Source organism: Pantoea sp. QMID4, from assembly GCF_030270445.1.
GTDB lineage: Bacteria > Pseudomonadota > Gammaproteobacteria > Enterobacterales > Enterobacteriaceae > Pantoea > Pantoea vagans.
Genome location: NZ_BSXL01000010.1, coordinates 57,672 through 157,705 on the forward strand (window position 1 = coordinate 57,672; position 100,034 = coordinate 157,705).

Below are 100,034 nucleotides of genomic sequence, written 5' to 3' on the forward strand. Positions count from 1 at the left end.
CGTTTTGCGCTGGGATTACCGCCTTTGAACATCGCCTGTCACAGCGAGCATCCGCGGCCACAACTCAAAGATATGATGCGCAACATTGAAAAAAATCTGATCCTGGATTGCCTTGTTCGTCATGATCACTGCATTGATGATGCGGCCAGAGAGCTCGGAATGCCCCTGCGCACGCTCTATCACCGAATCAAATTACTGAATGTTCGCACTAATCGCGTTATCACTCAGTAATCTGTCATTCAATCGGCCCGAATCATTCGGGTCGGAAAAATAGGCTGATAAGAATACGAGGGCACCTTTTTATCTGATGTAAAGAGCCGGTTCTTTCATCTGTCACTTAAGCAAATAATAAAAAATAGCGCTTGCCGGGAACCGATATAAAAACGCCACCACTTACCTGATGAACATTATGTGATGTTCCAGGGTACAAACTTAAATAACTGGAGAGATTAATATGAGCGGTCTTCTTAGCAGTCTTACTACTCTCGGCGGCAGTTCACTGACCAGCGCCAGCAACTCTGCATCAAAAACGCTTGAGGGGGCAATGAGTGATTCACTGACCCAGTCTGCCAATGCTCAGGCATCTAAAATGAAACTGGATACGCAAAACTCCATCCTGGATGGAAAAATGGACTCGGCAACCAAAGAAATTAACTCTGGTCACAACGCCGCGAAAGCTATCCAGTTCTGATCAATAGTCGGGCGTCAGTGACAGTACTTTCGCCCGCTATTTTTGCTGCCAATTAGGACGAGCCATGAAAATCAATAGCGGAGATACCCCCTCTTTAGTCATCAGTGCCGGGGATAATGACCTGAGTTCCGTTAACGGTAATAAAGCAGATGCTTCCTGGTTCAGCGCTGCACTGCAGGCACCTGAAGAAAAGAGCGCTCCCCAGGACAATCAGTTCTGGATTAACAAACTCGCCGATCTGACAGACAGGGCCAGCGACCAGTCCAGTCAGGCTGACAAGGCGCTGGCAAAAGCGTCACGCAGTCTGGATTCGAGAAGTGTCATGGACGCTAACCGCACCCTGTCCTCCTACTATCTGGAAAGCCTGCTCAACGCAAAACTGGTTGGCAAAGGTGTTCAGAGTCTGGAAAAACTAACCAATTTGCAGTAACCCCGCTATGGCTAAATACTCTTTGAAGTTACTGCTGTTACTGCCGGTATTCCTGTTGTTCGGCTGTAATGATCAGGTCGAGCTGAATCACGGCCTGACAGAAAACGATGCCAACGAAGTTGCGGCGGAGCTGGGGCGTTATCACATCCAGGCAGAAAAACGCGCCAGCAAAGAGGGTATCACCGTACTTGTAGATGCCCCTGAACTCAACCGTGCCGTTCACATCCTGGATGCTGCGGGTTTACCACGTCCGGCGCGCACCAATCTGGGCGAAGTATTCCAGAAAAACGGTGTTATCTCCACGCCGCTGGAAGAACGGGCACGCTACATTTATGCCCTGTCGCAGGAAGTGGAAGCGACCCTCAGTCAGATTGACGGGGTGATTGTTGCCAGGGTGCATGTGGTTTTGCCAGAGCGGGTCGCGCCGGGTGAACCGGTACAACCCGCCAGTGCGGCAGTGTTTATTAAATACCGTCCGGACCTCGATCCTGATGTGATCGAGCCTCGTATCCGGCAGATGGTCGCCAGCAGCCTGCCCGGACTGGCAGGGCGGGCGGATAAAGATCTGGCGATTGTTTTTGTTCCGGCTGAAACCTATCAGGACAAGCCGCCGGAAGTCTCTTTCGGTCCGTTTATGGTCACGCCGGAGCGCGCTGCCCAACTGAGCTGGCTGAGCGGCATGATTGGCGCGCTGATCCTGCTGGTGGTGGCCGGGGTGTTCGGCTGGCCGCATCTGAAACGCTATCGTCAGGGCAAAAAGTCCCGCCCGGAAGCGCAGGATGAGTTAAATGCCGCCGGCCGATGAAGCTGCCCTGCGCTGGCTGCGCTGGTGGTGCATCGACAGCTGGCTGAGCGCCGATGCCAGCTGGCGTCAGGCAGGATTTTATCAACTGGATGATACCCGACTCGCGGCGCTGGCCCGGACTCACCATCCGCTGATCGTTCAGGAACTGCAACTGAGTCAACCGGTCAGTCCACCCGACCTCGAACTGTTGGCATGGCTTGATCTTAGCGATGCACAGCGCCTGCTGGCTCTGCGCCTGGCGGCAGAAGTTTGCTGGCGTGATTCTACGCAGACAATGCTACTACCGGAGCAGCAGCGCTGGTGTCGCCGTATTGCTCAGGCGATGCGCCCCGGACTGTGGCTGACGGGAGCGGAGGGATTGCCGGTTAACGATGGCGATATTAACGCTCTATGGCTGCTGCGTTTACGCGCCGGTCCGGTCTGCTGGTCACGGCTGCGGCTGGCTTTCCCGACAGGGCAGGTACATATAGTGGAGTCATTTCAACAGCCTGACGCCTTTCCACCGCGTCTGTTACCGCTCTGGCAGGCCGTTCTATGGTATGCCTCACAGGAGCCGCGATGCTGACACAGAAAAGAATCACCCTGCTGAATGGTGCTGACGATCTGGCCCCGATAATTTCTCAGGCTATGCTGACTTCCCAGCAACAGGGGGAGGATATCCTGCGCCAGGCACAGCAGCAGGCAGAGGAGATCCTCGCCGCCGCTGAACAGGAGGCGGAAGCCTGTAAGCTGCGTGCACAGGAGCGCGCCGAACAGGATTTCTGGCAGCAGGCCGATAGCCTGTTAGCGGACTGGCGGCGGCAGCAACAGCAGATCGAATCAGAGATGCTGACGGTGATGGAGAGCGTGATGAGGCTGGCGCTGGAACAGTTGCTGGCTGAGATACCGGAAACACCACGCCTGAATGCACTGCTGCGACAGCTACTGCGCGACAAAATGCTGGCGGAGCAGGCCAGCCTGTGCTGTCACCCCCCCCAACAACAGCCGATTGCCGACTGGTTAGCCGCGCACACTCATCTGAACTGGCAACTGCAACCCGATGAAACCCTGGCCGCTGACAATCTGAAACTGGTTACCGCGCAGGGTGAGCTACACCTCGACTGGCAGCAGGCGGTACGCCAGTTGCTCCCGCCTGAAAACGGGTCGTCATCGCTGTAAAAAATCTTCGCTTTACCACGGAACCGTTCCGCACTGCACGCCACTTAAATGACAGGTCCACGCATCAATAAGAGAGTTTACCGATGTCATCACTCACTCCGCTGCAACGTCGTCTCGATAGCCAGTTCGAGCGGGCGCAAAACCAGCTTGACGACGCTACCCTGAATGCCAGTGAGGGCTACAGTCAGGCCGACAGCTTCGCTTTTTTTGAAGCCAGCATGGGATTGTCCAGCGCCAGCTGGGCAGCCAGTCAGGAGCTTACCGTTAAGCATGGGCTGGCAAAAGCCATTATTAACGAGATCAACTGACTTGCAGCAGTGGGTGCAACGCTGGCTCGATAATCCTCAAGAGGACCAGCATCTGGTGGTTGATGACGGCTCTCTGTGGTTACAGCAACGCGGGGGGCAGCTATTCGCGCTGTGCGGGTTGGCGGTCAATGCCCCGCTGGATGAGGCCTTTCTGGAGCGGGCACTCCAGCTTTCCGCGCCGGCGCTGCGCTTTTTTGGTCGCGATGCTGCAGCGCTTGCTGCACAGGAAAATCATCTGTTACTGATCGTAAGACTTCGCGAAACTCATGCTGATTTGGTGTGCAAACAGCTGGAATCACTACTGAACCAGCGTGATGTATGGCAATCCATGCTGCAACAGCAGCGAAATAAAGCCGCTATCCATGGCGCAGTGCCCTTGCACAGCCTGGCATTTCTACCAAGGGGAAACCATGGTTGATAAAAGTAAATCGCGCGGGCTTTTTCTTGGCGCGTTATTCATGCTGTGCTTAACCCACCAGGCTGGGGCTCAGACCCCATCAGAGTGGAAAGATCAGTCGTATGCCTATTCTGCCGACCACACGCCGTTATCCACGGTGCTGCAGGATTTTGCCAATGGGCATGGTGTCGATTTGCAACTGGGGAATGTCGAAGATAGCGAAGTCAATGGCAAGATCCGCGCCGATAACGCCAGCGTATTTCTTGACCGTCTGGCACTGGAGCATCGGTTCCAGTGGTTCGTCTATAACAACACCCTCTATGTTAGTCCCCAGGACGAGCAGAGCTCTGAACGGCTGGAAATATCGCCTGATGCCGCGCCAGATATCAAGCAGGCGCTTAGCGGAATCGGCCTGCTGGACCCGCGGTTTGGCTGGGGCGAGCTGCCGGACGATGGCGTGGTACTGGTAACCGGACCGCCGCAGTATCTTGATCTGGTGAAGCGCTTCAGTGAGCAGCGCGAGAAAAAAGAAGATCGGCGTAAGGTGATGACCTTCCCTCTCAAATATGCCTCAGTCGCGGACAGAACGATTCATTACCGCGATCAGACGCTGGTGATCCCTGGCGTTGCCACCATGCTCAACGAACTGATGAACGGCAAGCGGGCGGCACCGACCAGCGCCAGCGGAGTTGAGGGCACTCTCGGCGTGCCTGACAACAACGCGATGATGCAGAACACCCAGTCATTGCTGGCGCGCCTCTCCAGTCACACCAACGGCACCAGCCGTCCGTCTGATCGGGACAGCGACGGCGTCAGCATTGACGATCTCAGCGGACGTATCTCCGCAGACGTGCGTAACAACGCGCTGTTGATCCGTGACGATGATAAACGTCGCGATGAATATGCTCAGCTGATCGCCAAAATCGACGTGCCGCAGAATCTGGTGGAAATCGATGCCGTGATCCTTGATATCGATCGTACCGCACTGAACCGGCTGGAGGCGAACTGGCAGGCGACGCTGGGCGGCGTGACGGGCGGCACTTCGCTGATGTCTGGCAGCGGAACGCTGTTTGTCAGCGATTTTAAACGCTTCTTTGCCGATATTCAGGCGCTGGAAGGGGAAGGCACCGCCTCAATTGTGGCCAACCCCTCAGTACTGACGCTGGAAAACCAGCCGGCGGTGATCGATTTCAGTCAGACCGCCTATATCACCGCCACCGGTGAGCGTGTGGCCGATATCCAGCCGGTAACAGCGGGCACCAGCCTTCAGGTCACGCCGCGGGCGGTTGGAAACAATGGACATAACAGCATTCAGCTGATGATAGATATTGAAGATGGTCACGTAGAAACCAACAGCGATGGTGAGGCCACCGGCGTGAAACGCGGCACGGTCAGCACCCAGGCGCTGATCAGTGAAAACCGCGCACTGGTGCTGGGTGGCTTCCATGTCGAAGAGAGCGGCGATCGTAACCAGCGCATTCCGCTGTTAGGGGATATTCCCTGGATCGGCAAACTCTTTACCTCGACCCGCCATGAAATTTCGCAGCGTCAGCGGTTGTTTATTCTGACGCCACGCCTGATAGGCGATCAGACCGATCCGACCCGCTATGTTACTGCGGATAACCGCCAGCAGTTGAGCGATGCAATGGAACGTGTCGAGCGCCGTCACAGCAATGTCAATCTGCACGACGTGATTGAAAACGCCATGCGCGATCTGGCTGAACGCCAGACGCCTGCTGGCTTCAGGTCGCAGCTGTCCGGGGTGCGTTTAAGTGAAGTTTGCCAGAAAGTGCCGGGGCTGCTGTTCGATAATGCCCGTGGGCAGTGGTACAGCGGGGCCAACGGGAGTGTGCAGTTGAGCGTGGGCGTGGTGCGCAATATCACGAATAAACCGTTGCGCTTTGACGAGTCTGACTGCGCCAGTAAACGAACCATGGCGGTGGCGGTATGGCCGCGCAGTTCACTGGCGCCGGGCCAGTCGGCAGAGGTCTATATGGCGCTTAATCCTCATCGCGTGTTGACGGAATCACGTGAATCTTTAATCAGCCGCTAAGCAGAGAATATCCATGAAAAAAGCCTCTTTCATGCTGTTGGGTCTGGCGCTGCTGCTGACCGGTTGCGCCAAACGGCAGGATAACGGATTGACCTGTACCTCAGTGGAGTGCCGTCCACAGTCCGGTTCGCATCAGTTGGTGATCTGGTGGCAGCCTGAGCTACGTAATGGCGTGGCCGATTTTACCCAGGTCACGGTGAATGAGTAATTCGTGTCCGCAGGTCGGCTCGTTTACGGCCCTGCTCAGCCTGCTAAACCTGGGCCAGAGCTGTCGCTGGCCGGTGCTGCCGGGGGTGGAGCTGCTGGTGCTGTGCGGTGAACAGGGGCGGGAAGCGATGCTTAACCTGCAACCGACTCACCTGCCGTCCGGACTTTTTCAACGCCTGCTGCGCCGTCGCTCGCTGTTTCCCGAACGCTATGACGGTTGCTACCTCTGTCTGAACGCTGAGCGGAGTCTCTGCTGCTGGCGTCAAATTAGCGAACAATCCGCAGATGATAAACAGCAAATCGCCCAGTTGTTCAGCCTGGCAGGCATTGATCTGACAGAACACTGTTAACCGCAGTCCGGGCGGCCCGATGTGGCTGGTAAAGGGATTGCGCCATCAGAGAATGTCGGACATCTGTAAGCAGCAAACCGGTATAGGGTGAAGAGTTACCCGGGGTTTTCAGGTCGCATCTGTTTGCTAATTAATGATGCGGCCATTTCTCATCCAGCAAGCGACCTCCCTCTTTCACATCGGACTGCCTTGCCCTTTATTGGCATACCTTATTTTTCATAGTGGCAGGGAACCTCCGCGATTATCGAATCACTCAATGAGAGCCCCGTTAAGGCACTCATCAGGGGCTTCGTCCGTAGGGTATATTTCTTTAATTCGCAGAGGAAAATGGTATGAGTCTGAATACAAGTCCGCTGGGAGCGACCACGTTGCAAATCAACATCGGCGGTGCGGGTGGTAGCAATGGGTTGCTGGGTACCAGTTTGCAGAACGCGGGATTAAGCCCGCATTCTTCATTGGGTCTGGGTGGGAACAGCCGTAATGACACCATCAATCAGCTGGCCGGTTTGCTGACCGGCATGATGATGAGCATGATGGGCGGTGGCGGTCTGAGCAGCCTGCTGGGCAATGGTTCAGGTAGCGGTCTGGGCGGGGGGTTAGCTGGCGGTCTGGGTGGTCTGGGTAGCGCTACCGGCGGTGAACTGGGCAGCACGCTGGGCGGGGGTTTAGGCACCGTTGCTGGCGGTGCGCTGGGTGGCCCTCTGGGAGCAACGGTCGGGGGTTCTCTGGGATCAACGCTGGGCGGCAATACCGGCTCGAACCTGGCTTCTTCGCTCGACCATGCGCTGGGTCTTGAGCCAACATCTTATGGAGACAACTCTACTTCTGGCATGAGCCCGATGGAGCAATTAATGAAAATCTTCGCTGAAATCATGCAGAGCATGTTTGGCGGTCAGGATGGCTCCTCATCAGGCGGCAGCACCGGCAGTCAGCCAACCCAGGAAGAACAAAAGGCTTATAACCAGGGGGTTACCGATGCCCTGACGGCCCTGATGGGTGGCGGCCTGAGCCAGATGCTGGGTAACAGCTCTGGCGCTGGTACCGGTCTGGGTGGCGGTACGGGCCTGGGCGGCAAGGGCCTGCAAAACCTGAGTGGTCCGGCTGACTTCCAGCAGTTAGGTAATGCGGTGGGTACCGGTGTTGGCATGAAAGCGGGTATTGAAGCGCTGAACAACATCGGTACGCACAGTGACAGCACTACCCGATCTTTTATCAACAAAGATGACCGCGCGATGGCGAAGGAAGTGGGGCAGTTTATGGATCAGTACCCTGAAACCTTCGCTAAACCTCAGTATCAGAAAAGCGCAGGTTCGGAAGCAAAAACCGACACCAAATCCTGGGCAGAAGCACTGAGCAACCCAGATGATGATGGTATGACCCCATCCAGTATCGACCAGTTCAGCAAGGCTAAAGGCATGATCAAAAGTGCGATGGCAGGGGATACCGGTAACAGTAACCTTCAGGCACGTGGTACGGGCGGTTCATCGCTGGGTATTGATGCGATGCTGGCCGGTGATGCTATCAACAATATGGCGCTGGGCAAACTGAGCGCGGCCTAAGTTGTTGCAAGGCGGACAGGTCTCGCCTGCCCGCCTCCCTTATTGGGTTAACCGCTGTAAAACTGCCCTGGATTCCGGGCATGACATCAGGTTAACCCGTGGAGGATTGTCATGATAATACAAGATTTACTGGGCGCACTGGCCAGACGGCTGGAAACGGGTTCACTGTCGCTGGATGCAAATCAACTTTGTTGCCTGAAAGTGAACACCCTTGAGATGACGCTGGAGTATCTGGAACCGCAGAACTGGCTGTTTGTTTATCTCAACGTGGGTTCACTCTCTGCGGCACAGGGCAGCATTCTGTTAGCGGATATTCTGGCTGCCAATCTGTTTCATTATGGCACTAGCGATGGTGCGGCGTTTGGTCTGGATCAGGAGAAAGACGAACTGCTGCTGTTTCAGCGTTTTCAACTGCCTACAGTGGATGAGGCCAGCTTTGTCAGTGCCTGCGTGCAGATGATTGAGGTGGCAAAAGTATGGCAAAACAAGTTACTGCATAGCCCCGCTGAGTCATCTGCGGCCCCGCACAGGCTGGCACAACAGGGATTAACCTTGACTATGACGGGGAAAATCCGATGAATATTTTTCGTGCTATCACCGGCAATAAAAGCACCTCGCAAACGCCCCAGCGCACCCCGACGGCATCACCTCTCGCGTCCCCCCTGGCGTCACCGTTACCGACAGGCCGGGCAGGACGACTACACCGGCAAGACGCCACGTCGCCCAACGTTCGCTATAATGCCACTCCCACCCCCAGCACGCCCGATCGCGCGCGCGCCACCTCGCGGCATGGCGGTGAAGGCAGCAGTTCGTCGGCGCACTCCGCAGCGCAGGCCAGTTCGTCGGCGGGTCCATCAATGGGCCTGATTCGCCAGGGCGGCCGTCGTGAGAATAGCGAACTGGCCCGGTTCCACGACATGATGCAGGCCTCACCGAAAATGTCGCGTAACGATCCTCTGCCGGAAAGCCCGGAGAGATTACCGGGACGCCTGCAGCAGAAGATGGAGAGCGTTAACCTGCCACAGCTTAAGAAGCTGGATAAAGATTTGTACGATTACGCCAAAATGGCTACTGAACTGGCTAATGACAATGCCGGCACAAACGCACTGCTCACCCGGCTGGACAAAAAAATGCTGCCTTTGATCGCCGATGCGGAGAATGCCCGTCATCCGGGCCTGAATCTGCATGTCTTTAAAGGGCCTGATGAGTGTTATAAGGCCATCAAAGAGCAAAATAAGGAGGTCTGGAATAGTAAACAGCCCCAAAATATGCGCGTGGTCTTTGCGCCCGCGAAGGGTATGCCAGATCACCATGTGGCGCTTGATGTCCAGTTACGTCCTGGCCATCGGCCGTCGGTGGTTTGTTTCGAGTCAGCGCTGGGAAATATGATGGAGCCGATGAAACAGGGCATTGAGCAGGGCCTGAGGGGAGCCAAAGTGAAGATGGTAGGTAACTTAATTCAGGCCTCATCATGGGATTGCGCAATGTTTGCGCTAAATAATGCTCTGAAGCTCTATAAGCACCATGATGATTACACCTCACGTCTTCATGCAGGCGAACAGAATGTGCCTAAGCCATCTGAGTTTTTTAAGCATGCGCAATCAAAATCGCATGTTCAGGGCGGCCCTCGTGAGAACGACATTGTCACGAAAGACAAGGGCGGGCTGCATGCTGAGACGCTGCTGCATCGCAATCTGGCCTACCGTGCACAACGCTTTGATAAAGCCTATAGCAGCTCGATTGAAGGCTTTCGCTTTCAGGAGATATCGCGCGCCGGTGAATATCTTGCTGTACAAAAAGGCAAAAGATAGTGGTAAAAAGTCTGTCCCCCCCCTGACTTTTTACTGCGCATGAACAGTGCCCGTGCATCGGCTTCTGACCGATGCACGGGCACAACTACATCCTGCTGCGCGCCTGTTCCAACTGTTGCAGTTCCAGCAGCCGGTCGGCCAGATAACGGGTGACCCACCAGGCGGTCTGGCCCACGTCCGTCGCTGAGCCTGGTTCACCCTGTATGAAATCAGCGTGCAGACTGTCAACAAACGCGCTCAGCTCAAAGCGGCCCTGGCGTTGCGGCGTCGGACGACTCAACACCTGATGCAGACGCTCCTTCACCTGGGCAATCGCCTGCTGAAAGGCCTGATACTGCTTCGGCGTAAGATGCTGCTGATTATCCACCACGTCCACCCAGCGGGTAGGCGGGCGTTGCTGTTGAGAGGTCATCATGATGCCACCGCCGTCAGTTTAGCCGATAGCGGAACCTTGTAGTGATTTTCAACGTTGTCCAGCGAGACATCACGGGTATTAACTTTCAGCCCTTCGCTGTCGCTTTTCACAAAGGAGAACTTACCGTTCTGCGCGCTGATATGGCTCAGGTTCAGATCCCAGTCACCCTGCTGACCGCCGTTAGTGCGCACGAAAGTGCCAAAGTCTTTCGCTTTCACATTGTTAACGGTCAGGTCAGTATCCGCGTTCAGTTGCAGAATTTTATCCGACGCGTTCTGGAAGGTGCTGTTGCTGATTTCAACGTTAGATTTCTTGCCCTCTTTATTAGCTTTAACGGTAATCGCATCCTCGCCAACATTGGTGACATGCAGGTTATCGATTTTGGCATCACCGTACAGATGAATACCATCTGCGCCGTTATCGCCAATCACCACGTTTTTCAGGCTGGCACCGTCTTCCAGTTGGAACAGCGGTTTCTGGCTTTCGGACTGGCCGCCATCACCCAGCTCTTTCCCGGCGGTGAAGGTCTGCCCTTTACCATCAAATACCTGGCCCGCTGGAACGACAATGGTGTCGTGCACCACCTCAGGATTAGCGCTGGCGCCAGGGAAACCCACCGACTGCGTCGCACCGGTGCCTGCGCTGCCCACGGGATCGGCCTGATCGCTAACCGGGGTGTGCGTGGTGGAGCCCACCGCAGGATTGCCGGAAAGCGGCGAAGTGCCACCCTGACCGCTGGAAACCGGAGAGGTGGTGGGAGAGAAGCCACCGCCGGAACCGCCGGTTAATGCGTTGCCGCCGGGAGAGAAACCACTCCCTGAGCCACCGGCAGGTGCGGTGCCACCAAAAGGAGTACTGCCGCCAGAGCCCCCTGCACCCGGCCCATTCGCCAGCGAGGTGCCACCGCCAGAAGCGGCCCCATCACTGCCGCCTGGTTGTCCGAACTGGCCGTTCAGCCCGTCCATCATCTGAGCGATGAGTTTCAGTAACGCTTTCATCAACGGATTATCGCTGATATTACCGCCGCCCTGACCATCAGAGGTCAGGCTCTGATCCAGCCCGTTGCTGCTCATATCATTCAGCGCTGACTGGCTGTCATCCTGCGATGCGCCGCTGACCCTACCGTTCTGGCCCGACAGACCGCCAGCGCCACCCAGGCCGGAGAGCAGGCTGTTGCCAGATGCGCCATTTGTCCCGCCGGCGTTGCCCAGCCCGGCTATCGGGCTGGTGCCATTAGCATCACTGAAGGGATCTCCGCTCGGTGAGGCGAGCAGTGGCTTTAACAACTCCGCCAACAGCTGAGCCATCTGTTCGATAGTTTGCTGGTCAACGGGTGGCTGACCCAGGGCGGAGCTTGCGTTATTACCGGTGAAAAGCCCGTTGTTCTCTCCGGGCTGAAAATGCCCCAGCGAGTTCGGGATAGTAATGCTAAGTGTCAGACCTGACATAGATTTTCCCCTTATTGAAGGTTAACTACCCGAGAATATGCGGCCTCGGCTGCCTCTCTTGAGTGGGGCAAGGGTCTCTGGGGTTCCTGAGTTTGTGCGGTAAAAGCAGACTTTTTTCGCCGTTGGCGGGAACCATTGGCTTTAGCTCGCTACATAACGTTTATTAATGTTTTACGCGGGATGTTGGACGGGGGCAGGTCATGAAGTTGAGATTGCATGGGACTGAACAGAAAGCCGTAGTGCAGAGCGTTGAGCCGAAAAAGAGTGGAAACGGGATCGCGCTACAACAGGGCAGCAGCAGCAGTGCGCCGCAGGCCGCTGCCGGATCGCTGGCCTCCGAGGGTAAAAACCGTGGAAAGTTTCCCGATGTCCATCAACGCCCCACCGGGCAGGATGGCAAAAGTGCCGCTCGTCAGCAAAAAAAATCTTTCAGCCTGAAAAGCCTGTTCGGCTTTAAAAAATCTGAGAAAACCTCAGCGCAGACCGCGACCGCCAGCGGCCAGATGGCAGATGCCGGTCGCAGCCGGCGTCCCACCCTGGGCGATCTGCTGGCAGAGCCTCAGACAGAAGATGAGCCTGAAACCGCCGTTCCACCTGCAGCCGCTCGTCTGACCCGTTCCAATGGCGTGAAACGCCACAGTCTGGAAGATATGAACGGTCGTCCAATGGTGAAAGAAGGCCATACCGACAGCCTGCCGACGCAACTCAGGCACCAACAATTGCAAAACGTCAGCCAGACGCGGCATAACCTGCTGAGCAGAGTGGACACGCCTTCTCCTGCCACTGCCAGCCCGACGTCGGTCACTATCCCCGGCAGTCATCACGAAATTGAAGAGCTGCCGCCTTCGCCGCCAGCCACTCCTGAAAGGACGCAAGGTTCGGCTGAAATTGAAACGCATCCGTCGACGTCCATCTCTTTTGGCAACTCAGAAATCACCGATGAAGATGACGACAGCGAGTTTGAGCAACTCAATCAACAGCGGCTGGCGCGCGAACGGGAAAAACCCACGTTACCGCCACGACTGGGTGAAGCGACCCCCATTACCCGCAAATTCCAGCCAACCCTGTCACCCATAGCCGAGAGCAGGCTGGAAACGGAAAGCAGCATAAAACCGTCATCCCTTCAGGGGCCGTCGACGCTGTCCACCACGCCAATCGTCCCGCTGGGGATGACGCTGGCGAATGGTAAATTGCAGCTGGCCGCCAGCAATCCGCCGGCGATCAATACGTTACTGTCACAAACGCTGGGTAAAGAGGATCAGCACTATCTGGCCCACTCGGCCAGCAGCGATGGGCGTCAGCATCTGCTGCTGGACAAGCAGGGACGGCTATTTGATATCAAAAGTCATGAGAGCGGCTACAGCGTGCTGCATAACAGCCAGTCCTCTGCGATCAGGACAAAGCTGGCACAGGTTGGCGATACGCCGGTCAGTCTGGAGAATAACAACGGCAAAATTCAGATCAGCATCGGGACTGACGGCCAGAATAAACTGAACGTCAATCAGCCGGGCGACGTTCACCGCTCACTGCTCAGCGGCGTCTGGCAGCATCCCGCAGGGGGAGCACAGCCTGCTGGAGAGTCAATTCGTCTGCATGACGATAAGATCCATATTCTCAATCCGGAAATCGGCGTCTGGCAGACCGCCGGCAAAGCGTCGCACGGCCAGCTTTCCCGCCAGGCCGATGGCAAACTCTATGCGGTGCAGGAGAGCCGGACGTTGCACAACCTGTCCGATAATCACACCTCCGAAAAATTCGTCGATAAGATCAAATCCTTTGCCGTCAGTGAGCATGGGCAGGTGGCCGTATTGACCGATACTGAGAGCCCGCATCATATCTGTCTGATGCCGTCGTCCAATGCCTCTCCGGAACAGCGTGTCCAGTTCAGCCTGCATCTTGCCGATACCCTGCAGATGCTGAAGCGCGGTGAACCGCATCTGGAAACACAATCGATTGGTATCAGCAATGGCAAGCTGTACGCCGCCGATAGCGAGGGCAAACTCTACAGCGGCGTACTGTCGCAGGTCAGGGATAACGAGCTGCCGATGAAGAGCATGTCACAAAAGGTGCTCAAACAGCATTTCGGACATGACCACCGTATTGAAGGCTTTTTCACTGACAATCACGGTCAGTTGAATGCGCTGGTGAAAGATAACTTCAGGCAGCAGCACGCCTGCCCGTTGGGCGACGACCACCAGTTTCATGCGGGCTGGAACCTCAGCGACACGCTGGTGATCAACAGCCATCTTGGCCTGCAAAATGTTAACCCGGAGCCACACCAGATTCTCAATATGGGGCGTGAAGGCAGCCTGACGCTTCAGGAAGGGAAGGTTCACTACTTCGACCAGCTGACCAAAGGCTGGACCGCCGCTGAATCAGACTGCCAGCAGCTGAAAAAAGGGCTGGACGGCGCGGCATATATTCTCAAAGAGGGTGAGGTCAAGCGGCTGGATATTAACCAGAGCACCTCCTCTATCAGTCAGGGCAAAGACAACTTCTTTACGCTGCCGCATGTACGCAACAAGCCGGAGCCGGGAAGCGCCCTTCAGGGGCTGGATAAAGCCGATAAAGCTCAGGCGATGGCGGTGATTGGGGTGAATAAATACCTGGCGCTGTCGGAAAAAGGCGACATTCGCTCATTCCAGATCAAGCCTGGTACCCAGCAACTGGCGCGGCCAGCGCAAACCCTCAGCCGTGAAGGAATCACCGGCACCCTGAAGGATATTCACGTCGATCATCAGCAGAATATTTACGCCGTAAATCAGGACGGCGAGATTTTCCATCAGCCGCGTGAGCAATGGCAGAGCGGCGAAGCGGGCGGTAGCTGGCAAAAACTGGCGATGCCGCACAGCGAAAGTGAGCTGCAACGCCTGGATATGGACCATGAAAACCAGCCGGTCGCCACCATGACCGACGGCACCCTGCATCAGTTGCGGGAGGGTGAGTGGCACGCGCATACCGCACCAGAGCCTGCGCCACTGGAAGTCGGCCAGCGTGGTTCGGAACAGGTATTTGCCCGCTTAAATCAGGGCCTCAAAGGCCGCCTGATCCCCGGAACCGGCGTGAACATGCAGCTTACCGCGCAGGTCGGCGGGCAGACCGGGATGGAAAACCGCAAAATCGCCAGTAAATTCACCGATCGGGTGCGCGCCTATATTTTCAATCCGACCATGGCGACGCCGCGTCCGATCAAAAATGCGGCCTACAACATGCAGCACAACTGGCAGGGACGCCGTGGTCTGAACTCGGTTTACGAAATGCAGGGCGCACTGATTAAGCAGCTGGAAGCGCACAACGTGCGTAACAGCGGCACGCAAATGGATTTGCACAGCAAAATGGAAGCGCTGGATTTAGGTGAGCACGGTGCGGCCTTGCTGAATGATATGAAGCGGTTCCGTGAAGAGCTGGAGCAGAGTGCCGTTCGCTCGGCCACCGAACTGGGGCAGCATCAGGGGGTGTTGAAAAGTAACGGCCAGATTAACGAAGAGTTTAAACCTTCAGCCAGCAAGGCGGTGATACAGAGCTTCAACGTTAACCGTTCGGGACGCGACCTCAGTAAAGCGTTAGAAAAAGCGGTCAGCTCTGCCGCGCCGTCACCACAAAGTAAGCTGCAAAAGCTGCTCAGCCACTTTGTCAAAGCCGGGGTGAATATGAGTCACCAAAAGGGTGACGTGCCGATGGGACGCCAGCGCGATCCCAACGACAAAACATCCCTCACCAAATCGCGGCTGATTCTGGACACCGTCACCCTCGGCGATCTGCATCAGCTGGCGGATAAGGCGGCGCTGGTATCGGGACACCAGCCCGATCCCGGCCAGATCAAACAGTTGCGTCAGCAGTTCGATACGCTGCGCGAAAAGCAGTATGGCGCTAATCCGGTGAAGCAGTTTACCGACATGGGCTTCAGCCATCACGCACCGCTGGAGGCCAATTACGATGCGGTGAAAGCCTTTATCAACGCCTTTAAGAAAGAGCACCACGGCGTCAACCTGACTACCCGCACCGTGCTGGACACCCACGGCAATGCCCAACTGGAGAAAAAATTAAAAGACACGCTGTTGTCGCTGAACAGTGGCGAAAGCATGAGCTTCAGCCGCGCCTACGGCGGCGGTCTCAGCACCGCTTTTGTACCGACGCTGAACAAAATCCCGGTGCCGATTATACCCGGCGCGGGGATCACCCTGGACAGGGCTTATAACCTGAGCTTTGGCCGTACCAGCGGCGGACTGGACGTTACCTTTGGTCGTGACGGCGGGGCCACCGGCACCATCTCTGTCGCCACCGGTCACGATTTGCTGCCCTACATGACCGGCAAAAAAACCACTGCCGAAAACGCCAGCGACTGGCTGAGCAAAAAACATAAGATCAGCCCGGATTTTCGTATCGGCGGTAGCATCAGCAGTAACATCCAGGGGACGCTGCAAAACAGTCTTAACTTTAAACTGACCGAAGATGAACTGCCTGATTTTCTGCATGGCCTGACGCACGGCACGCTGACGCCGACCGAGCTGATGAAAAAAGGGATTGAACATCAGATGAAGCAGGGCACCAGACTGGTGTTTAACGTCGATACCTCGGCGGCTTTCGACCTGCGTGCCGGGATTAACATTACCAACGATGGCGCAAAACCTGACGGTGTAACCGCCCGTGCTTCCACCGGCATAAGCGGTTCGGCTAACCTGGTGACAGCCAGACGGGAACGCAGTACGCAAAAAGGCGAGTTTGGCAGCACGGTAGCGGCCAGTGACAACCGTGCGACTTTCCTTAACTCGGCCAGCGTCGGCGCTAACGTTACCTTAAGTTTGGGTGTTGCCCACAATTTTACGCACGATGGTAAGGTCACCGGCAACGCCACCAAAGAGCCGGCTAAGTCCATCGGGACGTTCCCGGCCTTCACCGCCACTAACGTCGCGGTGTCGCTGGCGATGGATGACCGCACCACCCAAAAGATCAGCGTGGAGATGAAACAGGCCGATCCAGTCACCAGCAACGATATCAGCGAGCTGACATCCACACTGGGTAAACATTTTAAAGACAGCGTAAGTACTAAACTGCTGGCCGATCTGAAAAAACAGGAAAACCCGGACCCGGCTAAACAGCTGAGCGAACTGCAACGTCATTTCAGCCGCAGTAACGTAGTCGGTGACGATCGCTATGAGGCAATACGCAGCCTGGAACAACTGGTTTTGCGTCAGCAGGCCGCGGAAACCAATGTAATGGGGTTAGGCTCGGCCAGGCACAGTACCTCTTACAGCAATCTGTCCCGCCTGGATGAAAACGGCATTGCGGATGTGCTGAAGCATCATTTTAACGCAGCATTACCGCCAACCAATGCCACCCGTCTGAGCGCAATGATGGATAACGATCCGGTACTCAAGGGATTAATTAAACAGTTGCAGAGTACGCCATTCAGTAGCGCCAGCGTCTCAATGGAGCTGAAGGACGGCCTGCGCGAACAGACTGAAAAAGCCATTCTTGATGGCAAAGTCGGACGCGATGAACTGGGCCTCCTGTTCCAGGATCGTAACAACCTGCGCATCCGCTCAATCAGCGTCAGTCACAATGTTACCAAAAGCGAAGGATTCAACACGCCGGCGCTATTACTGGGGGCCAGTAATAGCGCCGGCGTCAGTATGGAACGCAACATCGGCACCATTAACTTTAAATACGGTCAGGACCAGGATACGCCGCGACGCTTCACGCTTGAGGGTGAAATGGCTAAAGCCAATCCGGAAGTGGCATCGGCGCTCTCTGAACTGAGAAAAGAAGGGTTCGAAATGAAAAGCTGACCGTCGTTAATCTTCGCCGGCCAGACCATTAGACAGTAAACTAAGGAGCCAGAGAATGACAGCTTCACAACGGCAGGTTGAAACGTTTCTGCGCTATTTTTCCGAATGCTGCAAAACGCCGTTGTACCTGAAGGACGGGGTCTGTGCCCTTTATAACGACCAGGGGCAAGAGGCCGTCGTGCTGGAGGTGCCGGAACAGAGTGACAGCCTGTTGATGCATTGCCAGTTAACTGAAACTGATCCTGAAGCCTTGATGACGCTTTATCCACTATTATTGCAGCTGAACTTTGAGATGGCGGCAATGCAAGGCTGCTGGCTGGCAATGGATGAGCAGTATAAAGTTCGCCTCTGTTTCCAGCAGTCGCTGTGTCAGCTTGATGAGGCCACTTTCAGCCACATCGTGAGCGGTTTTATTGAGCAGGCTGTTGACGTTCGGGAGTTCGTCGGGCAAATAATCAGTCGAAGCGTGGCCTGAAAAGATATATTGGGGCTTTCATCAGATTGTCAGATTGTCCGAAACAGTCTGAAAAGTCCATAACTCTCATCTTAGTGCGCAAAACGTGAATTATGTTAAATTAATGATGGTTGTTACAGGAACCTGGCGCATTACTTTTGAGTTTAAAGACGGTGACGCCTGGGTTCTGAATTATGAGGACTATCACTCATGACAATGCATAATGCTCCACACGCAGGTGAGTAATTTACGACATCATGGAAGATCTCGACATTGAAATCAGGGAGTTGGCTCGTGCTTTGGCTATTACCACCCTCTACAGCATCAGGAGTGGTTTCTGGTATCACCGCTGTAGCGCCTGAGATGGCTATCAAACTGGCTGCAGTGATCGGCAGTACGCCTGAAATGTGGCTACGCATACAGGCGGCCTATGACCTTGACCGCGCAGCAAAAAAAAGTGGATTTAAGCGTGCTGAATAGCCGCTATAAGCCCGATCAGTTGCGGAACACACACTAAGCGGATGCACCCGTCTTTTCGACTGCATCCGCCCGCCTTTCCTTTATTTCTTATCCTGTGACCATGTCGCGCTGCGGATATCGACTTTCACCGGTAACAGACCAATCCGGGTAAAGGTATCTGCCAGCGCCTGCTGCTGCGTAAAGACTTCATGCGTCATCCGCTCTGCGCCAAACGGCATCCTTGCCAGCGCCCGCTGCCATATTGGCTGGGGCAGACCGGTTGAGGTGGACATAATTTTCGCCGCATCTTCCTGATTTTGATTAGCCCACTTACTCAGCGAACCCAGCTCATCCAGCACCTCAGAAGCGATTTGTGGATAGCTCTCCGCGAACTTACGGCTGGCAAGATAGAAGGTGTAGTGCGGCACCAGCCCTTCGGCATTTTTAATCAGCCGCGCGTGGGCATTGGCTTCTACTTCGGCGTAGTAGGGATCCCAGATGACCCAGGCATCCACCGCGCCGCGCTGGAAAGCGGCGCGCGCATCAGCAGGTGGCAGATAAACCGGCGTAATATCTTTATAGGTCAGCCCTGCCTGCTCCAGCGCGGTGACCAGCAGATAGTTAACGTCAGAGCCTTTATTCAGCGCCACACGCTTGCCTTTGAGATCCGCCACGCTTTTAATCGGGGAGTCTGCGGGCACCACAATCGCTTCGGTTTTAGGGTTAGCAGGCGAGTGTCCCAGATAAACCAGATCGGCCTGCGCTGCCTGAGCGAATGTCGGTGGCGCGTCGCCGGTAGCGGCCAGATCGATACTGCCGATGTTTAAGCCTTCCAGCATCTGCGGCCCAGCCGGGAACTCAATCCAGTGCACCGCAATACCCTGCTTTTTAAATTCCTGATCCAGCGTGCCGCGATACTTCAGCAGCGCGAAGATATTGGCTTTCTGAAAACCGATGTTCACTGTCTCGGGTTTCTCTGCTGCCTGGGTGTTGAACGCGAAACCCGCCTGGGCGGCAATAATCAGTGCGCTGAGTAAAACTTTTTTCATCTCTCATTCCTGAGTCTGGTTGTTGTCTGCGCAACATAACAAACGCGGGTTGAAGCGCTTAGCGAGGAAATGTTCGATGCTTAGCTAAAAAAACGCTATGGATGCCAGACCGACTCGCGTACGCGAATGGCGCGACTAAATAACCCCAGCGCATAGAAGCGGTCCGCGATGGTCTGCTGTTCGCGGATGATGGCCAGGTTCATTCTCTGGGTCTGATGGCTACGCCGGGCTAAGGCGTGCATCAATGAGGTTGCAGAGATGCCGAGTTCCGCGGAGAGTAGTCCGGCAGCTTCAGCACGATGCGCATCAATGTAGCGACCGGTCTGCTCCAGCGCACTCAGCAGAACCTGTAACAGATCGCCAGAGTGCGTTGCAAATCCGCGCTCAGCCAGGTAAAACTGATGGTTATTGACCCGGCCGGTGCCATCCGCAATCACCCTGAACTCTCCGCTGTTCTCCGCATCGCTGAGTAACGGATCCCACATCATCCAGGCATCCACCGCGTTGAGATCGCTGGGCGTTAGCGGATATTTAGGCGGGGCATAGACGATTCGTACATCATCCAGCGCTAAACCCGCCTCATCCAGAATCTGCAACAACAGAAAGTGGACGTTTGAGCCGCGATTCACGGCGATGCGTTTGCCCCTGAGATCGCCAATCTGCTGAACCGGACTGCTGTTCGGCACCAGCAGCGCCACGCTTTGCGGGGCGGCAGGTTCCCAGGCGACATAGACCATCGGACTGTTGCTGGCCTGCGCAAACAAGGGTGGGACTTCACCGGTGGTCCCGAAATCGATTTCCTTATTGCTCAGTGCATGCAGGAGCTGCGGACCCGCAGGAAACTCACTCCACATGACGCTGACACCCTGTCCGGCCAGCTGCTGTTCCAGCGACTGGCGCGCTTTCAGAATACCAAGGTTGCCAAATTTCTGATAACCAATACGCAGTTCCCGCTCCCGCTCAGGCTGCTGACCAGCAGCAGCATCGCGCTGACGCACTGAACCGCGGCGCGGTTTAATCACGCCCAGATGCCCCAGCTGTGTGCGCAATGTATGTCGGCTGATACCCAGCAGCGCGGCCGCCTGTAACTGATTACCCTGCGTGAGTTCCAGCGCATTTTTCACCAGCGCAGCAATTACCCGGGGATAGAGCGGCGTATCACTCTGCTGCATCTGCTGGCGTAAAAACTGATCCAGCGCCTCCTCACCCTGCGGCAGATCGCTCCCCGCAAGAGGACTTAGCCGCAGCTGCTGCGGCGTGACCAGTGAGGTTTTGCTGAGCAGCACGGCGTTGTGCAGCGTGTTCTCCAGTTCACGGATGTTGCCCGGCCAGCTGTAGTTCATCAGCACTGTCATGGCTTCATCACTGAGGCGCAGCTGAGGACGACCAAGACGGCGCGCATAGAGCTGCAGGAAGTGACTGGCCAGCACAGGAATATCTTCGCAGCGCTGGCGCAGCGGCGGCAGTGTGACGCTGGCCACATTCAGCCGGTAGTAGAGATCTTCCCGGAATCGCCGTTCACGGATAGCCACCGCCAGATCCCGGTTGGTCGCGGCAATGACCCGCACATTGACTTTTACCGGCCTGGACGATCCGACGCGGGTAATTTCACGCTCCTGCAGCACGCGTAGCAGCTTCACCTGCAGCGACGGGCTTAGCTCACCAATCTCATCCAGCAGCAGCGTGCCGCCCTCAGCTGCTTCAAACCAGCCACGATGCCTGTCCTGTGCGCCGGTAAAGGCACCCTTCTCATGACCAAACAGCTCCGACTCCGCCAGGCTCTCGGTAAGTGCGCCGCAGTTAACCGCCAGAAAAGGCTGCCGGCTGCGGGCGCTATGGTGATGCAGATAGCGCGCCATCACCTCTTTGCCGGTGCCGGTTTCACCGATGATCAGTACCGTCGCATCAGTGGGCGCGAGCTGATCCAGCACGCTTTTAAAGGCGCGCGATGCGGGGTCAATTAACTCAGGGCTGGATATCTGCATCTCATTTACCGGGTGAACGGGAAAACCATGACCATACCTCGCCGCTGACACCGAAACGAGATGCGAAACAAGCCAGATTGTTGCGAATGCAGCAATGTGCAACTGCGACTGTTGCGAATGCAGCAGATTAACGTCTGCCAGAAAAATGATAAATTATTGAATTTTATAGATAAAAATATTTTCCCGCACTGGCACGCAACCTGCTAGAGGCTATATAACCAAAGGGATTAACCCTATGTGATAAATTTTAATATCGTTATAAAGGAATCTGCTAATGAGTCATGCGACACAGGAAAACCTTAACCTCTTCTGGTTTCTGCCTACCCACGGCGACGGGCGCTATCTGGGCACCACCGAAGGCGGCAGAGCAGTCGATTTACCCTATCTACAGCAGGTTGCGCTGGCGGCAGATAATCTGGGCTACTACGGTGTGTTAATCCCGACCGGTAAAAGCTGCGAGGACTCATGGCTGGTCGCCTCGGCACTGGCACCGATCACCAAAAAGCTGCGCTATTTAGTGGCCGTGCGTCCCGGCCTGCAACCGCCCAGCCTGGCGGCGCGGATGGCGGCGACGCTGGACCGTCTCTCCGGCGGCCGGTTGCTGATCAACGTGGTCACGGGCGGTGATCCGGTAGAGAACAAAGGTGACGGCATCTTCCTGAGTCATGAAGAGCGCTATCAGGTGACCAAAGAGTTTCTTGAGGTCTACTCCCGCCTGCTGAAAGGCGAGAAGGTAGACTTTGAAGGCGAACATATTCGCGTGGAAGGCGCCGAGATCCTCTTCCCGCCGGTGCAGGAAGACGGTCCGCCACTCTATTTCGGTGGCTCGTCTGAGGCCGCTATCGACGTTGCGGCGAATCAGATCGACACCTATCTGACGTGGGGCGAGCCAGTTGAACAGGTCGCGGAGAAGCTGGCGGTGGTTCGTCAGCGGGCGCAGGAGAATGGCCGCACGCTTTCTTATGGCATCCGCTTACATGTCATTGTACGTGAAACAGAAGAGGAAGCCTGGGCGGCCGCCGATCGACTGATTTCTCATCTGGATGAAGAGACTATCGCCGCCGCGCAGAAGATCTTTGCCCGCATGGACTCCGCCGGTCAGGCGCGGATGAGTGCCCTGCATCAGGGATCGCGTGAGAGCCTGCGCATCGGTCCAAACCTCTGGGCGGGTGTTGGCCTGGTGCGCGGCGGCGCAGGAACTGCGCTGGTCGGCAGTCCGCAGCAGGTTGCCGACCGCATCCGGGAGTATCAGGCACTGGGCATTGAGAACTTTATCTTCTCCGGCTATCCGCATCTTGAAGAGGCACATCGCTTTGCTGAGCTGGTCATGCCGCTGTTGCCGCTGGCCGCCAATGCCGAAAAGAAACAGCGCAGCGTCAACACCGGTCCGTTTGGTGAAACCATCGGCGGCGACCGTCGCCCGGCTAAACAGGCCAGCGCCAGCTAGTCAGTTAACAGAAAAAAGGCTCGCTTATGTCACAACAGCAGATTGTCATTATCGGCGGCGGGTTCACCGGCACTGCGCTGGCAATCCATCTGGCCCGCGCTGGCCAGGCGGGGTTGCAGGTGACGGTGATTGAACCCCGCGCGCAGCTGGCGCAGGGCGTGGCATACGGCACCACCGATCCAGCCCACCGAATTAATGTGCCGGCCACCAGAATGCAGCTTGCCGGTGATGAAGAGGGCGTATTCGATCGCGACTATCGCGCCTCTGCCGGCTTCAGGGCCGATCCGGAAGCGCTGTGGCATGACGGCAACGTCTACCCGCAACGCGGTGAGTTCGGACGCTGGGTCAATGCGCAGTTTGTTCATCATCAGCAGCACTCACCGGTGAAACTGAGTCATCTGCGTGACAGTGCGGTTGCCTTTAAGAATGGCGTGATGACCACGGCCTCCGGGCAGCAGATTCATGCCGATCAGGTGGTGCTGGCGATCAGCCATCCCCCACCGGATCTGCCTGCTCTGCTGAGGCCGCTACAGGGCCATCCGGGTTTGATTGCCAATCCCTGGCATCGCGACGCACTGGCGCAGGTCGCCCCTGACGATCGGGTGGCGATTATCGGTTCAGGGCTGACCATGTCCGATGTGGTGGCGTCGCTGCATCGTCAGCAGCACCGTGGAAAGATTAGCGTTTTCTCACGTCGTGGCCAGCTGCCGCGTGCCAACCTGAGTGGCAACAATGAGACCTACGCTCTGGATTACAGTCAGCCGCAATCTGCGACCGCGCGAGGCTGGCTACATCGGGTGCGTCAGGAAGTTAAACAGGCGGCAGCGCTGAATCTGCCCTGGCAGCTGGTGCTGGATGATATCCGCCGTAACGGTCAGCGTATCTGGCAGAGTCTTTCGCTGCATGAGCAGCAGCGCTTTCTGCATCATCTGCGCCCATGGTGGGATGTTCACCGCTACCGTATTGCACCGCAGGTAAGCCAGGTTCTCAGCCAGCAGCAGGCCAGCGGTCAGCTGACTCTGCTGGCGGCGCGCCTTATCGCCGCTGAATCAGATGGCGCAACGCTCCGGCTGACGCTGCGCCTGCGTGGCGCGCAATCGCACATGCGGGAGGTGGAGAAAGTCATTGTCACCACCGGCCCTGCACACAACGCTCTGCTTAACAGCAACGCGCTGCTGCGTCAGCTCCACGGCGATGGCGTTATCCAGCCTGACCCACTGCTACTGGGGATCCAGGTTAATGCGCTGTCTCAGACGCTGAATGTGTACGGTGAAGCGAATCCCGGACTGTATGTCGCCGGGCCTGCCGCACGGGGTCGCTTTGGCGAGCTGATGGGATTACCGCAGGTGGCGGAACATGCTGAGTTTGTCGCACGGCAACTGCTGAATGCCCCATCGCTGCCTGTCAGCGAGCGATGTCCCGGCTCATTCACCTGCTGAATCTTACTTCTTAATCACACATTAAAAGGTGGGCGGCAAGCGATTGCCGCATCCGCTCAGGAGTCGCTATGTCATCGCAACGTGAAATTCGCCTGAATGCTTTCGATATGAACTGTGTCGGTCATCAGTCACCCGGCTTGTGGGCGCATCCCCGCGACCGCTCATGGCAGTATAAAGATCTGGCGTACTGGACCGATCTAGCGCGCCTGCTGGAGCGCGGTAAGTTTGATGGGCTGTTTATTGCTGACGTGCTGGGTGTCTATGACGTGCTCAACGGTAATAATCATGCAGCCATCCGTCAGGCTACACAGGTGCCGGTAAACGATCCGCTGGCGTTAATCACACCAATGGCCATGGTGACGGAACACCTGGGCTTTGGCCTGACCGCCTCGCTGTCGTTTGAACACCCCTACCCGTTTGCACGGCGGATCTCGACTCTGGATCATCTGACCAAAGGCCGTATTGGCTGGAATATTGTTACCTCCTACCTGGAAAGTGGCGCACGCAATATCGGGCATCAGGCTCAGACCGACCACGATGCGCGCTACGACTACGCCGATGAGTATCTGCAGGTTATCTATAAGCTGCTTGAAGGAAGCTGGGAAGACGACGCTGTCCTACGCGATCGTGAACGTCATATATTCAGCGACCCCAATAAAATCCATCCGATTAACCATCAGGGAACGTTTTTCCAGGTGCCGGGCATTCATCTTTGCGAGCCGTCACCGCAGCGCACGCCGGTGCTATACCAGGCCGGTGCCTCCAGTCGCGGCAAGGCGTTTGCAGCGGAGCATGCTGAATGCGTATTTGTCGCAGCACCGTCGAAAGTACTGCTGAAGAAAACCGTAGCGGATATTCGCCGCAGGGCCGCTGAGGTGGGACGTGACCCGCGTTCCATCCTGATCTTCAATCTGCAAACGGTGATTGTGGGAGAAAACGACCTGGCCGCGCAAGCTAAATGGCAGGAGTACAAAAGCTATGTCAGTTACGAAGGCGCGCTGGCGCTGATCTCGGGCTGGACCGGTATCGATTTCGGGCAGTATCAGCCGGAACAGGTATTAAAGCATCTGCATACCAACGCGATTCAGTCGGCGGTTGAGACCTTCTCCACCGCCGATCCCAATCGTCAGTGGACGGTGCAGGGTCTGGCTGACTGGGTGGGCATTGGCGGTTTTGGCCCGTTGCTGGTGGGCAGCGCCGAAACCGTAGCGGATGAACTGCAGAGCTGGGTTGAAGAGACCGACGTTGACGGGTTTAACCTTGCCTACGCCGTGACGCATGAAACCTTCACTGACGTGGTGGAACTGCTGGTGCCGGAACTGCAAAAGCGTGGCGTCTACAAACAAGATTATCAGCCCGGCACGCTGCGTGAGAAGTTGTTCGGACAGGGGCCACGACTGGTATTGCCGCATCCGGGAGCCGGTTACCGTCGTAACTCCGGCGCGGAACAATGGACAGAAAGCGTGGAGGCCTCATGATTGAGATTACGGGGCTAAGTAAAACGTATGCCGGGCCACAGAACCGTCAGATTGAGGTGCTGAAAGATATTACGCTCAGTGTTCCTGCCGGTTCAATTACGGCGGTCGTCGGGCCCAGCGGCGCAGGAAAATCGACGCTGGCAAAGTGCATCAGTCTGCTGGAGCGACCGACATCGGGAAGCATCCGGGTCAATGGTGAGGATCTGTCACATTACACGGGTGAGACTTTACGTCACAAACGTCGGGCGATAGGCACGGTGTTTCAGTCATCCGCGCTGCTGCAGCGCAAAACCGCCTGGGAAAATGTGGCGCTGCCGCTGGAATGGCTGGGCGTGGTGCCTGGGGAGATCAAACGCCATGTTGGCTCGCTACTGGAGAGCGTCGGCCTGAGTGACAAGGCGGGCTTTTATCCGTCTCAGCTCTCGGGCGGACAGCGCCAGCGTGTGGGTATCGCGCGGGCGCTGGCGCTTAAGCCCTCGGTGTTGCTGGCTGATGAGGCCACGTCCGGACTTGATCCGGAAGCCACCCATGCCATTCTGACCTTACTGAAAACCCTTCGCGATCAGTTTGGGCTATCAATCATCTTTATTACCCACGAAATGGATGTGGTGCGGCGTGCGGCCGACGCTGTCGCGCAGATTGCAGACGGCAGGCTGGTGCAACAGGGCCATTTACGTCAGTTGCTGGCCACGCCCTATTCATCTCTGGGCCAGCAGCTGTTCCCACTCCAGCCGCTCGCTGGGTCCGGCGATCTGCTGCTGCAACTCACCTACGGCGATCGCCCGATTGCCATTGACTGGATCAGCCGTCTGACGCAGCAGTTTGCCGTGCAGGTGGATCTGCTGGCCGCCCACGTTGAGCAGGTTGGCGATGCGCTGGCGGGACGGATGCAGGTGGCCATTCGTTTTTCACATTCTGGCGTCACGTCCCGGCAGGTGACAGAGCAGCTACAGCACTATGGCATTCATGCTGAGATTCTTGAACAACGTGCTGCCCTGCAGGAGGTGGTATGAAACCTGCTGACGTACTGAGTCAGGATACGCCGTGGAACCAAATCCCGGCTCTGATGCTGCCCGCCTATGGAGAAACCTGGCTGATAGTGGCAGTGGTGATGCTGTTTGTGGTGACGCTGGGTGGCCTCCTGGGGGTGGTGCTGTTTAACACCTCGCGGCAGGGGCTGTTTCCCCACAGGATGCTGCATCAGATTCTGGGCTGGATCATTAATATGGGCCGTTCTCTCCCTTTTCTGGTGCTGATGGCCGCCATTATCCCTTTTACCTTCTGGCTGACCGGCACCACCATTGGCATCCCCGCAGCCGTGGTGCCCATGATCATCGCCGGCACGCCCTTTTTTGCCCGGCTGGTCAGCAATGCGTTGCGTGAACTGCCCGCTGATGTCACCGCCGTGGGCCTGGTCTCCGGGGGCTCCACGTGGCAAATCATCTCCCGTGCCCAGATCAGTGAAGCCCTGCCCGCAATAGTTGCAGCCATTGTGCTGAATCTTATTTCGATGATTGAGTATTCCGCTATCGCCGGAACGATCGGTGCCGGGGGGATTGGCTATCTGGCCGTGGTTTACGGCTATCAGCGTTTTGATAATCACATCATGGTGGCCACCATTATTGTGCTGATCGCCACTATTCAGCTGGTTCAGTTTTTAGGCGACCGTTTGATTTCGGCGCTGCAACCCTATCAGGGAAAACATTCAACATGACGCATCACGACTTTGAAATCCGACAGAAGAAAAAATGGCCGTGGGTAGTGGCTGGGGTGGTGGTGCTGTTGATTGCCGCTGCGGTCTGGTATCAGGTTGCGCACAAGGCCCGCACTGTCACTTTTGGCACCACGCTGAAAGTCCATTTTGAACCGGCGATGGCCGGTGAAGAGCGGCTGATTCAGTTTGTGGCGCAACATATAGCGCCCGACTACGGCATCAGACTGGAAGCGGAAGGATTGCAGGATCCGGTGCAGGCCGATCGCGCGGTGGCAGAGGGTAAGTATGCCGCCACCGTCTATCAGCATCAGTGGTGGCTGAAACAGGTGGTGGATGCGAATAAATTTCCGCTGACAGCCACCCTGCCGCTGTTCCAGTGGGCGTTTGGCATCTACTCAGATCGCTACCGTGCCATCAGTGAACTGCCACAGGGCGCGGAAATTGTGGTGCCCAATGATGGTGCCAATCAGGGGCAGGCCTTATGGCTGCTGCAGCGCATCGGATTGATTGGCCTCGATCCGGCGATTGAACCACGCACTGCAAAACTCAAAGACATCAAAGAGAATCCTCATGGTTTTAACTTCAAAGAGCTGGATCTGTTGACCATGCCGCGTGCGCTGAATTCGGTTGATGCAGCCATCGGCTATGTTTCACAGTTTGATGCCGGAAAAGTACCGCGCGAAAAAGGCATTTTATTCCCGCCAGCCCCGCGAACCTTTGCCTCTCAACTGGTTATAGGCACGCCCTGGCTGGCAGATGACAATATTGTCCGGCTTAAAAAAGCCTTCGCCGACCCACGGCTACAGCAGTGGCTGAAAGAAACGCAGGATCCGCTGGTGAAAGGCGTGCTGGTGCCGGTTTCCGCAGAATAATCAACAGACCTGGGCTGGCCCGAACCGGATGAATCACTGCATTCATCCGGTCTTTTTCATACCTGAAAATTTAAATTAACTTATTGAATTATATAGAATCGTTATCCATATTTGTTGGTTGTTTACTGAGCCGGGAATGCCTATAAAAACCTCGTTACCTGCTGAATATAATAACGAGGATATGATGAGTACATTAGAGATTGACAACACCCTGACCGCCCCGCCGCCCCACTCCACGCCGGTTCGTTCGGTGAGTGATGTGGCCCGGCTAATCAACAGTAATACGGAGAAAAACAGCTACGCCCGCTGGATTGTGTTCCTGGCGCTGGGCGGTGTATTTCTTGACGCCTACGATCTCACCACGCTCTCCTATGGTATTGACGATGTGGTGAAAGAGTTTGGCTTAACCCCGGTGCTGACCGGACTGGTCACCTCGTCAATTATGATCGGCACCATCGTCGGCAATCTGGTCGGCGGCTGGCTCACCGACAAATATGGCCGCTACTCGGTGTTTATGGCGGACATGCTGTTCTTCGTGGTCTCTGCGATAGCTGCCGGTCTGGCGCCCAACGTCTGGGTATTGATAGGCGCGCGTTTCCTGATGGGTGTCGGGGTCGGGATCGATCTGCCGGTTGCCATGGCCTACCTGGCGGAGTTCTCTAAATTCTCCGGCAAAGGCAACAAAGCGTCACGCCTCGCGGCCTGGTGCCCGATGTGGTATGCCGCGTCATCTGCCTGCTTCTTTATTATTTTTGCGCTCTATTTCCTGCTGCCTGCCGAACATATCGACTGGTTGTGGCGCGCCTCGCTGCTGTTTGGTGCGGTACCGGCCCTGCTCATTATCGCAGTGCGCAGCAAATTCATGAATGAGTCACCGCTGTGGGCAGCCAATCAGGGAGACCTGAGCGGTGCAGTTCGTATCCTGCGCGACTCCTACGGCATCATTGCGCATGAAGAGCAGCCCGAAAAAACCGAAACCGTGAAAGCGGCCCCAAAAGTGAGTTTCCGCGTGCTGTTTCAGAAGCCATACCTCGAACGCACGATTGTCAGCGCAGTAATGAACGTCTGTATCGCATTTGAGTACACTGCTATTGCTTTCTTCCTGCCCTCTATCCTGGCGCAGTTCCTGGGGGCGGGCGTGTTTGAAACCATCTCCGCCTCACTGGGGCTGAACGCGCTGTTCGCCTTTACCGGCGGCCTGCTGGGGATGCGACTGGCCTGGAAGTTCCCTTCCAGGCATGTGGCGATTGCGGGTTTTGCCCTGCAGTTTATTGCGCTGATCTCGCTGGCGCTGATCGGTCATCCACAGGCCACTGCCGGCGTGGTGTTTGCCGTGCTGATGCTGGGACTCTGGCTGTTTGCCGAAGGGTTTGGCCCCGGCGCGCAGTTGATGATCTATCCGGCGCTCTCCTATCCGACCCACATTCGCGCCACCGGTGTTGGCTTCAGTCGCTCGCTCTCTGGTATCGGCAGTGCACTCGCGCTATTTATCCTGCCTATTCTGCAGGCCCGTTATGGCACTAACATGTTCTGGATAGTCTCTCTCGCCGCCCTTATCCCGATTATTTTCCTGTTGATTATCCGGTTTGAACCGACCCGACAGGATATTGATGAACAACCTGGAACAGGAGAAGATCATGTCAGAATTAACCCGTACTGAATTTGCAGCGCTGACCGAACAGTTCCGGCCACTCTTTAACCGCATTGCTGAAGGAGCCGCCGCGCGTGAAATCAACCGCACTCTGCTGCATGAGCCGATCCGCTGGCTGAAAGAGGCGCGGTTCGGCACCCTGCGCATCCCCAAAGAAGAAGGCGGCTTCGGCGTCTCGCTGCCGCAGCTCTTTTCCCTGCTGACCGCACTGGCCGAAGCGGATTCGAATCTGCCACAGGCACTGCGCGCGCACTTTGCCTTTATCGAAGACCGCCTGAACCAGCCGGAGAGTGAGGATCGGCGGCGCTGGTTCCGCCGTTTTGTGGATGGCGAGCTGGTGGGCAGTGGCTGGAGTGAAATCGGGGCGGTTAAGCTGGGTGAGGTCAACACTCAGGTCTCACCCGCAGAGGGAGAATGGCGGATCAGCGGTGAGAAGTTTTACAGCACCGGCACGCTCTATGCGGATTGGATTGATGTCTATGCACAGCGCACGGATAACGGCCGCGACGTCATCGCGCTGGTAAACACCCATCAGAATGAGGTGGAACGCGATGATGACTGGGATGGTTTCGGGCAGCGCCTGACCGGCAGTGGCACCACACGCTTTCATCATGCCCGTGTGGAGCAGCCACACGTTTATGATTTCAGTGAGCGCTTTCGCTATCAGACCGCATTTTATCAGCATGTGTTATTAGCCACGCTGGCGGGTATAGGCCGGGCCGTAGTGCGCGATGCGTCACAGGGGGTCGCGCAGCGTAAGCGGATTTACAGCCACGGCAATGCGCCTCAGGTTAAGCAGGATGTGCAGGTGCTGCAGGTGGTCGGTCAGATCAGCAGCTGGGCCTGGGCCGCTGAAGCCACCGTTGATCGGGCGACCCACTCACTGCAACGGGCATTTGAACTGCAACTGAGCGGTGCCAATGAAGCAGAGCTTCACGCGGCGAACGTTCAGGCAGAGGTGGAGTCCGCCCGGGCGCAGGTGGTCGCGGTTGAGTTAGTGACACATGCCGCCACGGAGTTCTTCAATGCGCTGGGCGCGTCCGATACCCGCGTCAGCAAGGCGCTGGACCGACACTGGCGTAACGCCCGCACGGTGTCATCACACAACCCGGTAATCTACAAAATCCGCAATGTAGGTGACTGGGAGGTAAATGGCAGCGATCCAACCTTTATCTGGCAGATCGGCAATGGCGAGACGTCATAAAGCAGCAAGGCCGGGAAAACCCGGCCTTACGCGTTTAGCGGTGGTTCAGCCGTCGCGACAGCCGATCGCCACACAACTGAAGCAACGTCACCAGCGCAACCAGCACCACAATAACTGTCACCATTACCTGCATGTCAAACCGCTGATAACCATAACGGTACGCCAGATCCCCCAATCCTCCTGCACCGATGGCGCCGGCCATCGCTGACGCGTTAATCATCGTCACCAGCGTGATGGTAAAACCGCTGACGATGCCAGGCCGCGCTTCCGGCAGCAGCACATGCCAGATGATGTGCCAGCGATGAAAACCCATGGCCTGCGCCGCTTCGGTCAGTCCTTTATCCACTTCACGCAGGCTGACTTCCGCAATACGGGCAAAAAACGGGGTGGCTGCCAGGGTAAGCGGTACGACGGCTGCCCAGACGCCATAGGTCGTTCCCACAATCCAGCGGGTAAAGGGAATTAACGCCACCATCAGGATAAGAAATGGGATGGATCGAAAGAGGTTAACCACCCAGCCCAGCACCCGATTAAGTAGTGGGCTGGGAAAAAGAGCGTCGCGTCCGCTGACCACCAGAATCACCGCCATTGGTAAGCCCAGCGCAAGCGCGAGCGCAGAGGAGACGCCTACCATCAGCAGCGTATCCAGAAAGGCGACCCATAAACGTTCAATAGCCGGTGACATAACCTAATACCTCCAGTCGATCGGCGATGTGCGCCAGTTGAGTTGTCACGGATTGCGCCTCGTGTCGGGCATCCAGCAGGAGCAATAACTGGCCGGTAGGTTTGCTGTCAACCCACTCGATAGCGCTGTAAATCAGGGTGATTTCACCCGCGATCTCTGCACTCAGCGCACCGATATCAGGTTGTGCACCCTGGCCGGTGTAGCGTAACCGCACCAACAGGCGGGATTGATGATGTTTCCGGTGGGCAGTCAGACGTGTGCCGACCGACTCTGGCAGAGCCTGGTGATTCGGGTTCAGTAGCTGGCGCGTCGTCTCCTGCTGCGGGTCGCTATAAACCTGCCAGACCGGGCCACGCTCAATGATTTCACCCTGATCGATTACCGCAACGTTGTGGCAGAGGTCATGAACGACATCCATCTCATGGGTGATCAGCACAATGGTAATATGGCGTTGCTGATTGATCTTTTTAAGCAGCGCCAGAATCGAGCGTGTCGTTTCGGGGTCGAGTGCTGACGTCGCTTCATCGCACAGCAGCAGTTCCGGATCGTGGACCAGCGCACGGGCAATACCAACGCGCTGTTTCTGTCCACCGGACAACTGTGCGGGCCAGGCGTGTTGCCGCGCCTCCAGCCCGACCAGCGCCAGCAGCTCATCCACTTTACGCGCCCGCACGGCAGCGGGCACGCCTGCCACTTTTAGCGGCAGCTCAATATTCTGCCGTACGGTTTTGGCCGATAGCAGATTGAAGTGCTGGAAAATCATGCCGGTGCGGCGCCGCCATTCGACCAGTTGCCGCGCGTTGAGCGCGCTGATATCGGTGCCATCGATCACAATGCGCCCGGCAGTCGGTTCTTCCAGACGATTAAGGCAGCGGATGAGCGTCGATTTTCCCGCGCCGCTGCGGCCAATGATGCCGAATATTTCTCCGCGATGGATCCCGAGATTAATATTGCGCAGTGCATCCACAGACTGGCTGGGATAGCGCTTACTTAATGTTTCAATGATGACGTGTGAGGCACCGCTGGTATGGCACGCAGCAGCATCGGACAATGCCGACGTCTCAGGGATACTCAGGCTGACCATGATTACTGGCTCCAGCCTGGCTGATAGAGTTTGCCATAGAAATTGTCGAGGCTGGCGCGGACCACAGGAGAGTGCTGATAGATATCCACAAACTTCGCCAGTCGCGGATCGTCCTGATGACCCTGACGGATGACGAACTGAATGACATATTCCGGGTGCTCCAGCCCGTCGAACAGCAACGCCTTATTGGGATCAATCGTCTTTGCCAGACGCAGATAGTGTGGATAGCCCTGCGCCAGGTCGACCTCTTCCAGCGAGCGCGAGAGCTGTACCGCTTCCACTTCGATAATTTTCAGCTTTTTAGGGTTACTGACGATGTCATCAACGGTTGCTTTCAGTCCCACACCCGGTTTGAGCGTAATCAGCCCTGCCTTCTGCAGCAGCAATAATCCGCGTGCGCCATTAATCGGATCGTTGGCGATAGCAACGGTGCCGCCTTCGGGAACCTGATCAATCGCGCTGTGTTTTTTGGAGTAAAGACCAATGTTATTGATGATGGCTGGCGCATAAGCGACCAGGTGGAAGCCGCCGGATTGATTAGCATTTTCCAGAAAAGGCTTGTGCTGGAACAGATTGACGTCGATATCGCCATTTTCTACGCTGACATTCGGGGCAGTCCAGTCGGTAAATTCGACCAGTTCAACATCCAGGCCCTGCTTCTTTGCTTCGGCGACAGCGGTCTCCAGCGGCGGGGCAAACGCGGCGGTGGTGCCCACTTTGAGCGGGCCTGAATAGTTCGCTGCGGTCGCAGCGGCACTGAGAGTCAGCAGCAGACCACCCAGGGCGGCGCGTAGTGTTTTTGAGCGTAGCATGATGATTCCTTGAGGTTAAACAGATCAATGAGGTCAGGCAGGATGACGCCAGCGTGCCGCCGGATGACGATCGGGCAGGCGATCCTGCTGAAAAATTTTGTGGCGCAGTGAACCGGGCTGGTAAGCCGTTTTATAGCGCCCGCGCTGCTGGAGTTCAGGTACAACTAAATCGATAAAGTCGCGATAGCTCTGTGGGTTCAGAATGCGGGTCAGATTAAAGCCGTCAATGTCGCCTTCATCCATCCAGTGCAGCAGCGCGTCCGCGACCTGCGCGGGATTACCGATAATCAGTGGATAGCGACTGCCCATCGCATGCTGCTCCAGCAGACGGCGACGGGTCCAGCCGCTGTAGGCTTTACTGACCGATTCGATAGCCCGGGTCGCCCCGCTGATAATGGGTTCGTCGAGCTCAAAGGCGGCCAGATCGAGACCTATGGAACTGGAGAAATGGGCAATGCCCGCTTCCGGGCTGGCATATTCAAGATAACTACGGTGTTTCTCCTGTGCTTCACGTTCTGTCGGGGCGACGATGACGCCGACTCCCATAAAGATGCGCAAATCATCTGCACGTCGGCCTGCCTTCACCGCCGCCTGCCGCAATCGCTGAGTCTGCTCTCGCATTGCTGTGGGTGTCGCTGCATTAACAAAAGTGCACTCGGCATGGCGCGCAGCAAACTGAATACCACGGGCAGACGTGCCGGCCTGAAACAGCAACGGTGTACGCTGGGGGGACGGACTGCTGAGGTGATACCCTTCAACCTGATAATATTCACCCTGATGCCTGACCGGATAAATTTTCGTGGCGTCTGCGTAGAGACGATTTGGACGATCGACAACCAGCGCATCATCCTGCCAGCTTCCTTCCCAAAGCTGATAACTGACATCGAGAAACTCATCAGCCTGTGTATAGCGCTCATCGTGTGCCAGCAGCTGTTTATTTCCCATGGCACGGGCGGCGCTGTCCAGGTAGCCGGTGACGATGTTCCAGCCTATTCGTCCCCGAGTCAGATGGTCGAGTGTGGAAAGACGGCGGGCAAAAGGAAACGGTGCTTCATAACTGAGATTAGCGGTCACGGCGAAGCCAAGATGCTGCGTGACGCCCGCCATAGCCGAAACCAGCATCAGCGGATCGTTGACTGGTAGCTGAATCGACTCGCGTGCCGTTAGCGTAATACCCTGCTGATAAACGTCATATACGCCCAGAATATCCGCAATAAAGAGTCCGTCGAACAGCCCACGTTCCAGCAGACGCGCCAGATCAGTCCAGTAGGCCAGCGTATTGAACTCGGTTGAACGATCTTCCGGGTGCGTCCACATGCCGTGATGGATATGGCCGACACAATTCATGTTAAACGCGTTGAGCAGAACCTGTTTCTGAGTCATAGCGTGCCCCGGCGCGGTGGCAGCACGCCATTGAGCAGGTAATTCCCTATCGCGGGATATTTCCAGCGTACCGGATCGTGCAGGGTATGGGTGCGTGCGTTACGCCAGTGGCGATCAAAGTTATATTCACGCAGGCTGGCGCGTGAGCCGCCCAGCTCAAACAGCAAATTAGCCGCTTCCAGTGAGACTTCTGTGGTCCAGGCACGCGCTCTGGCCACCTCCACCGAGGCCAGTGCTACCGTCGCGGCCTCAGACTGCTGTTGCGCGGCGTCGATGGCTGCGCCAGCCTCAGCTAACAGGGCGTCACCGGCGCTCAGTCGCGCCGCCAGACGGCCGGTGCGATCGAGCGTTAAGGGGTCATCAGTGGCACGCGTTACCCCGCTGTCGGGCCAGGGCCGGGCATGCTGGCGCAGAAAGTCGAGCATGTCGTTAAATGCGGCGCGTGCAATTCCCTGATCGATAGCGGCGTGCATAATCTGCGCAAAAGGGCCGACGGTCGTTGGCCGCTCAAATGCTGTCTGAAACGGGACCACATCTTCAGCATCTACCCTGACGTTTTCGAAGAGGACGCTGCCGCTGCCTGTAGTGCGCTGACCGAACCCGCTCCAGTCATCAATAACGGTCACACCCGCCTGATGACGTGGCACAAATATCAGTTGCTCTTTATCCTCTTCATCGCGCGCAGCCGTGGGAATGCGGTCAGCAAACAGCGCACCGGTAGCGTAGAACTTGCTGCCGTTGAGAATATTGCACCGAATCTGCGTGGTCCGCTGATGTGCGGCACGGGAGGAGAACTCTGCCAGCGCATTGCCCAGATGCACGCCTGTCAGGACTTCCTGATACAACCGTTGTTTTTGTGATTCACTGCCGTTAACGCGCAGTACTTCCAGCGCGTAATAGTGATTTTGCGGAACCTGACCAATCGCTGCATCAGCCTCGCTAATCAGCGTGATCACAGACACGAGTGTGGCGGTTGATACGGCAATGCCGCCATAAGCCTGCGGCACGGTAATCGCCCCTAATCCTGATTGAAAAAGGGTCTGCAGAGGGGAATGCGGCAGTTTACGTTCACGATCTCGCGCTGCGGCTCCCTCGCGGAACTGCTGCGCCAGTTGCGCAGCCACTTCCAGCGCATGCTGCTCGCTGCGAATACGGGAAGCGTGCTGTTTGGGCTGAACCTGACTCATTCTTTCTCCTTAAATCCATGCATGACGCGCGGGGTAGATCGCATTGAGGTAGTAATTGCCGATAGCGTGTGTTTTCCAGCGCACCGGGTCGTGCAGCGTATGAGTGCGCGCATTACGCCAGTGGCGATCCAGCCCATGCTGCAGGAGCGTGGCGCGACTGCCGCCCCACTCCAGCAGTTTTTCACTGGCACGCAGCGCGATGTCGGTGGTCAGCACTTTGGCTTCCGCTACGGCAATAGAGGCGGCTGCGCTGTTTTCCGCTGTCAGTGCCTGCGGATTGAGTGCATCAAGCTCCTTTGCGGCTCGGCGCAGTAAGGCATTTGCGGCGCTCAGTTCAGTACTGATACGACCGATGTCAGCAAGGATGTAGGGATCATCAGCATTGCGTTCCACGCCTGCGTCCACCCAGGGGCGTGAGCTGCTGCGGACAAACTCCAGCGCATCGTCCAGCGCGCCCTGGGCGATACCGGCATCAATCGCCGCCTGAATCAGCTGCGAGACAGCACCGCGCAGGGTCGGTTTTTCTGCTGGCGGCAAGGGAATAAGCAATGCAGGATCTACGGCAACCCGATTAAGCCTTACCGTGCCGCTGGCCGTGGTGCGCTGACCCATGCCTGACCAGTCATCAATAATCTCTACGCCGTCGGCAGGCAGCGGGATAAAAGCCATTGCAGGCTGGTCACCCTCCTGCAGAGCGGTGGTCACCAGAATGTCAGCGAACAATGCACCGGTTGAATAGAATTTCTCTCCGGTCAGATGGTGCGCCAGACCGTCACTGAGCAGCCGTGCCTGAATGTCCCGCGTATGGCGGGTGTTCTTCTCGGGGCCTCCATTGCCCAGTCGTTTGCCACTGACCACGGCCTGCAGCAATGTTGTCTGTTGTTGCATGTTGCCTTCGCCAAGAATGAACTGGATCAGACCAAAGTGATTTTGCGGAATCTGGCCCAGAGAGGGATCGCTGGCTGAGATGATGCGGAATACCTCCGCCACTGTCTGAAAATCCAGTCCCCCACCACCAAAGCAGCGTGGAACACTGATGCTGCCCAGTCCGAGCCGGGTAAACGTGTCGAGAAGGTCGCGGGGGTAAAGACGTTGCTGATCGCGTTCAATGGCGCCAGGTTTCGCCTGTTCAGCCAGCGAATGGGCAGCCTGAATAGCCTGATCGCGTCGGGTAATGACAGCCGCCAGGCAAGCCTCGGGAGGATCAGAAATGAGTTTCATAGCGCTTCCGGAAAAAGAGACAGGCATCAAAGCAGACTGGCTGATATTGAGCGCGTCACATTTATTAACGTTGAAAGCGATAATAGGCAGTTGGTCAGAACGAAGTAAATAGCGTGGTTATTACAATATTCGCAAAGCTAATTCATAATATAGCTTTACCTTTTCCAGGTTTTTCTGGCTGATACTATAAAAATAAAAAATACTTTTTGACCATAAAAATCGTTAATAATATGAAAGGAATATTACGTGTTCACTGGCTCTGGCATAGCTGAAGCGTGATGGGTTGAGATGTCCCAGCCCTTACCATCCCAAACGTAAGTGAAGGTATAACGTGCTGTGACGTGCGTATTATCTTTAAAGATAAAGATAAAGGTATAAACGCCGGCATCAATCGATTTATTGCAGCAAATTTGGATGGTAAGGGAATCAATTTTACCGCCCGGACCTTTTTTCAGGAAGTCTTTGAGATAGTCAATACGTTCCTGAACTGTCAGGCGCACTCAGTTTGAAATAGCAGGCAGCAACACGGCATCGCTGACATATAATTCAGAGACTTTAGTAGCATCGCTGGTTGCCAGCGTATTATTCCAGGTATCAAACAGGCTGGCCACATCCTGCTCAGACGCTGTGGCACAGGTGACCGGTTGTTGTGCCAGTGTAATAGCCGGCGCGCAGGAAAGACTTAAAAGACACATCGATAATAAACTTTTTTTCATGAAAAATCCTTTTTAACCCTGATGAATGCCGGTGTTGCAGGTGTTACTCCAGATGCCGGCATAAAAATGCGCATAATTGATTACTTCTCAAAGACCCCAATATCATCTTATTTATTGTTAACCTGGTTTGGTCAGTAAATTAACGGTCCGTCTCGTTTTGATCAAAAAAGGAGAAAAGGGTGTCATTGCTTCTCATATTCAGGAGCGCTGGATGCCTGTTTGTAATTGCTGGATGATATTTGAATCTTTAACGCATTGATATTGAGTTTTTTGTTCTGATATTTATACTCGGAACACTATCCTGATAGTGGGAATGAGCGGTTTTCTGGCAGGGCGATAAAAATAGGCGGAAACCTGGTCAACTTTAAAGCTAAAGTAAATAATTTTTATTCGTAGCCGGTCGTGAATGTTAATTAGGTAATTTTCTGATTTATTTTTAAAGCCAGCTTCATATTCAATCATTCATGAGCGATTAATAAGCGTCTTATCAATTTAATTCACTATTGCCATTATTTAAGTGAGTCATTTTTTTAAACTGAAAGTGAGAAGGTTTATTCAGACATCTGGTTCAAATCTTATACTCTGCATAGCCTGAGCCCTTAAACTATCGCAACCGGTAAATGCGTGGTCAGGATGACTCACTGCCCCACCCGATTCTGCAACGTACCGATCGGCAAAGATCCTGAAGAATGGCTATGAGTTTTTAACTTCGTATAATTGTTCTTATACGAAGTCATGACACAGGTAAGTTGGCGGGTTATGATAATGGGCAGCAAAGATGAGGCGACAAAATCGCAACGCTACGTAAATTCTGACCGATAATCCCCCTGCTGGATTCTCAGAATTCACGTAGCGCGATCATCGTGTTTTCTGATTAATAAGCGAGCAAAGATGAGTGAGATAGTGCCGTTAACCCGTTTGACGGTGAACCGGAACAGTGATATCACCGAACGGCTCAGGCAGTTCGTCCAGGACAAAGAGGCCTTTTCCCCCAATACCTGGCGACAGCTGCTTAGCGTCATGCGAATCTGCAATCAGTGGTCAGAAGATAACCAGCGTACTTTTCTGCCGATGAGCGCAGGGGATTTGCGCGACTATCTCTTTTTTCTGGCTGAAAGCGGACGGGCTTCTCCGACTGTCACGTCCCATGCCGCGTTGATTTCGATGTTACACCGTAACGCCGGATTGCCTGTGCCTAATATTTCTCCGCTGGTTTTCCGTACCATGAAGAAGATTAACCGGGTTGCCGTTGTGAATGGCGAGCGTGCTGGCCAGGCCGTGCCCTTCAGGCTGACAGACCTGATGGCGCTGGATAAACAGTGGTCAGGTTCTGGTAATCTCCAGGCGCTTCGTGATCTGGCTTTTTTGCATGTCGCCTATGCAACACTACTTCGTATCAGTGAACTGTCACGATTACGGGTGCGTGATGTGATGCGTGCCGGTGATGGTCGTATCATTCTGGATGTAGCGTGGACAAAAACGATTGTGCAGACCGGCGGATTGATTAAGGCGCTCAGCGCGCATTCAACCCGACGACTTGAAGAGTGGATCGAGGCGTCCGGCCTTTCCAGTCAGCCTGATGCCTGGCTGTTCAATGCAGTACACCGCTCAGGTCGGGTACTGATTACAGAAAAACCGATGAGTACCCGGGCACTGGAACAAATTTTTAATCGTGCCTGGCGAACGGCTGGAAAAGGCAGCGCAATAAAGGCTAACAAGAATCGCTATACCGGCTGGAGTGGCCACAGTGCCAGGGTGGGGGCTGCTCAGGATATGGCAGATAAAGGCTATCCTGTCGCCCGCATCATGCAGGAAGGCACCTGGAAAAAACCGGAGACACTGATGCGTTATATCCGTCATGTGGATGCGCATAAGGGCGCTATGGTGGAGTTTATGGAACAATATGCGGAACCTGACATTCCCGGCTGACGGCTTCATAAAGCGCGAATTTGATCGGTTTTCAGGCCAGAGTTATCCACAGAAAAAGTGGACAGCCTGTGTGTAAGCCGGTACGGTTTATCACTGTTGTAAGTCTGTGTCGGGTTCATGCGGCTGATTTCATTGCTTTCTTCGTGCTGCCAGACCACCTGCTGCGAATCTGTCTCTGAGACAGCAGCTGCCAGTTTAAAAGGAATGGCCGAAACGTGCAGTATGCCAGGCGATGTTAACCAACGCCATTCACTGATGTTTCTGATCGATCACTGTCAGCAACAGGACGATCGCGTGACTATCCGCTGCGGCGCTGATAAATCAGCATCGCAGCGGATAGCATTGGTGCTTATCTTTACTGTGCGTAGCCTTTCTGTTTATCACAGCTTCCGTGGCAACCGCGACAACCCCTATTTTCCTCTGTGAGCATAACCGGTATTGCCTGCACCCTATTTCCCGCTTTACGCAGTGTCAGCAGGATGATTCCATTCAGCAACAGAACGCTTATCAGGCAGACTGCACTGAATGCAGGATGCTCGTTAAACGTGACGGTCTGATAAAAGAGTGTCGCCACGGTATAGGCGATGTTAAGCCCCCAGAAGAATGAGAACATCATCCATTTTTTCCCGGCCTCACGCGCGATCGCACCCATGACTGAGACGCAGGGAACGTAGAGCAGGACAAAGATTAAGTAGCTGTAAGCGGCAAAGCCGCTGCCAAATTTGGCTGACATCACGCCCATCGAACCGGATGCCATCTCACCATCGCCTTTGCTGGCATCGATGGGATGGGCCAGCGCATCAATTCTGAATGCAGCCGTCAGGCCCGCCCTGGTCTCTGTTAGCGCCTCTTTTAATTCATCCGCCAGGTTAAAAGCCTGCGGATCAAACACACTGCTCTGAATCGCCTCCGTGGTATAGAGGCTGTTAAGCGTACCGACTACGACCTCTTTTGCCATAATACCGCTTACCAGCCCCACTGTTGCCTGCCAGTTATCCTGCGTCACCCCGATTGGCAGAAGCACAGGCGTGATGGCTTTACTGGCCGCCGCCAGGGCAGAGTGGTTTATGTCATCAACCAGCTGGCCTTTGAAGGAAAAGCTGCTCAGCACACCAATCAGCATGCTCACCAGGATAATGACCTGACCGGCACGCACCACAAACATTTTCAGCCGTTGCCAGGTCTGCAGCAGCAGGCTTTTAAGATGAGGCCGGTGATAGACCGGCAACTCCATGATAAACGGCGAAGCTTCGCCACCCAGCAGGGTATGTTTAAGCACCAGTCCGGTCGCAATCGCCACGATAATGCCCAGCAGATAGAGAGAGAATACCAGGCTGGAATTGTGAGCATTGAAGAATGCCGCGGCGAACACCGCAAAAATTGCCAGCCGCGCGCCACAGGACATAAAAGGCGCAATCAGAACTGTGAGCAGACGCTCACGCGGCGTGTCCAGCGTCCTTGTACCCATCACGGCCGGCACATTACAACCAAAGCCGACAATCAGCGGCACAAAAGATTTTCCCGGCAGGCCCAGCGACTGCATCAGCCGATCCATCACAAAGGCGGCGCGTGCCATATAGCCTGAATCCTCCAGGAAAGAGAGGAACAGGAACATCAGGCCAATCTGTGGGATGATGGGCAGCACGGTATTGATTCCGGCGCCGAGACCCTGCGCCAGAAAAACTGTCAGCCAGGCCGGGAAGTGACAGACATATCCCACCCATTGTGCGCCATGAATGAATATCGCCACCGAACTGCCGTCGAACAGCGGCTGAAGTGCGGCTCCAATGTTAATTGAGAGCACAAACATTACATACATTACTGCCAGGAATATCGGAATGCCCAGCCAGCGGTCCAGCACAATGTTATCAATCTGGCGGGTAAGACTAGCCGGGATCGCCTGATGAATGTTACTGACGGCTGCACAGACCGCGTTAATGGCACGATAGCGATAATCGGCAATCTGTACGCCCGTATCGCCACCCGCCTGCTGCAAAATCTCAGGCAGGTGTGGAAGCAGTTCCGGGCAAAGTTTCTGGCTGTTGATATCGCCTTCAAGCAACTGCAATGCCAGCCAGTATCTTTTCTGCGCAGCCAGCGTCGCAGACATCTGCAGGCTGAGTTGCTCAATCGCAGTTTCAATCGCAGCCGGATAATGCACCCTTTCGGGAGCGCGATAAATATGCGGCTGGTCAATCAGTGATTTTAGCTGAGCGATACCGTCGCCTTTGGTTGAGGTCAGTGAAACTACCGGACATCCCAGGCGTGCTGACAGCGCTGCGGCATCAATAGTGATGTTCTGACTTGCGGCAATATCCTGCATGTTCAGGGCGATAATGCAGGGTACGCCGAGCTCAAGCAGCTGAAAGGTCAGGAACAGGTTACTTTCCAGACTGGAGGCATCGACGACGTTAATTACCACATCGGCGTGATCCTGATAGAGATACTGACAGGCGATACTCTCATCAATTGAGCTTTCAGCGGATAGCGTAGTCAGAGAGCGAGTGCCAGGCAGGTCGATGAGCCGGACGTCAGACTGCGCAGTAAAGAACTGACCCTCTTTACGTTCAACCGTGACGCCAGCCCAGTTACCGACCCGCTGGCGGGCACCGGTCAGCTGATTAAACAGCGTGGTTTTGCCGGTATTGGGATTGCCTATCAACCCGATGGTGATCTTTTTCATCAGACGATCTCCTCCAGAATAATGTCGGCCAGATCACGCCGCCGCACCGCCAGGCTGACACGGCGGGTACGAATCTGAACCGGATCGCCCATAGGTGCCACGCGAATAACCTCCACTACTGCCCCAGGCAGCATGCCCATTGTCAGTAGTTTCTGCCGCCAGGCGGAATTTACCGATGGCTGATAACCAAGAATCCGGTAAGTGCTACCCATGTTAATTGCCATACGACGCTCTGCCTCTGCTAAAGAAGCTATGATTTTATAAATGATAAGCGTTTCGGTTTTTGATCTGGGATCGCTCAGGCAGGGGAAAACCGCTGCTATTGTCAACAACAGCTCAACAGGCCGTTAACTCGCGGATTAGCGGAGAAAGTTCAGAGGTCCGTCTCCGTCTTGTGACCGGGTGAGGGCAATACTTTCGCCATCTGACGCCTTGCCTGCCGGTGTGTTCCTTCGATATGAGCCCGGACTAAAAGCGTGCTGGTCAGCAGAGGGGATGTCCGGGCTCGATGTTTGTGAAAGCTGCTGCCTGATAGCCTTTAGTGCATTCAGTCTTGCTGCGCATCATTTACAGGATGCTCAGTGCGAGGCATGACAGTAAAAATCATGAAAAAATGAAAAGTGGTGATTTGAATGCAAAAGAAAACATTCATTTTTTCTGGAGAGATATCGTTTTTTGCAATCATATGATAACAACAATCCCTCGTTACTCTGTCTATAGACAATATTGTCAGACTTACCGCAGATTGACTCCTATCACTTAACGTATAAAAGGATCTGAAATGCGTCTATTAAATGCAGCAGAACTGAAAACTGTTAGCGGTGCTGATCCTGGTTACTCAGATCTTCTGTAAATGTAGAATGATGCTGGCCTGAACTCTCCGGATTTTTATAATTATGACCGGGCAGCTAAAGACATTAACGCAAAAAGTTCTGCCGGCGCTATAGAGAATGAGAGCTGGAATAATTTATCTATTGGTGAAGCCAGCTGGACGCTTAACGGTGCCGGCGAAAAAGTGAAGTGGTTCAACTAGGGTGTCTTGATGGCATTTCATATTTGATAATTTAATGCGGGTAAAACGGTATTTTCCAACCGTAGCCACAAAAGGACAGATTTCTGAAACCGCTTCGCTTCGGAAACCTTTTAATCGTCAGTTTCAATGCTATTCCGTTAAACTCTCCGGAACAGTGTGTATTACCTTCGGATTCGAAAACATTGTCATGTCCTTAATATCGGAAAACTATGGAATGTTGTAGACCTGGATTCACAATGTCCGCTCCGGGTACTCGGTAGACTTTGCTGAAAAGCTGTTCTTTCCTCTGGTGAGTGGCTAAACCTGATGTTTTTATACTGTGAGAGAACAGGTAAATTGACTATTTAGTTACATCATTCAATTTCACTGAGTAAAACCTTTCCGACCCTTCGGGCCGGCTGGGGCGGCTTGCCAATGAGCACTCGGACTTTCAGAACGGCTAGATTTATCTTTAACCAAAAACGGGCACCCTCTCAAAGACATTGAGAGCAATGCGATTTAGTCGTTAGTGTGTTGTAACTAAATTGGTGGCTATTTTACTTTGTTGCATGATTGCAAAGGCTGTAACACCACACTTCCGGCATGAGGCTGCCAACAAATGGAAATAAAACAGGCGTAAAAATCGATCTTCGTAAACCTGATTCCCGCTTAATTAAACGCTTTTAGCCTGCCTGAACCGTAATTAACATCCAGCAACTGCTATCTGCTTAAATGAAAAAGCCACCTGATAATAAGGTGGGCCATTACAGGGACTTTCAGCACGTTCGTAGTGGCCACGCTGCATAACCCCATTTGCCATAGGTAGCATGTTGGTTTTACCCAGGCAGATTGCGCCCGCCTTATGTAATTGCTCGACGGCGACTGCATCATACTGCGCTACCAGATTTTTAAACGCCGGACTGCCTTAAGCCGCCGTCATCCCTTTCACCAGATAACTGTCTTTAGCTGTGTATAGGATACCGTCAAACGGAATCAAGACTTGACCACGGGCACGCTGCGCATCCAACAATTCAGCTTCTTTGAGAGCCTCAGAATTACGGACAACCACCACATTCAGTTTCGTTTCGGTACCGGGACCATTGTCAGATAAAAATTTCTTTTTTGCCGGTGAGCAAGCCCATTCAGATAATCAGACTGGCTTACTTACTGAACAGCCTGCTTAAACGCTGGCGGGTATTGCAGAGAAACGGATGATGAAACATCTAATGCTGATGTTGTTCACTCTTTGTCTGACCGGATGCGTGCAATAAAAATGGATTAAACCATATGCATCTGAGCAGCAGGAAACCACATCGGAAACAGCCTGTCAGGCTCAGGCGATACGGTATTTACCGCCTGATAATATCGTCAGCGGTAAATACACCTCGAAAGACAGTAAATATAAAACGACCGATACCGACTACTCAACCCGTGACGTCTATGAAAGTCAGCGCGAGATACTGATAAAAAATTGCATGTTTAAAAAAGGCTGGTAACAGATTGAGGTTCAGCAATAGCCTCTATAAGGCCAGGTCAAAACCTGGACTTTTCCTGTGAGTTTTACGGGTTCCGATCAGCATTTATTACTGCATCATCTTTATGCCGCGCAGAACGCTGACGCCGGCAACGCTCTGAGCAATACAAAACCTCATTCCAGCACTTCTCCCACTTTTTACGCCATGACATCGGTTTGTTACAGGTTTTACAGTAACGAACCGGTAATGACTTTTTATTACCTTTAAACACTTCAGACCTCTGCATAGGTAATCATCGCGCTGACGTTAACGCATCTGTTGTTAAGTGTAGCTTAGCCTGCGGTAATTCCTGCCCATTTTTGCGATAACTACTTGTACAGTGTTCAGATCAGGTAATTCCGATGCCTGTCCTTGCCTGCCCCCCGAATGGATTTATAGTGCGAATTTATCATTTGCAACTATTTAAACTTGCGTTGCTCTCTGAAACCTGAGAATGAGCCCTGCATAAGTAAGAATCCACAGGGTTAATTACACCAGTCAACAGTCCAGCGCCGTTCATACCCGCACTTGACAGGCCGGTTATTCATTACTCTGTTCATCTATACGTTACGCGATGGACTTGAAATGAGAAGAGGTTGTCAAACCCCTTATCAAGCTGGCCGATATTGTGCAACTAAACGCTGGGTTTAATGCGCCTTAAGCAATAATCCTTGAGACAAATGGCATCCAGGCTTGAATCCACAGCATGTCATGGGCTTATTAGCTAAAGACACTGATTGAACAAAAGGTAATTATTACCGTAGATAATCATTTTAATGGCAGCAGGCAGGCGATGCTTCTGCTTAACCCGTATCCAGCTGTGTGAGTGTACTGCACATTCCACGCTTATTTAAACCAACCGGCAGACAATTTTGCAGCGCCGTTATGCGTTATATTACGTTCCTGAAAACAGAGACCACTTCAGAGAAATTAAATTATTATCAATAACTTACCACTATAATTCCGAACCAGCTTTCAGTAAGTAAATTGGTTTAATAACTCATTGCGCGATCTTTACAGTGTAATTGTGCACAACATCATTGCCCTGTGTGGTAGATGCGTGTGGGCTTTGCCGCAAAAATTATCTTTGTGCTCAGGTGAGCGAAGCGACTCCGGTGACACAGCAGAAAAATCAGCACGATTAATCCATAGCCACGCTAAATTATCGTGCTTCTCTGCTGAGACAAGTTTTAGCCATTTTGAGTGAAGCGGGTAAAAAAATGGCTTAAATTTACTTTTGTTTAACGAGTATGCGTTGAATAGAGTTTTAACTCTCTCTGAGACAGATTAATATGTTAAGGTTGAACTATCGGTTCTGTATTATGATTCTACGAAGGCAAGCATTTAAAAAAAAGCAGGTCCGACGAAAAGCATCAGCGTGAACCCGCTCTGTATTTTTATTATCTGAACATGACTATGGTGACTTTGATGAGTGACACTCTCAACAGCTTGAATAATATCCGTACCCTCCGCGCAAATGCTCGTGAGCTTGACCTTGCTGCCCTGGAAGAAATGCTGGAAAAACTGTCGGTTGTGGTCAGTGAGCGACGTGAAGAAGTTCAGGCTTCTGAAGCGGCTAATCGTGAAAAAGCTGAGAAACTGGCAAAATACCGTGAATTACTGTTGCAGGAAGGTATAGATCCTAACGAACTGTTAAATGGTATGCCGACTGCGCCCGCTGAGAAGAAAAAACGTGCGCCTCGTCCGGCTAAATATCAGTATACCGACGAGAATGGTGACGTTAAGCAATGGACGGGTCAGGGCCGAACCCCTTCGGCGATTAAATCAGCCATCGATGCAGGTAAATCGCTGGACGATTTTCTGATCTAATTCAGGATACCTGGATGATAACCGCCTGGCGTTGCTCAGGTGGTTCTTTACCAGCAACAGACGGAAAACACCAACCTCATACTTCCCCTGCCTGTACACACGCTGCTTATCCACTTCATACACGATCATGCACAGACACTAACCTGAATGTAATAACCGAAATGATCTGCGCAATATCGTTGCAGATAAAAAAGTTTCATTCACTTAGCTCAGCTGTTTTATCTATTCACAACAGACCGTGAAATTGCGGCAGACATCTCTGCAACAGATGCATTGTCTGACTCAGCGCCCTACCTTCTGCACCGGTGGTGGCGAGCAGTTTTTCAAGCTCGCGTTACACTTCGCGCAATGAAAGTTCAGTTTGCAGAAACGTATCGTCAGCCTGCCGCGCCTGCGACAGCGAGAGATTCACGGCCTTATCCTCAGCTTTACGGACGGTTTCATTCCAGCCTTCCCGCGGCGTCCTCAGATTCAATCCAATTACCGTCACGGTCAGCAATACGCCGGAGAGCATAATGCTTCTCAGCAGCGGCGAAATTTCTGGCGCAGAACCATCATTTTTAAGGCGAAACGTCATGCCTGTCCTTCATAAATCCTGTTGACTGATTTAAGTACAGTTAGTCAAAAGCAAGAATGCAAATCCCGACATCCCGCTTCAATAATGACAATCCGTATTAAACCAGCAGAATCCGCTTAAATCTTTTGCTTGAATGGCTCAAACAGTGTCCATAATACAGTTTTATGGCGAATTAACCCACTTTTAAGCTTCAACTCTCTGACAGCTAAATGTTACTCTTACTGGCTGAATAATTTGCACTTTATTGATTAACTTGAGTATTTGAGGAATTTTATGACTAAGAACCTGAGCAGCCTGAATAATATCCGCACGCTTCGTGCAGAGGCACGCAATATGGCTCTGGATATGCTCGAAGAGTTGCGCCAGAAATTAGAGGCCGTGGTAAATGAGCGTCGTGATGAGGAAAACGCACGAGCGGCAGAAGCCCGTGAAAAAGCAGAGAAACTGGCTTTTTATCATGAGCTGTTGATGGAAGAAGGGATCAATCCGGCAGAACTGGTGAATAGCGATGCTCTCGCGGTATCCGGGAAAAAGAAACGCGCGAAACGTCCGGCGAAATATCGTTACACCGATGAAAACGATCAGGTTCGTGACTGGACGGGTCAGGGCCGTACTCCCTCTGTCATTAAGGCGGCGATTGAAAATGGCCAGTCGCTGGATGATTTCCTGCTTTAGTTGCAAGAATTCCTGCCGGCCTGGTGACCGCTATTGCGAGGCACTATGCCGGCCTGGAAATCCCCGTAATGCCGGCAGTCATCCCGCCGCATCGCACATTATCTTCCGTCACTATCGCATTGTTCATCTCCGGTTGTGGACCGCGAAACGTCCGTCGCCACTCGCTGGGAGTAACGCCTAACCGGGATTTGAAACACTGCCGGAATGAAACGGGCGAATCAAAACCTGCCCTTGCTGCCACGCTTTCAATGCTGATACCGGTGGTTTCGGGTAACCGCTGGCTATGCTGCAGACGCTCAGCCGTCAGCCACTCACCCAGTGACTGCCCGTCGCCTTGTGAAAATGGCGCGTCAGCGTTCGCCTGCTCGTACCATGCGCCTGTAACAGGGTGTCGGGGGCCTGCGGCTGATGGAGATTCTCTCGCAGGGATGCCAGCAGCGCATTGATCCTGCCGTCACGGGTCGTTTCCGGAACCGGCCGCTCAATAAACTGCGCCTGCGACGGTTTTTAAGCCGGATTATGCCACCAGGACACAATAATGATATCTGCCTGATCGAGCAGGCTGAGCCCGTTTGACACCATGATTGACAGTCCCATCTCTGAGATCACCGGACCTGGTTTTTCTGCACAGATATCAATATGAAAAAGATCCTGCTGCAGGAGTGCTGAGCCGAACAGAATGCAGGGGACAGAAAAATGAAACGGACTAAAACCGGCCGTTACCAGCACCGCGACGTTCAGAGCAGCCGTCTTATCCCCTTTTTGTGAAACGCATGATTGAGCCCTCTCCGCGTAACGGTGCCGGTTCAGGACGACGATGCTCAGAACGTCATTACTTCACCATCTTCCGGGATCAGTACCCGGTCAGCAATACCCTGTTCCAGGGTGTAAGCACGCAGTTCAGCGCGTGCCAGCAGACAATGGTTAATCACTTCCATATGCGAAGTCACCAGGGTCGCTTCAGGCAGAATATGGAGGGTGCGCAGTGTATCCTCCTCTCCCATAATGATGGGGCCATAGAGATCGTTAGTCGCATTGCCGGCATTGATTACCACTACCTGCGGCTGAAAACGTTGCAGCGTTCTGACATAAGGCTTAACCCAGACGGTATCCCCGGCAATGTAGAGCGTTTTTTCTGACAGATGGATAAACACCAGACCACAGGTATCGCCCAGAATATCGCCCATGACTTTGTCGGCATACAATGCATTGCTGCGGTGCTGACCCTCCGTTTTATAGATCGTCAGGCCGTCAACAAACGGATTTTCATCCTGCAGTACCCGGACGTGTGCAAAACCCTGCGAACGAATCAGCACTGCATCACCTTCATTCTGGTTATAGATCATCATCGTCTTTGGTATGAGCGGCTTCGTGGCCTCGTCCCAGTGGTCCATATGTGTATGGGTCACAATCACTGCGTCTACCGCCAGCAGTGCCTCAATCGGGAGAGGCAGTTCAGCCATGGGATTGCGCAGATGGGGACGGGCATTACCGGCAAAGCCAGGCCACGCGTCTTTGTCTGCCAGCATCGGATCGATCAGGAATGTGTTGCCAGCATACTCCAGCAGCAGTGTGGCATTACGAATCTGAGTCAGCTTCATTTTGTGCTCCGCAAAGGGTCTCTTTGACATCAGCCAGGCTCACAGGACAGTGATCGATGGATTCGGGCCACTTTTGAATGTATCGCTGACTGGAATCTGAGCGTGATGGAAGAAAGGACATGACCCGAGTGTGAAACGAATTTTCAGGATCAGGGCTGACAACATGAGGACAAAAAAATGCCGCAGCAGGCTGCGGCATGTTCATTTCAGGTTCGCATCAGAAATCGGCTTTCAGAACCACACGGTAATTGGCTTTACCGGCGCGGACGTGATCCAGCGCTTTATTGATGTCTGACATCGGGAAGAACTCAACCTGGGGCGCAATATCTGCACGCGAAGCGAGCCGCAGCAGCGAGCGCAGCTGGCCTGGTGATCCGGTTGATGAACCGGTTACCGCTTTGTCGCCCAGGATCAGATCAAACGCGCTGACTTCAATCGGCTTCATCACGGCACCCACGGTGTGGAATTTCCCCTGAGGTGCCAGCGCGGCGAAATAGGGTTTCCAGTCCAGGTCGACTGCCACGGTGCTCAGGATCAGATCAAAACGACCCGCCTGCTTCCTGAGAGCCTCAGGATCACGGCTGTTAACCACTTCATCCGCACCCATATCCAGAATCGACTGCTTCTTATCCGGCGTTGAGCTGAAGGCCACGACTTCGGCACCCATCGCGTGCAGGAGTTTGATCGCGATATGGCCCAGACCGCCGATACCGATCACGCCAACACGGCTGGTCGCAGTGATGTTGCTCATCAGCAGCGGTTTAAATACGGTAATACCGCCGCACAGCAGCGGACCGGCGCTGGCCACATCCAGTTTTTCCGGCAGCGGGATAACCCATTGCCAGTCGGCGCGCAGCTTCTCGGCAAAACCACCCTTATTCATGATGGTCGGGATGCTGCCCTGCTGACAGTTAACCTGCTCGCCGTTGATACAGGCATCACAGTGCTGACAGCTTTTGGCTGTCCAGCCGATTCCTACACGCTGGCCGATTGAGAGACCTTTGCTTTTAGCCGCTTCGCCAAGGGCTGAAACGCGGCCAATCACTTCATGTCCTGCAATCACCGGGAACTGAGAGATGCCCCACTCGTTATCGATCATCGACAGATCTGAGTGGCAGACGCCACAATATTCGACCTGGACTTCGACTTCTTCGGCTGCCAGTTCGGCGGCATCGTACTCATAGAGTTCAAGGGCCTGGCCAGCCTGCATGGCTGCATAACTTTTGATTTTCATTAGTACCTCTGCGTGGTTAATCACCGACAAGTGTAACAACTGGAAGCCTGCCTTGCCCGGCCGTTACGCTTACACCGCACTTTTTTGTCTTTTATGTTGATAAATCAGCCTTTAACCTGCGCTCCGGAAAGCGTTTGTAACACTTTGAGCTGCGCGACCGCTTCCTGCATCGCATCCATTCCCTGCGTCAGTTCACGCAGGCTGCCGAGATGCTTAGCAATGTCGGCGCGCTCATGTCGGGTCTGCTGATTCATGGCCGCCAGCTTATCGGCCGCGCTGATACTGCTCTCCGCCATCTGTGCAGCCGTCTGCGCCGAGTCACTGGCCACCAGCCGGATCCGTGAGATGGTGGTGACCGCCTCGCCAATGTTACTCGCCGTTGCTTCAGCCTGCTCTTTCGACGAATGTGCCAGACGACGAACTTCGCCTGCTACCACGGCAAACCCGCGGCCAGCCTCGCCTGCGCGTGCTGCTTCGACGGCGGCATTCAGCGCCAGAATGTTGGTCTGGAAAGCAATATTGCTGATGCCATGTGTGATCTCATTAATGCCATTCGAGATTTTTTCCAGATCGTCCAGCCCTTCATCCAGCCGTCCCTGCGCCTGCTGACTCTCAGTAGCGATGTTACTGATGTTACGGATACTGCTTTCTGCAAGGCTCAGCGTTTCGCCCTGGCTGTGCGTCGCCGTTTCGAGTACCGGTAACGCCTCCATCAGCGGCGTCAGCGCCTGCTGATAGTTGATAACCCGATCAAGCACCCGCGTCTGAATCGTGTTCAGCGCCTCCCAGCGGCGTAATGCCCGTTGCGCGTAGTGGGCCGCATAACCGGCATACTCCACCGGGAACTGGCTCATCGCTTTAACGTCATGATTGAAAAATACCAGCGCAGAAAGCGTCTGGTTAATAGGCACGCCCAGGATTTCACCAAAGCTGGAAAAACCGGCGGCGGCAATCCCTTTGAAGAAATGGGCATTATGCAGTTTGTCAGCATTACCGACGCGACGCAGGATACAGTCGTTCATCAGAATCGCCGCAGGTTTGCCATGCCGGGCGGTAAAAGCCTGCCACTCCTGCTGTGTCGCCTGTTTAAAGTCTTTTTCTTCCATCAGGAAAAGCCGATCGCCAAACTCAAGGTCACAGAAAAACTGCACGCCACCCGCTTCAATTTTGGCGATCGAGCGAATAAAGTATTCGCCGCCGACTTTAACACCAAAGGTCAGCCCCTTCAGGCGTTCAGTCAGTTGCGCCTCAGTGCAGTTAAGATGCTCACACAACGACGCCACAAACGGCTGCTGCTGCCCCTGGCGGTTAAACACGGATGTCACCGTACGCGCAATCGGATCGGCTTCAGCAATCAGCCAGCTCTGCTCGCGTGGCGTGAAGTTCTGGCTTTTAAACGGTGCAAAGGATTTTCCTGCTGGCATCTGGCAGAACACGATAACTGCCTTGCCCTGCAGCACTCTGCCACCCGCCCCAATCCAGGTGCCATCAAAGGTAATTTTGCCACCGGCTGAACCGCCAATCGCCAGGCAGGGGAAGCGCCCGCTGTTATACCAGGCCTGCATCAGAAAACCTTCTGACGCCGACAGGCCGTCGCAGTATATCAGGGCGAAAGTCCGATCGGCCGACAGCGACATCCGCACCTGCAACCGCATCAGCTCCTGCTGGATGGCGTTGATACGCTGACTGGCGGTCTGCGTATCGGCAACATGCAGATCGACAATGTGTGTCTCATGGCTGGCGATCAGCGTGTCGGGCAGCCAGAGATAGCTTCCTTCCGGGCCATTGCTATCACAGTAGGTGCTTTGCGATCGGCTGCTGCTCAGCGCGCCGTTGGAGGAAAGCGTCAGTACCGTCAGATCGGGGGTGTTAAAGCGCTGCCAGGCCTTGCTGACCCGCTTAAAATCGGCTTCAGGCGGAACAAATGTCATCAGAATGCCACCCGCGCGCGAGCTTAAACCAATGGAGGAGAGTGAATCTGGCAACGCACGACAATCCCAGGTGCCATTCGCTGGCTTGCTGCTACGCCTGAGACGGGCAACAGGCAGGTGTCTTTTGATCGTCTTAATGATCGACATATTATTATTTTCACTTTTATATGAGTAATTCACGCTTAAATTCGCGCTTTCTGGTGTGTAGAAGGAGGGCTAAATGCAGGTCCGTTCGCGTTCAGAACTCGTCGCTGAGTGCCGGGTTCATCATTAACTGGCGCGCTCAACGCCATTGGGTTATCGCCATCAGCGGGAAAACCTTTAGCGATTGCTGCGGTTGGTTTAATGAATGAAGTTGTTACATTTTAGTGGCATAAAATAAGCCGGGACAGGAGTCTGGCGGGCAGATGTAAAGCTCAATTGGTGAGAGGTTCTTACTGTTTGCGATACCGACTCACCAACGCGAAAATTGTAATATCAAATGTAAAAGCAAAGGGCACTCGCTGTGGGCACAATTAACATTCGAATCGATGATGACCTGAAAACACGATCCTATGCTGCGCTCGAAAAATGGGTGTAACACCTTCTGATTGACTGCGCCTCATGCCTGAATATATCGCAGATAATGAACGTCTTGCTTTTAAGCAGACGTGACTCAGTGACGAAAATACGACTTAGCAGACATCGTTAAAGAACGCCTGATGAACCCTGAGCCTGTACGGGTCACACTGGATGATCTTTAACGAACCAGGCCTTTTCGTGGTAGCTGTCGGTAAAAGAGACCGCTGAAAGGGTTATTCTGCCGCTTGATGGCGTCTCTCTTAAACAGGCGATTTTACCGCTAAAAAGTTTGAGCGGCGTTATACACCACGTCTTCCGGCCACTCTGCTGCCAGTGCCACTCGCAGCGCTCCCGTGCTTCAGCAGGCAAATCACGTAAATCAGGCAGCGTATCACCGGAACCGTAGGCCATTGATCCCGTCGCTTCCTGCTGTTCATCCTGCGCGGCGAAGCTGATTTTCTCCTGCAGTTTCTGCCAGCTATCGCCCTGCTGCCGGGAGATCACAGCAAAAGTGGGCGTTTGTGCATCATCGCCGTAGATTTCATATTTCTGCTTATGCTCGTCAGAACCAAACTCAAGCGTGTCTATTAACGTCGCGTCGCTCATAGCATTCTCCTTTTTCGTCAGGCCTTTAAGCGCAGTTCATCGGTCTTTGACCGGCTGTCGCGAACAGGCAGCAGAAATTTAATCTCTTTTTTATCAATGCCTTTATGACGAGTATTTGCATAAACGAAGCGGGCGGCTATGCTTCCTGGTGTGACTAGCTAGTCCTTTTTATCTAACGGAACATTGATATGAGGTCTTCCTATGACACAACAGAAATACAGAGGTGGTGCCGGTAATTTTGCCAACGATCCGGAACGTGCGAGTGAAGCTGGCAGTGCAGGAGGCAAGGTCAGTGGGGGCAATTTCAAAAATGATCATGAAAAAGCCAGGGAAGCCGGTCGGAAAGGAGGCAAGATTAGTCGACGTACTTCTAAGTAATTCTGAATAAAGCGCTTTAGGACGTTTTACGCCATGGAGTGGCATTTCTCCCGAGTGAATCCACGACGATGTTCGTCTCTCATCTCTCTGTCATAAAATACTTTTAGCTATTTCACGTCTCTGGTATTCGCAACCCGGATAGCAGGTCTGACGGCACGCTTTATTTTCAGTCACAGGAGCCGTAATTTCAGCCTGCCTGTCCTGTCAGACAGACGAGCTGAAAGCGTTATTTTCCGTCACGATGCCGGGGCAGTTAGTGGAACAGCGGAACGAAGAACAGAGCCAGCACGGTACCCGCCAGCGTGTCGCCAATGATACCGGTGCCGATAGTGATGCGGCTGTTAGCACCGGCACCGGTCGCCACCGCCTGCGGGATCACCCCGGCGATAAAGGCCAGTGAGGTCATAATAATCGGTCACAGACAGGTTCGCGCCGCCAGCAACGCCGCAGCACTCAGCGAATTGCCCCTACGCGCCGCATCCTTGGCAAATTCGATAATCAGTATCGCGTTTCTGGACGTCAGCCTGACCGTGTTCAGTAACGCCACCTGGAAGTCGATATCGTTGCTTAATCCGCGCAGCGCCACGGCCAGCACCGTACCCAGTACACCGGGTGGCACCGCTAACAGCACGGAAAACGGCACCGATCAGCTCTCATACAGCGCAGCCAGGCAAAGGAAAACCACCAGAATCGAGATCGCATAAAGCGTGGTCGACTGCCCGCGCGCCTGCTTCTCCTGCAGTGAAAGTCCGCTCCACGCACCCGTCGTGCCGGCCGGTAGTTCAATCGCCAGCCGTTCAATGGTGTTCATGGCATAACCGGAACTGAAGCCTTCGGCGTTTTGTCCTTGGATTTCATAGGAGGCAGAACCGTTGTAGCGGTTAAGACTTTCCGGCCCTATGGTCCGGCGGGTCGAGGCAAACGCTGAGAAAGGCGTCATGGTTCCTTCACTGTTACGGATGTACCACTTATCCAGATCCGATGGCGCGGAGCGATACTGACCATCGTCTTGCAGACAAACGCGTTTCACCCGGCCACGATCGATAAAGTCATTGATGTAGGCTCCGCCCCGGACGCTGGTTAGCGTGTCGATCACATCATCCAGCTGGAGTCACAGCGCCACCGCTTTGCGGGTATCAATATCAATCTGCAGCTGCGGGGTCTGAAGCAGGATATTCGCCCGCACATCGATCAGATCCGGGCTTTGCGCAGCGTTCTTTCACAGCTGATCGCGCAGGCTGCCCAGCTGCTGCCACCACTGGCCAGCAGCTCATATGTGAAGCCATTATTCTTCCCCAGCCCCGGCACCGACGGCGACGGCGACGTCAGCGCAAAGATCTGTGCATCCCGAATCGACACAAGCGCATAGGTGGCGCGTCCGGCAATGGCTTCAGCAGAGTTCTCACTGCCGGGTCGCTGGTCCCGATTTTTAAGCTTGATAACGCCATACCGGCATTCTGCGCCGCACCGCTGAAGTTAAAGCCGTTGATATAGGTTTTAACATCTGGTTAAACATCCTGACGTTATCTTTTCCTGAACCGGGCTGATCGCGACGCTGTGCCGCCAGTTCGTTTTGTAGCAGCCAGACCGGGTCACTTCTGGCGTAGTTGCCAAAAACATTGGTGTGGAACAAGTCTGATGATGCACTGAGCAAAATGGTCATCCCTGACTATTCTGAAATAAAAGATATTAATCAGCAGAGAACAATGAAATTTTTGTACTTTCTTTCGCTTATCGCCTCTGCTCACTATTTACTGATCTTCCTGCCCAGACTCCGCACCCGCCGTGAACCTATTACCTGCTGGGGATGCTGGATTTATCTGGGGGCCAACGCGAATTTCTGGGCTGTTGATGGCGTGCGGCACTACATTTAGCGTGGAATTTTAAGCAAAGCGGTAAATATTCATGTCTCTGACGCTATGCTGGTGATATTCAAGGCTAGTGCGGGCAACAGGATCAGTTATCAGTAGTGGGTAGTTGCCGGTTATCGCTTTAAGCCTGTCAGCCTTTCTTCTCGCGTAACAGCACGATTTCTCCTCTGGTTACGTTGTGGGATATAGTGGCGGCACTATCGTGAACACCTCTGCAAAACAGGTAATAACTGCCATGGCTCTGATCCCCAAAAACTACTCGCGGCTGGAGAGCGGCTACCGTGAGAAAGCACTTAAAATTTACCCCTGGGTGTGTGGGCGCTGCTCACGCGAATTTGTTTATTCAAATCTGCGCGAGCTGACGGTTCACCATATCGATCACGACCACACTAATAATCCGGAAGATGGCAGCAACTGGGAGTTGTTGTGTCTCTATTGTCACGATCACGAGCACTCAAAGTACACTGAGGCTGACCAGTATGGCACCCGCGTGGTGGCAGGCGAAGATGCGCAAAAAGATGTGGGTGAGGCGACTTACAATCCATTTGCTGATTTGAAGTCGATGCTGAATAAAAAGAAGTAATCGCTGAATTTTGAGCCTGTCAGGACAACAACGTGCTGACAGGCTCAGCCCCGTTCCTGACCTGCCGCATAAAAATCACTCTGCAGCTGGCAGGCCCGCGTTGCGCTATCCAGATCCAGACAGAGATCGACATCCTCCTGAAATCCGCGCTGTTGAAGTTCCAGGGCTGAAGCGCATTCGCGAAGAGATAACAGATTCAGCTGCTGCCAGGCGGCAACTGCGCCTGCTGCTTCCGGGGAGCAACGGTCATGCCCGATTGCTGCAATAATGCCACCGGCTGCAGCATAGTCCTCTATGGCCGGGCGAAGCGTGCCATCCGGCCAGCGCTCTCCACAGGGAACAACCAGAATACGCTCAAAGTTGCGACAGGCCTTTGCTGTCTGCGTGAGATTCCTTAAACAGCCGCTGAAAACAGTGACGCCCGCAGCCACATCACGGGCAAGAAATGAAATCGCTGATCCATTGGGAGACGGGAGAACCAGCTTCTCGCCCTGTTCTATTTTCCGAATCGAAGCCGGAGAGAGACTAAAACCGCCTGCGTCAGATAATCTGTCGTAGCTGGCGAGCCGTGCGTCTATGTTGTTTGCAAAACTGATGGCAGATGCATCTTTCCATGGGTAAGGATAAACCTGTGCGCCATTGTCGACCGCCAGGCTGACGCAGGTAGAGAAGGACATCACATCGACAATGATGATGCATTCCACGTCTTTTGCCGCGTAGCGGACGGCAGCATCGCCCCACTCAAGACGAACGTTAAATCTCTCCTGATTGCGCCATTGCATTTCTCATCCTCCGTTACAGTCTGTCAGGCGTGCGCCGCTCAATCCACGACACGCCATTGGCGGGTCATCCTCGATTAAGTTATCAGCACAGTCAAAATCCATTAAGGTTATTACCGACACTAAAAATTGAGGGCCATTAACCTGGCCTTGTATAGTTAGTCCGGGCTTCAGACTTTTCAATTATAACCAGAGCGCAGAATGATGATTTCAAAAGAGAATGCTGAACATTATAGCTGGGGGGACGGGTGCGATGGCTGGTATCTGATGAACCGCAAAGATATGTTGGTCATTCATGAAAAAATGCCGCCCGGCACCCGTGAGAAAAAACACTATCATGCTTCATCCCGGCAGTTTTTCTTTGTTCTTCAGGGTGTGCTGTCGATGGAAATGGAGGACGAAGTGCATGATATCAGTGCGCAACAGGGAATCGAAATTCCGCCACTCGCTAAACACCAGGCCAGAAATAACAGCGATGCGCCAGTAGAATTTATTGTCATTTCTCATCCGACAACACGAGGCGATCGTACTGACCTCTCCTGATCTGCCAACAGCGCCGGGCAATGGCGCTGTTTCATGATGTGAAAAGATATCTGCTGTACGATATTTTAAATACCAGAACGGGTTATTAATTTGTTCGGTAATAACGATCCGTTACATTTGCCCGGCTCCCGTTATGCTAATAATGTCGTTGTGAATATTCTTTATTATTTAGCGTACAGATGGAGACATTAACCGCATGACATTACCTGTAAGGAACCAAACCATTTAAATATCACAAATTCACCACCGCATTATTATTTTATAACAAAAAGTTTACTCACAATTAATTTATTGCCAGTCATAACAGTCTTTGTGTTCCTGTTAAATTCGCCAGGGGATCACACACGGCCGCCTCGTTTATTATCACGCGATGCTCACGCTTATCTCATACAAGAACAACAGAGCGCACGGTCCCCACCGAAACATTTTGAGAAAAAATTTCGCTTAATAATAGCCAGAATCCACGTTGCTGTTCCTTTTTATGTACCAGGTTTAGCCAATAACAATAGAGACAATGTGGAGCATTATGAAAGAGCAAAATCGCACAAATGGCATCGCCCCTTATGGTGGCGCTGCCGGTGGCTGGGGCGCACTAAAGGCGGTTGCCGATGCTATCCGCGGCCAGATGTCAGTAAAGCAGGATGTGATTGCCCTGTTTAAAGTTAATCAGCCACAGGGCTTTGACTGTCCGGGCTGTGCCTGGCCTGATCCGCAGCATGCCTCATCCTTTGAGTTCTGTGAAAATGGGGCGAAGGCGGTATCGTGGGAAGCCACCAGCAAGCGCACCACGCCGGAATTTTTTGCTGCTCATACCGTTACTGAGCTATGCGAACGTAGCGCACTGCATCTGGAGGGCGAAGGACGGCTGACCCATCCCATGAAGTACGATCCCACTACTGACACCTATCAGCCCATTGAGTGGGAGACGGCGTTCCGGGAGATTGGTGAGCATCTGCGCAGCTATGAGGATCCCGATAGCGTGGAGTTCTATATGTCGGGCCGAGCCTCCAATGAAGCGGCGTTCCTGTGGCAGCTCTTCGCCCGCGAATATGGCACCAACAATTTCCCCGACTGCTCAAACATGTGCCATGAACCGACCAGCGTCGGGCTGCCGGAGTCAATTGGCGTCGGCAAAGGTACGGTAGAGCTGGAGGATTTTGACCACTGCGATCTGGTGCTCTGCATCGGTCATAACCCAGGTACCAACCATCCACGCATGCTCGGCACGCTGCGGGAAGTTTCTAAGCGCGGGGCCACCATTGTGGCGATCAACCCACTGCGTGAGCGCGGGCTGGAACGTTTTACCTCGCCGCAGAGTCCGATTGAGATGCTGTCAATGAGCTCTACTGAGCTGGCTTCGACCTATTACAAAGTGCGGGTGGGGGGTGACGCGGCGATGTTCAAAGGCGTGATGAAGATCCTGCTCACCATGCACGAGGAGGCGCTGAGTAAAGGCAAACCCGGCGTCATTGATGAAGCGTTTATTTCCGAGCACACCGAAGGCTTTGATGCCCTGAAAGCCGATCTGGAGAGCACCGACTGGGCGCATATCCTCAAAGTCTCCGGCATGGCGCATGAGGAGATTCAGCATATCGCCCGGCTCTACGCCAGCGCTGAACGGACCATCATCTGTTATGGCATGGGAATTACCCAGCACCAGTACGGCACGCAGAACGTCCAGCAAATCGCAAACCTGCTGCTGCTGCGCGGCAATATCGGTAAGCCGGGCGCGGGGATCTGTCCGTTACGCGGTCACTCTAATGTCCAGGGTGACCGCACAGTGGGCATCACTGAGATCCCGCCGCAGTCGCTGCTGGATAGCATTGAAAACGTATTTGGTTTCCGTCCGCCACAGCAACATGGTCACGGCGCTGTCGAGGCGATTAAGGCGATGCGCGATGGCAAAGCCAAAGCGCTGCTCTGCCTGGGCGGTAACCTGGCAGAGGCGATTTCAGATCCCCAGGTGACGTTCCCGGCCATGCGTAATTTAGATCTGGTAGTGCATATGGCCACCAAGCTGAATCGCTCACACCTGCTACTTGGCAGGCACAACTATCTGCTGCCGGTACTGGGCCGAACTGAGACCGATGTTCAGGCGACCGGCGCACAGAGCGTGACCGTTGAAGATTCGATGTCGATGGTGCATGCCTCGCGCGGTTCGCTGAACCCGGCCTCACCCCATCTGAAATCTGAACCGGCGCTGGTTGCCTCACTCGCTATGGCAACCCTGCAAGACAGCGTGGTTGACTGGTCTGCCATGGTCGCCGATTACAGCCGCATCCGTGATGCCATTGAAGCCGTGTTCCCGGCGTTCGAAAACTTCAACGAGCGCATTGAGCATCCGGGAGGTTTCCGGCTCCATAACGCCGCATCAGAACGCGTCTGGCTCACACCTTCCGGTCGTGCGCAGTTTAAAGTGATGCCGGGCATTAACGAAGATCCCCGCTCGCTGAAGTGCCATGATCTGGTGCTCACCACCCTGCGCAGTCACGATCAGTACAACACCACGCTATACGGACTGAACGACCGTTATCGTGGCGTGACGGGCCGCCGCGATGTGCTGTTTATCAATGCGGAAGAGGCGGAGAAACGAGAGCTGCGCGTGGGTGACCGTGTCGATCTTATGGCGCTGGATCCGGAGGGTAATCCCACCTCGCGTCAGATGAAAAACCTGACCATCGTGATTATTGATATGGCACCAGGTTCAGTTGGCGCTTACTACCCGGAGGCCAATGTGATGGTTCCGCTCGACAGCCACGATACCAAAAGCGGCATTCCCGCCTATAAAAGTATTCCGATCGCTATGACGCGCGTAACCGACGATATGCACACCACCTCAGGTATTCTTCGCTAGTCTGACCTGCAAGACAGTTAATATTGCCAGCGTGCGCGGTGTTCCGGTCACGCTGTTTTTGCTTTTGTGGCCTGCTGTCATGCTTTTTTCGACCCTCAGCTTCTTTTATCCCCTGTAAAGCACACCGCGCGAAGTAACCCGAACGGCAGCATCGTATACACTGATGTGCTGAAAACAGCGCTATAAACGATCGTCTCTTATTTGCCTGCGCGGATATTAAGCGCCCTAACGGAAAACTGCTATGTTTCACCTGATTTTCAGCTTACCCAGCTGGTATGTTATTGCGCGCGTCATCATTCCCATATCCCTGCCACTGGCCATCACGATCCTGCTCTCCGTACTGGTTTTAGTGGCCTCACAATATCTGCTGGTAAGCCGCTTTACGTCTGGCGGCATTTTCTCCGCCGAAATGCCCCGCATTATCATCATCCTGTTTAACTGGGCGTACAGCACCGTGCTGCTGCTGGCGCTGCTGCAGATGCTGATGGATGCGGTTTTGCTGATCGCGCTGCTGTTGCGGCATCCGCTGGAGCTGGTGCCCGGTATTCGCTATCTGGCTGTGGTGCTGGCGATGGTGCTGGCTGCCTTTGGTGTACAGCAGGCGATACGGGTGCCCCCGGTCAAAGAGATGACGCTGGTGTTGCCTAACCTGCCCGCCGAGTTCGACGGCTACCAGTTGCTGCAGCTGACCGACCTGCATATCACCCGGTTGTTCAATGCGGCCTGGACCGCCGCGATGGTTGAGCGAGCGATGTCTCTCAATGCCGATCTGATTGTGGTAACAGGCGATGTGATCGATGGCAGCCTGGAACACAGGCGGCATGACGTCGCGCCGCTGCGCGGGCTGGACGCCCCTGATGGCGTATGGGCGATTACCGGTAACCACGAATATTTCTTCCATCAGGCAGTCTGGACGGCCCATCTGGCGTCACTGGGGCTGCAGCCACTGCTCAACAGTCATACCGTCATCCAGCGCGGCGCGGCAAAGCTGGTGATTGCCGGTCTGCCAGACGCCTCCGCACCCGGCAGAAATGCAACCGGCCCCGACCTGGCCCGCGCACTGGCGCAGGCACCTGAAAACGCACCGGTGATCCTGCTGGATCATCAGCCGCGCAATGCCCGCCAGAACGCGGCGCAGGGCGTGGATGTGCAACTTTCAGGGCATACGCATGGCGGGCTGATTATCGGACTGGACCGGCTTTTTGCTAAACCCAACGCCGGGTTTGTGTCCGGACTTTATCAGGTTGGCGGAATGCAGCTCTATGTGAATAACGGCACGGCACTCTGGCCAGGCATGGCGGTCAGGCTGGGCCGTCCCTCGGAACTGACGCGGATTACGCTGCGCCGCCACCGGTAACCGCGTGACGAAATTATCTCAGGAAAGTGCGCTTTTTGCAGGTGTGCATAAGCTTGAGTGAGACAAAGGAGATCACCATGACGATGTTATGTACCGCCTGCGGGACTGCTTATGCCTCTGATACCCCGAATCAGCACTGTAAAATCTGTGAGGATGAACGTCAGTACGTTCCGGCTGCAGGTCAGGGCTGGATCGCGTTTGACGCGCTGCGCGCCAGCTACGCGAATAAGTGGACGGGCCACAGCGATGCACTGCTAAGCCTTAAAACCGTGCCTGAATTTGCCATTAATCAGCGTGCCTTTCTGCTGCGTACGCCGCACGGCAACGTGCTCTGGGACTGCATCGCTAACCTTGATGACGCCACTTACACGCTGATCGTGACGCTGGGCGGCATTGATGCTATCGCAATTTCTCATCCGCACTACTACACCACCATGCAGGAGTGGGCTGAGGCGTTTAACGCGCCCCTGCATCTGCACGCCCGCGATCGGCAATGGATTGTCCGGGAGAGCCCGTATATCCGGTTCTGGGAGGGGGATTCACTGGCGCTGATGCCCTCGGTGACACTGTTAAGGCTGGGCGGCCACTTTCCCGGTGGCAGCGTGCTGCACTGGGACGAGGGCGAAGGGGTGATGCTGGCGGGTGATATCATTCAGGTCACGCCGGGTGCGCATGGCGTGTCGTTTATGTGGAGCTATCCAAATATGCTGCCGCTATCCGCCGCCACGGTAGGCGACATCCTGCATCGGCTTGATGACGTCACATTCGGGCAGCTTTATGGCGCGTTTGAAGGTCAGGATATTCGTGAGCAGGCGAAAGAGAAAGTGATGCGGTCGGGAGAAACCTATCTGGCCTGTCTGCGGGATCATCAGGCGTAGCAGGCGTTGAAAGAATAACAGCCGCCCACAGGTAACGGCTGTTTTAACACTATTATGCCGTCTGGAACACCGCAACCATAGTTCGTAACTGCCCAGCGCGTGCGACAAGCTCATCAGCAGAGGAGGCCGACTCTTCCACCAGTACGGCGTTCTGCTGCGTCACCTGATTCATCTCGTTCACCGCAATGTTGACCTGTGGAATACCACTGCTTTACTCCTCGGATGAAGAAGTGATATCGCGCATCAGTTGAGAGGTCTGTTCAATGGCACTGACGCTCTGCTTCACTTTGTCGCCAGCGTTCTGCGCTATCGCAATCCCTTCCTGCGCGTGACCGACCGACTGCTCAATCAGGCTCCTGATCTCTTTTGCTGCACTGGCTGAACGTTGTGCCAGCACCCGCACTTCCGACGCCACAACGGCAAAATTTTACCCTGCTTATCGGCGCGGGCCGCTTCAACCGCTGCGTTCAATGCCAGAATATTGGTCTGGAAGGCATTGAGGCCTGCTGTTCGGTGTGCGACGAAAGATCACCATTGCCTCGGGCAATCTCTTCCAAAGAGTTGGCAATGGTAGCGGCATCACCTTTGATATCCGAAACCAGCTGGGCAAGTCGCTACTGCATCTGCATCAGCGCATTCAGTAATTTAACCATTTCATTACTGCCAGATATCGTCAGCTGTGCCGTCAAATCGCCTGCCGCGACGCGACGGGCCACATCGACTGCCTCTTTGAACGGACGGGTTACAGAACGGGTGATCAGTACTGCCATTAAAACGGCCAGCAGACCAGTCAGCAGCAGATACTGCGCATGGCGCATTTTATCAAGCTGCGCTTTCATCATCTGTTGCAGCCGGATGCTGGTTTGCTCGCCTGACTCTGCATAGCGGTTGATCGCCTGATTAAGCACCCGTATATATTCAACCGGTGCCACGCTGGCATGCCCGTTTACAAATATGATGTCGCTTATAAACGTAAAAAAAAGCCCCCACAGTGTGGAGGCCAGGATTTTACAGCTCAGCTATCAGAAACTTTCCCAGTTCGCTTGAGTCATGTCGACGGTGTGGCGTTCAGGCTGCTTCGCCTGCAATACCGGACGACGTACACCAGCGGGCTGTTGCGACTGCGCGGCACGCTGATTGCTCTCCAGTGTAAAGGTCGCCACCAACCCTGACAGCGTCTCTGCCTGCTCCTGCAGGGATTTAGAGGCGGATGAAGCCTCTTCTACCAGCGAGGCGTTCTGTTGCGTCACCTCATCCATCTGGCCAATTGCCTGATGAACCTGCTCAATGCCCTTGCTTTGCTCAGACGTCGCCGCGGCAATTTCATTGACCAGATCGGCTACCTGCTGAATCGCCTGACGGACATTTTCACTGTTTGATCCCACGCCGCTGGCCTGCTCTAAACCATGCTCCACTTGTGAAACAGACGTTGAGATAAGGTCTTTGATTTCACGTGCGGCAGACGAGGAACGCTGCGCCAGATTACGCACTTCAGACGCGACCACAGCAAAGCCGCGACCATGTTCACCTGCACGTGCTGCTTCGACAGCCGCATTCAGTGCCAGGATATTGGTCTGGAAAGCGATACCTTCAATTAGCCCGGTGATTTCAGAAATTTTGGCAGAGCTGGCGCGGATGTCATCCATGGTATTAAGCATCTGCTTCACTGACGTGCCATTCTGGATCGACATATGATTGGCGTTATTCGCCAGGCTGCTGGCCTGGTGCGCGCCTTCTGAGTTCTGACGAACCGTTTCGCTCAGCGTCGCCATGCTGGCTGCTGTCTGCTCAAGAGATGCCGCCTGCTCTTCGGTGCGCGCAGAAAGATCTTCGTTACCTGCAGCAATCTGCGTAGATCCGGCACTGACCGATTGCGCGGCGTGACTGACCGAAAGCAGCGTGCCGGAAACGCGTGACAATAACTGGTTAAACGCCATCGCCGTTTTGCCGATCTCATCGTTACTGCTGACTTCCGCGGTGTGGGTCAGGTCAAGCGTATGACTCACCTGCGTCATCGTGTTGACGATGCCTGAGAGACTCCTTTTAATGCCGAGGATCACCTTAGCGGAGAAACCGGCCAGTAGCAGAACAAGCAGCAACGAACCGCCAGCCATCAACCACAGCGTCTGTGAATAAATGCGCTTGTTCTCAGCCCTGAGCTGTTCGCCAATATCAATATTCAGCTGAATCTGACGGGTGAAATCCGCCTCCATTTTACGGGTAGCGGCCCCTATACCATTATCACTCTGTAGTAAGGGTAACGTGACAGCATCATTCTGAGCACGTGACGCGGCAATAAATGCCGGCAATGCGCTGCGAACTGCATCCAGATTTTTATAGGCCTGTTCGGTCATCGCTTTATCTTCATCACTGGAGATGTCATTCGCCATGTAATAATCATTCAGTGACTTAACCTGCTGAAGCAGATTTTCAATGCGCTCTTCCGCCGCAGGGAACTTTGTCGCATCGGTGGTGCTCTGGTGACGATAGAGAGCAATCCCTAACTGATTAGTGGCACTGATCGATTTATTAAGATCACTAATGCTGGGTATCGCATTCATCTGTACGTATTCAAAACGGGATTGAAAGCCCGAAATCACTGATAAAGAAATAATCACCAGCGCAATCAGTGACATTGCAAGCAGTGAGAAAATCAATACCAGACGCTGTGTAATAGTCATAAACGTCCCCTGAAGAGAAAATAAGTGTGAACCTGGTTTGAACTGGATTATTTTTATCGGCTTTTGTCTGCAGGGCTTTAATTAATCGTGGAAAATATATTTTTTTATTTTTCCTTGCGTGTGTAACAGAGTGAACTATCACACGATGTTGTCAGTTAATGATCCCGTTTCATCTTTACCCTTTAACAACGCATCCCGACGAAAATCTGCCAGCCTGCTTACACGATATTTACACAACCCAATGGTCAGGATCAGGCTTCAGGTGCTGTCGGTTTGGATCTGATGATTAGCCTGCTAATTCAACAGGATTGCTGACGATAATTGTTGTTAAGAGGCACGTTAATATCATGAAAAAGGTCAACAGATCCTGCAACGTCAGTATTTCGAGTAACAAGGGGTTGCCGGGACGAACACTCAAAATGTGAGTGTGTCATCAGATTAACTAATACGTGTAAACAGGCCGAATGAGCACTGGCGGCACACCTCTGAGATTTTAGCCATTTGTGTCAGGGCCAGGTTAAATCAGGGAATTTACTGGCGGAATGCTGATTCTGGTCTATGATCACTGGCCCGACCAGGCTTAAGTCTGTCGCGCAGCAATAACGCTTACAATAAAAAAGGTAGTTCTCATGGATTTAGCCACATTTGAAACCAGAACCGGTCTTTGGCCACACATGCAATTTACGGATGTTGAATATGAAGAGTGCAGTGCAGGCTTTGAAATCTACGCCATTGATGTCAGTCGCCAGACGAAGAGCAAGCTGTTTATCTGTCGTGTCACAACAGGACAGCATGCAGCATCGCTGACGGCACAGTTCAAAGAGTGGCTGCCAAAGTTAAAGCTTAAAAAGCGCAAAGTTGCGCTCAATCTGGCACGCATGGCCTGCGAGAAGAACTATCCCGCTAATCCTAACTATCAGGATCGGCCGGATAGGGGGCACCATTCGTCCAGGTTCTGAAGCCATTCAGTCAGCATCTGCCAGAGCAGAGTGGCTGAAATGCCTGTACTTTACAATTCTGCGGCGCGTATTAATCGCGCGCCGCAGGCATCTGAAACAACCGACACTCACCAGGCTCGACAGAAATATCACTGAAGGTAGTGATATGCATCTCTATCCAGGTATTTGCGGCTCGCAGTGTGTGAGGTGCGTTGCGCTGTTGCAGCTCCGCCACAAAATCCCGGGTGCTGACGGTAAACTGACCGGCATCATCCTGTCTTGTCGCCTCTCTGAACGCATGCCAGATCTCATCATCCTGTGACATCACATTAACTCCACAACGGCTTTTTTTTGAAATAGTGCTGTATGTATGAACAGTATAATTAATCCGTCAGGCGGTCAAGCCTGCATTCACATGCTCTAGGTGCCTTGATTATGGCCATTAATAGTCGTAGCCGCAGGCAGATCAGGACTTTAATCCTAATCTTAGTAATCGTTTTCATACCTGATTAACTGACTGATCCTGCTGATTATTTTACATTGTAAGCGTTTTAATTATTTGATATCTAACTAAAAAAAGAGTTAACCGCAGCGGAAATAACAGCGGTTTTGCCCTATCTTTAAATGGCTCTGCAACGAAATCCACTTCTGTTTCAGAGTGATCTGACTCCTACCCTTGCCCCCTAATAAAGGGGGCACTTTTTCAGATACCGCAGATATTGACACACAGTTAACTCTGCAAAGCGATAGAGTTTACGCGTTCCGCTTAAACCTGCTGAAGATGTTAAGAATGTGACTGGAAAAGTAGTGAATTTGTAACCCGATAATTCAATAGATGCGCTGATATTATTAAAAGCCCAAACCAGTTGATTGAATATCAGTACAATTTTCTGAAATATGAAAGTAACTGATTTTTACCTGCTTAATAATCCCGTTAGAACAACATGGTAAGGGGAATATAAAGCGCGTAATAATCAGGCACAAACCGAATGACCGGCGCCTCACCAGGGATGTCGTAACGTTATAATAATGTGCTATACCCACTCTTCGCCCCCGCTTTTGCGGGGGCTTTCCTTTTATTTCTATTAATTCGTCGGTTTATTATTGATACGCCATCTGACATGTGTGCCTTGATGCCTGAGGTGTTGCCCTGCCCTATGCCCGGTTTGATGCCGCAAGCAGAACGCTATATTGGTCGCAGTTATGCCCTTAACCATCAATATTTCTGTGATATGGTTAAACAGTAACTTCCTGCCATGTGAGTGTGCTTATGCTCTCCACCCTGATTTACCGTAGCCAGCTAGCGGGTTCGGTCTCGCCAGATAAGCTAAAAGCGCTGGTGGAGCGCGCCAGTATCAAAAACGCTGAAGCTGAAGTCACCGGGATACTGCTCTATAATGGGCAGCATTTTTTTCAGGTGCTTGAAGGGAGTGTCGAGAACGTTCATACGGTTTTTCAGCGTATCAGTCGTGATGATCGGCATTTTAATCTGATTGAACTGATGCGAGATTACGCCCCTGCACGTCGCTTTGGTCATGCCGGCATGGCTTTATTTGATTTACGTAACTATCAGAAACATACCGTCGTTGAGGCCCTGCTTAAACGGGTCACCCTGACTGATGAACGAATCAGACATGATCGGGTGGTGAAGTTCCTGCGTTCTTTTGTCGAAGGCAGGGACAAAGAGACGTTTATCGGGATAGCCCCTGCCAGCGAGTGGACACTGACTACGCCCCTAACTGTCAGTGCCCGGCCACCCCTGCAGCCTGCAGCGGGTCAGCGTTGTGAATTTGCGCTTCAGCCTATCGTAGACGCAGCGAATCGCCGGATTGTCTCCTGCGAAGCCCTGATACGCGGTCTTCAGGGCGCACCACCCGCAGACTACTTTTCACAGCTACCGGAAGGCGAGCGTTATCAGGCGGATCTCCATTCCAAAACCTACGCGTTTCAGCTGGCCAGGCATCTCGGCCTGCGGGAGCAAACGATCTCCGTCAACCTGCTGCCTATGTCGCTGGTAGTGATCGACGATGCGGTTGAACATCTCATTCAGCAGATCAGGCAACAGGGATTGCGCCCTGAGCAGGTGGTGGTTGAGGTGACTGAAGATGAGGTCATCTCCCGCTTCGATGCCTTTCAGTTTGCTGTGCGCCAGCTGAAAGCAGCCGGAATCAGCCTGGCCCTTGATGATTTTGGTGCCGGTTTCGCAGGCCTGTCGCTGCTGGCCGATTTCCAGCCTGACAAAGTTAAGATTGATCGCAAGCTGATCACTGACATTCACCGCAGCGGCCCGCGTCAGGCGATTGTGCTGGCCATCCTTAAATGCTGCCAGGCGCTGGAAATTACGGTCATTGCGGAAGGCGTCGAGAAAATTGAAGAGTGGCTCTGGCTGGAAGGTGCCGGGGTCCGCTATTACCAGGGCTTTCTTTTTGCCCGCCCTGCCCTTAATGCTCTGCCTGCCGTGAGCTGGCCTGCACGACGCCCGTAATTTCCCGGCAGAAATAACTCCTCCTCCGGCCCTTTTGCTCATAGTTTGAAGCGGCTCACACCGCTTCGCTGCAAAAAGCAAAAGCTGTGCCATGCTTGATCCATCTGACAGCCTTCTGGCAAGACAGATATTCATCAGGTCCCTGGATAACAACCGGAATTGGGAGATTCACCATGAACGAAGATCGCATTGGCGGCAACTGGAAGCAGTTCAAAGGTAAGGTCAAGGAAAAATGGGGTGATCTTACGGATGATGATATGACCGTTGTAGAAGGGAAGCGCGATCAGCTGGTCGGTAAAATTCAGGAACGCTACGGCTACGAGAAAGACCGTGCCGAAAAAGAAGTGAAAGAGTGGGAAGATTCCAACAAGTACCACTGGTAAAGCGTTCTGAATTGCCGGGCGTCTCTGCGCCCGGCACCTGCCCGTCAGCCCTCTTCTCCGTCTGTTCATTTACTTTCTGACATCTCTGTACCTGTCGCACGGACAGATTATGGAAATGCTTGTTTCTTTATTTATTTCTGTCGCGCATACTGAGGCCATACTTCCCCGATCATGGGATCGCAACGCTTCACGGATATCAACTATGCCTCAGCACTCTACCGACACCGTATGCGGTCTCGTCGGTGTTCTTCCTGAAACCCTGCGTCGCTGGCGCCGAGCCGGGCTGATCACAACGCCTGGCCCTGCTGGCTACTCAGATCAGCAGCTCACGCGCGCGCTCTGCGTTCGTGAAATGACATCAGGAGGCCATACGCTGTTTGATATCCATGCTGCCCTTAACTGGCCCAGCATCACGCTGCCCGGCGGCTGGGCCTGCCGGGAAGAAGATATGTTGCAACTGCTGGCGAACAATCCGGATGAAGATGTTGAACGTGAACTGCAGATGATGAATACCGACTACTGTGGCGATGACTATGTTAATCGCTATCTGCGGCCACTCAACCTCTGGCTGCGTTCTGACCTCAGCGAAGGAGCAGCTCAGCGTCAGCAGCGTTTTCATAATGCCGTCATCGGCCAGTGGGAGCGCCTGTCGCTGGCAGCACGGCGACGCAGCACCGTACCGCTGTTTCTTGAAGCGGTCAGCGTGACGGATGAAACCGAGATCTGGATGGAAGCGATACGGCTCAACGGACAGGGCTTTCGGGTTGAAGTTGCAGCGGCCGCATGCGGTGTTCCCGCTGTGGCACATCACCGCTTTGAGCATCATCTGATGTGGTGTGGTGATGGTATCAGTGCATCGATGATGGCGGCATTTCACTCCAGCGTGGAGGCGGGCGACCCCGTTATGCTGACCGGAACAGATACTGGCGTGAAATCATCCGTTTGCCCGATGTCTGCCAGCGCCTGACGCGGTTGACCTTCTTCCTTGCCAGCGGTTAAAAGGGCGAAAACAGCCTGAGCCGCTTCCGCCCTGTTCACATTACTGATGTTCCAGCGTTCGTGGTCCGCCGATTGCAATCGGGATGCGGCGCGGTTTCTCGCTCTCCGGTATATCCTGGATCAACACTGAGTAAGCCGTCTGCAAGACTGGCGCCGGTCACCTTCGTGTGCCCCGGAATCGAAAAGCTTAGCTGGAAATCGTGCCGGGAAATGCCGCGATGGATCCAGCCGCTGTTATCCTGCCGGGTGCGCTGACAGTCAGCGTTTAGTAGTTATCCTCAACCCGCAGCAGATCATAAGCGGGAACGGATGTCACCGGATTGTCGCCAGTCAGTTGGCTGAACAATTTATCGATACGGCTAAAACGGTCTGAAAAGACAGAATCCGTCAGCAAAAGGAAAACAGAATACGGTTGTACTGACATGGTGATAATCTCCTGAACAGGTTCATCCAAAAGTTTATCTGACCGGAATCATATTCCTGATCATCGCTAAAACAGGGATCGGTTGTCAGCTTTCAAGCGGCTTAATAGAATTTTTTACGTGACTATACGGCCGGTTATCACAGAAATAAATTTCAGGGTATTCACTGAGCCGTTACTTTTTGCTCTGAGGCGCAAGAGTGAAATGGGGATGGCAACCAGCCAGTAATAACAGCAGTTCATATTCACCCTGGCTGAGTAGCGTCGGATTACCTGCCGCTTCTTTGGTTTGCCAGACTCTCAGGCTAAGGTCAAAACGCTCAGCGGCGCTCTGTTGTGAGAGGCCAGCGGCAAGACGAAGTTCACGCACATTACTCTGGACAACCACAGGCGGCTTGGGGGGATGATTAACCAAACAAACACTCCTTCAACATGATTAAATACGCAAAAGCACAGCGCTTCGCCAGCAATTAAAGCGAAGCGGCCTGAAAGCGCTCACAGCGAAAAGACCAGAGAATAATTGACTATTTTGCTTAAATGTCAAATTTCAGAATCAACAATTAAGCGAAATTTTCCTGTAAGCGAAGCGGCATATTTCGTCCTGACAGCGCTTTTCCTATTTCCTTAGAATGCTTTATTTCTTCCGCCAGGAATTATCCTGTTATTTGACTTAAGGACCATTCAGGGATTAATCCGCTACCTCAATGCCGCTTTCTTCATCAGGATAGATGTTTAGCCTGAGGTTCATGTTCAGGCTGCATCATTGAAACCAGAGGAGGATAATAAATGAAAAATCCCATCCAGCGTCGCTCACCCGACGATCTGTCGCATGTGGAAATTCGTGAACAGTGGCAAATCACCTACTGGACTCAGGAGTTGAGGACAACCCAGGAAAGGCTGACACGCGCGATCCGTGAAAGCGGCACGCGGACCGAACAGGTGCGTGACTGGCTGGAACAGAACCCGCCCCCACGTCGCCCGGCTCAATCACTGAATGACATCAAACGTTGAGCTGATTGCTGACAAAAACGCTGTATTAACGCAGGCATTGCGGTGAATTGGCCTGCATCAGGCGGGAGCATGCTTACAGGTCATCTCTGCCGGTCCGGGTTCCTGCCCGGCTTTTGCGTTATGTTTGAAAAGGTTATCTCGCAGAGTAGTCTGCGCATAACGATCCCGCCTCCGGCATCATGACTTTCCCCCCTGAAAACCGACTTAGTAATAATAATCAACCTGAATGCTTATTGATTTTTTGCCTGAAAATAAACCTTAACAGCGCTGAGGCGCTGGGCTGAAATTATAAAAGGTAAATAATCAGGCACCGCTTCGATTAAATTTTCGAATCGTAAATATTGCCTTTATGCGTTAAAGAAAATATTAAGAGACACCCGCCGCATAGTCCCTTATCATCAGGATGAAAATAAAAAATACGCTATATTTCCTGCCGCCCGAATGAAATTTCGCTCCGGACAGTTTCTTTTTTCGCTCCGTAATCAGCCGGTGCGGAGGTTACACACACATGCTCAAGAATCTAAACGGCGACAATGAACGCCGAAGTCGTGCTTTGCAGGCACTGCGTGACCCTGACGAAAGTCGAGATGACGTTCTGCGAAAATTTGTCCGGTTAGCCAGTCAGGCCCTGGGCATCCCGGGAAGCTTTATCTCGGTGCTGGATGACGAGTTCCAGACCGTACGGGCATCACATAACTTTGATCTGCAACGTTCAACGCGTGGGGATTCACTCTGCCGTCATGTGGTAGACAGCGACAGCGCAGTGATCGTCCCGGATACCTATCACGATGCACGTTTCGTCACGCATCCGCTGATCACCGGCTCACCTTTTATTCGCTTTTATGCCGGAGTGCCCCTGAAAACTCGCGACGGCATTATGCTGGGCACGCTCTGTGTTACCGACACCGAGCCGCATGCGTTTGCCGTTGAGCAGGTGACGACATTAACGCTGCTCTCCACGCTGGTCATGTCCTTTCTGGAAGCCTGGCATTCCGCTGGTTTTTGCGATCCGGTAACCGGATTGCCTAACCGTCAGCGCCTGATACGTGATTTGCAATATCTGACCGTGGCCGGCGACACTACGCCACGCCGTCTGGTGCTGATTGATTGCATTGACATGTCACGTGCTTATGAACTGGCCCGCACCATGGGAATGAATCCGGTTGAAAGCCTGCTAAAGGATATCGCTACTCTGCTTCCGCTGCGCCTGCGCCCGGCGGTGGGTGAGATGATCTACACCGTGGCCACCGGGCGGTTTGCCATTCTGACCCGCGCTGATAGCAGACTGAGTGCAGCCTGGGTCGCCGGTCGCCTGGAAGGTATCAGTGCAGACATGGATGAGGGGCTGTCAGTTGCACTGACGCCTCATACCGGTGAGGCGGCATTTGTTGCCGGCAGCATGTCAGCGTCGGAAGTGTTGCGCCGCGCGGTCAGCGCGCTGAATGAAGCGGTCGGGCGCGGGCTGCCCTCTCAGCGTTTTAATATTGAGGCGGAAACACAGCGCTCAGAAGATTTCCTGCTGATGACCGATTTGAAAACCGCTTTACGCGATAACATCGGGCTTTATATGGTCTATCAGCCTAAGATTTGCCTGCAGAGTGGCAAACCAGTGGGCCTGGAAGCGCTCATCCGCTGGCGACATCCCAGCAGAGGGGAACTTTCACCTGCCGCCTTTATTCCGCTAGCCGAGCAGACCGATCTGCTCTCGGTGCTGACCGCCTGGATTATCGATCAGGCCGTTGAACGTCTCAGACGACTGCGTAATAACTGTATTCAGTTGCCATTGACCATCAACGTCAGCGTACGCGATTTTGCATGCGAGGGATTTGCTTCCGCGCTGGAAAGCAAAATGCTGAAGTCTAAGCTTCCGACCTCGCTGCTGGGCATTGAATGCCTGGAGACAGAGCGTATCCTGGAAAGCCCCAGCGCCCTTCGCGGACTGGAGATGCTCAGAGAACGGGGATTCACGATTTCACTCGATGATTTTGGTGCAGGCTATAGCAATATCAGCTATCTGCGCCGTATGCCGCTGGATGTTATCAAGCTGGATCGCTCTCTGATCAGTGAACTCTCTTCAGATACGGCTTCACGCATTATTGCCCGCAGCATCATCGCCATGCTTAAAGAACTGGACTATACGGTGGTGGCAGAGGGCGTTGAGTGTCCTGACACCGTAACATCCCTGACAGAATATGGCTGCGATCAGGCTCAGGGCTATTTCTATTCCAGGCCACTAAACGAAGAAGCGCTGGATCATTGGCTTCACTGGAAACTGCGTGGTGAGTGTCATTAAACCTGTACACTATACACGTGTTGAACATTGCGCTTATGTCACTGCTGAGCTGCTGATTAAATTTCCACTAAAGCTATAAGGCCGCCCTGATGGCACTGACATGAGTCTATCTGCGGAGAGCCAGCAGCGTTATTACCGTTACGGTAACGGAATTCAGATCTACAGATTTGCCGCTTCGCTTAGTGCCATCTGCTCTGGTGCAGTCTGTGCGATAGTAACCAGGTAAAGGTGAAACATTTTTTGAACAATGTTAGCGTGTCCGCAACAATCACGTAAAACGGAGCTGCACATGCTAACCACCATAATCTATCGCAGCCATATTTCAGATGACTTTCCGGTCAGAACCCTTCCGGAAATGGTCGACAACGCCAGCGAAATCAACACCACCCACGATGTAACCGGTATCCTGTTATTCAATGGCACCCATTTCTTTCAGTTACTTGAAGGCCCGGAAGCGGGCATTCAGGCCGTTTATCAGCGAATCTGTGCCGATCGCCGGCATCATAATGTGGTGGAGTTGATGCGTGACTATGCGCCTTCCCGACGTTTTGGTAATGCGGGCATGTCGCTGTTTGACCTGCGCGAACACGATCGCTCATCACTGCTGCAGGCAGTGCTGGACAAAGGTACGTCTAAATATCGCCTGACCTATGATGATCGGGCACTGCAATTCCTGCGTACTTTTGTTGAATCACGCGAGAAAGAAAACTATTACGAGGTTCTTCCGCCAGGTTACTGGGAGTTTATTTCAGAGCACACTAATGTGCCGGACTCCCGTCCGGAGACAGAAGGGGTGAGCTTCCGGCCGGTGGTCGATCCGCTGGCGCGTCAGGTGACCGCCATTGAAGCTGTCACCCTGCGTCCGGCGCTGACCGGTGAAATTTCCGGTGACCGGCTTTATGTCGACGATCTGGAAACCGTGAAAAAAACCTTTGCCCACGCTGGCCTGGTCTGTCCCGATGGTATGACGCTCTACGTGAGTCTGCTGCCAATGACGCTGGTTGTCATACCCGACGCCGTCGAGCACATTGTGGCAGCCATTCAGCAGGCGGGTCTGGTGCCGGAGCAGGTAGTTATTGGTGTGAGTGAAACCGGCGTGATTTCACAGCTGGATGCGTTCTCTGAAGCCGTACGCGCGCTTAAAGCGTTCGGGATCAGCCTGTCTATAGACAATTTTGGAGACGGCTCCGCGGGATTATCATTGCTGACTCATATTCAGCCCGACCGTATCCGTATCGATGCCGGTATCACCCGCGACGTTCATCGCAGTGGACCAAAGCAGGCGGTGGTGCAGGCAATCATCAAGTGCTGCTCTGCGCTGGAGATCACCGTCATCGCGGCAGGGATCGTACAGGCAGAAGAGTGGATGTGGCTGGAAGCTGCAGGTGTGATCAATTTCCAGGGTACGCTGTTCGCATCTGCGGGCCGCTATGAGGCCCAATCGGTCGCCTGGCCAGAATATCGTGAGGCGATGTAACCGTACGCGGTCTTAATAATTTTAAAGCGGTACGCCGGCGAGCGGCCGCTTTTTTTCATTTATGGCGCTGCCGGCTCTCAGGAAAAGGCGTCATTAACAGGCATCCCCTGCGTTCCCTAATTTCTCCATGCATTATGCGCTTCTTTCACAAACATCCTGGGCGCGATACTGCACTGTTTAACAAGCTTCTGGCGCGTATTGATCAGACTTTTGCTGACAACCACTATAGCGAGTAACGCTGAGGGGTTAACCACTATAGGGAGTGAATCGGATACTGAATCGCGCTATCACGCTGTTGAATGTGACAGATATCCACTATAGCGAGTAAAAGTGAGCCGGAAACGTTACTGTCAACCACTGTAGCGAGTAAATTGCGCAATAATCATCCGAATCATAGCGATAAAGCGCTCAGGCAGATAATAAACCTCAGATAACCACTGTAGCGAGTGACTGCTCACCTCTGTTGTCAGATGATAACCACTATATCGAGTAAGTCCTGCAGAAAGAGAAGCCTGAAATTATCTATGCTCAACAGGGCACCACGCACGATTCTCATGCGGGATAACCACTGTAGCGAGTAAAAGGTCGTGTGAAGATTTTCATGTAGCAGGAACGGAGTGATAGCCCTGCCCTGTTCTGCGCTGTTGTTCAGCAGAATAGCTTTGTTATGTTGACGAAATCATTCTGCTCATCCTGTAAAACAACCACTGTAGCGAGTGCCTGTCTGACCTTACCTGTCATGCAGATTTTTATCCTCGTACTGCTGTGAGAGACATAAATTAATAGTAAGCACTCACTTTAACAGGTTGTGTATTATTAACAGGCAGAGAAAAATGATACTGCTAACCACTATAGCGAGTGATGCCCTCCCTTTTATCCCAAAACATAACCACTGTAGCGAGAATGCTGTAATAAAGAAGCCTGTCATCTGATCATTATCTGAACGCATCAGCCATTAAATCACCAGAAAACCACTATAGCGTGTAAATCATTTGGGCAGAATGAGGAAAACCGCGATGAGATGGCCATTTCAGAATGGCGATAACCACTGTAGCGAGTAAGGCCGAAGAGATGAATATCGCCTGCGGGACAGGACACATGGCGTCGGGAGGAGAATCCGCATCCTGTTAACCACACCTGACTAACCACTGTAGATAGCGATAAACACGATAACGCCTTATCGCAGCTTTTACAGAGATGCCGTGGTACGTACTGGCTAACCACTACAGGAAGTAGATCTTTAGTGAAGCCCAATGCACCCTCTGGGTCCGAGAGGCGGAATGGAAGACCAGAGCAAATTGCAGGATATTTTTCAGGCAGGCGCATCAGGATATTGGTGCTCTTTCGGGAAAGGACTAACCACTATAGCGAGTAGTTTTACTCGCTATAGTGGTCAGGGCTGTCAGATACCATTAAACAGCCCTTCTTCTCGCTATAGTGGTTAGCAGGCAGCAGGATTGATTAGCCATGAACGGTATGGTGAACAGGTACTTAACGCTTTTTCTGTTTCCTGATTTTATTCAGTAACTCTTTTTCCTCACGCGAGACCATAACAAGTTCACTGCTTTCATCCTCACCCACCGGTTCGGGCAGATTGACATCAAGAATAGTGGGATCGTTGCCCAGATCGTCAAACTCGTCCATCTCATCATCGATCAGGCCTGCCTTGCTGAGCGGCAGTTCGGCCGGGCGCAGTTTGGGGTGACGATAATGGACCCAGAAATACACGGAAGAGCCGCGTCGGGTCTCGGTATAGTCAAGATAACCAATCTCTTTTAGCTGCTCCATCGCCTTTCTGACTGTCGCATTCTGGGTGATCACGCGCGACGTAAGATTAAGTCTTGCACGCAGGCGCGCCATAGATATTGGCGCAGGCTTAGGCGGAAGGCTTTCAATGAACGTATAAAGCGCCTGAGCGGACTCTTTGCGTGCCAGCTCGTTGATAGCCTTAAGCTGCAGCAGAACCTTTCTGTCGAACTGATACAGCTCAAAGATCTTGGGATCGGCCTGTAAGGTGACCGTATCCTTTTTGACGCTGTATTTGGCGGACTGCACCAGATGCGTTGTGTAGTTCTCTCCGCCCTTGCTGGTAAAAGTCAGGGTATTAGACGCAATCCGCGTCAGCGAAGCGTCCAGACGGCTCCTGAGCTTCGATGAGAGGCGCGCAGAAGGTATGCCGCAGAGTTTTGCAAATTCTACGAACGAGAGCGTTACCGTGTCTCCCAGACACTCATGGGTGGCGAATGCGCGAATGATCCCGACCCACGTCTTAAAATCATTATCCATATCCAGCCGGGCACCCAGAATCTTGATGTTGTCATACCCTTCCGATCTGACCAGGGATAACTGTTTCAAATCCTGAGTCACATCCATCGCATTCATCTGGTTTTTCTGACTGCGCGCTGTGGATTTCAGCGTTGGAACAAACAAACCAAGTCGCATTAACGCGACTGGCTGCACGGTGTTGTTACTGTTGGGCGTCAGAGTAACAACTTCGCCTGTACGCTTGTCTGTTTCGCTAAACGCATCAGCTATGTTCAGGATATCTGGTTCTTTTCTTGGCATTAGGAAGATCCCTGATGTGAACAGGCGAGAGCCGCTGTTACTCAATACAGTGGATACTAGCACTCACTATAGCGGTTAATCTACTTGCCATAGTGGTTATTTATCCCGATATAGTGGTTGTTATACTCGCTATAGTGGTTAGCCATCCACCTTTATCCCAGTGATACCAGGGGCTGAGGCGGTATGGGGATCTCTATGGAACTTAAAAAGGATCTTATGTGGATCTATTATTGGATCTGCTCAGTGGATAACCCGTTAAAAAGCCTGAACCCAGCTAATCAGAATCTCCGTTTTTACCCTGTTTCCTTGCCACAGACTCTAAAACTGCAGCGGATGTGCTCAATCGGGGGTTATACACATGAAAAAGTGCTATCTACTCGCTACAGTGGTTGTTGAGTACTTGCCAGCGCGGTTGCTTTACTCGCTATAGTGGTTATTGTGCTCTCTTCAGTGGTTATTCTTCTCGCTACAGTGGTTACAAACACCCTTTCAGACCTTGTGCTGCATGGCTTCAGAGCCTGTCGGGATCTGTTAAGGATCTCAATTTGATCTATTGAGGATCGACCAATTGGATCTGGCCTGTGAATAACGGGGATAAAACAGATATGATTCAGCAATAACCAAAGCTGACGTCAAACGGGTTTTCAACCGCAGATACGAGACTATAAGCAAGTTCTGAGCGAGTTATTACGTGCGGGAGCGATCTATTGCAAAGCATTTAATCAGGTATGCGCCAATAACCATAAAGATATAAAGGTTTTAAACTCTGAGTGAAGATCTTCCAGCTCTTCAGATAATACCTGAGGTGTGAATAACAGGTTTTCACCATGCGTTTTATGGTTTATGTCTTTGAAAAATAATCTATTTTTAAAAATTTTCATAGTGAAAACACCATACTTATAATTTCAGAAATAATGTTTCTTAAGGTTGAAGATCGACTGATTAAATTTTAACGGCTCCTGACTGAATTCAGACAGCGATAATGTAGCCTGGCAGTAGATACTTTTCTCTAACCTGACAAACCCAGCTCATAAACAATTTGTTATGCAAAGTCACCTCATCAGGTAACTGCAGACGATCGTTTTATAACGAGGGCAAAAGAAAGTTGGTTGTCATGCTATTACACTAACCGAAGAGACAATGTTTAAATTATGCAGATTTACTTTTGCTGCTTGTACGGTGTCTTATTGATTATTGCTATCTGGCTTGTTGCTCGCAATCTCCCTGCCCCATACACAGATCTCAATGTTTCATCTCAGTATTTATGAAACCGCTAAAGCTCACAGCAAAGATAAAACATCTTTATGAGGATCAAAGTTAGTCAGCAATAAGAATAGAATTTTTATCAGATGTAATGACCAATGCTGAAGGATTCTGCGACAGAGCATTCACACAGACTATAAAAAAATTGTAATTGAACGGTATAAGAGGATATTAATTTCTGGCAAGCTTAGGATTAGCACAATCTCATTGAAAACAGGCAACTTCAGTCCTGCCTGTATTAAAGCAGTAATTCGCAATACGAATACAACCCTTTTTCATGAAGAAGCTCACAGCCGGATAGTTGATATGTCGGTTTTCCAGCTCAGCTCAATATATCCCCTCTTTTTTGCTGACCTTTTGAGAAAAGCGAGTAAAGCATCGCATCCTATTCTTTACCTGGACAGACTTTCCCGAAAAGTCATGTCTCCGCCAGGCTCATAGCAAAGCTTACGTTGCCAGCAGATTCACCTGGGGCCAGAAAAGAAATTCTTCGATTTAGATTATAATGATCTTAAAATTCTGAAAAGGTTCGTTTGGTAATGTATCAGGGCTGATATCTGTTCTTTTGAGGAAGCAAGGTTTGATTATTAATAAGAGAGTCAACAATTAAAAAGGGAGTACTGCCAGGGTGACCACTTAAGCATTTTATCAACGTTTAACCCACGATTTATAGCTATAAGAGTACTTAATGAAAGTCCATTGCCACTGCATACTTTCACCAACCGAAAAATCGATTAACTTATTGATTTAAATTAATATATCTCGTTTTTTCATGCTGAAAACACCATGAAGAACGGTTGAAATAAGGGCCACGATTATTGACCGGGCATTACCGTCATGACAGAACTGAAACGAATATCGGGCACTAACATTCGCCATCCATTATCACACTCCTCTCTGATGGCTGTTCTACATACTCAAACTGCATGCACGAAAGCCACAGAGCTTAAAGAAATCCTCTTTTACAGCTGACCAAAAATCTCCGACCACCCTTCCACCGCCTGAGACAAAAATCCAGGTTTTTGGCATTTTCCTTAAAAATTGGCAGATATACGCTTTTTGTGTAGTATGCAAAAAACATTAATGCAGAGGGGCTTATGAAGCGCGATTATGGTGGAGTGCTGGAGATGGCAACGCGTGCCAACTCCATGTTACATGGACTCAGTGACCACATTGAGCAGCAGCGTCAGGAATTTAACCAGACAGGGTTTTACCAGACCTTCTCCCGCAATGCTGTTGCTAATATGCCACTGCTGAGTAAGCACGCTGTCGTCGCTGCAATTAGTGATATGGAAGCAGCAGGATATCAGTTTGGTAAAAAGCAAACCGGCAGTACATCGCAATATGCCCTGACTATTCAGAACGTCGTCGACATTTATCAGCATCGCAAAGTACCAAAATACCGCGATCGGCATGATGGCCCCTTTGTCGTATTTGTTGTCAGCCTTAAAGGCGGCGTCTCTAAAACCGTCAGCACCGTGACGCTGGCTCACGGTATGCGCGCTCATCCTTCTATGCTGCACAATGACCTGCGTATACTGGTTATCGACCTTGATCCACAGGCGTCAAGCACGATGTTTCTGAGCCATACAAACAGTGTCGGTTCAGTTCTGGAAACAGCAGCGCAGGCCATGCTCAACGATCTGGATGCAGACCAGCTTCGCGAGCAGTTTATTAAGCCTACAGTCATGCCCGGCGTTGACGTTATCCCGGCTTCAATCGACGATGGCTTCGTTGCCAGCGACTGGGAAGAACTGGTTGCTGAACATCTGCCCGGCGTTGCCCCCTCAGAAGTCCTTCGTCGTAATGTGATTGACCGTCTGGCAGGTGACTACGATTTTATCTTCCTTGATACCGGCCCTCATCTTGATTCCTTTATGCTGAATGCGATCGCGGCCAGCGATGTGCTGCTGACACCGACGCCACCGGCACAGGTCGATTTCCACTCCACCATGAAGTATCTGACGCGCCTGCCAGAAATGCTGGAGCGTATTGAGGCTGAAGGTATCGAACCACGGCTCAAAGCTAATATTGGCTTTATGTCTAAAATGACATCCAAGCATGATCACCTGACGTCGCAAAGTTATGCCCGTGAGGTGTTTACCAAATCGATGCTGGACTGCGGCTTGCCTCGTCTTGATGGATTTGAACGTTGTGGCGAATCCTTTGATACGGTGATCAGTGCCAACCCCGCTTCCTATCCGGGCAGTGCGGACGCCCTGCGAAAAGCCAAATATGAAGCCGAGCAGTTTTCAAGAGCTGTGTTTGATCGCATCGAATATATCAGGAGTACCCTGTGAGCAAACCTATACAGCGCATTGGCCGCAAGTTCGGCGATTCTGCTATTGCGAACATGATCGACAGCAGCAGCCAGTCGCGCACCTTTACGCTGAAGTCAGGTGCAAAGGCGACCTTTGTACGCCAGCTGATCCTGCATGACGATATTGAAACCCGAACCAGCGTTGACCCGAAAGTCAACGGACGTGATCAGAGCACGCTGACGCCGGAATCGCTGCAGGAAATCACCCGTACGATTACACTGCAGCAGTTTTTCCCGGCCATTGGTCGCGTAAACGGTGACCGGATTGAGATCATGGATGGCTCGCGCCGTCGTGCTGCCTGCATTCTTTCAGGGGCCAGTCTGGAAGTGCTGGTCACCGCGGATGAACTGAGCCTGAGCGATGCACGTCAGCTGGCTGCTGATATTCAGACGGCTAAAGAGCATAACCTGCGCGAATTAGGGCTGCGCTTTATGCTGATGAACGAAAGTGGCATGAGCAAATCAGAGATTGCTAAAACCGAAGGTATTTCTAATGCCAAAGTCTCCCGTGCATTCCAGGCGGCATCTGTACCTGCTGAGTTTATTGAACTTTTCCCGGTCGTTTCTGATCTGACCCTTCAGGATTATCAGTTGCTGCTTGATGTCTGGGAGGAGGCGAAAGCGGAAGCGATTGAAGTCGCCGGAGTGGTTAGCGAAATCCAGCAAAAGCTGAAGGCAGATGATGCACTGCAAAACGCTGATGCAGATGAGAAGAAGAGCGCAATCCTGAATGGCTTCAAAAGCGCCCGTCGTCAGTTAAAAAAACCTGCACCGGTTAATAAAACAGTGACGGAAAAGCTGGCAGCGTTTACTACGGCCAATACCTATGCGCGTCGTAAAACCAATGATGAGAAGCGCACCGTGCAGTATGAATTCAGTCGTCTGCCGAAAGAGATTACTGAACAGATTGACGTGTCGATCAGACAGATACTTTCTACGCTTAAATAATCTTCATCACACATTACTGACAATGGAACCGGCCGCTGCGCCGGTTTTTTTATTCTGCGCTCAACTCACATTTACCGGTCATATCTCTGTTCTGTTCTCTGATCGTTAAAGTCTTCTGTTAATCACATATCACTTCAGCATATTAACGCTTGAACCTCACGCTATTAAGCGCTATAGCTAAAACGGTTTAGCTGTGATTATTAATCAGAGGAGTTTTTATGTCTGTTCGCGTTTGGTGCCTCGGGGATGCCGTGGTCGATTTGCTGCCCGAAATGCCGGGCCGCCTCATGCAGTGCCCTGGCGGAGCACCTGCTAATGTCGCCGTTGGAATTGCCCGACTGCAGGGAAACAGCGGTTTTATCGGACGGGTGGGCGCAGATCCTTTTGGTGAGTTTATGCGGCAGACGCTCCGTGAGGAAAACGTTGATACGGCCTGCATGATTGCCGATTCACAGCATCGTACATCAACCGTGGTGGTCGGGCTGGATGAGCAGGGCGAGCGCTCCTTTACCTTTATGGTGCGGCCCAGTGCCGACCTGTTTCTTGAACTGTCAGATCTGCCCGCGTTTCATCGTGGGGAGTGGCTGCACTGCTGTTCAATTGCCTTAGCGGCGGAACCCTCACGTACCGCGACGCTGACCGCTATGAGACAAATCCGCGCAGCAGGCGGCCATATCAGCTTCGATTTAAATCTGCGGGAAGATCTCTGGCCCGACACAGCACTGCTGCATGCGGTGGTGAACGAAGCCCTCTGTCATACGGACGTGGTGAAACTTTCCGACGAAGAACTCAATTTTCTTAGTCCGGGTCAGGAAGCGGCTATCAGCATGCGGCAGCTGGCCGCAAAATTCAGTATTAGTTTGTTACTGGTGACGCGGGGCAGGGAAGGGGTGATGGCCTGTTATCAGGGCCAGATAACCCACTATGCCACTACGCCCGTTGACAGCGTCGATACTACCGGTGCAGGTGATGCCTTTGTGGCCGGATTACTCTGGGAGCTGGCGAAGTCGGGTCTGCCTGTTAACGAATCGCAGCTTGCCAGCTGTCTGGTAACTGCGCAGCGCTGCGGCGCACTCGCTACCACGGGGAAAGGAGCCATGACAGCACTTCCCAGGCGCCACCAGCTGGACGATCTGGCCAGCTAATCATCCTTGCAATGCCCCTGTTTTGGGAGCTATCTCACAATCACTAAACCGGTTTAGCTATTTTCATTGCAGAGGGAAATTACCCGTGGCTATGATTTATGCCTAAATCGGTTTAGCAAAAAATACCGGTGATGATAGCCTCTCCTCAGGGATATAAAAAAATGAAAAAAAGCACGTTAGCCGTCGCCCTCTCTGCAATATTCCTTTCCACATCCGTCTGGGCCGATCCCAGCATGAGCAGTATCGAAGCCCGCCTTGCGGCAATGGAGAAGCGCCTGCAGGCTGCCGAGCAGCGGGCGAATGCCGCGGAAAGCCGCGCAGTGGTCGCCGAAAAACAGGCTCAGATGGCTGAAAGGCAGGCTCAGCAGCTGGCAGCGGTGCAGCAGCAGACCCAGACCTCTAACGCTGAGGTCGCGCAGCGTACCGCGAAACTGGAACAAAAATCTGCCGACGAAGGGGGCTTTGAGTTCCACGGCTATGCCCGATCCGGATTATTAATGAACAGCTCCGCCGCCAGAACTCAGGGAGGCCCGACCGTAACTCCGGCTGGAGAAACCGGCGGTCACGTAGGCCGTCTCGGTAATGAGCCAGATACCTACGTTGAGCTCAACCTTGAACATAAGCAGACGCTGGACAATGGTGCCACCACCCGCTTCAAAGCGATGCTGGCCGATGGACAGCGCACTTATAACGACTGGACGGCCGCCAGCAGCGATCTCAACCTGCGTCAGGCGTTTGTCGAGCTGGGACAGCTTCCCACCTTCAGCGGTGTGTTCGATAACGCAACGGTCTGGGCCGGAAAGCGTTTTGATCGTGATAACTTCGATATTCACTGGATCGACTCTGATGTGGTCTTCCTTGCCGGAACCGGCGCCGGTATTTACGACATGACATGGAGCGATCAGGCGCGCAGCAACATCTCGCTTTATGGCCGTACCTTTGGTGACATCGAAAACAATGAAAACACCGCACAGAATTACATCCTGTCGCTGAATAACTTTGTCGGCCCGGTGCAGATGATGGTCAGCGGTATGCGGGCGAAAGATAACGACGATCGCCGGGATATCGATGGCCTCCGTGTCAAAAGCGATGCGGCAGAAACCGGCGTCCATGCGCTGCTGGGCCTGCACAACGACAGTTTTTATGGGCTGACAGAAGGCACGTCGAAAACAGCCCTGCTCTATGGTCATGGCCTTGGCGCTGAGGTGAAGTCGATTGGTTCTGACGGCGCACTGCTACCGGAAGCGGATACCTGGCGGCTGGCGAGTTACGGTACGACGCCTCTTGGCGGTGGCTGGCACATTGCGCCCGCCTTACTGGCACAGCGTAGTGATGATCGCTATGTCAAAGGTGACAGTTATGACTGGGCGACTGTCAACCTCCGCCTGATTCAGGAAATCACGCAGAACTTCGAGATGCAGTATGAAGGCTCTTATCAGTACATGGATCTGCGTCCGGAAGGCTACAACAACCGTAACGCGGTCAGCGGCAGCTTCACCAAACTTACCGTTGCGCCAACCCTCAAAGCCGGTGATGTCGGCGACTTCCTTAAACGTCCGGAGATTCGTCTGTTTGCCACCTGGATGAACTGGGATCATCGGCTGGATAACTATGCCAGTGACGACGCGTTCGGCAGCAAAGGCTTCGATGCCGGCGGCGAATGGAACTTCGGTGTACAGATGGAAACCTGGTTCTGATCGGGCGGCCCCCGGCTGCCGGGGCCTGAAGGTCACGCGGATAAAAACATTATAAGAGTGAGGTATGTATGGACTATGTAAAAATATCGCGGGCCCTGCTGCCCCTGCTGGGTGGTAAAGAGAACATTGCCAGCGCGGCTCACTGCGCCACCCGACTGCGGCTGGTGCTGGCAGATGATGAGAAAGCAGACACCAACGCGATTGGCCAGATTGAAGGCGTCAAAGGCTGCTTCCGCAACGCCGGACAGCTTCAGGTTATCTTCGGCACCGGCGTGGTGAATAAGGTCTACGCCGCCTTTATCGCCGAGGCGGGCATCAGCGAATCGAGCAAGTCTGAGGCTGCTGATATTGCCGCCCGCAAGCTCAATCCTTTCCAGCGCATCGCTCGCCTGCTGTCAAACATCTTTGTACCGATCATTCCGGCGATTGTGGCGTCGGGTCTGCTGATGGGCCTGCTGGGGATGGTTAAAACCTACGGTTGGGTCAATCCGGAAAATGCCCTCTACATCATGCTGGATATGTGCAGCTCGGCGGCCTTTATTATCCTGCCAATCCTGATTGGTTTTACGGCGGCCCGCGAGTTTGGCGGTAACCCGTTTCTGGGCGCGACGCTGGGCGGCATTCTGACGCATCCGGCGCTGACTAATGCCTGGGGCGTCGCCGCCGGTTTCCATACCATGAACTTCTTCGGCATTGAAGTGGCGATGATTGGCTATCAGGGTACGGTATTCCCGGTGCTGCTGGCGGTGTGGTTTATGAGCATGCTGGAAAAGCAGTTGCGTCGGGTGATCCCGGATGCGCTCGATCTGATTCTGACCCCATTCCTGACGGTGATTATTTCAGGCTTTATCGCGCTGCTGATTATCGGTCCGGCGGGCCGTATGCTGGGCGATGGCATCTCTTATGTGCTCAGCACCCTGATTGCACACGCTGGCTGGCTGGCGGGACTGGTATTTGGCGGACTCTATTCTGTGATTGTCATCACTGGCGTGCATCACAGCTTTCATGCGATTGAGGCGGGACTGCTGGGTAACCCTTCTATCGGGGTTAACTTCCTGTTGCCTATCTGGGCAATGGCGAACGTTGCTCAGGGCGGGGCCTGCCTGGCGGTGTGGTTTAAAACCCGCGATGCGAAGATCAAAGCAATTTCGCTGCCCTCGGCGTTTTCAGCACTGCTGGGGATCACCGAGGCGGCTATCTTTGGTATCAACCTGCGGTTTATGAAACCCTTTATCGCAGGTCTGGTGGGCGGCGCGCTGGGCGGTGCCTGGGTGGTGTCGGTCCATGTCTATATGACGGCGGTCGGACTGACCGGTCTGCCGGGCATGGCGATTGTTAAGGCGGGTTCTCTGCTCAATTATGTCATCGGCGTCGCCATCGCGTTCACCACCGCGTTTGTGATCTCTTATCTGCTCAAATACAAAACGGACTCTGAATAATGGACTCATCAACACGTCTTGCCGCCATTCTGCAGGCGGTGATGCAGGGTATGCCAAAGGCGCTCAGCGACAGCCACTATCCCGGCTGGCATCTGGCACCGGTTACCGGACTGCTTAACGATCCCAACGGCTTCATCCATTTCGACGGTCACTATCATCTCTTCTACCAGTGGAACGCGCTGGGCTGTGCGCATCAGCATAAATGCTGGGGGCACTGGCGCTCAGCCGATCTGCTGCACTGGGAGCATCAGCCCATCGCGCTGATGCCGGATGAGGAGTATGAGCGCAGTGGCTGCTACTCCGGCAGCGCGGTCGACGATAACGGCGTACTCACACTGGTCTACACCGGCAACGTGAAATTCGATGATGGCTCGCGCACGGCGTGGCAGTGCCTGGCGCAGCAGAACAGTGCGGGCGGTTTTGACAAGCTCGGCCCGGTCATCGCCGTGCCGGAGGGTTATACCGGCCACGTTCGGGATCCCAAAGTGTGGCGTCACGCCGATCGCTGGTACATGGTGCTGGCGGCACAGAATACGCATCGGCAGGGCAGGGTGCTGCTACTGTGTTCTGACAATCTGCGGGAGTGGCAGAATCTCGGCGAGATCGCGGGCAACGGACTGGGCGGCCTGGATACCGCGGGTTATATGTGGGAGTGCCCGGACATGTTCACGCTCGGCGACAGCACGTTTCTGATCTGCTGTCCGCAGGGTGTTGTGCCCGAAGAGAAGCGTTATCTGAACAGTCACGCGTGCGCCTGGCTGAGTGGCGATCTGGATTATCAGCAGCCTGAATACCAGCACGGCCCGCTGAACGAAATGGATGCCGGCTTTGAATTTTATGCTCCGCAAACCATGCTGACCGATGATGGCCGACGTCTGCTGGTGGGCTGGATGGGAACGCCGGACGGTGAAGAGATGGCCCAGCCAACCGTGGCGCAGGGCTGGATCCACCAGATGACCTGTCTGCGCGAGCTGAGCTCACGTAACGGCCGGCTCTGTCAGCAGCCCGTCGCGGAACTGCAGGCGTTAAGGGAGAACGAGCAGCACTATCAGGGCCGCGCCGATGATGCGCTGCCGATTGCCGCCCAGCGGCTTGAGCTTGAGCTTGAGAGCCAGGGCGACATCGAACTCAATTTCGCCGATACCCTGATCCTGACATGGCAGCACAACGAACTGCGGCTTGCTCGTCGCAGCCTGGTGTCGGGCGAATGGACAACCCGTTACTGGACCGGTGCAGCACGTCGATTGCAGATCCTGTGTGACCACTCCAGCGTTGAGATCTTCATCAACGAAGGGGAAGGGGTGATGAGCAGCCGCTATTTTCCGGACCAGCCGGCGCTGCTGACTCTGCGCGGGCGCGCAGAACTGCAGGCCCGCTACTGGTCGTTACGTCGCTGCATGGTAGAATAAGCCCTTGTTTCACTAACCGATGTCTTGCCGTGAGAAAAACGAAGCGCGTTACTATCAGTGATATCGCCGGGCTGGCCGGGGTTTCAAAAGCCACTGCCAGCCTGGTGCTCAATGGCCGTGGCGAAGAGTTACGGGTCGCCAAGGAGACACGTGAGCGGGTTCTGACGCTGGCCCGCGAACACCATTATCAGCCCAGTATTCATGCGCGGATGTTGCACGACGCCCGCAGCCATACGCTGGGGCTGGTGGTGCCGGAGATCACGAACCACGGTTTCGCAGCTTTCTCTCATGCGCTGGAAAATCTCTGCCGTGCGGCGGGTCTGCAGCTGCTGATCGCTTGTACCGACGAAAATGCCGATCAGGAACGGGTCGTGGTCAACAATCTGGTGGCGCGTCAGGTCGACGGCCTGATTGTTGCCTCCAGTATGCTGACCGACAGCGACTATGTCAGCCTCAGCGAACAGCTGCCAGTGCTGCTGTTTGACCGCCACATGAACAACACGACGCTGCCCTGGGTCATCACCGACTCCGTGACACCCACCGCTGAGCTGGTTGAAAAGCTGGCGCACGCCTGTCCGGAGGAGATCTACTTTATGGGCGGACAGTCCGATCTCTCTCCGACTCAGGATCGTCTGGCGGGATTCAGAGAGGGGCTGGCGCGGGGCGGTGTGACGCTGCAGCCGGAGTGGGTAATCCAGGGGAACTACCACCCCGGCAGCGGTTACGAGATGTTTGCCGCGCTATGTCAGCGGCTGGGGCGTCCTCCTAAAGCAATGTTCACTGCCGCCTGCGGCCTGCTGGAAGGGGTACTGCGCTACCTGAGTGAGCACAATCTGCTGACCAGTGATATCCGCATCGCCAGTTTTGATGACCACTATCTCTATGATTCACTGTCGATTCCTGTCGACACCGTTGAGCAGAATGTTCCGGCGCTCGCGCAGGCCTGTTTTTCTATGCTGAGCACGATGATAGCCGGAAATGATCCAGCAGACAGTCAGCTGGTGTTGCCCGCCACGCTGCGCCTGCGCGGCTAATCGCCGGGCGCTTCTGGCCCCGGTGGCTTCACCACTCGACTGGCAGCCCGGCGGCGGCATCACCAAATCTTAGCCTGACACTTTCCATGTAATTCTTACCGATCCGCCGATCGTTCAGCAGTGCTTCCACCACTACGTGACTCCCGCTGATGATGATCTTATCCCCGGCAGGGATAAGGGGTCCCTGCCGATACAGTTTTCGATAAAGGGGAAAGGGATTGTCAGCGTAGTCGGGATTGATCAGTTCATGAAGCTGCATAGCTCACTCCACGGCTTAAGGATTAATGCGAGCGCTGAATGCGGGCGAGAGAAGCGAAAAGGTTGTTTTTATCACTTTCGCTGAGATAGGGTGCCGTGAGCTGTGACATCAGAAACGCTTTGTCCTCCTGCGAGAAGCTGCCGGTCATGAGGCGCTGGCTGATCGCAGCCAGGAGCTGGGTATCCAGCCATTCAATCTGCTGCCGGGTCCCGGCCAGATCGGTGACGGATACGTCACTCTTCGGTGCTGAAAGCCAGTCAGCCCGATAGCGATACTGAATCGCTTTGCTGGCGTTCATCAGAGCATGGACTAAAGGCTCAATCGATTGAGGTTCAAGTCTTGCCTGCTGTGCGTTATGCAGCATATTTTCCAGAACAACCTGCTCACGAGGCAGATCCTCAACGGGTAAATGATGCTGCGCTTTATAACCCGCCACAGCCTTCATAACCTGCATGCGTTCATTCAATGCGGCGGAAAGAACGTTGAGTGATACAGAAGAAACCGAACCTGCGAAAACGTTGCTGCACATGAACAGTGAAGAGAGAAAAACTGCCACATATTGCGTCATTGGCCTGATCCACAAATGAAAGCTGGCACTAATTTACACCTGAAAAAATAACAAAGTGTTATTATTTTTTTCCAAAATGTGAACAGACAGGGGTTCGCTTAGCGTTTTCAGTGATCTGATTGTAATATGTTTTTTTCACTTTACGTTCATAAAAAATTCATATCAGCATGGAATATGACGCGTAAATTAAGGTTCAGCCTGGCCGTGACAGGCGTTTTTCATCTGTCTTTCAGTGTCCGGGAATAAATGGGATTTTTGCCAGAATCCAGGCAAGGTCCCGCCGGGCAGCAGCGCCGCCCGAATTGTTTTAAGTATTTTCAGGGCACGAACACAGCATGAACGCAGCCATCTTCTTTATGTTTAAATATCTCATCACCTCGTGGAGCCTCTTCAAGCGGAAAACGATGTGTTGCCATAAAAGCCGGGTTTAGCTCATTTCTGGCAACATGCTCCAGCAGGCGAGGCTAAAGCGAAGTGGGTCGGCGAAGAAGAGGGTCTGAACCTGAAGTAGCGCGTCTACAGCATTCAGGATGAATTGATTGAGCTGGCGCTGAGATGATTTAAATGGCCCGGCGCTCCGCCCGTAAATCAGCGGGGGTAAAAAAGTGATATTTCAGCACACAGCGCCGTCCGGCATTTTGCGCGCTTCGCAGAGAAGGTGTATTGCCGGGCAGAATGGTGCCGGTCAGCATCGCATCATGACCGCAGTAATGGTGAAGTTGCTGCAGCAAACGCTGCTGAGCGCGTGCAGCCAGTCCACGGCCCTGATACGCCGGCAAAATCACCTCATCCATAATCTGAAATCCCTCAATGAAGGCCAGTCGTCGCGGCACACAAATCATCAGCCCTGCCACCCTACTCTGCCAGAGGATCAGAAACACATGCCCACCGGCAATATCGTCCCGTAATTCCTGCCTGCTGGTGGCCATCAGCTGATCCCGCAGATGCGGCAGCGTGTGCCAGCTGGCACGATAAGCGCGGTTAATGGCGGCGCTACAGAGGGGATAATCTTTCCGGCAGGCCGTAATCAGCGAAATCTCATCATCGTCTGACGCGGAGTGTGAGCCGGGAACGCTGAGGTAAATCAGCTGATCGGTTATACCAATATCAGGATTCGTGGCCGGCAGCAGAATACGCATCTTCAGCGGCCTAATCGTTTGCCACTCACGCATGATGGCGGCTGCGGCTGCGTAATCCAGCGCGCCATCACGGGCCACGATCTCAATAAAAGGCTGAGCGGGATCGCCCCCCAGATAGCGCGGGCCGGTGAGAAAACGCTGGCCGTTAATCGTCAGTTCACGCTGCAAAAATGTGTGCTGAGGCAAGTCGGTTTCACGCCAGGGAAAGGCGGCGGAGAAGTGATGATCGTGGCACCGGGCCTGCTGCTGCGCCAGCCAGCTGCTAAGCCAGTCGATGAGACATTCAGATGAGACAGGCACAGTACGGTAGAGCGATACCATATAATTCAGCATAAGATTCCTTATTGCCCGCCGTCAGTAATCTCCTGCCTCTCTGCGGACACGACAGAATCGTGCCGATAAGGCTGCTGAGAGTGTAAACGATGATTTCGCTTTATGACCATCACCATCGCATCGGTCAGCACGAATATTTTAGCATTTCATAAAGGGTTCGGGCCTGCCGCACACACGTTCTCATTCCGGAAATGCAGTCAGATAAACGTCATCCTCCTGTGCGCTTATTATCGCGGCTGGCTGTGCTGATTTAAAAAAACAAACAGCATATCCCCGGTTTTTGGCACGTTACGCAAACATGGTCAAATTATTTGATGTAATAGGTCTGGGTTGCCCGAAAACTAAATGAAAAATAAAATCTTCGTTTTTTACGTAAATATTACGGAATCAGATAATCGGCAGCCGGTAAATGGATTATGCTAAACAGGCTGTTCAATAATTATAAAATGTACGATCTTTTTAACACCCGGGGGTCACATGGTCCATATTGATTTATGTACCAAAGAGGGCGTGATGAAGGCTTATGCTTTCCAGACGCCCATGCAGGCGATGAGCCTGCTGGATAAAATTAAAAATGATGAATTTCAGTGGTTTAATCTGGAGTGGGAAGGGTGTCACTTTACCTGTCCGCATCAATTTATTAAAAGACTCAGCAGCCGTTCTTATATTAAGTCGTTCTGGCGTTAATCTGAACGCAATGATAAAGCCTGTGCCAGACTGCATATTCATAACGCAGATTTAATTTAACTATTTTACGGCCATTTCATTCACCATGATAAATGGGGCAGATTCTGCCCCGTTATTTTTCGTGCCTGCAGCACCTTATGCTGGTGCTCAGCGATAATAAAGGCGTCTCACCTGATCCGGTCGCGGCTTAATTCGTTTCATTATTACTGCTTAATTATTTTCATCTGCCATTTCTCAGTGCCTGAGAAATGCTCAACAAGGCCTTATGCAAGCCTGTACGGATTTGTCCTGCGCCCGGCAATGCAGCGTGATCCACTGTAAATCATCTTCTGTTCTTCCCTTGACGTTAAGCATCAACTGTTACACTCAGGTGATACTTTATCCGGATACCGACTGCAATGTTCCATGAAAAAATGCGCCTTCGTTCGCTGCTGACTTTGCTTTCCATTGGGGGCGTTATTCTGACCTCCGGTCTGCTGCTGAGTGCGCTACTGCTGTTTCAGAAGGCCAATATTGAAGACAGCCTGCTTGAAGGAAACATTGCTTATGCCCGCAAGCTGGCCGATACCACCGATCGTTACCTGACGACAGCACAACGGGAACTGGCCTGGAGTGCATCGCAGATCAAGGGCCTGAGCGATCTGAAACAGCTAAAAGCAGAAACCGATCGTCTGCGCATGCAGTCAGGCTTTTTTAACTCGGTGGTAGTGGTTAACCACGATGCCATTATTGCGGCAACCTCACCGGATAGCCTGAATCTGATAGGCGTGAAACTTCACTCAGCAGCCAGTCTGCAGGCTATAGCCACCCGTAAGCCCTTTATCTCAGCGCCTTTTACCTCTGCCGCCGGAAACTATGTGGTGTTTTTATCTCAGCCGCTGTTCAACGAAGAAGGGGGCTATCTGGGCTATGTCGGCGGCACCATTTATCTTAAAAAACAGAGCATGCTGAGTGAGATCCTGAGCCAGCATTTTTATACCAAAGGCTCGACGGTCAGCGTGGTCAGCAATGAGGGGCTGATTATTTTCAGTCATGATCCGGCGCTCGTCGGAACGAAGATGTTGTTAAGCCTGGCTCTGCAGAAGCGTCTGTCCACTACGGAAAGTGGACATTTTACCCTGGAAAATGGGGGGCAAAACTTTCTGACCGGCTATGGCACGCTGCATAAAACCGGCTGGAATGTGTTTATTACCGGCACCTCTGAAACGGTCAGGCATATTCTGCTGCGCACGGCAGAAAGCGCCATTTGGTTCGTTCTGGGTATTATTCTCGTGACGGCCGGCGTGATTGCTTTTATGGCTGGACGGATCGCTTCGCCACTGGAAAAGCTGGCGGACAGAGTACGGGATGGCGGCAGTGAAGCACAGGCGGAGTCACTCGCCACCGTCAAAACCTGGTATTACGAGGCTGACCGGCTCAAAGAAGCGGTGCAGGAGTATCGCCATGCCGTGGCAGGCCATCTGGCTGCGCTTAACGATGAAGCGATGACCGATCCGCTGACCGGGCTCTGCAACCGTCGCGGATTTTCGGCGCTGGCGACGCAGGCTGACAGTGAGCATGAACAGTGTGTCATCGCGATTGATATTGACCATTTCAAGAAGATCAATGACTGGTATGGGCATGACGCGGGCGATGCGGTCCTGGTGAGCCTGGCGGCGTTGCTGCGTCAGGTCTGCCGCACCGGCGATATCGTCAGCCGGTTTGGTGGCGAGGAGTTCATACTGCTGCTGCCGGACGCTAAGCTGGCCGATGCTGCCCGCACTGCAGAACGCATTCGTGAGGCCGTCTGCGCCACCACCTTCCCGTTCGCCGGGACGATGACCATCTCCGCAGGCGTGGCTTCACAGGATGACCAGAGTCGCGATCGTGAGGCTCTGCTGCGCCGGGCGGATGAAGCACTTTACGAGGCGAAAGCAGCCGGGCGCAATACGGTTATCATTGCCGGACCGGACGGATTCAGTACGCCTGAGTCTGCCAGATAAGATTGCGGGGCAGGGAAGACAGAATCAGCACTTACTGCGTAATCGCCAGCCGAGCCACTCATCCAGCGCCGCTTCCGGCAGCGGCCTGGAGTAGAAAAATCCCTGAGCCTGGTCGCAGCCGAACTCGGTCAGTGCCATAACGGTTTCCGCATTCTCCACGCCTTCGGCCAGCACCATGTAATCAAGGTCTTTGAGCATCGCAATAATACTGCGGGCAATGACGCGTGATGCAGTGTCAGACGAAATTTCACTGATCAGTGAGCGGTCCAGCTTGATGACATCCAGCGGCATGCGTCGCAGATAGCTGATATTACTGTAGCCGGTACCGAAGTCATCCAGTGAAATACCAAATCCCCGTAGCTTCAGCATTTCAAGCCCCTGCATCGCGGTCGGGCTTTCCAGAATCCGTTCCGTTTCCAGACACTCAATGCCCAGCAGCGAAACCGGCAGCTTCGCTCTCAGCATCTGTTCTTCCAGTTCATCAGCAAAACCGTCACGGGAAAAATCGCTGCTGCTGACATTAATGGTGATGGGCAGCTGAATATAGCTTTCGCGAAGACGTGAGAGACGGGCAATGGCGTGCTCTGTGACCCAGGCGGTCAGCTCGCTAAGCAGTTGGGTTTGCCCGGCAACGGGTAAAAACTGCGCAGGTGAAAGCTCGCCGCGCTGCGGATGCTGCCAGCGGATCAGCGCTTCCAGTCCTATCGGCTTACCGCTGTGAAGGCAGATTTTCGGCTGCCAGGCGAGCCATAACCCTTTATTCTGGCGTATCGCAGTGGCCAGGTCATGCATCAGGGTGAAATCCTGGGTATGTCGCGTATCAGTGGCTTCACTGAAAGGCATTGAGGCAACGTCCCGGGTAATGGCTTCGTGCAGGGCGCTGACTGCACGACGCAGGATCTCCTGAGCAGGCATCTCACCCGTATTGAAACTTGCCTCACCGGTGTGGGTCATCAGCGCAACCGATAGCCCATCACCCAGATCGGCGCTGATCCCTGCCAGCTTATTGGCCACCCAGCTGGCAGTGAGCCTGCTCTCCTGCCGTGTCAGCAGGGCAAAGCGTCCGGTTGCTACAGTGTAAAGCATTTCTGCCGGGGCAGGGCGCAGACGCAGCGGCAGCAGTGTTGCCACATCCTTCAGCAGACTTTCAACCGGCCCCATGCCCATTGAACGCGCCAGCTCGTAAGCTCGCGGCATATCAATACAGTCAATCAGCACCAGCCGCCGTGGCGTAGTGTCTCCTGAGGCGGCAAGGAACTGCAGGTCGCGGATCAGACGCTGACGATTTGGCAGGCCGGTTACCGGGTCGGCAAAGCCAGCCGAGTACCAGGCGTCAAGAAAGGACGTCACCAGCGCGGCCAGCATTTTCAGCATCGCCACCTGAACGTCACTGAAGCGATGAGGTGCCGTGTCGGTCACGCAAAGTGTACCCAGAATCAGGCCGGTACTGCTTTTAAGTGGCGCGCCAGCATAGAAACGGATAAAAGGCGCGCCTGTAATCAGCTTATGGGTAGCAAAACGGCTATCCAGCAGGGTATCGGGCACCACTACCGTACTGTCACTGTCCACGGCGTGCCGGCAAAGCGAGTCCTGTCGCGTGGATTGAGTCAGTGTGAAATTGTGCGCCGCTTTGACGTGCTGCATCTCATCATCCAGAACGGAGATAAAGCTGCCGGGAATGCCAATGGCCTGGCTGGCCAGCCGGACGAACTGTCGCAACACATCGTCACGACTCTCGTCGTTACTGCGCAGCGCGTGCAGGGTTTGCGTACTGCAATCGTCGCCGCCGCTAAGGCTCATAAGCATGGGTTCCTCCGCACCGGCTGGTTACGGCGCGAAACTAAACAGAAAAATTGAAGAGAATAGCGTCATGACTACAGGCTATTTCTGTAAAAAGAAAGAGTCATGACGATTTATTTTTTATTACTTTGCCTGCCAGGCATGAGCAGAATAGCAAATCCTTTTTCTTTAGCGAAATATTTTATGAATGACAATTCTATTATTTTGTCGTAAAAAACTTTTAATTTCTGAAATACCTTGCCAGAATAGTAAGCATAAGCATAGTGCGCTACATACTAACGCATTAAACCAGATGACATAACTTATTTTTGTTTAATTTTAACTAGACCAATGACAACATCGGGGAAAACATTATGAACTCACTCAGGCATTTCACTATTCGCCGCGTTGTCCTTTGGATAATGATTGTTTAACTGGGCGAGGTCGCGCTGGCAGGTGGCTTCAGCAGTCAGATCGTGCAGGATATTTATCGTCAGACCAATCACTCAGCTGTTCTGACGCAGCAGCTGAATTTTCTTACGCACAGCGCTCTTGTTATGCAGGGCGGAACAAGAGCAGATAAAAACGCCTGGTCGACTTAAGGCCGGCCAGTGCTGACCGGGATAGCTTTCGTGCAGCACTTACGACCTCACCCCCGGAGTATGCAACGGTGATCCGCACGAAGTTGGATAGCTGCGACGCAGCAGCTGGCACACAATCAGGCTGCTCTTAACGCTGACCGGCGTCAGCTCAAGCGCGTGAACTGGCCGCCAGCACCACGGATATGACCCATCAGGGCGTAGAACTGGTTCAGCGGGTGTCGGCAGCCATCATCAGCATCGCGCAGGGATCAGAGAAAATCCGACAGTTCATTGCTACCATCAATGGCATCGCAATTCAGACCAATATTCTGGCGCTCAACGCCGCAGTAGAAGCCGCGCGTGCGGGCGAGCAGGGCCGCGGTTTCGCGGTGGTTGCCAGTGAGGTACGTTCACTGGCCCAGCGAAGTGCTGCGGCCTCCAGAGAGATCAAAGAGCTGATAGCCGATACCGTGGCACGCGTGGATGATGGCCGACGGGCGGCAGAGAGTGCCGGAACGACTATGGAAGCCGTGCTGCGCGGTGTCGGTGGCGTCAATGAACTGATTGGACAGATTGCGCTGGCTTCGGATGAGCAGAGCAAAGGAATTGCCCAGGTCATCGTGGCGGTGGCTGAATTTGACCGCGTTACGCAGCAGAACGCGACGCTGCTTCAGCATGTTTCGGCGACGGCAGGCAGCCTTAATGGGCAGACTGAAACGCTGGGCAGCGTCATTACCCGCTTCACCCTGCCACCGCAGGTCGTCGGGATAGTGAACTGACATTTGCATCGATTAAACACAAGTGGCCGTGTGTATTCCGGTCAGGCTATGCCTGACCGGGTGTTTTATTCATCTGCAGATAACGGCTCTGTAAAGTAAAATAATGGCTAATAATCACTCTCTTTTATTACTGAATGAAAAAAGTCACCCTGGTCAGACGGTGATGAATGTTAATCATTACCTGATTATTATCACTAACCAGAAGGCGAGGGTTATTTTTAGCGGTGCAATAATTATCCGGTTTACGAATTGAATATAATTACAGTTAATCTCTGTGGTTTTACCTGAGCTTTACGCTTTCCTGACGATTACGGATCGCCGCCCATTTAAAACTTAACTCAAATTTATGTGTTGGCTACAGGCGGATTTGGTTACCTGACCATCTCACCGGGGCACCGTATGCGGAGCATTTCATATGGGAAATCAGATTTTACAGCGGCCTGTTGCCGTCCAGGGTAACGTACGTGAGCTGCGCCTTGCGGCGGGTCTTTCGCAGGAGATTGCAGCCGAACGTGTCGACCTTAGCCAGCGCGTCTGGCAGTCCAAAGAAGCATCCAAAAATCCTGCGCTGCTCAGTCAGGGGGAGTATGAACTGCTGATGCTGCTGGCGGGAGAGCATCCGCACTACGAACTGGTTCCAAAGCTTAAAAAGTAAGGCGTTCGGCCGTTATTTTCTCTGAAGTTAACTTATTTCAGGCCGATATAAAGAGCTAAGCGAAGCGCATTAATTCGCGCGTCTTATCTGCTCAGGCAGGATTGTCCTGGCACGGTCCGCTATTAACTGCCAAACCGTCACGACCGCACTGCCCGGCATAACGTATTAACCGGCATCCCGCTGTCTGTGATGCCGGATTTATCGGACTCGTTGCGGCTGGTTTTTGCTGCAGAGTTCACTGATGGGCCTTTCTTCCGGCAGCGGGTCGGCAGCCAGTTCTGCACGTCCTGTCTGATTGAACGTGTCCTCTTCATGCTGCGTCATGCCGGCCACAGCAGATAACATCAGAGGGGATTTACGCTGAAACGTCCAGTTTATCATGATGCCGAGGCGGCTCGCCTTGATGCACTTAAGCAGTATCATCTGATGGATTCACCGCCGAACGATGCGCTGGATCGCCTCACCACGCTTGCTGCGCGACTGTTCCGCGTACCGGTGGCTTTTGTATCGCTTATCGATGAGAAGCGACAGTTTTTCGCTTCCCGCTACGGTTTAAACATTTCCGGTACGTCGCGCAACGTTGCCTTTTGTCACCATACGATGGCGCAGGGCGATATTCTCTGCGTGCCCGATACGCTGAAAGATCCCCGCTTCCGCGACAGTCCGCTGGTTCACGGCTACCCCTTTATCCGCTTTTATGCCGGGATCCCGCTCTCAACGCCGGATGGTCATCACATTGGCACCGTCTGCCTGACCGACAGTCATCCGCGTGAGCCGATGACTGCAGAAGATCGGAAGCATCTCGCAGATATAGCTGCGCTGGTGATGGATCGCATGGAGATGCATCGTCTGGAATTACTGCGCTACACCAGTCAGCAGCGTCTTCAGGCAATCTCATCCACCTCACCCGACGCCATTGTCTGTACTGATCTGCGGCGCGGCATCACCTTCTGGAATCCGGCAGCCACTGCTCTCTTCGGCTACAGCGCAGAGGAGATGAGAGGTCAGTATGTCAGCGAGCTGATCCCGGCGCGCTGCCAGACTGACTACCGTAACGAGCTCGCCCGGATTACTTCAGACGAAGCGGCTATCTCTCACCCACGTTCG

79 protein-coding genes and 9 pseudogenes (1 of these 88 only partly in view) are annotated in these 100,034 nt (G+C 53.4%); 55 read left to right on the top strand and 33 right to left on the bottom strand.

Features of this window, described 5'->3' with window-relative positions; all coding sequences use genetic code 11:
* From QSK07_RS20330 to QSK07_RS20395, 14 genes are all read left to right on the top strand, one after another.
* Nucleotides 1-231 carry the 3' portion of a sigma 54-interacting transcriptional regulator gene (locus QSK07_RS20330; RefSeq protein WP_098049845.1) on the top strand. The gene continues 744 nt to the left of window position 1, outside the view, so 231 of the gene's 975 nt are visible here — the last part of the coding sequence; the start codon falls outside the window, past its left edge; it ends in the stop codon at nt 229-231.
* Between the two features lie 223 nt (nt 232-454).
* Entirely contained in the window at nt 455-691 is a 237-nt protein-coding gene (locus QSK07_RS20335) for a type III secretion system major pilin HrpA (RefSeq protein WP_098049844.1), read from the top strand.
* Nucleotides 692-755: 64 nt separating this feature from the next.
* Nucleotides 756-1,121, top strand: coding sequence for an EscI/YscI/HrpB family type III secretion system inner rod protein (locus tag QSK07_RS20340; protein ID WP_098049843.1), 366 nt, complete (start codon nt 756-758; stop codon nt 1,119-1,121).
* Between the two features lie 7 nt (nt 1,122-1,128).
* Nucleotides 1,129-1,926, top strand: a complete 798-nt coding sequence (sctJ, locus tag QSK07_RS20345; protein ID WP_275222440.1) for a type III secretion system inner membrane ring lipoprotein SctJ — start codon at nt 1,129-1,131, stop codon at nt 1,924-1,926.
* Nucleotides 1,910-2,491 carry a type III secretion system protein gene (locus QSK07_RS20350; protein ID WP_285722727.1) on the top strand — a complete coding sequence of 194 codons (582 nt, stop codon included), beginning with the start codon at nt 1,910-1,912 and terminating at the stop codon, nt 2,489-2,491. Before sctJ ends, QSK07_RS20350 begins: the two co-directional genes overlap by 17 nt.
* Nucleotides 2,485-3,084, top strand: coding sequence for a type III secretion system stator protein SctL (gene sctL, locus QSK07_RS20355; RefSeq protein WP_285722725.1), 600 nt, complete (start codon nt 2,485-2,487; stop codon nt 3,082-3,084). Before QSK07_RS20350 ends, sctL begins: the two co-directional genes overlap by 7 nt.
* 83 nt (nt 3,085-3,167) lie before the next feature.
* Nucleotides 3,168-3,392: a type III secretion protein HrpF gene (locus QSK07_RS20360; RefSeq protein ID WP_098049838.1), complete on the top strand. Its 225-nt coding sequence runs from the start codon at nt 3,168-3,170 to the stop codon at nt 3,390-3,392.
* A complete protein-coding gene (locus QSK07_RS20365; RefSeq protein WP_285722723.1) occupies nt 3,355-3,810 on the top strand; it encodes a type III secretion system chaperone in 456 nt (151 codons plus the stop codon). Before QSK07_RS20360 ends, QSK07_RS20365 begins: the two co-directional genes overlap by 38 nt.
* Nucleotides 3,803-5,842 (top strand): type III secretion system outer membrane ring subunit SctC, encoded by a 2,040-nt coding sequence (sctC, locus tag QSK07_RS20370; protein ID WP_275222444.1) that lies wholly within the window; start codon nt 3,803-3,805, stop codon nt 5,840-5,842. The genes QSK07_RS20365 and sctC overlap by 8 nt, the downstream gene beginning before the upstream one ends.
* A 13-nt stretch (nt 5,843-5,855) precedes the next feature.
* Nucleotides 5,856-6,050, top strand: coding sequence for an HrpT family type III secretion system protein (gene hrpT, locus QSK07_RS20375; protein ID WP_098049834.1), 195 nt, complete (start codon nt 5,856-5,858; stop codon nt 6,048-6,050).
* A complete protein-coding gene (gene hrpV / locus QSK07_RS20380; RefSeq protein WP_285722720.1) occupies nt 6,043-6,399 on the top strand; it encodes an HrpV family type III secretion system protein in 357 nt (118 codons plus the stop codon). The genes hrpT and hrpV overlap by 8 nt, the downstream gene beginning before the upstream one ends.
* 332 nt (nt 6,400-6,731) lie before the next feature.
* Nucleotides 6,732-7,958 carry a type III secretion protein HrpN gene (locus QSK07_RS20385; RefSeq protein WP_285722719.1) on the top strand — a complete coding sequence of 409 codons (1,227 nt, stop codon included), beginning with the start codon at nt 6,732-6,734 and terminating at the stop codon, nt 7,956-7,958.
* Between the two features lie 111 nt (nt 7,959-8,069).
* The gene (locus QSK07_RS20390) at nt 8,070-8,537 is read left to right on the top strand and encodes a type III secretion system chaperone (protein ID WP_275222447.1); all 468 of its coding nucleotides are present in this window, start codon (nt 8,070-8,072) and stop codon (nt 8,535-8,537) included.
* Nucleotides 8,534-9,769 carry a YopJ family acetyltransferase gene (locus QSK07_RS20395; RefSeq protein WP_285722716.1) on the top strand — a complete coding sequence of 412 codons (1,236 nt, stop codon included), beginning with the start codon at nt 8,534-8,536 and terminating at the stop codon, nt 9,767-9,769. The genes QSK07_RS20390 and QSK07_RS20395 overlap by 4 nt, the downstream gene beginning before the upstream one ends.
* Nucleotides 9,770-9,854: 85 nt before the next feature.
* Here the strand turns inward: QSK07_RS20395 and QSK07_RS20400 are convergent, their stop codons facing one another.
* Both QSK07_RS20400 and QSK07_RS20405 read right to left on the bottom strand, forming a co-directional pair.
* Nucleotides 9,855-10,184, bottom strand: a complete 330-nt coding sequence (locus QSK07_RS20400; RefSeq protein ID WP_285722714.1) for a DNA-binding protein — start codon at nt 10,182-10,184, stop codon at nt 9,855-9,857.
* The gene (locus QSK07_RS20405) at nt 10,181-11,632 is read right to left on the bottom strand and encodes a pectate lyase (RefSeq protein WP_285722712.1); all 1,452 of its coding nucleotides are present in this window, start codon (nt 11,630-11,632) and stop codon (nt 10,181-10,183) included. The genes QSK07_RS20400 and QSK07_RS20405 overlap by 4 nt, the downstream gene beginning before the upstream one ends.
* A 200-nt stretch (nt 11,633-11,832) precedes the next feature.
* Between QSK07_RS20405 and QSK07_RS20410 the strand changes: the two genes are divergently transcribed.
* The 3 genes from QSK07_RS20410 (at nt 11,833) to QSK07_RS20420 (ending at nt 18,355) form a co-directional block, all read left to right on the top strand.
* Entirely contained in the window at nt 11,833-17,421 is a 5,589-nt protein-coding gene (locus QSK07_RS20410; RefSeq protein WP_285722711.1) for an AvrE-family type 3 secretion system effector, read from the top strand.
* A 55-nt stretch (nt 17,422-17,476) separates the two neighbouring features.
* Nucleotides 17,477-17,896: a type III secretion system chaperone gene (locus QSK07_RS20415; RefSeq protein ID WP_098049822.1), complete on the top strand. Its 420-nt coding sequence runs from the start codon at nt 17,477-17,479 to the stop codon at nt 17,894-17,896.
* A 342-nt stretch (nt 17,897-18,238) separates the two neighbouring features.
* Nucleotides 18,239-18,355, top strand: a complete 117-nt coding sequence (locus QSK07_RS20420; protein WP_285722708.1) for a helix-turn-helix domain-containing protein — start codon at nt 18,239-18,241, stop codon at nt 18,353-18,355.
* A gap of 80 nt (nt 18,356-18,435) precedes the next feature.
* Here the strand turns inward: QSK07_RS20420 and QSK07_RS20425 are convergent, their stop codons facing one another.
* Together QSK07_RS20425 and QSK07_RS20430 are read right to left on the bottom strand one after the other, a co-directional pair.
* Entirely contained in the window at nt 18,436-19,383 is a 948-nt protein-coding gene (locus QSK07_RS20425) for a sulfonate ABC transporter substrate-binding protein (RefSeq protein ID WP_285722707.1), read from the bottom strand.
* A 95-nt stretch (nt 19,384-19,478) separates the two neighbouring features.
* Nucleotides 19,479-21,368 carry a sigma-54-dependent Fis family transcriptional regulator gene (locus QSK07_RS20430; protein WP_285722705.1) on the bottom strand — a complete coding sequence of 630 codons (1,890 nt, stop codon included), beginning with the start codon at nt 21,366-21,368 and terminating at the stop codon, nt 19,479-19,481.
* 274 nt (nt 21,369-21,642) lie between these two features.
* On the opposite strand from QSK07_RS20430, the gene ssuD reads away from it, so the two are divergent.
* The 8 genes from ssuD to QSK07_RS20470 all read left to right on the top strand — a co-directional run bounded on the left by ssuD (nt 21,643) and on the right by QSK07_RS20470 (nt 31,173).
* Nucleotides 21,643-22,815, top strand: a complete 1,173-nt coding sequence (gene ssuD, locus QSK07_RS20435) for an FMNH2-dependent alkanesulfonate monooxygenase (RefSeq protein ID WP_285722703.1) — start codon at nt 21,643-21,645, stop codon at nt 22,813-22,815.
* Between the two features lie 26 nt (nt 22,816-22,841).
* Entirely contained in the window at nt 22,842-24,254 is a 1,413-nt protein-coding gene (locus QSK07_RS20440) for an FAD/NAD(P)-binding protein (protein ID WP_285722701.1), read from the top strand.
* Nucleotides 24,255-24,322: 68 nt separating this feature from the next.
* On the top strand, nt 24,323-25,732 hold the full coding sequence (locus tag QSK07_RS20445; RefSeq protein WP_285722699.1) for an LLM class flavin-dependent oxidoreductase: 1,410 nt from the start codon (nt 24,323-24,325) through the stop codon (nt 25,730-25,732).
* A complete protein-coding gene (locus tag QSK07_RS20450; protein WP_098049815.1) occupies nt 25,729-26,745 on the top strand; it encodes a methionine ABC transporter ATP-binding protein in 1,017 nt (338 codons plus the stop codon). The genes QSK07_RS20445 and QSK07_RS20450 overlap by 4 nt, the downstream gene beginning before the upstream one ends.
* Nucleotides 26,742-27,446: a methionine ABC transporter permease gene (locus QSK07_RS20455; protein ID WP_285722695.1), complete on the top strand. Its 705-nt coding sequence runs from the start codon at nt 26,742-26,744 to the stop codon at nt 27,444-27,446. The genes QSK07_RS20450 and QSK07_RS20455 overlap by 4 nt, the downstream gene beginning before the upstream one ends.
* Complete coding sequence (locus QSK07_RS20460; protein WP_285722693.1) at nt 27,443-28,318, top strand: MetQ/NlpA family ABC transporter substrate-binding protein; 876 nt, start codon at nt 27,443-27,445, stop codon at nt 28,316-28,318. Before QSK07_RS20455 ends, QSK07_RS20460 begins: the two co-directional genes overlap by 4 nt.
* A gap of 184 nt (nt 28,319-28,502) precedes the next feature.
* Entirely contained in the window at nt 28,503-29,978 is a 1,476-nt protein-coding gene (locus QSK07_RS20465; RefSeq protein ID WP_285722812.1) for an MFS transporter, read from the top strand.
* A complete protein-coding gene (locus QSK07_RS20470; RefSeq protein ID WP_285722691.1) occupies nt 29,956-31,173 on the top strand; it encodes an acyl-CoA dehydrogenase family protein in 1,218 nt (405 codons plus the stop codon). Before QSK07_RS20465 ends, QSK07_RS20470 begins: the two co-directional genes overlap by 23 nt.
* A gap of 34 nt (nt 31,174-31,207) precedes the next feature.
* On the opposite strand, the gene QSK07_RS20475 is transcribed toward QSK07_RS20470, so the two are convergent.
* The 7 genes and pseudogenes from QSK07_RS20475 to QSK07_RS20505 all read right to left on the bottom strand — a co-directional run bounded on the left by QSK07_RS20475 (nt 31,208) and on the right by QSK07_RS20505 (nt 38,261).
* Nucleotides 31,208-31,858, bottom strand: a complete 651-nt coding sequence (locus QSK07_RS20475) for a methionine ABC transporter permease (RefSeq protein WP_275222361.1) — start codon at nt 31,856-31,858, stop codon at nt 31,208-31,210.
* Nucleotides 31,842-32,942: a methionine ABC transporter ATP-binding protein gene (locus tag QSK07_RS20480; protein WP_285722688.1), complete on the bottom strand. Its 1,101-nt coding sequence runs from the start codon at nt 32,940-32,942 to the stop codon at nt 31,842-31,844. The genes QSK07_RS20475 and QSK07_RS20480 overlap by 17 nt, the downstream gene beginning before the upstream one ends.
* 2 nt (nt 32,943-32,944) lie before the next feature.
* On the bottom strand, nt 32,945-33,754 hold the full coding sequence (locus tag QSK07_RS20485; RefSeq protein WP_285722686.1) for a MetQ/NlpA family ABC transporter substrate-binding protein: 810 nt from the start codon (nt 33,752-33,754) through the stop codon (nt 32,945-32,947).
* Between the two features lie 33 nt (nt 33,755-33,787).
* Nucleotides 33,788-35,137, bottom strand: coding sequence for an LLM class flavin-dependent oxidoreductase (locus QSK07_RS20490; RefSeq protein ID WP_285722684.1), 1,350 nt, complete (start codon nt 35,135-35,137; stop codon nt 33,788-33,790).
* Nucleotides 35,134-36,324 (bottom strand): SfnB family sulfur acquisition oxidoreductase, encoded by a 1,191-nt coding sequence (locus QSK07_RS20495; protein ID WP_285722682.1) that lies wholly within the window; start codon nt 36,322-36,324, stop codon nt 35,134-35,136. Before QSK07_RS20495 ends, QSK07_RS20490 begins: the two co-directional genes overlap by 4 nt.
* 9 nt (nt 36,325-36,333) lie before the next feature.
* Nucleotides 36,334-37,545, bottom strand: a complete 1,212-nt coding sequence (locus QSK07_RS20500; protein ID WP_285722680.1) for an SfnB family sulfur acquisition oxidoreductase — start codon at nt 37,543-37,545, stop codon at nt 36,334-36,336.
* 242 nt (nt 37,546-37,787) lie between these two features.
* A pseudogene (locus tag QSK07_RS20505) lies at nt 37,788-38,261 on the bottom strand (nuclear transport factor 2 family protein).
* A gap of 891 nt (nt 38,262-39,152) precedes the next feature.
* Here QSK07_RS20505 and QSK07_RS20510 point away from each other — a divergent pair.
* Nucleotides 39,153-40,190 carry a tyrosine-type recombinase/integrase gene (locus QSK07_RS20510; RefSeq protein ID WP_285722678.1) on the top strand — a complete coding sequence of 346 codons (1,038 nt, stop codon included), beginning with the start codon at nt 39,153-39,155 and terminating at the stop codon, nt 40,188-40,190.
* A 355-nt stretch (nt 40,191-40,545) separates the two neighbouring features.
* On the opposite strand, the gene feoB is transcribed toward QSK07_RS20510, so the two are convergent.
* The 3 genes and pseudogenes from feoB to QSK07_RS22890 form a co-directional block, all read right to left on the bottom strand.
* Complete coding sequence (feoB, locus tag QSK07_RS20515; protein WP_285722676.1) at nt 40,546-42,873, bottom strand: Fe(2+) transporter permease subunit FeoB; 2,328 nt, start codon at nt 42,871-42,873, stop codon at nt 40,546-40,548.
* Nucleotides 42,873-43,097, bottom strand: coding sequence for a FeoA domain-containing protein (locus QSK07_RS20520; RefSeq protein WP_285722674.1), 225 nt, complete (start codon nt 43,095-43,097; stop codon nt 42,873-42,875). The genes feoB and QSK07_RS20520 overlap by 1 nt, the downstream gene beginning before the upstream one ends.
* 1,491 nt (nt 43,098-44,588) lie before the next feature.
* Nucleotides 44,589-44,798: pseudogene (locus QSK07_RS22890) on the bottom strand (amidase family protein); the annotation flags it as partial.
* 364 nt (nt 44,799-45,162) lie between these two features.
* Here QSK07_RS22890 and QSK07_RS22970 point away from each other — a divergent pair.
* The gene (locus tag QSK07_RS22970; RefSeq protein WP_285722810.1) at nt 45,163-45,381 is read left to right on the top strand and encodes a hypothetical protein; all 219 of its coding nucleotides are present in this window, start codon (nt 45,163-45,165) and stop codon (nt 45,379-45,381) included.
* 64 nt (nt 45,382-45,445) lie between these two features.
* On the opposite strand, the gene QSK07_RS20530 is transcribed toward QSK07_RS22970, so the two are convergent.
* Nucleotides 45,446-45,646, bottom strand: coding sequence for a DUF2256 domain-containing protein (locus QSK07_RS20530; RefSeq protein WP_285722672.1), 201 nt, complete (start codon nt 45,644-45,646; stop codon nt 45,446-45,448).
* A 1,181-nt stretch (nt 45,647-46,827) separates the two neighbouring features.
* Here QSK07_RS20530 and QSK07_RS20535 point away from each other — a divergent pair.
* Nucleotides 46,828-47,229 (top strand): H-NS family histone-like protein, encoded by a 402-nt coding sequence (locus tag QSK07_RS20535; RefSeq protein WP_285722808.1) that lies wholly within the window; start codon nt 46,828-46,830, stop codon nt 47,227-47,229.
* Between the two features lie 334 nt (nt 47,230-47,563).
* Here the strand turns inward: QSK07_RS20535 and QSK07_RS20540 are convergent, their stop codons facing one another.
* The gene (locus QSK07_RS20540) at nt 47,564-47,806 is read right to left on the bottom strand and encodes a hypothetical protein (RefSeq protein ID WP_352230974.1); all 243 of its coding nucleotides are present in this window, start codon (nt 47,804-47,806) and stop codon (nt 47,564-47,566) included.
* A gap of 273 nt (nt 47,807-48,079) precedes the next feature.
* On the opposite strand from QSK07_RS20540, the gene QSK07_RS20545 reads away from it, so the two are divergent.
* Nucleotides 48,080-48,481 (top strand): H-NS family histone-like protein, encoded by a 402-nt coding sequence (locus QSK07_RS20545; protein ID WP_285722670.1) that lies wholly within the window; start codon nt 48,080-48,082, stop codon nt 48,479-48,481.
* A gap of 43 nt (nt 48,482-48,524) precedes the next feature.
* On the opposite strand, the pseudogene QSK07_RS20550 reads toward QSK07_RS20545, so the two are convergent.
* The 4 genes and pseudogenes from QSK07_RS20550 to QSK07_RS20565 form a co-directional block, all read right to left on the bottom strand.
* Nucleotides 48,525-49,222, bottom strand: a pseudogene (locus QSK07_RS20550) (GlxA family transcriptional regulator).
* Nucleotides 49,223-49,302: 80 nt separating this feature from the next.
* Nucleotides 49,303-50,082, bottom strand: coding sequence for an MBL fold metallo-hydrolase (locus QSK07_RS20555; RefSeq protein WP_285722668.1), 780 nt, complete (start codon nt 50,080-50,082; stop codon nt 49,303-49,305).
* Between the two features lie 217 nt (nt 50,083-50,299).
* The gene (gene ahr, locus QSK07_RS20560; RefSeq protein WP_285722666.1) at nt 50,300-51,316 is read right to left on the bottom strand and encodes an NADPH-dependent aldehyde reductase Ahr; all 1,017 of its coding nucleotides are present in this window, start codon (nt 51,314-51,316) and stop codon (nt 50,300-50,302) included.
* A gap of 104 nt (nt 51,317-51,420) precedes the next feature.
* Nucleotides 51,421-53,394, bottom strand: a complete 1,974-nt coding sequence (locus QSK07_RS20565; RefSeq protein ID WP_285722664.1) for a methyl-accepting chemotaxis protein — start codon at nt 53,392-53,394, stop codon at nt 51,421-51,423.
* Nucleotides 53,395-53,752: 358 nt separating this feature from the next.
* On the opposite strand from QSK07_RS20565, the pseudogene QSK07_RS20570 reads away from it, so the two are divergent.
* Nucleotides 53,753-53,990 (top strand): annotated as a pseudogene (locus QSK07_RS20570) (type II toxin-antitoxin system RelB/DinJ family antitoxin).
* Between the two features lie 133 nt (nt 53,991-54,123).
* Here QSK07_RS20570 and QSK07_RS20575 read toward each other — a convergent pair.
* A pseudogene (locus QSK07_RS20575) lies at nt 54,124-54,414 on the bottom strand (hypothetical protein); the annotation flags it as partial.
* Between the two features lie 201 nt (nt 54,415-54,615).
* Here QSK07_RS20575 and QSK07_RS20580 point away from each other — a divergent pair.
* The gene (locus QSK07_RS20580) at nt 54,616-54,792 is read left to right on the top strand and encodes a con-10 family general stress protein (protein ID WP_098049795.1); all 177 of its coding nucleotides are present in this window, start codon (nt 54,616-54,618) and stop codon (nt 54,790-54,792) included.
* Nucleotides 54,793-55,045: 253 nt separating this feature from the next.
* Here QSK07_RS20580 and QSK07_RS20585 read toward each other — a convergent pair.
* Nucleotides 55,046-56,297: pseudogene (locus tag QSK07_RS20585) on the bottom strand (efflux RND transporter permease subunit); the annotation flags it as partial.
* Between the two features lie 601 nt (nt 56,298-56,898).
* Between QSK07_RS20585 and yajD the strand changes: the two are divergent.
* Entirely contained in the window at nt 56,899-57,246 is a 348-nt protein-coding gene (gene yajD, locus QSK07_RS20590; RefSeq protein WP_013356513.1) for an HNH nuclease YajD, read from the top strand.
* A 44-nt stretch (nt 57,247-57,290) separates the two neighbouring features.
* On the opposite strand, the gene QSK07_RS20595 is transcribed toward yajD, so the two are convergent.
* A complete protein-coding gene (locus QSK07_RS20595) occupies nt 57,291-58,028 on the bottom strand; it encodes a 2-phosphosulfolactate phosphatase (RefSeq protein ID WP_285722659.1) in 738 nt (245 codons plus the stop codon).
* Between the two features lie 201 nt (nt 58,029-58,229).
* On the opposite strand from QSK07_RS20595, the gene QSK07_RS20600 reads away from it, so the two are divergent.
* From QSK07_RS20600 to QSK07_RS20615, 4 genes are all read left to right on the top strand, one after another.
* Nucleotides 58,230-58,568, top strand: coding sequence for a cupin domain-containing protein (locus QSK07_RS20600; RefSeq protein ID WP_285722806.1), 339 nt, complete (start codon nt 58,230-58,232; stop codon nt 58,566-58,568).
* Between the two features lie 526 nt (nt 58,569-59,094).
* Entirely contained in the window at nt 59,095-61,422 is a 2,328-nt protein-coding gene (locus QSK07_RS20605) for an FdhF/YdeP family oxidoreductase (protein WP_285722657.1), read from the top strand.
* Between the two features lie 241 nt (nt 61,423-61,663).
* The gene (locus QSK07_RS20610; protein ID WP_285722655.1) at nt 61,664-62,779 is read left to right on the top strand and encodes a metallophosphoesterase; all 1,116 of its coding nucleotides are present in this window, start codon (nt 61,664-61,666) and stop codon (nt 62,777-62,779) included.
* Nucleotides 62,780-62,856: 77 nt separating this feature from the next.
* Entirely contained in the window at nt 62,857-63,657 is an 801-nt protein-coding gene (locus QSK07_RS20615) for an MBL fold metallo-hydrolase (protein WP_285722653.1), read from the top strand.
* Between the two features lie 52 nt (nt 63,658-63,709).
* On the opposite strand, the pseudogene QSK07_RS20620 reads toward QSK07_RS20615, so the two are convergent.
* Both QSK07_RS20620 and QSK07_RS20625 read right to left on the bottom strand, forming a co-directional pair.
* A pseudogene (locus QSK07_RS20620) lies at nt 63,710-64,400 on the bottom strand (methyl-accepting chemotaxis protein); the annotation flags it as partial.
* 279 nt (nt 64,401-64,679) lie between these two features.
* Nucleotides 64,680-66,338, bottom strand: a complete 1,659-nt coding sequence (locus QSK07_RS20625; RefSeq protein WP_285722651.1) for a methyl-accepting chemotaxis protein — start codon at nt 66,336-66,338, stop codon at nt 64,680-64,682.
* Nucleotides 66,339-66,967: 629 nt separating this feature from the next.
* Here QSK07_RS20625 and QSK07_RS20630 point away from each other — a divergent pair.
* Nucleotides 66,968-67,297, top strand: coding sequence for a hypothetical protein (locus QSK07_RS20630; protein ID WP_275222378.1), 330 nt, complete (start codon nt 66,968-66,970; stop codon nt 67,295-67,297).
* 70 nt (nt 67,298-67,367) lie between these two features.
* Here QSK07_RS20630 and QSK07_RS20635 read toward each other — a convergent pair whose 3' ends face one another.
* Complete coding sequence (locus QSK07_RS20635; protein ID WP_061061057.1) at nt 67,368-67,601, bottom strand: hypothetical protein; 234 nt, start codon at nt 67,599-67,601, stop codon at nt 67,368-67,370.
* Nucleotides 67,602-68,546: 945 nt separating this feature from the next.
* On the opposite strand from QSK07_RS20635, the gene QSK07_RS20640 reads away from it, so the two are divergent.
* From QSK07_RS20640 to QSK07_RS20650, 3 genes are all read left to right on the top strand, one after another.
* The gene (locus QSK07_RS20640) at nt 68,547-69,761 is read left to right on the top strand and encodes a diguanylate phosphodiesterase (RefSeq protein WP_285722648.1); all 1,215 of its coding nucleotides are present in this window, start codon (nt 68,547-68,549) and stop codon (nt 69,759-69,761) included.
* Between the two features lie 173 nt (nt 69,762-69,934).
* Nucleotides 69,935-70,144 carry a CsbD family protein gene (locus QSK07_RS20645; protein ID WP_010256969.1) on the top strand — a complete coding sequence of 70 codons (210 nt, stop codon included), beginning with the start codon at nt 69,935-69,937 and terminating at the stop codon, nt 70,142-70,144.
* Nucleotides 70,145-70,346: 202 nt separating this feature from the next.
* Nucleotides 70,347-71,111 carry a MerR family transcriptional regulator gene (locus tag QSK07_RS20650; protein WP_285722637.1) on the top strand — a complete coding sequence of 255 codons (765 nt, stop codon included), beginning with the start codon at nt 70,347-70,349 and terminating at the stop codon, nt 71,109-71,111.
* 72 nt (nt 71,112-71,183) lie between these two features.
* On the opposite strand, the pseudogene QSK07_RS20655 reads toward QSK07_RS20650, so the two are convergent.
* Nucleotides 71,184-71,567, bottom strand: a pseudogene (locus tag QSK07_RS20655) (alpha-crystallin domain-containing protein).
* 172 nt (nt 71,568-71,739) lie between these two features.
* Nucleotides 71,740-71,979 (bottom strand): transcriptional regulator, encoded by a 240-nt coding sequence (locus QSK07_RS20660; RefSeq protein ID WP_285722635.1) that lies wholly within the window; start codon nt 71,977-71,979, stop codon nt 71,740-71,742.
* Nucleotides 71,980-72,350: 371 nt separating this feature from the next.
* Between QSK07_RS20660 and QSK07_RS20665 the strand changes: the two genes are divergently transcribed.
* The 3 genes from QSK07_RS20665 to QSK07_RS20675 all read left to right on the top strand — a co-directional run bounded on the left by QSK07_RS20665 (nt 72,351) and on the right by QSK07_RS20675 (nt 76,345).
* Nucleotides 72,351-72,575 (top strand): DUF3606 domain-containing protein, encoded by a 225-nt coding sequence (locus tag QSK07_RS20665; RefSeq protein ID WP_285722632.1) that lies wholly within the window; start codon nt 72,351-72,353, stop codon nt 72,573-72,575.
* Nucleotides 72,576-73,083: 508 nt separating this feature from the next.
* Nucleotides 73,084-74,868, top strand: coding sequence for a GGDEF domain-containing phosphodiesterase (locus QSK07_RS20670; RefSeq protein ID WP_285722630.1), 1,785 nt, complete (start codon nt 73,084-73,086; stop codon nt 74,866-74,868).
* A 289-nt stretch (nt 74,869-75,157) separates the two neighbouring features.
* Nucleotides 75,158-76,345 carry a diguanylate phosphodiesterase gene (locus QSK07_RS20675; protein WP_285722627.1) on the top strand — a complete coding sequence of 396 codons (1,188 nt, stop codon included), beginning with the start codon at nt 75,158-75,160 and terminating at the stop codon, nt 76,343-76,345.
* A gap of 1,491 nt (nt 76,346-77,836) precedes the next feature.
* On the opposite strand, the gene QSK07_RS20680 is transcribed toward QSK07_RS20675, so the two are convergent.
* Entirely contained in the window at nt 77,837-78,910 is a 1,074-nt protein-coding gene (locus tag QSK07_RS20680; RefSeq protein ID WP_275222384.1) for a RepB family plasmid replication initiator protein, read from the bottom strand.
* A 2,360-nt stretch (nt 78,911-81,270) separates the two neighbouring features.
* On the opposite strand from QSK07_RS20680, the gene QSK07_RS20685 reads away from it, so the two are divergent.
* The 7 genes from QSK07_RS20685 to QSK07_RS20715 all read left to right on the top strand — a co-directional run bounded on the left by QSK07_RS20685 (nt 81,271) and on the right by QSK07_RS20715 (nt 90,165).
* A complete protein-coding gene (locus tag QSK07_RS20685; protein WP_013356650.1) occupies nt 81,271-82,473 on the top strand; it encodes an AAA family ATPase in 1,203 nt (400 codons plus the stop codon).
* Nucleotides 82,470-83,441, top strand: a complete 972-nt coding sequence (locus QSK07_RS20690; RefSeq protein ID WP_285722621.1) for a ParB family protein — start codon at nt 82,470-82,472, stop codon at nt 83,439-83,441. The genes QSK07_RS20685 and QSK07_RS20690 overlap by 4 nt, the downstream gene beginning before the upstream one ends.
* A gap of 218 nt (nt 83,442-83,659) precedes the next feature.
* Nucleotides 83,660-84,586 (top strand): fructokinase, encoded by a 927-nt coding sequence (cscK, locus tag QSK07_RS20695; RefSeq protein WP_285722619.1) that lies wholly within the window; start codon nt 83,660-83,662, stop codon nt 84,584-84,586.
* A gap of 161 nt (nt 84,587-84,747) precedes the next feature.
* Complete coding sequence (locus QSK07_RS20700) at nt 84,748-86,283, top strand: carbohydrate porin (RefSeq protein ID WP_285722617.1); 1,536 nt, start codon at nt 84,748-84,750, stop codon at nt 86,281-86,283.
* A gap of 68 nt (nt 86,284-86,351) precedes the next feature.
* Complete coding sequence (locus QSK07_RS20705) at nt 86,352-87,722, top strand: sucrose-specific PTS transporter subunit IIBC (protein ID WP_285722615.1); 1,371 nt, start codon at nt 86,352-86,354, stop codon at nt 87,720-87,722.
* Nucleotides 87,722-89,131: a sucrose-6-phosphate hydrolase gene (locus tag QSK07_RS20710; RefSeq protein ID WP_285722613.1), complete on the top strand. Its 1,410-nt coding sequence runs from the start codon at nt 87,722-87,724 to the stop codon at nt 89,129-89,131. The genes QSK07_RS20705 and QSK07_RS20710 overlap by 1 nt, the downstream gene beginning before the upstream one ends.
* A gap of 29 nt (nt 89,132-89,160) precedes the next feature.
* Nucleotides 89,161-90,165, top strand: coding sequence for a substrate-binding domain-containing protein (locus tag QSK07_RS20715; RefSeq protein WP_098049775.1), 1,005 nt, complete (start codon nt 89,161-89,163; stop codon nt 90,163-90,165).
* 28 nt (nt 90,166-90,193) lie between these two features.
* Here QSK07_RS20715 and QSK07_RS20720 read toward each other — a convergent pair whose 3' ends face one another.
* From QSK07_RS20720 to QSK07_RS20730, 3 genes are all read right to left on the bottom strand, one after another.
* A complete protein-coding gene (locus tag QSK07_RS20720) occupies nt 90,194-90,424 on the bottom strand; it encodes a hypothetical protein (RefSeq protein ID WP_285722610.1) in 231 nt (76 codons plus the stop codon).
* 22 nt (nt 90,425-90,446) lie between these two features.
* Nucleotides 90,447-90,992 (bottom strand): chorismate mutase, encoded by a 546-nt coding sequence (locus QSK07_RS20725; protein WP_285722608.1) that lies wholly within the window; start codon nt 90,990-90,992, stop codon nt 90,447-90,449.
* A 560-nt stretch (nt 90,993-91,552) separates the two neighbouring features.
* Nucleotides 91,553-92,464, bottom strand: a complete 912-nt coding sequence (locus tag QSK07_RS20730; protein ID WP_285722606.1) for a GNAT family N-acetyltransferase — start codon at nt 92,462-92,464, stop codon at nt 91,553-91,555.
* 477 nt (nt 92,465-92,941) lie between these two features.
* Here QSK07_RS20730 and QSK07_RS20735 point away from each other — a divergent pair, with 477 nt between their 5' ends.
* Both QSK07_RS20735 and QSK07_RS20740 read left to right on the top strand, forming a co-directional pair.
* Nucleotides 92,942-93,151: a hypothetical protein gene (locus tag QSK07_RS20735; protein ID WP_285722604.1), complete on the top strand. Its 210-nt coding sequence runs from the start codon at nt 92,942-92,944 to the stop codon at nt 93,149-93,151.
* Nucleotides 93,152-93,549: 398 nt separating this feature from the next.
* The gene (locus tag QSK07_RS20740; RefSeq protein WP_285722602.1) at nt 93,550-95,133 is read left to right on the top strand and encodes a sensor domain-containing diguanylate cyclase; all 1,584 of its coding nucleotides are present in this window, start codon (nt 93,550-93,552) and stop codon (nt 95,131-95,133) included.
* A 24-nt stretch (nt 95,134-95,157) separates the two neighbouring features.
* Here the strand turns inward: QSK07_RS20740 and QSK07_RS20745 are convergent, their stop codons facing one another.
* A complete protein-coding gene (locus QSK07_RS20745) occupies nt 95,158-96,939 on the bottom strand; it encodes a sensor domain-containing diguanylate cyclase (RefSeq protein ID WP_285722600.1) in 1,782 nt (593 codons plus the stop codon).
* A 530-nt stretch (nt 96,940-97,469) separates the two neighbouring features.
* Here QSK07_RS20745 and QSK07_RS20750 point away from each other — a divergent pair.
* The 3 genes and pseudogenes from QSK07_RS20750 to QSK07_RS20760 all read left to right on the top strand — a co-directional run.
* A pseudogene (locus tag QSK07_RS20750) lies at nt 97,470-98,272 on the top strand (methyl-accepting chemotaxis protein).
* A 415-nt stretch (nt 98,273-98,687) separates the two neighbouring features.
* Nucleotides 98,688-98,927, top strand: coding sequence for a transcriptional regulator (locus tag QSK07_RS20755; protein ID WP_285722596.1), 240 nt, complete (start codon nt 98,688-98,690; stop codon nt 98,925-98,927).
* A gap of 426 nt (nt 98,928-99,353) precedes the next feature.
* On the top strand, nt 99,354-100,034 hold a 681-nt coding region (locus QSK07_RS20760; protein ID WP_285797971.1), incomplete at its 3' end, for a GAF domain-containing protein.

What these genes read in the sequence shown, in the direction of transcription:
- QSK07_RS20470 (WP_285722691.1), top strand. Translation starts at nt 29,956, where the DNA reads ATGTCAGAATTAACCCGTACTGAATTTGCAGCGCTGACCGAACAGTTC.
- QSK07_RS20340 (WP_098049843.1), top strand. Translation starts at nt 756, where the DNA reads ATGAAAATCAATAGCGGAGATACCCCCTCTTTAGTCATCAGTGCCGGG.
- QSK07_RS20535 (WP_285722808.1), top strand. Translation starts at nt 46,828, where the DNA reads ATGAGTGACACTCTCAACAGCTTGAATAATATCCGTACCCTCCGCGCA.
- QSK07_RS20425 (WP_285722707.1), bottom strand. Translation starts at nt 19,383, where the DNA reads ATGAAAAAAGTTTTACTCAGCGCACTGATTATTGCCGCCCAGGCGGGT.
- QSK07_RS20580 (WP_098049795.1), top strand. Translation starts at nt 54,616, where the DNA reads ATGACACAACAGAAATACAGAGGTGGTGCCGGTAATTTTGCCAACGAT.
- ahr (WP_285722666.1), bottom strand. Translation starts at nt 51,316, where the DNA reads ATGAAAATCAAAAGTTATGCAGCCATGCAGGCTGGCCAGGCCCTTGAA.
- QSK07_RS20615 (WP_285722653.1), top strand. Translation starts at nt 62,857, where the DNA reads ATGACGATGTTATGTACCGCCTGCGGGACTGCTTATGCCTCTGATACC.
- QSK07_RS20595 (WP_285722659.1), bottom strand. Translation starts at nt 58,028, where the DNA reads ATGCAATGGCGCAATCAGGAGAGATTTAACGTTCGTCTTGAGTGGGGC.
- QSK07_RS20710 (WP_285722613.1), top strand. Translation starts at nt 87,722, where the DNA reads ATGGACTCATCAACACGTCTTGCCGCCATTCTGCAGGCGGTGATGCAG.
- QSK07_RS20385 (WP_285722719.1), top strand. Translation starts at nt 6,732, where the DNA reads ATGAGTCTGAATACAAGTCCGCTGGGAGCGACCACGTTGCAAATCAAC.
- yajD (WP_013356513.1), top strand. Translation starts at nt 56,899, where the DNA reads ATGGCTCTGATCCCCAAAAACTACTCGCGGCTGGAGAGCGGCTACCGT.
- QSK07_RS20390 (WP_275222447.1), top strand. Translation starts at nt 8,070, where the DNA reads ATGATAATACAAGATTTACTGGGCGCACTGGCCAGACGGCTGGAAACG.
- QSK07_RS20540 (WP_352230974.1), bottom strand. Translation starts at nt 47,806, where the DNA reads ATGACGTTTCGCCTTAAAAATGATGGTTCTGCGCCAGAAATTTCGCCG.
- QSK07_RS20410 (WP_285722711.1), top strand. Translation starts at nt 11,833, where the DNA reads ATGAAGTTGAGATTGCATGGGACTGAACAGAAAGCCGTAGTGCAGAGC.
- QSK07_RS20610 (WP_285722655.1), top strand. Translation starts at nt 61,664, where the DNA reads ATGTTTCACCTGATTTTCAGCTTACCCAGCTGGTATGTTATTGCGCGC.
- QSK07_RS20640 (WP_285722648.1), top strand. Translation starts at nt 68,547, where the DNA reads ATGCTCTCCACCCTGATTTACCGTAGCCAGCTAGCGGGTTCGGTCTCG.
- QSK07_RS20735 (WP_285722604.1), top strand. Translation starts at nt 92,942, where the DNA reads ATGGTCCATATTGATTTATGTACCAAAGAGGGCGTGATGAAGGCTTAT.
- QSK07_RS20605 (WP_285722657.1), top strand. Translation starts at nt 59,095, where the DNA reads ATGAAAGAGCAAAATCGCACAAATGGCATCGCCCCTTATGGTGGCGCT.
- QSK07_RS20485 (WP_285722686.1), bottom strand. Translation starts at nt 33,754, where the DNA reads ATGCTACGCTCAAAAACACTACGCGCCGCCCTGGGTGGTCTGCTGCTG.
- QSK07_RS20440 (WP_285722701.1), top strand. Translation starts at nt 22,842, where the DNA reads ATGTCACAACAGCAGATTGTCATTATCGGCGGCGGGTTCACCGGCACT.
- cscK (WP_285722619.1), top strand. Translation starts at nt 83,660, where the DNA reads ATGTCTGTTCGCGTTTGGTGCCTCGGGGATGCCGTGGTCGATTTGCTG.
- feoB (WP_285722676.1), bottom strand. Translation starts at nt 42,873, where the DNA reads ATGAAAAAGATCACCATCGGGTTGATAGGCAATCCCAATACCGGCAAA.
- QSK07_RS20395 (WP_285722716.1), top strand. Translation starts at nt 8,534, where the DNA reads ATGAATATTTTTCGTGCTATCACCGGCAATAAAAGCACCTCGCAAACG.
- QSK07_RS20480 (WP_285722688.1), bottom strand. Translation starts at nt 32,942, where the DNA reads ATGGTCAGCCTGAGTATCCCTGAGACGTCGGCATTGTCCGATGCTGCT.
- QSK07_RS20350 (WP_285722727.1), top strand. Translation starts at nt 1,910, where the DNA reads ATGCCGCCGGCCGATGAAGCTGCCCTGCGCTGGCTGCGCTGGTGGTGC.
- QSK07_RS20705 (WP_285722615.1), top strand. Translation starts at nt 86,352, where the DNA reads ATGGACTATGTAAAAATATCGCGGGCCCTGCTGCCCCTGCTGGGTGGT.
- QSK07_RS20745 (WP_285722600.1), bottom strand. Translation starts at nt 96,939, where the DNA reads ATGCTTATGAGCCTTAGCGGCGGCGACGATTGCAGTACGCAAACCCTG.
- QSK07_RS20415 (WP_098049822.1), top strand. Translation starts at nt 17,477, where the DNA reads ATGACAGCTTCACAACGGCAGGTTGAAACGTTTCTGCGCTATTTTTCC.
- QSK07_RS20740 (WP_285722602.1), top strand. Translation starts at nt 93,550, where the DNA reads ATGTTCCATGAAAAAATGCGCCTTCGTTCGCTGCTGACTTTGCTTTCC.
- QSK07_RS20495 (WP_285722682.1), bottom strand. Translation starts at nt 36,324, where the DNA reads ATGAGTCAGGTTCAGCCCAAACAGCACGCTTCCCGTATTCGCAGCGAG.
- QSK07_RS20630 (WP_275222378.1), top strand. Translation starts at nt 66,968, where the DNA reads ATGGATTTAGCCACATTTGAAACCAGAACCGGTCTTTGGCCACACATG.
- QSK07_RS20530 (WP_285722672.1), bottom strand. Translation starts at nt 45,646, where the DNA reads ATGCAGAGGTCTGAAGTGTTTAAAGGTAATAAAAAGTCATTACCGGTT.
- QSK07_RS20625 (WP_285722651.1), bottom strand. Translation starts at nt 66,338, where the DNA reads ATGACTATTACACAGCGTCTGGTATTGATTTTCTCACTGCTTGCAATG.
- sctJ (WP_275222440.1), top strand. Translation starts at nt 1,129, where the DNA reads ATGGCTAAATACTCTTTGAAGTTACTGCTGTTACTGCCGGTATTCCTG.
- QSK07_RS20675 (WP_285722627.1), top strand. Translation starts at nt 75,158, where the DNA reads ATGCTAACCACCATAATCTATCGCAGCCATATTTCAGATGACTTTCCG.
- QSK07_RS20565 (WP_285722664.1), bottom strand. Translation starts at nt 53,394, where the DNA reads ATGTCGATCATTAAGACGATCAAAAGACACCTGCCTGTTGCCCGTCTC.
- QSK07_RS20665 (WP_285722632.1), top strand. Translation starts at nt 72,351, where the DNA reads ATGAAAAATCCCATCCAGCGTCGCTCACCCGACGATCTGTCGCATGTG.
- QSK07_RS20685 (WP_013356650.1), top strand. Translation starts at nt 81,271, where the DNA reads ATGAAGCGCGATTATGGTGGAGTGCTGGAGATGGCAACGCGTGCCAAC.
- QSK07_RS20520 (WP_285722674.1), bottom strand. Translation starts at nt 43,097, where the DNA reads ATGGCAATTAACATGGGTAGCACTTACCGGATTCTTGGTTATCAGCCA.
- QSK07_RS20450 (WP_098049815.1), top strand. Translation starts at nt 25,729, where the DNA reads ATGATTGAGATTACGGGGCTAAGTAAAACGTATGCCGGGCCACAGAAC.
- QSK07_RS20465 (WP_285722812.1), top strand. Translation starts at nt 28,503, where the DNA reads ATGAGTACATTAGAGATTGACAACACCCTGACCGCCCCGCCGCCCCAC.
- QSK07_RS20755 (WP_285722596.1), top strand. Translation starts at nt 98,688, where the DNA reads ATGGGAAATCAGATTTTACAGCGGCCTGTTGCCGTCCAGGGTAACGTA.
- QSK07_RS20365 (WP_285722723.1), top strand. Translation starts at nt 3,355, where the DNA reads ATGGGCTGGCAAAAGCCATTATTAACGAGATCAACTGACTTGCAGCAG.
- QSK07_RS20500 (WP_285722680.1), bottom strand. Translation starts at nt 37,545, where the DNA reads ATGAAACTCATTTCTGATCCTCCCGAGGCTTGCCTGGCGGCTGTCATT.
- QSK07_RS20680 (WP_275222384.1), bottom strand. Translation starts at nt 78,910, where the DNA reads ATGCCAAGAAAAGAACCAGATATCCTGAACATAGCTGATGCGTTTAGC.
- QSK07_RS20730 (WP_285722606.1), bottom strand. Translation starts at nt 92,464, where the DNA reads ATGCTGAATTATATGGTATCGCTCTACCGTACTGTGCCTGTCTCATCT.
- QSK07_RS20650 (WP_285722637.1), top strand. Translation starts at nt 70,347, where the DNA reads ATGCCTCAGCACTCTACCGACACCGTATGCGGTCTCGTCGGTGTTCTT.
- sctC (WP_275222444.1), top strand. Translation starts at nt 3,803, where the DNA reads ATGGTTGATAAAAGTAAATCGCGCGGGCTTTTTCTTGGCGCGTTATTC.
- QSK07_RS20335 (WP_098049844.1), top strand. Translation starts at nt 455, where the DNA reads ATGAGCGGTCTTCTTAGCAGTCTTACTACTCTCGGCGGCAGTTCACTG.
- hrpT (WP_098049834.1), top strand. Translation starts at nt 5,856, where the DNA reads ATGAAAAAAGCCTCTTTCATGCTGTTGGGTCTGGCGCTGCTGCTGACC.
- QSK07_RS20600 (WP_285722806.1), top strand. Translation starts at nt 58,230, where the DNA reads ATGATTTCAAAAGAGAATGCTGAACATTATAGCTGGGGGGACGGGTGC.
- QSK07_RS20460 (WP_285722693.1), top strand. Translation starts at nt 27,443, where the DNA reads ATGACGCATCACGACTTTGAAATCCGACAGAAGAAAAAATGGCCGTGG.
- QSK07_RS20405 (WP_285722712.1), bottom strand. Translation starts at nt 11,632, where the DNA reads ATGTCAGGTCTGACACTTAGCATTACTATCCCGAACTCGCTGGGGCAT.
- QSK07_RS20635 (WP_061061057.1), bottom strand. Translation starts at nt 67,601, where the DNA reads ATGTCACAGGATGATGAGATCTGGCATGCGTTCAGAGAGGCGACAAGA.
- QSK07_RS20420 (WP_285722708.1), top strand. Translation starts at nt 18,239, where the DNA reads ATGGCTATCAAACTGGCTGCAGTGATCGGCAGTACGCCTGAAATGTGG.
- QSK07_RS20720 (WP_285722610.1), bottom strand. Translation starts at nt 90,424, where the DNA reads ATGCAGCTTCATGAACTGATCAATCCCGACTACGCTGACAATCCCTTT.
- QSK07_RS20700 (WP_285722617.1), top strand. Translation starts at nt 84,748, where the DNA reads ATGAAAAAAAGCACGTTAGCCGTCGCCCTCTCTGCAATATTCCTTTCC.
- hrpV (WP_285722720.1), top strand. Translation starts at nt 6,043, where the DNA reads ATGAGTAATTCGTGTCCGCAGGTCGGCTCGTTTACGGCCCTGCTCAGC.
- QSK07_RS20430 (WP_285722705.1), bottom strand. Translation starts at nt 21,368, where the DNA reads ATGCAGATATCCAGCCCTGAGTTAATTGACCCCGCATCGCGCGCCTTT.
- QSK07_RS20490 (WP_285722684.1), bottom strand. Translation starts at nt 35,137, where the DNA reads ATGACTCAGAAACAGGTTCTGCTCAACGCGTTTAACATGAATTGTGTC.
- QSK07_RS20475 (WP_275222361.1), bottom strand. Translation starts at nt 31,858, where the DNA reads ATGTCACCGGCTATTGAACGTTTATGGGTCGCCTTTCTGGATACGCTG.
- sctL (WP_285722725.1), top strand. Translation starts at nt 2,485, where the DNA reads ATGCTGACACAGAAAAGAATCACCCTGCTGAATGGTGCTGACGATCTG.
- QSK07_RS20510 (WP_285722678.1), top strand. Translation starts at nt 39,153, where the DNA reads ATGAGTGAGATAGTGCCGTTAACCCGTTTGACGGTGAACCGGAACAGT.
- QSK07_RS20725 (WP_285722608.1), bottom strand. Translation starts at nt 90,992, where the DNA reads ATGACGCAATATGTGGCAGTTTTTCTCTCTTCACTGTTCATGTGCAGC.
- QSK07_RS20360 (WP_098049838.1), top strand. Translation starts at nt 3,168, where the DNA reads ATGTCATCACTCACTCCGCTGCAACGTCGTCTCGATAGCCAGTTCGAG.
- ssuD (WP_285722703.1), top strand. Translation starts at nt 21,643, where the DNA reads ATGAGTCATGCGACACAGGAAAACCTTAACCTCTTCTGGTTTCTGCCT.
- QSK07_RS20545 (WP_285722670.1), top strand. Translation starts at nt 48,080, where the DNA reads ATGACTAAGAACCTGAGCAGCCTGAATAATATCCGCACGCTTCGTGCA.
- QSK07_RS20670 (WP_285722630.1), top strand. Translation starts at nt 73,084, where the DNA reads ATGCTCAAGAATCTAAACGGCGACAATGAACGCCGAAGTCGTGCTTTG.
- QSK07_RS20455 (WP_285722695.1), top strand. Translation starts at nt 26,742, where the DNA reads ATGAAACCTGCTGACGTACTGAGTCAGGATACGCCGTGGAACCAAATC.
- QSK07_RS20645 (WP_010256969.1), top strand. Translation starts at nt 69,935, where the DNA reads ATGAACGAAGATCGCATTGGCGGCAACTGGAAGCAGTTCAAAGGTAAG.
- QSK07_RS20555 (WP_285722668.1), bottom strand. Translation starts at nt 50,082, where the DNA reads ATGAAGCTGACTCAGATTCGTAATGCCACACTGCTGCTGGAGTATGCT.
- QSK07_RS20400 (WP_285722714.1), bottom strand. Translation starts at nt 10,184, where the DNA reads ATGATGACCTCTCAACAGCAACGCCCGCCTACCCGCTGGGTGGACGTG.
- QSK07_RS20445 (WP_285722699.1), top strand. Translation starts at nt 24,323, where the DNA reads ATGTCATCGCAACGTGAAATTCGCCTGAATGCTTTCGATATGAACTGT.